Below are 115,343 nucleotides of genomic sequence, written 5' to 3' on the forward strand. Positions count from 1 at the left end.
GACGGCTTATGCCGTGCTCTCCCCGGGGAGCGTTGCACTATTGCCCCCGTCGCCTCGCAGATGACTGATGCAACGGCCCGGTTGGGCCGCCGCATCACCACGAGACTTGGCGCACAGACCCCGGGCGCCAGGACCACACGGTTTTGCCGTACGCTTGTCACACCGGTCGTGTGCGCGAAGGCTGCTGCTCACGGTTTTGCCGCCCCGCAAAGCCTGTCGCGACGATGTGACGAGCGTCCACCGCAGCTCACCCCACGTTCGTGACGATCGCGATACGCCCCTCTGCCCGGGGTGAGTTGCCGAAAGAATGCGACAAAGCCGAATTTCTGTAAAGGCGAATATTTTTGCCCGTGCGCATTGCCCCACGGCTCGTGTGTTTTGCGCGTCGGGCACCACAACAGCTTGTAGGCGACGGGGACGTTGCAAGCCGCGCGCAGCATGCTATCGCTCGCATCATGACGCCGAAAAACTTCGAAGCACGCTGCCTGCGCCTGCCGGCCGCCACCAAGGTGGTGCAGTGGGAAGGCACCTCCGTGTTCAAGGTCGGCGGCAAGATGTTCGCGCTCGGCGGCGGTTTTGCCGCAGGCTCCGGCGGCTACATGTTCAAGGTCTCGGACATGGCCTATGCGATGCTGATCGAGCATGGCGTGGCGCGGCCGGCGCCCTACCTCGCACGCGCCAAATGGGTGCAGCTCGTCGGCAACAACTCACTGCCCGATGCCGAGCTATCCGGCTATCTCGTCCAGGCCCACGCGCTGATCGTGGCGAAGCTGACGCGGAAGGCTCGCCGGGAACTGGGGCTCGGCTGATCGGCCGAATTGACCTTCGTGCAATATCTGACTAAAGTCAGACATCATGCTGGATCCGATCTCCCGCGTTCGCCGCTTCAACCGCGCCGTCACCTCCGCCGTCGGTGCACTCGACACCTCCTTCCTGGGGCGCGGCCGTCCGCTGGGCGCGGCGCGGGTGCTCAATGCGATCGGGCATGGACGTTCCGATGTCGCGGAAATCCGCGACTATCTCGGCCTCGATTCCGGATTGATGAGCCGCCTGCTGCGCAGTCTCGAGGACGAAGGCGTGATCGAGACCGAAGCGCATCAGGACGATGCCCGCCGGCGGGTCGCTAAATTGACGCGGACCGGCCGGCGCGAGTTCGCGGCCTATGAGGCGCTGTCGAACGCGCAGGCCGAGGGCTTCCTGGCGCAACATTCACAACGCGAGGCGCTGCTGGCGGCGATGGACCTGATCGCCTCCACCCTGACCCGCGAGCGGATTGCGCTGAAGGAGATGGACCCGCGCAGCGACGAAGCGCGCCATTGCCTCGGCGAGTACTATGCCGAGCTCGGCCGCCGTTTCAAACAGGGTTTTGACGTTTCTCTTTCGAGAGATCCTGACGCCAAGGACATGCGCCGGCCGCGCGGCAGCTTCATCGTCGCGATGTCGGACACGCTGCCGATCGGGTGCGTCGGCTTGAAGGGAACGGATCACGGCTACGCCGAGATCAAGCGGCTGTGGGTCGCCCCCGCCGCACGCGGATTGCGGCTCGGCCGGCGCCTGATGGACGCAGCCGAGGATGCCGCACGCACGCTCGGCATCGCGCTGTTGCGGCTCGACACCAACAGTGCGCTGCCCGAGGCCGGCCAGCTCTACCGCACCACCGGCTGGAACGAGATTCCGCGCTTCAACGACGATCCCTATCCGGACCTGTTCTTCGAAAAGCGCCTCTAGGCGGGACCGCTTGCGAGCCCCGCGCGTTAGGGACGAAGCCCAGGTGGGCTTCGCTGAGCTTCGACATGACCCGAAATGACCTCGCCGATCTCTACCGCGCCTATATTGCCTGCCTGAACCGGCAGGATTGGCCCTCGCTCGGCCGGTTCGTGCACGACGATGTCGTCCATAACGGCCGGCCGCTCGGCCTGCCCGGCTATCGCGCGATGCTGGAGCGGGACTTTCGCGAGATCCCGGATCTGCGCTTCGACATCGCGCTGCTGATCGCAGATCCGCCCCGCATCGCGGCGCGGCTGCAGTTCGATTGTTCGCCCGTCGGGACATTTTTGGGGCTTGCCGTCAACGGCAGGCAGGTGTCGTTCTGCGAGAACGTGTTCTACGAATTCGCCGATGATAGGATCCGACAGGTCTGGTCGGTGATCGACAAGGCCGCGATCGAGGCGCAGCTCTGACGCCGCGCCTCGATCCGAAGCTCACGCGGCCGCCGGGGCCACTTGTCCTTGCGGCTTTGCGAACGGTTTGAACGTCATCGCCATCAGGAAGGCGCCGAGGCCCATTGCCCAGGAGGCGATGTAGAGCCAGGCGTAGCTGGAGAAGGCGTCGTAGATCAGGCCGCCGGCGAGCGGGCCGGTGGCCATGCCGAGGCTGCCGGCCATCGCCGTGCCGCCGATCACCGTACCCATCATCCGAAGCGGAAAGTTCTCGCGGATGATCACCGCATAGAGCGGCATGGTGCCGGCATAGATGAAGCCGAAGACGGCGCCGACGGCGTAGAAGGTCGCGAGCTGATGCGCGAAGACGTAGGCCAGCGCGCCGAACGCCTGCAGCAGCAGGCCCGAGACCAGCACGCGCTTGGCGCCGAACCGGTCGCCCATCAGGCCGAACGCGATGCGGCCGCCGAGGCCGGCAAACCCCTCGATGCTGTAGATCGTCACCGCCGCGATCAGCGGAATGCCGCAGCTGACGGCATAGCTGACGGTGTGGATGATCGGACCGGAATGGGTGGCGCAGCAGAAGAAATTGGTCGCGAGCAGAACCAGGAATTGCGGCGAGCGCAGCGCCTCGCTTCTCGACATCTCGCTTTGCCCGGCCCCCGTCGGGGCGGCCACGGCCTGCGCGAGGGCCGGCGGACGGCGCACCAGGAACGAGACCGGGATCATGATCGCCCCGACCACCAGTGCCACGATCTGCATCGAGGTACGCCAGTCGTGGCCGGAGACGAGCCAGGCCGCGAGCGGCGCCATCGTCATCGGCGCCATGCCCATGCCGGCCGACACCAGCGACACCGCGAGGCTGCGATGGGTGTCGAACCAGCCGGTGACGGTCGCCATCATCGGCGCGAAGATCGCAGCGCAGGACGCGCCGGTGAGCAAGCCGAACACGAACTGGAACACCAGCAGCGAGGTGGCATGGCTCGCGGCGAACAGGCTGAGCGTCAGCACGATCGATCCCGTCAGCACCACCGGCCGCGGCCCGAACTTATCGGACAGCGTGCCCCAGGCCATGCTGGTGAGGGCCATCGCCAGAAAGCCGATCGTCATCGCGCTGGAGATGCCGGTCACCGACCAGCCGGTGTCCTTGGTGATCGGCTGCAGGAACACCGGCAGCGAAAACATGCCGCCGATCGCAACGCAGCCAAGCAGGCCGCCGGCGGCGACGATCACCCAGCGATAGGGGGATTGAGTCATCTTTGTCTCCCGAGATGATCTTGTCTGAGGGGAAGACGAATGGGAACTGCGGCGGCCGACAGCCTCGCGCAAGTTATTTTGCGGATCTGACGACGTAAAATCGCGAAAACAACCCCATGCACAGTAGCCGGCCGCTGCGCGATCAAGGACTTAGCGAGCGAACAGAACGAGCTGCCAGCGCCTCGCGACGGCCCGCCGCGATTTGACTTATCGGGCAAAACACCTGCGTCGCGCCCGGTCAGACCTCGAACAAGGCCTTGACGTCCTCCTCGGTGAGCGCCGAAGCGATCTGTCCTTCGCGCTCGAACAGGCCGTCAGCCAGCGCGCGCTTCCGAGCCTTGAGCTCGTCCATCTTCTCCTCGATCGTGCCGGCCGCGACCAGTCTGTAAACGAACACGGCCTTGTCCTGCCCGATCCGGTAGGCGCGATCGATGGCCTGCTCCTCGACGGCGGGATTCCACCAGGGATCGAAGATGATCACGGTATCGGCAGCGGTGAGATTAAGGCCCACGCCGCCCGCCTTCAGGCTGACGAGGAATACCTGCGCCGCTCCGTTCTGAAAGGCCTCGATCGCGGCTTTCCGGTCCTTGGTGTCGCCAGTGAGGAGACTGTAGCGCAGGCCGTCTGCCTCGAAGCGGCGCCGGATCAGATCGAGCATGGAGGTGAACTGGGAGAAGACGATGATCTTCCGGCCCTCACTCAACAGCTCCGATACCATCTCGATCAGGCGCTCAAGCTTGGCCGATGGCCGCTCCACGGCGTCACGGAGCTTCAGCAGCTCCGGATCGCAACAGGCCTGCCGCATTCTCAGCAAAGCTTCCAACACCACGATGTGGCTCTTGGCGAGGCCACGCTTGGCAATCGCCTGGCGGACCTTGCGCGACATCGACAGCCGGATCGAATCGTAGAGGTCGCGCTGCGGGCCCTCGAGCACGATCTTCTCCATGATCTCGCTCTTGGGCGGTAGTTCCGTCGCTACTTCAGCCTTCGTTCGACGCAACAGGAAGGGCTTGACCCGCTGCGCCAGGGCTGCTGCACGAATCTGGTCACCGCGCTTCTCGATCGGCGTGCGCCATTGGCGCGAGAACGCCGCCTTGTCGCCGAGATAGCCTGGATTTGCGAAGCTCATGATCGACCAAAGCTCGCCGAGATGGTTTTCCATCGGCGTGCCGGTGAGACAGAAGCGATGCTCGGCCTTGATGTCCCGCAGCCAGCGGGTGGTGGCGGCGTCAGGATTCTTGATCGTCTGTGCTTCGTCCAGCACGGCGATGTGCCAGTCCCGCGTCAGAAGCACTTCCCGATCCCGCGCGATCAAAGGATAGGTCGTCAGCACGAGATCATGCTCGGCAATGGCGCCGAACCTCTCCTTGCGGTCGGGTCCCTGGAGGACGAGCACCTTCAAGCCCGGCGCGAATTTCTGCGCTTCGGCCGACCAGTTGGTCATCAGGCTGGTCGGTGCGACGACCAGCACCGGGCTTTTCTGGCACCCCCGCTGCTTTTCGAGCGTGATCAACGCCAGGACCTGAATTGTCTTGCCAAGACCCATGTCGTCGGCCAGGACGCCGCCCAACCCGCTCTCGCGGAGTAGATCGAGCCATGCCACGCCCTGGGCCTGATAGGGCCGAAGCGTCGCATGGAAGGTCGGCGGAATGTCCGGCGTGGCCAATCCCCGCAGCTGAAGCAGGTTGGCGAGACGACGCAGGTTATCGGCCCCGCGAAAGACGAAGCTCTCGCTCTCCAGTCCCAGCAGCGGAACGACGTCCGCCTGGGACAGCCTGATCTTCCTCGAGCCACCCGCGAGAGCGCCGCTCAGATGCAGGCTATGCAGCGCCAGCACCACGGGAAGAAAGCGATCGGCCGCCAACGCCAGCTTGCGGCCATCGGTCAATGGCAGATAGAACCGCTCGCCCCTCTCAGCGAGTTGTCTCAACCGATCTGGCGTGAAGTCGGGCGCCGAGACCAGCGCGGCGACGTGCGGGGCGAGGTCCTGGCGTTCGCCGTCGATGTCGATGCCGAGCGCCAGCTCGAACCAGTCGATGCCGTTGGATTCCAGCGCCGCGTCGAAGTCGCCCGAGGACTCGGCGAGCCGAAACGGAAAATCGTCGTCGATCAGGATCTCGAAGCCTTCCGACGTCAACTGATCGCCCTGCTGCGCGAGAAATTCGAACCAGCCGCCCTGATCGCGCAGCGTGAGATCCATGGCATGGCGAAAGTCCAGCTCCGAAAAAGCGGTTCGCGCGTCGACGAGACCGAGGTCGACCAAACGCTTGCGCGCCTGCCTCTCCTTGCCCTGTCGCCGCGTGATGGCGAACAATTGTCCCGCCTGAAACAACTCCACCCGGCTCGGTCGCTGGTTTGGATCGATATCGAACCCGCCATAGCGGAATCCGAGGCTGGCGACCGCCACCGGACCGCGCGCTTCGTTCTTGTTGTGGTAGTAGTAGAAGCTCGCGAGATGTCCGAGCCGGAGCCGCAGCACCGGGCGAGGATCCTCTTCGATGGTCACCGCAACGGGCGGCGGCGCGGGCAAAACGCCATGATGAGCCTCGGGCAGCTTCTGAGCGAGGCGGCGCGAAACCTCCTCCACCTGAGCGCGCGGGATGGCTGGCGCCGACAGGAGCTGAAAGGCCAATCGTGGCGGCAGGCCGAATTGCGCCGGTCCGATCAGCCCCGAGGCTTCATCGACATAGACTGGCGGCTCGGCATTGAGTGCGACCGCTCCAGCCACGAGAAGATGAGGAGTGAGACCGCGCTTTCCCGCCGACTGCCATTCGATCCTGCCCTCGCGTGCGTCCCCCCACTTCAGTGGCGCGCCCTTGTGATCGAGCCAGAACGCCCGGCCGGTCGCGACAATCCGCTTCAGCAACTCCTCCGGATAGGGTCCCTGCTCGGAATATCCGCGGGTGCCGGCTGCCGCCTGCGTCACGATCTCGATGTCGACATCGCGGAAATATTTCGGCGCCCGTTCGGGCTTGAACTCGTACAGGCTGGGACTGGCATAGTTGCCGCCGAAGCCGCCGGCCTTGAGCACGCGAACGGACCGTAAGGACAATTCCAGCTGCGGCATTGCGTGTTCTGACGGCTCAAGACAGTATAGCAAGCACTGGCTCTCATCCCCAGCGCCGCCCCGCGCTGCCCGGCCGACGCTGTCGATCCAGTTGGTCAGCTCTAACGAGAGAACAGGAGGCGCCGTGGGCATTTCGCGCGCGGCTGGCGTGTTCGGCGCCGCGACCTCCTTCCCGCTCAAGGCCTGCAGAAGCGTTGCGGCGACGTGCTTGCAATTGAAGTCCATCGGACAATCGCAATCGCCATCGAGGCTGGTGAGATCGTCTCCGCTGAACGTCAGGGCGATATCGACCTGATATCTGTTGGATCCGCTGCCCCGCACCTCCGCCGTGACATGCTTCAGGTCGTCGCTCACCTTCAGCTTCGAGACGCGGCCCTGCGCCTGATAAGAGACCGCTTTCTCCATCGCCGATCGGCTGAAGTAGGTATAGATCGACTTGCGCTTGAGAACGTCCGAGAGCACTTGCGGCAATTCCGGTCCTTTGAGCTTCCAGCATAGCGGCTCGACCCGAACCGTTGTAGCAGCAACGTCGAGGTTCCCCACAGCTGCCGCATCCTCGCCGTCCGAAGGACTTGCCGGCCTCTGCGGGGTGCTTCACCATTCCCCTGGGGACTTGCGGGAAATGATCCATGCCAAAGATCGACATCACTGCTGTGCCAACACGTAGAGGCTCCGGCTATCCGGCCCCCCTCAACGCACCGTGTGCCGAGCGCATCCGCCAGCGGCTCGGCGATGCCGGCGGCCTCGAGGATTTAGAGCCCGGCGTCCGACGGCCGGTTCCTGCACAAGGACGGCACGCCCTATCCGGACGCATGAACGTCCGCTGGAAAGTCTCACATGGCAGCGCTGCGGCGCCACGCGCTGACCGTGAGCCAGATCGCCGAGACCAGGAAGTAGAGCGCACCGACCGCAGCATAGCCGGCGACGTTCGCGATCCCCGGGATTGCCGGCATCGTGGCCTGAAAGATGAAGAAGCCGCCCGCCAGGGCTGATTGGCCACCGCTGAGCACCATGGCCCATTGCGCGCCAAAACGCTTCCAGCGCCGCACTGCCGTGCCGAGCTGGAGCAATCCCGACAGGATCGCCCAGGCCCCGAAGATCCCGAGCACCCAATTCATGCTCGCCTGCAAGGCCAGCGCGACCGCGAGTGCGGCCGCCAGGCTGATCAGCACGTTCAGGCCCTGCGTGCGGTTCTGGTTCAACCCGCCGCTGCAGAGCGCATCGAGATAATTGGCCGCGGCGTCCCACGCCGGATAAGCGACGAGCAGCGCTGCAGCGATGACTCCCGACGACGGCGCGATGGCCAAGGCCGCGACGACCCAGGCGACGGAAAACGCAGCCCGCAGGGCATAATACTGCTTCAGCCATTGCGCGTGCTCGCCCGTGACCAAAGGCGTGTCGTGATTTCTCATTGTCTTTCCTTACCTACTAGTTGGTAGTTTCACGAGCAAAGTGAATTGGCCCGCCGCCGCGATGCCTTGCAGCCGGGGTCGCGCCGCCTCCGTCAGTGCCTGGTGGACAGCCGGTCCAGCAGCGGCCGGGTGATCGTCCCGAACATTCTGGGATCGCCATAGGCACGCGCCGACAGCATCGCGCCGTGGACGGTGGCCATGAATCCTTCCGCCTCGATCTTCGCAGTCGAGGAAAGATGCAGCCGCCCCTTCCGCTTGCCGCGCTCCAGCACCGATGTCAGCCACGACGCAAGGACACGGAAATGCGCGCGGACTTCCAGCGCCACCTCCTCGGGGAGGATCGGAAGCTCGCTGGCCAGCAGCGCGCAAACGCAGAACGGCGCGGTGGCGTCCGTGATGCAGGCTTCCCAATAGGCCACATAGTTTTCGAGCTGGTCGCGCGGGTCCGCGATGTTGCGCTCGAGTGCCGCCAGACCCGTCTGCGCCTCTTCGCGATAGCGCGACACCAGGGTGCGGACCAGGTCGACCTTGCTGGCGAAATGATGGTGGATGCTCGGCTTGCGGATGCCGACCACGTCGGCGATGTCGGCATAGCTGAAGCCGTTGTAGCCGCCGGCAATGATCAGCGAGCGGGCGCAGGCCAGGATGTCGTCGGCGGTGGAGGAGACGTTGCTCATGCCGTTTAGCTACCTTCCAGTTGGTAGGTCGTCAAGAACGGGTGCTTCAACGATCCGTGAGTGGTAAGAGCCGGCCATGACCGTCCGTCCCCTCGTCCGCTATCCCGACCGCCGGCTCGCAATGCCGGCACGGCCCGTAACCGCCTTCGACGACGGCTTGCGCGAGCTTGCGGCCGACCTCCTGGAGACTATGCGCGCCGCGCCCGGCATCGGCATCACTGCGCCGCATATCGGCGTGCCGTTGCGCGTCGTGGTGCTGGAGCTCGACGCCAAGGACGGTCCCCTCACCTACGTCAATCCGGTCATCGAATGGGCCTCGCCCGAGTTGATCATGCACCGCGAAGGCAGCGTCTCGATGCCGGGGGTCAATGACGAAGTGCAGCGCCACGCCCGGGTGAGGATCAGCTATCGGGATCTCGACGGCAACACGCGAACCGAGGAATCGGACGGCTTGCGCGCCGTGTGCCACCAGCACGAGATCGATCAGCTCGACGGGATGTTCTGGATCCAGCGGCTGTCCCGGCTGAAGCGCGAGCGGCTGGTGAAGAAGTTCGAGAAGATGACGCGATCGTAGGGCGGATTAGCGGTGCGTAATCCGCCGCTTCGGCAGATCGAGGGAGATGGTGAATTACGCCGCCCGCCGCGCTTCGCGCAGCGGTCTGCTCATCCACCCTACGCACTCATTCACGCCCTCTTGCCACCGCGCTTGGTGATCGGCGCGTTGCGGCGCTCGCGCTTGCCGCGCGCGATCTCGGTTGCCAGGGCGTCGAGCTTCGGCTCCCAGAAATTGCGGAACTGACCGATCCACGCGTCCACCGCCCGCAGGCCGGCGACGTCGACCGAATAGAGGCGCCTCTGCGCCTCGGCCCGCACCGTCGCAAAGCCGCTCTCGCGCAGCACCTTGAGATGCTGCGAGACGGCCGCCTGGGTGATCCCGAACTCGGCCCCGATCATGTCGACGACCTCGCCGGACGCCATCTCGCACCCCGCCAGCAGCTCGAGGATGCGGCGGCGCACGGGATCGGCGAGGACCTCAAAGATTTGCATCAGCTTCCTGTGCCGGGATGAGCGATGTCGGGCGGCATTTCGCCGCGATAGAACGCGATGGTGCGGTCCGAGCGCGCTTTCGCTTCGTCGGGATCGACGCCGCTTGCGACATGGGCTGCGCGCCAATATTCGCCGCTGGTCGTCATGAAGTCCTTGCCCTCCGGCGAGCGCATCCAGGCCTCCGCCGTCTCGTGATCGACCGATGCGCCCGTCGCCAGATATCGCTCGAGCCCCGCGAGAGCGAGGTCCCAGCCGATCCCTACCGCACCCGGGCCGAACTGATTCCAATGATCCTCGATGATCGCAGTGTGCTCAAGCGTCAAGCGCGCCTGCTGTCGTTCTGCTGCCAGCCTGACGTCAATCCAGCTGATCGCGCCGCCGAACTCCCACGTCGCTGCAAAATGGGTCGGCGGCGTGCATGCCGTGATCGTGCCGCCCGCATTGCCCTTGACCTGGTAGCGGCCGCCGAGCTGGAGGTCGCCCTCGATCGCCGCAAACCAGCGCGGAATACGCTCCCTGCTGGTCACGGCATCCCAGAGATCGTCGACGCTCGTCTCGTAAAGACGGGTCAAGGTCACCGTGCTGGCGGGTTTTCCATCCTTCTCGAAATTCGTCACCGAACGCGTGACGAGCCCCAAAACCCTGGCGACGTCGATCTGCATGGCGCTTCTCCTCGTTGTTACGAGGGTCAATATCAGCCAAAATTAATATAAGTCAAATCTTATATTAAGAGCGACGCCGCCGTGGCGGCGGGCGAACCGGATCGCGACCGCCTGCTCCGGGATCCTCCAGCACATGCGCGAGATATTTCGCCGGCGGCTTGCCGAGCGCCTTCTTGAACATGGTGATGAAGGCCGCGACGGAGTCGTAGCCGAGATCGGCCGAGACCTGTTGTACGCTGGCGCCCGCGGTGAGCTCCCGCAGGGCGACGATCAGGTGCAATTGCTGGCGCCAGCGCCCGAAGCTAAGGCCGGTCTCCCTGACGACGAGGCGCGCGAGGCTGCTCTCGCTGAGCGCGACGCGGCCGGCCCATTCGGAAAGCGTGCTGCGGTCGGACGGGTTCTTCGCCAGCGCCGCCGCGATCCGCTTCAAGCGCGGCTCGGACGACAGCGGCAGATGCAGCTCCTGGACCGGCATGCGCGGCAGCTCGCGCAACAGGACCTTCGCCAGCAGCTTGCCCCTCGCCTCGTCGCCCGAGCCCTCGGCCGACAATTCGACGATCAGCTCGCGCAGCAGCGGCGAGATCGACAGCGTGCAGCACCGGTCCGGGAGATCGACGATGTCAGGCTCGACATAGACGAAGAACAGGCGGGCATTCTTCGTCGCGCGGTTGCTGTGCCGCATGCCGCCGGGAATCCAAACCGCGCAATGCGGTGGCACCATCCACAGGCCCGTGGGCACGCGGCACGTGACGCCGCCGGCCAGGGCGAAGACCAATTGCCCCTTGCGATGGCTGTGGTCCGGCACCTCCTCTTTCGTCGCGTTGACGTCGACGCGCACGGCGATGACGGGCGCCGAGGGATCGTCGACGTCGAAGTCGGACCATGGAAAGCGGAGGGGCTGGCGCATGCTTGACGATTTTTAGCAATTGATTGGTCAAGTATCTAAATTCATCAGATCGCGAAGTCCATAGTTTGGAGGTCCTCAACCTGCCCGCCCTGCGGTCGGGCGCTCACGGGAGAGACGGCCATGCATGGCATGATGATTTCGAAAGCCGAGCTCGGACGCGAGGTCCGCACGCAAGCCGGCCGCGTGCGCGGCAGTTCGCGGGACGCAGACGGCGTGCTGGCCTTCAAAGGCATTCCCTACGCCGCCCCGCCGCTCGGGCCGCTGCGCTGGCGCCCGCCGCTGGAGCCGGCGCGTTGGGCCGGCGTGCGCGATGCGCTGGTCTTCGGCGCGGGCTGCCTGTCCGCGCTCGAGAACGATCATCGGCCCGGGCCGCGCAATGAGGATTGCCTCTACCTCAACGTCTGGACCGCGGCGCGGCACGCGGACGAGAGGCGCCCCGTGATGGTGTGGATCCACGGCGGCGGCTTTCAGTTCGGCTCCTCCGCCAACCCCGCGACCGACGGCGCCGCGCTGGCCGCGAGCGGCGTCGTCGTCGTCAGCTTCAACTACCGCCTCGGCATTTTCGGCTTCCTGGCGCATCCCGATCTCGATGCGGAGGGGCCGTCGGGCAATTACGGCCTGCAGGATCAGCTCGCGGCGCTGCGCTGGGTGCAGGCCAACATCGCCGCCTTCGGCGGCGATCCTGATAATGTCACCCTGTTCGGCGAATCCGCCGGCGCCATGGCGGTCGGCCTGCTGATCGCCTCGCCGCTCGCGCACGGGCTGTTTCACAAGGCCATCGGCCAGAGCGGCGCGTTCTGGGACGGCCGGCACGGGCCGCTGCAGAGCTTTGACGAAGCCCGCGCGCGTGGCATCGCCTTTGCCCGACGACAGAGCGATGGGTCGATCGCAGCGCTACGGCAGATGCCGGCGGACCGTTTGAATGCGGCCGCCCCGTGGAGTTTCGAGACCAGCCCCGTCGTCGGCGCCTTCTCGCCGAGCATCGATCGTTACGTGGTGCCGGACGTACCCGCGCGGCGCTTCCTGCGCGGCGAGCAGATGCAGATCCCGCTGCTGGCGGGCTGGAATGCCGCCGAGGAATTCCCGTTCATGCCGCAGGCGCTGCCCCATCCCTCCATGCACGCCTTTCTCGCCGCAGCCGAGGCGATGTTCGGCCGGGAGCGCATGGCTGATTTCCGCAAGCTGTATCCCGCCGCGACCGAAGCGGAGGCGAAGATCTCCGCGGCCGCGCTCACCGGCGACATGGTGATCGGCGAGCAGTGCTGGCAGTGGCTGCGGCTGCATCGGCGAACGCAAGCCGCCCCGGTCTACGGCTATGTCTTCGGCTACACCTCGCCCTACACGCCGATCGCCTCGCACGTCACCGAGATCCCGTTCGTGTTCGGCACGCTGACGCCGCAACAGGTGATCGGCAGCACGGCACCGCCGGCAGACGAGGACCGCGCGCTGGCGCGAACCATGATGGGCTATTGGGTGAATTTCGCCGCGCGCGGCAATCCGAACGGACCGGGCCTGCCGCCCTGGCCCGCCTACGGCGAAAGCGACGTCGTGCAGATCATCGGCACGACGATCGGAGCCCGCCCCAATCCGCAAGGCGAGCGCTTCCGCTTCCTCGGCAGCTTCAGGCAGGACGGCGTGCTGCCGATGCGATGGCGAGAGGGGCCGTGAATGCCCTACCCGCTCGCCATCAGCGCCTTGGCCAGCGCCATGTAGGCCGGCAGCGTCACGGGATCGTTGGCGGCGTTGCCCGCCATCGGATGCGAGGCGTAGCGCGCGATCACCATCTCGGCCTTGGGGTCGACATAGATGCCCTGGCCGTAGACGCCGCGCGCCATGTAGGCGCCGTGCGCGTTGTGGGTGACCCACCATTGATTGCGATAGGACGCACCCGGCAGCGTGGTGTAGCCCGCCGGCTTGAACTTTTCGGGGTCGCCGCCGCGCGCGATGTCCTCGACCACCTGCGAGGGCACGATCTGCCGGCCGTTGAAGCGGCCGTGATTGCGCATGGTCTCGCCGAAGCGGGCAAGATCGCGCAATGTCGTCGAGAGACCGCCGCCGCCGCTCTCGGTGCCGATGCGGTCGACGTGGTAATGTGCGTCCTCCTCCGCCCCCATCGGCTGCCAGATCCGCTCGGACAACAGATCCGCCAGCGTCAGGCCGCTGACGCGCCTGATGATCCAGGCGAGCACGTCGGTGTTGACGGTCTTGTAGGCAAAGGCCTTGCCGTGCTCGCCCTGCTTCCTCTGCGCGATCAGGAAATCGAAGATGTTGGTCGGCCCGTCGTAGTCCGGCGGGATCGGCGCCATGCCGTTGGCGCGCCGCAGGCCCCACACGTCCGAGTTCTTGTCGGTGTAAACTTCGGTGTAGGCGAGCCCCGTGGTCATATCCAGGACCTCGTGCACGCGCGCGTCCCCGAACGCGCTCGTCTTCAGCTCCGGCACATAGTCGGTCACCTGTGCCTGCGGATCGATCCTGCCCTCGGCGACCAGCATGCCCGCAAGCACGCCGGTGAACGACTTCGTCACGGACATGCCGATATGCGGCTTGTGCGGCTTCAAGGCGCCGAAGTAGCGCTCATGGATCAGCTTGCCCCGATGCAGGACCGCGATGCCGTCGGTGTAGGTCTCCTCCAGCATCTGCGCGAACGTCATGGGCCGTCCGTCCATCGTGGTCGAGGCGACCGAGCCGATGTCATGATCCGCGCGCGGCAGCACGGATGCAGGTCCAGCTCCGCGCCAGACGTTCACGGTCGGCACGAGCTGGCGGATGTTGGACCAGGCCCAGCGCAGTTCGGGGAAATTGCGGAATGAGCCGTCCTGGAAGGTGATGAGACGGTCGGCCGCCGGCGGAAAGCCGCGCATCCAGCCGAGGGTTTTGGGGTCGGTTTCGGTGGAGGTGGCGGGTGGTTCGCTGGCGGTGGTGGCGACGGACATGCAGGCAAGCTCCGAAAGCAAACGAAGACTCGCTCATATCACGGCGGCGGTTGGGCAACATCCCGCGCTTGTGCGGAGGCGACCGGCGCCGGGCGCTTGGCAAGGCGTGAGAACAGTCTCGCGATGCTCCGCCGCTCCACCGCCAAGTTCGCAACGCCACTCAAGTCCATGCTGGCGAGGGCAACCATTCATTTCGAGCGACATCAAAACGTCTGCGATCATCGAAGGTCCCATTCCCTGCCAGTTCGCAACCCCTGCTTCATGCGCAGACGTCCGAGACCAAAATCACGCGCCCTTAGCGGCCAGCCCTTCGAGAAGCGCTACAGTCGTTGTCAGGCTTCGGCTCGGCGGCGTCATCTGATTGCTCACCTCCCGCGCCCGAGCGGCGCATCCTGGCGCCAGCACGGTTCGCAGGTCATCTCGCAGGGTCTCCGCCGTCGTTGCGGAGAACCGACGTGAGGTCCCTAACCCCAGGCGTTTGATCTGTGTCCCCCATATCGGCTGGTCGGCGCCGATCCAGAGGACAACAGTCGGGACGCCGGAGCGCACGCTGGCGGCCGTGGTGCCGGAGCCGCCATGGTGAACGATGGCGCGGCAGCGCGACAGGACCGCGGCGTGATTGACCGAGGGCACGATCATGACGTCTCGTGTCGGGGCCGTGCCTCCAAGGGGCAGCACGCCAGAACAGATCAGCGCACGCTCGCCAAGTTCCCGGCACGCCTTTGCGATCATCTCAACGGTCTCGGCCGGCCTGTCGACTGGCATGCTGCCGAACCCGAAGTAAATTGGCCGACGGCCGGCGCCGATCCAAGAATCCACGGCACCATCGAAGTCGGTGGCAGATTCCAGGGCCATCGTTCCGACCAACGGTCTCCTCCAGCCCCATTGCGCCTCAAGTCCGGGAAAGAACACCTTGTCATAGGCTTGAATCTCCAGCGCGCCGGATTCGACGATCTGACGCACGGCACGAATTCTGGAGTGCGGAAGCCCCAGAGCCCGGCGCTGTTCATCATAGGCCGGCCGCAACAGGCGCCAATGCGACCACTCGGCAACCGACCACAGGGGCGCGACCAAACTCTGGGGTAATCGAACCGGAAGAATGTGATCGTTCGCCCTGACGGGAAAGTAATGCAGGGCAGCAAACGGCACGCCTTGGGCCTCGGCAACGTTTGCGGCCAGCTCCTGATAGGTCGTACCGCTCAGGATCACATCGGCGCCGGCCGCCAACCGTGTCAGCGTCGCGCTCATATCCGCCCAGCCCTCGACGAGGTACTCCCGCGCCTGGCGCAGCACCTTGACCGGATTGCGCAACTTGAACCAGTCGTGGAAGACCTCCGCCTCCAGCTGGCGTTGGGAATCAGGACCGTAAGTACTCACCGAACATAGACCGGCCGACGCGGCGAACCCGACGAGATTGGGCGGCACGGCCATCCTGACGTCGTGCCCGCGTCGCTGAAGCTCACGCGCCACCGCAGTCGCAGGCTCGACGTCTCCTCGTGTTCCGTGGGCAGCGATAGCAAACTTTATGGTCCCGCTCCCGGTCTCGTGGGGTCGAGTCCGGCGATCGCGTCGGCGCGGCTGCCGCCGGATAGGTCTAAGGCTCGAAGAAGATTTGGAGAATGCGAAATCATGGATGTCAAGGACGGCGCTTTCTGCTAATTGACAGCGGTCAAGCGCGTGGCTTACGGCTCTCTCAATAAGACATTTTCTTCAAAGTCTGCGCTGTTTTGTTCGAAAGTCCATGATCAAACCATGACTTTGCCCAAGGCCTTGAGCGACGGCGCACCCGACGCCCCCGATCTGTCCGCGCTTGCCATCGACCGCAGCGCCGGCTCACGGCGCCGAAGACAATTCCGCCGCATCCTTGGGCGCGTCCTTCTTGTCGTCCTGCTCGTCGGGATCGCCGGGGCGATCTGGGTGTGGCGCCGGCATTCGCAGATCGTCGTCGAAACGGCGGTCGTCTACTCCGTCTATCCGTCACAGGCGCTGACGCTGCTGAACGCGACCGGTTACGTCGTTGCGCAACGCAAGGCGTCCGTCGCCTCGAAGGCCACGGGCCGCCTCGAATGGCTCGGGGTGCTCGAAGGCAGCAAGGTGCACGAGGGCGAGGTGATCGCCAAGCTCGAGAGCAGCGACACCTTGGCGGTGCGCGACCAGGCCGCCGCCAACGTCCAGGTTGCGGAGGCCAACCTCGCGCAGGGACGGGCGGAGCTCACGCAGGCGGAAATCGCGTTCAAACGATCTGAGGCTCTCGGCGAGAAGAACATCATCAGCGAATCGACGCGCGAAAGCGCCGAGGCACGCCTCGCCAAGGCGCGCGCCGCGTTTGCCGGATATGGGGCGGCCATCGCCGCGGCGCAGGCCAATCTCCGCGCCTCCGAAGTTGCCGTGGGACAAACCCAGATCCGCGCACCGTTCGACGGCGTCGTCCTCACGCGGCACGCCAACGTGGGCGACACGATCACGCCGTTCTCGCAGGCGGTCGACACGAAGGGCGCGGTTGTCACCATTGCCGACATGAACTCCCTGGAAGTGGAAGCTGACGTGGCTGAGTCGTCGTATCTCAGCATCCACGTGGGCCAACCGGTCGAGATCCAGCTGGACGCGATCCCCGGCGAGCGTTTTGAAGGCGTGGTCAGCCGGATGGTGCCGACCGTGGATCGCGCCAAGGCGTCGACCCTCGTGAAGGTCCAGTTCCTGCAGCGCGACCCGAGGATGCTTCCGGACATGAGCGCAAAGGTCGCTTTCCTCGAGCGTGAAGTCTCCGAATCGGAGCGCAAGCCTGTTCTTGCAGTGCCGATGGCGGCGGTCTTCGAGCTCGATGGGCGACAGCATCTCTACGTCGTCGAGGGTGGCAAGGCCCATCTGCGGAGCGTCGATCTCGGCGCGAAGATTGGCGACCAGATCGAGGTCCGCGACGTCAAGGCCGGCACGCGCGTCGTGGTCCGGCCGCTGGAAGATCTTGTCGACGGGCGCGCCGTAAAGCAGGCCACCAAGTGACCGTGCTTCACCTCTCCGAGGCGCGGACCGGAGAAGAGGTGCTGATCGCGCTGAGCGACGTGAGCAAGAGCTACCGGCGCGGCGCGCAGATCGTCCCGGTTCTTTCCGGACTCACCTTCGACATCCGCCGCAAGGAGTTCCTCGCTCTGATGGGCCCGTCGGGGTCGGGTAAATCAACCATGCTCAACCTGATCGCCGGCATCGACAGTCCCGACCAGGGCTCGATCAAGGTGGGCGGCGAGGACATCACGCTGCTCCCGGAAGCCGAGCTCGCCGACTGGCGCGCGGCGAACGTCGGCTTCATCTTCCAGTTCTACAATTTGATGCCTGTGCTCACCGCGCTGGAGAACGTCGAGCTGCCGCTCACGCTCACGGATCTGGGGCGGCGGGAACGCCGAGACCGTGCGCAACTCGCGCTCAGCCTGGTCGGCCTCAGTGATCGCGTCAAGCATTTGCCATCGGAACTTTCGGGGGGACAGCAGCAGCGCGTGGCAATCGCGCGAGCGATCGTGACTGACCCGACGGTCCTGGTGGCCGACGAGCCGACGGGCGACCTCGACCGGCAGTCGGCGAAAGAGGTGCTCGAGATCATGCAGCGGCTGAACCGCGACATGGGCAAGACGATCGTGATGGTCACGCATGATCACCGCGCCGCAGCGCACGCGAAACGCATCATGAGCCTGGAGAAGGGCGATCTTTCCTATCTGGTGGAGCAGCGCCTTGAGTAGGCGCCGGTCATGAGCCAGTGGCTCACGCTCGTGGCGCGTAACGTGTTGCGCCAGCGGCTCCGCACGTCCCTGACGCTCGTCGGACTCATCGTCGCGATCCTCGCCTTCGGCGTGCTCCAGACCGTCGTCAAGACGTGGTATGCAGGAGTGGATGGCGCCGTCCCTTCGCGGCTGCTGACCCGAAACGCGGTCTCCTTTGCGCTGCCGCTGCCGAAATCCTATCAGAAGCGCATCGCCGCCGTCGAAGGCGTGCGGCGCGTCACTCACCTGAGCTGGTTCGGCGGCGTCTACAAGGATTCGAAAAACTTCTTCCCCCAGTTTGCGATCGATGCTGCGAGCTATCTCGACATGTTTCCCGAGATCCTGGTTCCGGACGAGGTGCGGCGCGCCTTCCTGCACGAGCGCCGCGGCGCGATCGTCGGGCGCAAGCTCGCCAAACGCTACGGTTTCAAGCCCGGAGACGTGATCCAGCTGCGCGGCACCATTTACCCCGGCAATTGGGAATTCCTGATCTGCGGCGTCTTCGACGGCCGGGATCCCAAGACGGACACATCGCAGCTGTTCTTCCGCTGGGATTACCTGAACGAAACATTGCGTGTGCGCTCCAAGGCACAAGCCGACCAGGTGGGCGTGTTCGCCGTGGACGTCGCCGGCCTGGATAGCGTCGCAGACGTCAGCCAGGCCATCGACCAGGTGTTTCGAAACTCGCTTGCCGAGACACTCACCGAGACCGAGCGCGCGTTCCAGATCGGCTTCGTCAAGCAGACCGAGGCAATCCTCATTTCCATTCGTGTCGTCTCCTTCGTGGTGATCTTCATCATCCTGGCGGTCATGGCGAACACCATGGCGATGACGGCCCGCGAGCGGCTCCGCGAATATGCGACTCTGAAAGCCATCGGCTTCAGCCCCGGCCATGTGGCGCGATTGATCCTCGGGGAGTCCATTCTGATAGCCTCTGTCGGCGGTGCGGTTGGCATCGGGCTCACGCCTCCGGTCGCCGCGCACCTTGCCGAGCTCTCCGCCACGCTGTTCCCGACCCTGATCGTGAGCGCCAACACCGTCATGCTGCAGGCGCTTGCGGCGGTGGTGGTCGGAATCCTCGCTGCGGTCCTGCCGATGCGCAGGGCGGCCCGCGTCAGCATCGTCAACGGCCTTCGAGCTTTGGGCTGACATGCCGTTGCTGCTCTCCTATAGCTTGCGAAACCTGCAGGAGCGCAAGCTCACCAACTTGCTCACCGCGACGGGCATGGCCCTGGTGGTGTTCGTCTACGCTGCCGTGCTCATGCTCGACTCCGGACTAAAGCAGACGCTCGTCGCGACCGGTGAAGACACGAACGTCATCTTCGTGCGCCGCTCTGCGGAAGTCGAGATCCAGAGCCTGATCGACCGCCGGCAGGCCAGGATCATCGAAAGCCAGCCCGAAATCATCATTGGGGCCGAAGGCGCGCCGCTCGTCTCGAAGGAAGTGGCGGTTCTGATCTCGCAGCCAAGGCGCAAGACAAGGCAGGCGAGCAACCTCTTGATCCGGGGGGTCGGTCCGGCCGCTCTGGCCGTGCGCCCGCAAGTGCGGATCGCCGAGGGACGCATGTTTCGTCAGGGATCGAATGAGATCGTCATCGGGCGCGCCCTCGCCGGCCGTTTCGAAGATGTCGAGATCGGATCGAGCCTCCGGTTTGCTCAGCGGGAGTGGAGGATCGTGGGCCGATTCGACGCAGGCGGCAGCGGGTTCGATTCCGAGATCTGGGGCGATAGCGAGCAGCTCATGCAATCGTTCCGGCGTGACTTTTTCTCTTCGATCACGGTCCGGCTTGCCGACCGTTCCGGCTTCGACACCCTCAAGGCGCGCCTCGAAGCGGATCCCCGCCTCACCATCGAGGCCAAGCGCGAGCGCATCTTCTACGAGGAACAGTCACGCCTGCTCTCCGGATTCATTCAGATGCTCGGGCTCACGCTCTCGGTGATGTTCTCTCTCGGCGCGGTCATTGGCGCGACGATTACCATGTACGCGGCCGTGGCCAGCCGCATGATGGAAATAGGCGTGCTGCGCGCGCTCGGATTTCGGCGCTCGCGGATCCTGATTGCATTCCTCGTCGAGGCGCTGCTGCTCGCGCTGATCGGGTGGGTCCTTGGGATCCTATTCGCGTCACTCATGACGCAGGTGAAGATCACGACGCTCAACTGGACGTCACTCTCCGAGCTCGCATTTCGGTTTGTTCTGACGCCGGCGATCGTGCTGAAGTCGCTCCTCTTCGCCCTCGTGATGGGCTTTCTCGGAGGTTTCCTGCCGGCCGTGCGGGCCGCCCGCATGAAGATCGTCGACGCGCTGCGCGTCGCTTGAACGTCACGCCTCCTTCATGCCGGGCGGCGCTATATTCGTTGCGGACCGGTTGCCGTCAGCTCACCGTCCCGGACAAGCACATATCCGCGAGCGCATCACGCACGAATGGCACCAACTGTGCACGGGTTGTTATGCAGTCCGGCATGTATCCGGACACGGTCGCGGATAGCCGCTCGCCGACGCGGTAGCACGCCACGAATAGGACGCCTTCGAGCCGTTTGAGCTCCGAAGCTGTATAGCGCTCCAAGACAGAAATCTGCAGCAGCGATGCCTCGCCGAAGGGGCGGTTCACATCGAGCGGCAATTCGCCGATGCTGCATCCAACGGGCAGGTCCGTCCCGAGCGCCTCCCGCTCCAGACGGCGCGCCAGCCACAGCGGCACATAGGGAATCAGTGGCAACAGCGGCGATACATCATCGCCGCTCCGGATCAGCGAGGCCAGTGCAGCCTTGACATCCCGCTGCAGGAGGCGCGGATCGTTGCCGCAAGCATCGGGGTCCGCCATCACCGTGATCGACCGCAGCGCGTTGCCACGCCGATCATCCACATGACGGTCGCTGACGGGCAGCACCAGCTTCACGCGTCCTGATGCGTCCAAGCGGCCCATTCGGAAAGCGAGCCGCACTACGAACGCCATGATCAGCGTGTTGCTCGCAACGCCCAGATCCGACGCGCGCCGTTGGCACGTTCCTGCACTCATATCCACCTGCACCAGCGGCAGAGCCACTGCCGGCTCGAGCCGGTTCGGGGGTCGCGCGGGGGAGTTCGAACGCGCCCCCTCGCACGACCGCTGCGCGAGAGCCCCTATCGCGCGCCAAACAGCCGGCAGGGCGCGCAAGCTCTCAACGCCGTCGCGTGCCACCGTCACCGGAGACCATCGCCAGGACGGCGGGGGGAACCCGTAATCGACACGACGACCAGCCACCGCGTCGGCGATGGCCTGGCCGGTGGCTCGCATGTCAGCGATCGTGTGCGACACCAACATCGTCAAAGCGCAGCCACCGCCCTCCAGTGCCTGGACTGCCAGACGCCAGCCAGGCCCGTACTCGGGATCCACCGGTTGCTCGAGCAACACACGTCTCAACTTGTGGAGACAGTCGCGGGGGAGCGGATCGCGAAACCAGTGTACAGGGCCCGACGCAGCGTTCGCCACCCAGCGGTGCCGCCCCCAGGGCAAGGGTGAACGCTGCAGGAGACGTCCCAGCAACCCCTGAGCGAGTCGCTCACTGAATTGCCTCACGGCAGCCTCCTCGAGCGTGTGGGGATATAGCCAGGTGACCTGCAGCGCTGGCCCGCGCCCGAGCGCCCGCAATCCAAGGAATGAGGCCTGGTCCATATAGCACAGAACGTCGTCCGCCCCAGCGCCGGGATCGCTTGCCCTACCGCCGGATCGGCGCCGCTTCTTGCTGGCAGAAGAAGCGCTCAACCCTCGAAATCTCCGGCATTTCTGGGCACGGTGCGACCGTCGCCTATCATGGGTTTATCTTCAATTCTTCGCAGTTTGCATTGCAAATACTGGTTCACGACAAGCGCCGAGATCAGCTGTCTATGAGCCCCTCGAGTCCAAAATCGGTGAGCGTTTGAGAGACCAGGTGGCGAAGTTCGTCGTCCGTGGTTGGCGTGGGCTGCAACCGGCAGGCTTCGATGCACAGAGAAATCTTCCTGTCATAGTGGGAGGCCACAACGACGAGATGCCCATGGGAACGCTCCAGGTCCTGGCGTGTGACGTTGACATCGACGGCTCGTGTCAGCAAGCGTCGGCACGGTGCGCCGTCGATGCGCGCGAGCCCCTCCGGGAGCAGTCCGAGATCGGAACAGCTTACCGGCAGCTCATCGGCATAATCGAACAACCGGTTCACAAGCGTCTTGGCGGCAGTGCGGGGCATCCAGGCGATGGCAGGGAGCAGTGACGTCAGGACATCGGTCTGACTTTTCCTCGCGCCACGAAGCAGCGTCCTCGCTACATTCACGTGTCCCAAATTCTTGGTCAGGCCTTCAGGCGCGACGTTCATCATATGGAATTCGATCGCCAGCGCGCGTTCGTCGGCCAGCCCCCGCCTTCGGCTTCTTGGGACAAGCAGGCTGACGGCGCCATCCGAAAAACGGCGACGGCCCAGGCGCGAGGCCAGGGATGCCACAAAGCCCGGCAGCAGCGTACCCATGTCACCACCAAGCCGCTGCTCGCAAGCGAGCCAGACACGCGAATCAACTGTCACCGCAACTGCGGGAAGCTCCACGATGGTCGATGGGGCGTGCGCTGCTTCTGCTGCTGTCACGGTCGAACCCTTCACAGGGGCGGCGGGCCTGTATCGGTGTGCCTGCGCAATCCGAGCCAGTGCGGCGACCGTCTGCGGGGCGTCAGCGAGGATCTGCCTCGCATCCGACACACACCCGGACAGCCACCCGCGAGCGCCCCTGGGCTTATACGGATTCGGAACACCCGTGCCGTTCACGGCAGCCGCGATGACGCGCAAAGCTCCCATTCCGTCGAGCACCAGATGCGATCCGACGATGCTCACAGCCGTGCTGCCATCGTCGAATGGCTGGATCGCCATTCGCCCGGCGGGACCGATGACGGGGTCTACCGGCGCTCGCGCGTGCTGGTTTGCCCACTGCAACAACCGCGATCGCGGCAGCGGATCCGAACTCCGCTCGAACGGAACAGACGTCCCCGCCACCCAGCGAGGCCGCCCCCATGGCAAGGATGACGGCTCAATGAGCCGATTGAAGGACAGCGTGATGAGCCGTTCATATGTTTGCACCAGCGCATCGAGGTTCACGTCACGATCATACAGCCAAAGGCATTGCATCAACTGGCACCGGCCAGTGGCTCTGAACAATTCGTAGGCCAGTTGGTCGAGCCAGGCGAGGCGGTGCCGCCCGTGGATAGGGGTGCCGGCCGAACTCCCCTCAAGCATCGAAGAACTCACCGGCGAGTTGGTAGTCGGCCAGGAGCCGTTCGACGAGCGCACGAAGATGCCGAGCCTCCGTTACAAGGCCGGGCTGGTAGGCAACGAAGCTCAGGGCGATAAATCCGGGTATCCCGCCGGCAAAGAGCGTAGCAACGCCTCCTCGCGCCTCGATCGCCCGGCGTGCGACCGAACGGTCGATGCCGCGGAAGCACATTCGATCAGCCGCAGCGCCATCGATCTGAAGCATGTCCCTGGGCAAGTCGCCCAAATTCGAACACGTGACCGGCAGGTCGGCGAGCGCGCCGAGCGCCAGATGGCTGGCGGCCGAAAATGCGCGCCTGGGCACGAAGGGCACCAGAGGCAGCAGCGCCGCAAGTCGATTGGGCTTCCGTCTTGTCTGCAGCAGCGTAGTCCGCAGCCGCCGCTGCAAAGAATGCAAGCGCCCGCGCGGTTCGTCGATACGCACCTTCAATGTGGCAAGCGCGACGTCGTTCCCGCCGCTGTGCGACAGACCCTCGCGCTGATTCACGGGGATCAGCAGGGTCACATCATCGTCACGGACGCGACCGAGGGCCTCAGCAAACGCCGCGGTCATCGCGGCCAGAAGCGTAAGACGGTTCGCACCGCGGCTCCGCGCTCCGGCGTCCCAGACCGACGTGGGCACGCGTATGAAGGCCGACGGAAACACAACGGTCCGGTCGTCTGCAGCTAGCACATCTGGCGATGCGGCTTGTGACTTCGGCATGTCGCGCGAATGACACGCGGTACGGGCCAGATGCCGGAGCGCTCGAAGTGTTGCTGGCGCGTCGCGCACCATGCGCTGGATCTCGGCAGCCAGCAATGTCGCGGCGCTGTGCGCCGAGCAAAGCGCTGGATAGATCGAGGGTCGCCGCTCTCCACGCGCGGCTTCGCTCACGGCGATTGCCGTCGTCAACCCGTCTGCGATGCAGTGCGATAGCACAAGCGAGACCACCGTGGAGCCATCCGTAAAGGTCTGGCTCGTCAAGATCCATGCCGGTCCGCGCACAGGGTCCAATGGAAGCTCCACCTGCGCGTCAGCCCACGCCTGCATCGTCTCGGGGGCGAGCGGCGACCCGGCGGATGTCAGAGCAGCCGACGGCGGTGGCGCACTGGCCCATTGGTGCCGTCCGAACGGAAGCAGCGCCGGCCGGATCAGCCGCGCCAGATGACCATGCGCAAGATTGTCACGGAAGCGTGTCAGCGCGTCGATGTCCACAGGCCGCAGATAGCGCCACAGCACCTGAATGACCGCATGCTGCCCGAGCGAGATATGCGCGAGATAAAGCGCCTGATCTGCGAAGGACAAGAATGCCGGCGACATGTCCGACAGGTTTGCCGGGTGCGCGACCGCCTGCGTCATCGTTCACGACCGACATCAGAGTACGTCGGCATCAATGCGTCGGCGGCCCGCCGGCATGCGCCCGCGAACGCCGCGACATAGCGGTGCATCGATGCGCGGGCTGTCTCATTTGCTGGATAAGCCGCTGTAAGCGAGAGCCCGCGTTGCGTACGGAACAGCCAGATCGCGACCTGTGCGACGATGCCCTGGTTGATATAGACCCGCCCGTTCGCCTGATGCCATTCGCGCGCAATGTGCGCACTGAGCGGAGGTACGTTCACATCCATATAGGACAGCATGACGCCGCCCGTGGCGACCGAGCGGACCGCCGGCAACCCGGCAGCTAGTTCGAGCACAAGCTCGATCGGCATCCCGGCAAGGCTCAGCCTTTCATCGAAATTGTTCTGGGCGGTCAAGGCGAGTTCAGCAAACGTTCGTTGTTGCACGTCAAAGTCGATGGGCACCACGCCCACGCACCATCCGGTTGTCCTGAAGGCCTTGGGCGATCTTCGCGTCGTTGTGGGCGTGACGACGCTGTAGCGCGAGCGACCCGCCAATTCCCGTTCGGTCAGGGCCGCGCAGGCCAACAGACCCCCGATCGCTCGCGCACCAGCAGCGTGGCATGCGGTCTCGAACGCGTCCATGACGGCATCGTCGAGGACATCCACATGTACATACTCCGCGTGATAGCGATCCTCCAACACCCCGAGCGGGAGCGCGAAAGCGGGCATCCGCCCGTTGTTTCGCTCCAGGAACGCGATCCATCGCTTCACTTCAGGATCTGCCAGCGTCGTCGCCGCTGCCCGCTGGCGCTGACTGCTGCAATAATCCAGATAGCTTCCTGGCGGTCCGAGTTGAAGCGGCCCCTCCCCGTCGAGCACAGCGCGATACGCCGAGCGGATCTCTGTCATCAAGAACGCGATCACGGTCGCATCAGCGTGCAAATGATCAATGCTTGCGAAGCAAGTGAACCCGCCCGCGCGCTGAAGAATGCCAAATCGAAAGCAATCCCATGCGAACGGTGTAGGAGTTGCCATGACATGGCCATGCCAATCCTCCGCGCTCACTTCGCCGATCGCCCTGGGCTCCATCTGGACGTCCGCGGGATCTGCGAGCACATGCCGTACGATGGCTCCGTCACGCTCTTCGAACCAGCTGTGATAGGTGTCGTGCCTGCGCAAATGGGCAGTTACCACATGGGTCATGGCTCTGAGGTCACAGCGGCCGGGTTCGTCCCACACGACGACGAGCAGCCGCGCCATCGCCTCGTGCCGCTGCTCACAGGCGCGGAAGGCATGCAGATGCTGCTCCTGTTCGTAGCTGGCTCGTACGGAAGACACCGGGGCGCGCTTCGCACTTGCCATCGATGCAGCCGACGGACACCAGAGAGTCAGTATCGCAGGCGGCCCGGACCAGTCGTGCAGCGGACGCAAATCAGTCACGGCCATCTGCTCCAGCGGGCCGCAATTCCTGCATGGCGCCATCCAGCGTGTCGGCGAGTGCGCGCACGGTCGTCGCGTTCACGGAACGGAGCCGGATGCCTGTATCGGCCTCGAGAGCAATCAGCAGCTGGAGCGTCCCGAGTGAGTCGAGGCCGTAGTCGAACAACGAGCGATCTGGATTCACGGTGCGGCGCAGGATGACAGCGAGATGCTCGATGATCAGACGCCGCAGCAAGGCCGGCCGCTCGCCGGGGGGCGCGCGTCTCAACTCCGAGCGCGAGCTGCGTGCCGGTTGGCCCGCTCCCTCCGGAGCCTGCGACAACGCCCCCGCAAACGGGCTCCGCGCGGCGAGCGCCGTCAGCCACGGGGCGCCGTCAAGATGGGCATAGGCGGCATACCCTCGGTCATGCCGCAGCAGCCTCTCGAATGCGTAGGCACCGTCGCGGGGCTCGATCATTCGCGCATCGCCGCGGGCGGAGAGATGCGCGCCGGCACCAATATCCGCCCACGCCGCCCAGGCGATCGCCGACGACGGCAACCCCTGGGCACGCCGCCACTGCGTGAACGTATCGAGCCAGCTGTTGGCGGCCGCGTACGCGGACTGACCCGGCGAACCAAAGAGCGCCGCAACCGACGAGAAACAGCAGAACCAGTCGAGTTGTTGCTTCAGCGTTGCCTCATGCAGATGCCAGGCGCCTTCCGCCTTGGGTGCCCAGTTCCGATGCAGCCTTTCCTCCGTGACGGAGGGAAGCGTGCCGTCCTCGACGACGGCTGCACCGTGCAGGACACCGCGCAATGGCAGGCCCGTCGCCGTGGCAGCTTCGACCAGGCGTCGCGCGGTCGACGGCTCCGCGATATCCGCACTAATGACCCGAACGTCGGTGCCCCGTGCTTTCATCCCGACGAGCACACTCGTCGCGGCGTCGGTTGGCTTGGAGCGCGCATTGACGATGACGCGACCGGCCCCGGCGGCGGACATCGCGTCAGCGAGGAACAGGCCGAGCCCGCCAAGACCACCGGTGACGATGTAAGCACCATCGCGCCTGAACGGCGTGCCGCACTCCGGTGCTGCAGGTACCCGGTAGCGACCGGTTCTCGGAACGGTGAGCACGAGCTTGCCGGTGTGACCGGCACCGCTCAAAATGCGAATGGCGCGATCCGCTTCGGCAAGAGGATGGATCGCGATTCCCGGCAAGGGCAGCCACTCTCCCCCGGCAAGCCTCATGACCCGCGACAGCAGCGCCTGCACGCGGGCCGGAGCCGTCATACACATCTGTGCAAGATCGACGGCGAAGAACGAGAGGTTGCGCTTGAACGGAGACAGTCCCAGCCACGTGCCTCCATAGATGTCCTTCTTGCCAAGCTCGACGAACCGCCCGCCGGCCGCAAGGAGGTCCAGGCCCGCGCGCTGCGCCGCGCCCGTGAGCGAGTTGAGGACGACGTCCACGCCGTAGCCCGCCGTGTCCCGCCGGATCTGCCCGGCGAATGCCGCGGTTCGCGAATCGTACACGTGCCGGATGCCGTCGGCCCGCAGCAGCTCGCGCCGTGCCTCGGAGCCCGCTGTTGCAAATATCTCTGCACCAGCCGCGCGGGCGATGGCCACGGCCGCCTGCCCGACGCCGCCGGTCGCCGAATGAATGAGCACCTTGTCCCCAGGTCCCATCCGGGCCAGATCCTCGAGGCCATACATGGCCGTGACAGTTGTCGTGAGAATGGCGGCCGCCTCAGCATCCGTGAGCGTGCGGGGAATCGCGACAAGCAGGCGTGCATCGCAAGTCAGATAGGTGCCCCAGGCGCCCCCGCAGCAGAGCCCGGCCACGCGGTCGCCGACGCGAAAGCCCGAAACGTCAGGCCCCACGGCCGTGACAATGCCAGCGAAGTCCAGGCCAAGTCCCTGCGTACGACCGTCCAACGAAGGATAGCGGCCATGAGCCACGAGCACGTCGGCGAAATTGACACTGGTCGCATGGACCGCCACCTCTACCTCGCCTGCGCCTGGCGCACGCCGCTCGAAGGCCGTCATCTCCAGGCTCTGCAGGTCACCGGGCACGCGAATTTCCAGGCGAGCACCATCGCGGGCCGCGTCGCAGTCCACGGTGCGGCGATCAGCGGGACCAAGCGGGCTTCGCTGCAATCGTGCGACATACGCGCTCCCTCCGCGCAGCGCCGTTTCGTCTTCGTCCGAGCCGCTCAGCAGCTGAGATCGAAGCAAAGAGACATCGACCTGCGGGCTCACGTCGATCTGGGTGGGACGAAGCGCGGGAAACTCGGCGCTGACGGCTCGCAGCCATCCACGCACACCGGCGTGCGCGAGTCGCACGGTATCGTCCGGCAGTACGCGTTGGGCCATACAGGTGACGACGAAAAGGCGGGGCCGCCGTTCGCATTGTCTCAATGCATTGGTCAGGTGAACCAGGCTGCTGATATTTGCCCGAGCTGCGTCGGGACTCGCGGGCTCATCACCGCGCGGCAAGACCACCACCACAGCTCCAGGGCGATGCCGATGCAGAGCCTCCTTAATCTGCTCGCGCCATGTGTCCCCCTTCCCCGCCCCAGCGCTGCTGAGAATGCGAGACTTGAACCCTTGCTCGCGCAGGCTTCCTTCCAGATCCAGCATCAAGCGATGCCCTGCATCATCGGCATCGAGCAGCAAGCAGGCGCCATCGTCGGGCCTGACCGTGGCAGGAGGGACGCTCCACGGCTGCCAGCCGATGTCGAGCAGGCGCGTGTTGCAGGCGACAGCGTCAGCATGCTGTTCAGCCGCGCCGCTCCCCATCGCCAATCCATCGACGCTGAGCAGCACGCGACCGGAGGCGTCGAGCAGTTCAATGTCCGCCTCGACGTGCAGCGCGTCGACGGCGATCAGGCGAGTGATGCAGTGCGCGGCGTCCGCATCCGTGCAGTGGAGCCGAAGGCTTCGCACCGAGACCGGCAGCAGCAAACGCCCGTTTGTCTCTGAAACGACCCGGGCAAACGCCCCGACCGACTGGAAGCACGCGTCAAGCAGCACGGGATGCACCGTGTAGCCTCGGCCGCCCGTTCGGAGCGAACTCGGGAGCCGAAGATCCGCAAGGAGCGAGGTGCCGTCCGCGGACACGGCCAGGCCGGCAGCCAGTGCGCGAAATGACGGCCCGTACTGGATACCCTGCGAGTCGAACCACCGCCACACCTCTTCCGTGGCAATCGGCGTCGGGTGAGCGCCGCGCAGCGCAGCCAAATCGTACGTGGCAGGCGGCTTTGCAGAGATCGCTTCAGAAAGCCGGGCACTTGCGTGAACACGCGCTTCGCCCTTCGGCTGGCTCTCGAGCCTGAAATTCAACTTGCCCGGTCGGTCCAGCACTGCCGTGCAGACGATCGGCATCGATGGCTCCGACCGCAACGCATGGTCGAACGTGATCGTCTCGACTTCCACGCGTGATGCACCAAGGGCGGTGCGCGCCGCAGCGAGCGCCATTTCGCAGAAGCCAGCGCCAGGGAAGAGCGGCGTTCCGTTGACCCGGTGGTCTGCAAGCCAGGGGTGGGCATCGAGGCCAACCTCGCATGCCCAGATGTGGCGTTCCGGCTCTTCGTGCAGGATGCGGTGGACGTTCAACAGCGGATGCGTTGACGGCAAGCGATGCGGACCTGCGGCCGGCGTCACCGGCGCAAGGAACAGCGGAGTGTGCGTCCAAGCCGGCAAAGGGAGGTCAAGCAGCTGGCCATCCGGATACAGGACATTGAAATCGATCGAGGCCCCTGCGACATGGATGGCGCCAACCAGGTTCAGAAGCCCGTTGGGCATGGGCTCGCCGCGCGTCATCGACGGAAGCGCACGGACTGCGAAGTCCGTTGCGGCAGCATTCTCCAAGACGGCGCGGGTCACGATCGGGTGCGGCGAAAGCTCGACAAAGACGCGATGGCCATCTTCAAGCGCCGCCTGCACGGCGGGACGGAAGCGAACCGACTGCCGAAGGTTGTCGATCCAGTAGGCGCGATCGCAAGCGGGGAGTTCGCGCGGATCAAGCAGCACGGTGGAGTACATCGGCGTGCGCAGATTGTGCGCGGTCACGTCCGCGAGGCGCTCCGACAGCAGCGCCAGGATCGGCTCGACTTGCGACGTGTGTGAGGCGACATCGACCGCGACCTCGCGGGCGAAAAGGCCTTCGGCCTGCCACGCGGAGACGAGGCCTTGCACGGCCTCGACGGAGCCCCCGACGACCGTCGATGCCGGCGCAGCCAGCACGGCGATCTCGACGTCGTCAATACGTCGACGCGCCAGATCTTCGCGGACCGCCGCCGGCGCCATTCCGACGGCTGCCATCGCGCCGGATCCAGCCAGCGTCTGGCACAGCATGGCGCGATGACAGATCACCCGCACGCCATCGTCCAGCGAGAGTGCGCCGGCCACGACGGCCGCCGACACTTCGCCCATCGAATGGCCGATCACAGCCGACGGCACCACACCCAGGGCTTTCAACGATGCCGCCAACGCGACCTGAAATGTGAAAATGGCGGGCTGGATACGCTCGATGCCTTCGAGTTGCGCGGGCTCGCGCAGGGTATCGGTCACCGAGAAGCCGCTGATTGCCTGAATCAGAGGCTCGATGGCGGCGACCATTCCGGCGAAGACCGGGTCGATATCGAGCAGTTCCGCCCCCATCGACTCCCACTGCGATCCCTGTCCGGAGAATACGAAGACGGGACCGCGGCTATCGTGGTCGACCCAGTCTGCATCGATCGACTGATCGGCTGCGAGCCCGCGCAATTGCGCTGTCAGATCGCCGAGCGTTCTCGCAATGAGCGCGTGCCGGACCGGCCGGTGCCCACGCCTGCAGGCAAGGGTCCGTGCGACGTCACCGGGGCGATGACTGGTGGCGCTCGCGCCCAGCCAAGCCGCGAGGTGCGCGGCCGTTGCGCGCAGCGCCTCTGGCGAGGTGGAAGAAATTGGAAACAGCCAGGGCTGCTCCTGAGTTCGGGCGGCCTCTGGTCGACAAGATGAGGCAGGCGCCTGAGGAGCCTGTTCGAGCACGACGTGCGCGTTCGTGCCGGACATGCCGTAAGACGATACGGCTGCGCGGCGGAGCCCGTCCGCGCCAGTCGAGGGCCAGGGCACGGTGTCGGTGGGAACGAAAAGCTGCGTCGCGATTGGCTGGAGATGCGCGGGCAGCCGATGGAAGTGAAGTGATCGCGGTACGGCGCCGTGCGCCAGTGCGAGCGTCACCTTGATCAGACCAAGAACGCCCGCCGCCGATTCCGCGTGGCCAAGGTTGCTTTTGAGCGAGCCGAGGGCGCAGGGCGACTGTCGTCCATACTGCGTCGAGAGGCTGTGGAACTCCTCCGTGTCGCCCACCGGCGTACCTGTGCCGTGCGCCTCGACCATGCCGACGGATGATGGATCAACCCGTGCTTCGGCAAGCGCTCGATCGATGACCGCAATCTGGGCCGCGCGGGAAGGTGCGAGAATGTTGTGCGTGCGTCCGTCCTGGTTGACGGCGCTACCGCGAATGACGGCGAGCACCCGGTCGCTGTCGCGCAAGGCATCGTTCAGCAGTTTGAGCATCACCACGCCGCAGCCTTCGGCACGCACGAAGCCATCGGCGCGCTCGTCGAATGCATGACATCGCCCTGTCGGCGACAGCATACCGAGGCCGGACGCCGAGGCGAACGTCGCAGGCGAGAACATCAACATGACCCCGCCGGCAAACGCGACGCGGCACTCGCCCGCGAGCAGACTTCGCCGAGCCGCATGCACGGCGACGAGGCTTGACGAGCACGCCGTGTCCATGGTGATCGCAGGTCCCGTAAGCCCCATCGCATGGGCGACCCGCCCTGACGCCATGCTGAAAGGCGTCCCCGTGAAAGCATAAGCCTGGCCCAGCGCACCTGCGTCACGCGTGACCTGCATGTAGTCCTGGTGCGAAAGGCCGAAGAATACGCCGGCCTCCGTCCCAGACAGGCAGCGAGGATCGCGGCCGGAATGTTCGGCGGCCTCCCAGGTGACCTCGAGCAACAGCCGGTGCTGGGGGTCCATGGCAAGGGCCTCGGGTTCGCCAACGCCGAAAAAGCGATGATCAAAGCCCGATGGGTCGTCCAGGAACGCGCCCCAGCGCGAAACCGAGCGGCCCGCCACACCTGCGAGGGGCTCGTAGTCATCGTCGGCATTCCAGCGCTGCTGCGGAATCTCGGTAACGAGGTCGGTCCCTGCCAGCAGCGCGGCCCAAAAGGCGTCCGGCGAATCGATCTGGCCCGGGAGCCTGCAGCCAATGCCGACAACAGCAATCGCAGTCACAATCAAGGCCTTATTCTGGGAGAAGACTTTTCGGTCCAACTCAATGCATGCGGGACAGGTTATTGATCGGTCGAACGATCGTCCAGCCCGTACACCGCTGGAGGCCTCGATCCGAGATCGTCCGCACCCGCTGTGGATTGTCGGGAGGGCGTCTGCGGCAAGGCGGAGCCGGGCGACGTTGGATCATTACCGCCCCCCGGCGACAGGAAAGGGTCTCGAGAGCTTGGCGGCATTCGGGAGCGAAGTGGTGAAAGCTCGAATGGCCGTAGGACGCACAAGCGACGCTTGATGCTTCCGCCTTGAGCCGGAATGCTCCGCTATCGCAGTTGAATGCCCCGACTGATTTCGCCGAAATGGCGGACGACCATTATCTCGGAAACAGCTTGTCTCGAATGTATTGCGAGGTTGGCGTCAGCTTGAGCCCGCGCGGTTTTCGCCAAGCCGCCCTGTCGATCTCCCTCTTGTCGCCGATCTTCAATGGACCTGAAGCTTTCTTGCTCAGGAAGATTGCATCGCTCATCCTTCGGCCGGACCTTCGGTTCTTGCCGTTGACTTCCTTCCACAGCCTCAACTCGCCAAGCCTGAGCTTGGGCAGCTCCTCCATGATCTCGCGACGGAGACACTTTCTCTCGCTCTCGCCGGCCCGCCTGCGGCCGCCCGGAAACATCCAGCGCTTGTCGCGCCGCCGCCGGACCAGGAGCACCCTGCCCTTCCTTGCGACGACAAGCTTTGATGACTTCGCCATTCCCTAGTCCGCCAATTCGATCGCCAGAGGTTGGTGGTCAGAAGCATCGGTTGCTTCGTTGACCTCGATACTGCGCACGCGACCGACCAGATCCTCCGTCACGAAAATGAAGTCGCGACAATCCGGCCCGTCAGTCCATTGCGCATGGTCGTAGATGCCGCAGGTCGGCGCCCGCGCGCGGCCGGGACGATTGGCGGTCCATGCATCCCGATAATTCAGGCCGGGCCGGCCTGCGCGGTCGATCAGGGCGTGCTGGGGATCGGCGACGTCGAAATTGAAATCTCCGCACATCAGGCTCGGCGCGGCGACGGTCTGGCTCCCATACGGCTCATCGTGCCGGGAGCTGGCCTGCCTGGGGCTCCCCGACGCGTCCTGTTGCAGATCCAGCAGCCGCGCGATCTGCGCCTCGCGCTGATCGGCCGAGTGAAACTCGAGATGCGTGTTGACGATGCGGACCGCGCCGAACGAGGCCTGAACCGTCACCTCCAGAGCGTGGCGGCGCATGCTGCGCACCGCACCTGCGCCCGGAAACGGCAAGAGATGATTGGCGATCTGCAACACCGGCAAACGCGACAGCGTCATGTTGCCGAAACAGTGGAGGCTGCCCGCGCGATCCATCGTCTCGATCGCCGGCCGGAAGATCGCGGAATAGCCGGGCAGCAAGGCTGCGAGCTCGGCGCTCTGATCCGCGCCATCGCCAAATCTCGGAAAATTGGCGCTCACCTCCTGGAAACAGAACACGTCCGCATCGAGCGTTTGCCTCGCGACGGTAACGATCCTGGAGAGATCGGTGACGCCGTCGCACCCCTTGCCGCACTGAATATTCCAGGTGAGAAGCCGCATTACCGGATGCCCGCGCGCATGAATGACTGAACGAACTGGCGCTGGAACAGCAGGAACGCGATCAGCAGCGGCGCCATCGTCATCACCGTCGCCGCCGTGATCACAGACCAGTCGACGCCGGTCTCAGGCGCGCCGAACACGGCAAGCCCCACCGTGAGCGGCCGCGCTTCAACCGAATTCGTGACGATCAACGGCCACAGGAAATTGTTCCAGTGATAGCTGACGGAGACGAGCCCGAAAGCGACATAGGTAGGTCGGGCCAACGGCACATAGACCCGCCAGAGGATGACGAGCGGGCCTGCTCCCTCGACCCGGGCGGCCTCGACCAGTTCCTGAGGCACGCTCTTGAAAGTCTGCCGCAGCAGGAAGATGCCAAAGGCGCTCGCCAGATAAGGCAGCGCGATCGCCGGAATCGTATCCAGCAAGCCCAGCTTGGCGATCGCGCGGTAGTTCTCGACGATGAGGACGTCGGGCATGATCATGAGCTGGAGCAGCACGAGGGCGAACGCAATGCCGCTGCCCTTGAACCTGAAGCGCGCAAAGGCATAGGCAGCCAGCGTCGACAGGATGAGCTGGCCGACCAGGACGAATGTCACCAGCACGACCGTGTTGAGGTAATACCGGGCAAACGGCGCCTGCTTCCAGGCCCGCGCGAAATTCTCCAGCGTCCAGGGCGCGGACAGGCTGAACGAGGTGGCGTAGGCCGCCGGATGCAGCGCGCTCCAGAACGCATAAGCGAGCGGAGCGAGCCAGATCAGAGCCAGCAACCATACCGCGACCGCCTCGACGGGGTGTGTCCGGCCTCTCATTGGTAGTGGATCCTGCGATCGAGGTAGCCGAATTTGAGCAAGGCAATCGCGCTCAGGAGCATGAGAAGCACGACCGTCAGCGTTGCCGCATAAGAAGAATCCTGGAACGTGAAGGCGACCTCGTAGATGTAGTAGAGCAGCAGCGTGCTGGCGTTGTTCGGACCGCCCTTGGTCATGATGACCAGATGGTCCACCAGCTTAAACGAGTTGATGACCGCATTGATGGCCACGAACAGCGTGGTCGGCATCAGCAGTGGGAATGTGATGCGGCGGAACGTGTACCACCGGCTCGCCCCCTCGATGGAGGCGGCTTCATCGAGGTCCGGCGAGAGCTGTTGCAGCGCCGCCAGATAGAAGATCATGAAGAAACCGGCTTCCTTCCAGATCACCATGACGATCAGGCAGCCCATCACCGTCGAGGGATCGCCGAGCCAGTTCCAGCCGCCGAGGCCGAACAGCCCGCGCAGCTGATCGAGCGCGCCGTAATCCGGCGTGTAGAAGAACAGCCAGATGTTGGCGACGGCGATCATCGGCAACACGGTCGGCGTGAAATACGCCAGTCGCAGAAAGCCGCGGCCGCGCATGTTGCGATTGACCCAGACTGCCATGATCAGCGCAAGCGCGATCGAGGTCGGGATGGTGCCGAGCGCGAACCAGAAATTGTTGACCAGCGCCTTCCAGAAGATCGGATCGGCCGCCATGGCCCGGTAGCTGTCCGTCCCGACGAAGACCTCGCTGCCGTTCCGCTTGGTGATGAACAGCGAATGACGGATCGTCGCCAGGATCGGCCAGTGCGTGAAGGCAACCAGCAGCACCGCCGCCGGCAACAGCAGCAGCCACGCATTCACGGCATTCCACCACGCCTGCGACCTTGCGCGGCGTTCGGGGATCGGCGATGAGGCGGCGAGATCGGTCATCTTGGAGCCGGCGGGATGGCGGCGAACCGCCACCCCGCCATGTCCTTACTTGGCGGCGCGCAGCACGCGGTCGGACTGCGCCTGCGCGGCGGCCAGCGCTTCCTGCGGCTTCTGCGAACCCGTGACCGCGGCCTGCACGGCATCGTTCACGAACTTGTAGATGCGGCCGTTTTCGTGGACGGAGAGCTCCGGCACGGCATGCTCGAGCTGATCGCGCGCCACGGTCGCCTGCGGAAAGCCCTTGGCGTAGTCTTCCATCGCCTTGGTCTTGTAGGCGGCCGGCGACACCGCGACATAGCCGGTCTTCATGCTCCACTCCGCCGCACGCTCGGGCGCCGTCATCCACTGGATGAACTTGATGGCGGCCTTCTGCTGCTCGGGCGAAGCGCTCTTGAAGATGTAGAAGCTGCCGCCGCCGGTCGGCGATCCCCGCCTCTCCTTGGCCGGCAGCATGGCCACGCCGAACTGGAATTTCGCGGCGTCCTTGACGGCCGTGAGGTTACCGGTCGTGTGCCACATCATCGCCGTCTTGCCTTCGAGGAAGTCGGTGCGGAGCGTCGCCCAGTCGATGCTGCCGGTCGGCATGACGTTGTGCTTGCGCGACAGGTCGACCCAATAGTCGAGTGCGCCGACCGTCTTCGGCGCGGTGAGGTACACCTCGGTGCCGGCCTCGTTCATCATCTTCTGGCCATTCTCGATGGCGAGCGCCTGCAGCATCCAGTAGCCGTAGCCGGTGGTCGGGATCTCGACGCCCCAACGCGTCGTGTTGGCGCCCTCCTTCTTGACCAGCTTCTTCGACATCTCGACCATTTCGTCCCAGGACGCCGGCGCCTTCTCGGGATCGAGGCCGGCTTCCTTGAAGGCGTCCTTGTTCCAGTACAGCACGATGGTCGAACGCTGGAACGGGATGCTCCAGGTCTTGCCGTCGACCTGCCCGTTGGCCATGAACGCAGGATAGAATTCCTTGAACCAGGCCTTGTCGCCGACGAGGTCGTCAAACGGCACGATGGCGTTCTCGTCCATCAGCGTGAATACGTCGGTCGACAGCAGCACCGACAGTTGCGGCGGCTGCCCGCCCTTCATGGCGGTCATCGCCTTGGTCATCGTGTCCGTGTAGTTGCCGGCATAGACCGCCGTCACCTTGACGTCCGGATTGTCCTTCTCGAAGCGCGAGACCATATCGTCGATGATCTTGGTGACGGGACCGCCGACCGCGACCGGACAGTACATGGTCAGATCCACCGCGGCAGCGGGACGTGCCCCCATCGAGAGCACGGCAAGTACGGCTGCCATCAACATCGTTCGTCGCGCAAACATCTTTCTCTCCTTCTGTAATCCGCCGAGCGCCTGAAACCACCGCTGCTATCCCGCGGAGGTCGCCAGCCGGCCCTCCCTGGCTGAAGTCTCCAATCGGCACTCCGTTGCCGGATCGAACCGATGCTCGTGACCGGCCTCCCAGGCCAGCCGCACGTCCTCACCGGGCTGAACCTTGCTGAAGCCGTCGAGTCGCACCGAGATCGGTTGACCGTCGATGTCGCACAGCACGATGCTGTCGGCCCCGAGATGCTCGACGGCCTTGACCCGCGCCGCATGATCGCCATTGGGCACGATGCGGATGTGCTCCGGCCGAATGCCGATGAGATGATCGCCCTGACGCACCAGATTCATCGGCGGTGTACCGATGAATCGCGCCGTGAACGCCGTCGCCGGCCGGTTATAGAGTTCTTCCGGCGAGCCATTCTGCTCGATGCGGCCATCGCGCATCAGGACGACGCGGTCCGCCATCGTCATGGCTTCGGTCTGATCGTGGGTGACGTAGACCATCGTCATGCCGAGACGCTGCTGCAACGCGCGGATCTCCGTTCGCATCTCGTGTCGAAGCTTGGCGTCGAGGTTGGAGAGCGGCTCGTCCATCAGACAGACCCGCGCCTCGGCGATGATGGCGCGCCCCAGCGCGACGCGCTGGCGCTGCCCTCCCGACAATTGCGACGGCTTGCGATCGAGCAGGTGCGCAAGACCGACGATATCGGCAACGCGACGAAGCCGCTCGTCACGCTCGGCGCGCGACACGCGCCGCACGCGCAGGCCGAAGATGATGTTCTCGGCCACACTCAAATGCGGAAACAGCGCATAGGACTGGAAGACCATGGAGATCTTCCGGTCCGCCGGCGACAGACGGGTCACGTCGACGCCGCCGATGGCGATCGTGCCGGCGTCGGCCTCCTCGAGACCGGCGATCAGCCGCAGCGTGGTCGACTTGCCGCAGCCGGACGGTCCCAGCAGCACCAGCAGCGAACCCTCGTCCGCCGTCAGGCTGATGTCATCGACGGCGCGCATCGCGCCCCACGACTTGGAGACATGGTTCAGCGTAATCGCCGACATGGCCGGTTCGCTCTCAGCATGATGCAGCTACGCTGACGGCGGCTCGCTCCAACGGAGCAGCGCAATGCCGGTCAAACCGGTCCATGCGTCCTCCCTTGAACCACGCGCATTCATCGGCGTAGCGACTATTATGTTCATATGAACATAGTGTGACACCATATGAAACAGAAAATTGCGTCTCTCCCGTTCAAATGATACTTTCGTTGGGAACGGAGGGCTCATGCCCAAGAGCGCCACGACACGTCAGGTCCACATACTGGAGATCGTGCGCGAGCAAAGCTTCGCTTCCATCGAGCAGCTTGCGGCGCGTTTCGAGGTGACCCAGCAAACCATCCGCCGCCTTGTGAATGCGCTCTGCGACCAGGGACTGCTTCGGCGCGTGCATGGCGGGGTCAGCCTCCCCGTCCAGAATCAGAACCTCGCCTACGGCAGCAGACACAGGCTGAACGCCGAGGCCAAGCAGCGGATCGCGCATGCGACCGCCAAGCTCATTCCCGACGGAACGTCGCTGATGATCGGGCTCGGTACGACGCCCGAATATGTCGCGCAGGCACTGTCCCGCCGACGGGATCTGCGGGTGATCACCAACAGCCTGAATGTGGCCGCCGCCTTCTCGCACAATCCGGACGTGGAGATCACCATCGCCGGCGGCACGCTGCGATCGCTCGACCGCGACATCATCGGCGAGGCCGCCGTGCGTTTCTTCTCGGGTTTCCGCGCCGATTTCGGGATCTTCGGCGTCGGCGGCGTCGATCCCGACGGGACGCTGCTCGACTTCCATGTCGACGAAGTCAAGGCACGCCAATCCATCGCCGCCAATTCGCGAACCTCCGTGCTCGTGGCCGACATCACCAAATTCGGGCGCAATGCGACGGTTCGCGGCGGCCACCTCGACGAGTGCCACCATCTCGTCATCGACGACCGCTTGCCGGCAGCGTTCGAGCCGGTCGCTCGGGGATATAGCGGGCAGATCCATACGGCCGGCGGTGCTCGTGCGGATCTCGAGCACATCGGCAACACCTAGCCGGCAATTGCACATCATCACTGCTTGGCCGATCGCGTCTCCCCGGAGGCGAGGTCCGCGATCGATTCACGCTGCGCGCCAAACGGCCGGAGGACGACCCATTTTGTCGCGATTGACTTGTTATAACATTTGGGCAAATGTCCTAACTAACCGGAAAAATAAATCCGGATTTTCGGGAGGACCGCATGCCGTCATTCAAGCCGACGCGACGAACGCTACTCAAGACCGGAACCGCAGCCGCCGCCTTCGCGACGTTTGCTCCGGCCTTTCTCCGGCAAGCTGCCGCGCAGGACGCCGATCTCGCGCCTTACAAATCCGCTCAGATCGATTGGCAGCAGGTTTCCGGCGAGACCATCACGGTCGCCGTGATCCCTGCGAGCTATTTCGAGAACCTCATCACGCTGGCGCCACAGTTCAAGGCGCTCACCGGCATCGACGTTCGCTTCGAGAAGATTCCGCCGGCGCAGATCCGGCAGAAGAGCGTCATCGACCTGACCTCGAAGACCGGCACCTACGCGACCCATGCCGCGGACCCCATGTATTACGCGCTCTATGCCGCGAACAAATGGGTCGAGCCGCTCGACACCTACCTCGCCGACAAGTCGCTGACCGATCCGGCCTGGTTCAAGCTCGACGACATCATTCCGGCCTGGCGCAGAGCCAACGGCATCGACGGCAAGCTCTACGGCATGCCCTATGACGGCGAGGTCACCATTCAGGTCTATCGCAAGGACCTCTATGACGCGAAGGGCCTGAAGCCGGCCGACACGCTGGAGGCCTATATGTCCAACGCCGCGGCGTTGAACACGCCGAACGATCGCGTCTGGGGTGCAGCCCTGCGCGGCGTCGCCGGTGCCGGCCAGAACATGTACATCTATCCGTCGATCTTCCGCGAGTTCGGCGGCGACTGGATGAAGGGCGGCAAGCTCGCCGTCAACGGCCCCGAGGCCGAGGCGGCGCTCGCCTGGTACGTCGACGTCATGAAGAAGTATGCGCCGACGGCGGCGGCGAACTGGAACTGGCCGGATATCGCCGACGCCTTCTCGCAAGGCACCGTCGCCAGCTACATCGACGCGCATTCGTCGGCTTCGGTCATCAACAATCCCGAAAAGTCCAAGGTGATCGGCAAGGTCGCCTATGCCCGCTGGCCCAAGGGTCCCTCGGGCAAGCGCACCACGTCGATCTGGAACTGGGGCTTCCCGATCAACTCCGCGCTGCCGGAGAAAAAGCGCAAGGCCACCTGGCTGTTCATCCAGTGGGCCGCGAGCGCCGAGACCCAGGCGCGCACCGCGCACAAGTTCGCCGGCCCCACCAAACGCTCGGGCGTCAACCGCACCTCGGTGTGGAAGGATCCCGATTACATCAAGCTGATGAACGGCTTCGGCGAGAACTTCGTCGAGGTCACGATGGGTGCCCTGCAGGAGGACACCGACGTCGACTGGCGTCCGCGCGTGCCGCAATGGCCGGCGATCGGCGACACCATGGCGACCGCGATCCAGTCGGCCCTCTCCGGCCAGGCCACGATCAAGGCCGCACTCGACGATGCGCAGCGCCGCATCGAACCGATGATGCGCGGCTGAGCCATGACGACGACAGCGGTGACATCGGCCGGGATCGCGAGCGAGGCGCCTCGCAGCGATTTCGGCCGCGTCCTGGCGCAGCGCGAGCGCCGGTTTGCGGCGGCCCTGCTTGCACCGGCGTTTCTTGCGCTGCTCGCCACCACGACGTTTCCGCTGCTCTTCCTGGTCTACACCAGCGCATTCCGGATGGATCTGGCGATGCCGTTCACCAACGGCTTCGTCGGGTTCGAGAACTACCAGGTGCTGCTCTCCGACGAGCGCTTCTGGGCCTCGCTGCTGGTGAGCCTGGTCTATACCGGCTCGACCGTCGCGTTGCAGGTCATCATTGGCCTGGCGCTCGCCCTGCTGGTCATGGACATGAAGCGCGGCCAGGGCTGGTTCAGGGTCATCGCCATCCTGCCCGTGGTGCTGTCGCCGGCCGTGGTCGGCATGATCTGGCGCACCTTCATGCTGGCACCGGAATTCGGCATCGTCGACTTCCTCGCCATCAACGCCGGCCTCGGCAGCAAGAACTGGCTCGGCGATCCCACGCTCGCGATGGTTTCGGTGATCGCGATCCATACCTGGCAATGGACACCGTTTGCCTTCATGGTGCTGCTGGCCTCGCTCGCCTCGCTGCCCGAAGACATCTACGAGGCGGCACGGCTCGACCGTGCCTCGGCCTGGCAACGCTTTCGCCGCATCACCCTGCCCTTGCTGCGCCCGGCGATCGTCATGGTCATCATCATGCGGACCATGGTGGCGCTGACCGCTTTCGCGGCGATCTTCACCGTCACCGCCGGCGGCCCCGGCACGGCGACCGAGATCCTCAACCTCTATGCCTACCGGAAATCCTTCACCGAGCTGTCGATCGGCTACGGCTCGGCGCTCGCTGTCGCGCTGCTGATCGTGACCATCATCATCTCGGGCCTCCTGTTCGCGATGCGGAGGGCGAAATGACCGCAAAGCGCGTGCGCATCATCGCCCTGCTCGCGATCTCCGCGGTCTTCCTGCTCGCCTGGGCGTTCCCGATCATCTGGAGCGTCCTGAACTCGCTCAAGACCGATTCCGACGTGCTGGCCTATCCGCCCAAGCTGGTGTTCACGCCGACGCTGGAAGCCTATCGCGACGTGCTGTTCGGCTCTGGGTCGATCCTGCCGAACCTCCTCTCCAGCGTCATCATCTCGGTCGGCACCACCGTGGTCACCATGCTGATGGCGGTGCCAGCGGCCTATGCGCTGGCGCGCCTGCGCTTTCGCGGCAAGAAGTTCGCGGGCTTCTACGTGCTGGCGACGCAGATGCTCCCGCCGGTCGGCATCATCATCCCCTATTTCCTGGTGCTGCGGAACATCGGCTGGATCGACACCTATCAGGGCATCATCCTGATCTATCTGTCGTTCTCCCTGCCCTTCGCGATCTGGCTCTTGGTCTCCTATTTCGAGGACATTCCCTTCGAGATGGAGGAAGCCGCCTATCTCGACGGCGCCAGCCGATTGAAGACATTGTGGCGGATCATCATTCCGCAGGTTCGCGGCGGCATCGCCGTGACGATCGTGTTCGTGTTCCTCAATGCGTGGAACGAATTCCTGTTCGCCGTCGTGCTGAGCGGCAACACGGTGCGTCCGGTCACGGTCGCGATGTTCAATTTCGTCTCCGTCGAGCAGACGCTGTGGGCCAAGCTCGCCGCGGTCTCGGTCCTCGCCATGCTGCCTGTCGTCGTGCTCGGCGTGGTCGCGCAGAAGCATATCGTGAAGGGCCTGACGGTCGGTGCAGTCAAGGGCGGAGGACGCCGATGAGCGGCCAGGGTCAGGTCAGTTTTCGCAACATCGTCAAGATGCACGGCGAGTTCGCCGCGCTCAAGGGCGTCAATTTCGACATCAAGCCGGGCGAGTTCTTCGCCCTGCTCGGCCCGTCCGGCTCCGGCAAGAGCACGACGCTGCGCATCCTCGCCGGGCTGGATGCGCCGACCGCCGGCCGCGTGCTGATCGACGACAAGGACGTCACCTCGACCGACGCGCGTGACCGCGACATCGCCATGGTGTTCCAGAGCTATGCGCTCTACCCGCACATGACGGTGGCCGAGAACATCGCCTTCCCCCTGGAAATGGCCAAGCTGCCGAAGTCCGAGATCGCGCCCGCCGTGAAAGACGCGGCCCGAAAAGTGAAGATCGACCACCTGCTCGATCGCAAGCCGGGCCAGCTCTCGGGCGGCCAGCAGCAGCGCTGCGCGCTGGCCCGCGCCATCGTGCGCAAGGCGCGCCTGTTCCTGCTCGACGAACCGCTGTCCAACCTCGACGCCAAGCTGCGGCTCGAAACCCGCGCCGAGCTGAAGAAGCTGCAGCGATCGCTCGGCGTCACCGCCGTCTACGTCACCCACGACCAGGAGGAGGCGATGACCCTCGCCGACCGCATGGCGGTGTTCATGTCGGGCGAGATCCAGCAGGTCGGCACACCCGCCGAGGTGTTCGCCCGTCCGAACTCGATCGACATTGCCGGCTTCATCGGCAATCCCCCGATGAACCTCGTCCCCGCCCGTTACGTGGACGGCGACGTCATCATCGCAGGCCATCGCCTCAAGACGACGGCTACGACCGCGGGTGAGCGCGATGTGGTGGTCGGACTTCGGCCCGGCGCCCTGCGCTTGGCGGAGGGGGGCCTCGGCGCGCGCGTCGATCTGATCGAAGACCTCGGCGATACCGCCGTGCTCGATCTCGACTGCGCCGGCACCATGATCCGCATGCGCGTCGCCGACGGCAACATACCCGGAGAGGGCGACACGATCTCGATTACCGCCCGTCCCCAGGACATTCACCTGTTCGATCCAGCGACACGCAGGCGGCTCTGACACCATGGCTGTTCAAACACGCAAGAAGAAACCTGCACCGCTCGGCAGCGATGTCGTCACGGAGGGCTCGACGCCCCTGCATATCCAGATCCGTGAATCCATTCGCAGCCAGGTGCGCGACGGCAAGCTGATCGACGAGACCGGCCGCCTGATGACCGAGGCCGAGCTCGGCCGTCATTTCGGCGTCAGCCGTATCACCATCCGCAACGCCATCGCGCCCCTGGTGAACGAAGGCATGTTCGACCGCTCGCGCGGCCGCGGCACCTTCCTGCGCTCGAACCAGCCCGAGAACTGGGTCGGCCACCTCATGGGCTTCTCGGAAACCATCCGCGACGCCGGCTACCAGGCCGGCGCCACGATCCTGCAGCAGGGCATGACCAACCGGCACGATGCCGCCGTTCGCGAGCAGCTGCGCGAACGCGCCGTCTGGCAGCTCCGGCGCCTGCGGCTCGCGGACGACACGCCGATCGCCATCGAGCATGCCTTCTATCCCCCGGATATCGGTCTCGAGCTCGAGAAGCGCGATCTGGTCTCGATCATCATGTACCGCGTCTTCGAGGACGAGCTTGGTCTCGCCATCAAGGACGCCCAGCAGACCATCAGCGCCGACCTCGCCGACGCCGGCAGCGCCAAGCTGCTGGGGGTGAAGGTCGGCTCGCCCCTGCTCTCCATCGAGCGCGTCACCTTCGGCAAGGACGGACGGGCGCTCGAGCTGCTGCGCGCCGTGTACTTGCCGAAATATTTCCGCCTCAGCATCAGCCTGACGCGCCGCCACTAGCAACGCCACACGTCAATCACGAGGACAAGAACATGCCGAATGGCGCAAAGACCCCCGATAGTCCCAACGTCCTGCTCATCCTCAACGACGACATGGGCTTTTCGGACATCGGCTGTTACGGCGGCGAGATCCAGACGCCGAACCTCGATCGCCTCGCGGCCAATGGCTTGCGCTATTCGCAGTTCTACAACACCGCCCGCTGCAGCCCCTCCCGCGCCTCGCTGCTCACCGGCCTGCATCCGCACCAGACCGGCATCGGCATCCTCACCTACAGCAACGGCCCCGAGGGCTACGCCGGCAATCTCAACAACAGCTGCGTGACGATCGCCGAGGCCCTGAAGAGCAAGAACTACACGTCCTACCTCAGCGGCAAATGGCACATTGCCAGCAGCCTGACGGAGCCGACCGACGCATGGCCGATGCAGCGCGGCTTCGACCATTTCTACGGCACCATCATCGGCGCCGGCAGCTTCTATCATCCGAACACGCTGACGCGCGGCAACGACAATATCGAGCACGAGGCCGTGAAGGATCCGTCGTTCTTCTACACCGACGCAATCAGCGATCAGGCCGCCGCCTTCATCCGCCAGCACAAGGCACAGAAGCCCGACGCGCCGTTCTTCCAATACGTCGCCTATACGGCGCCGCACTGGCCGCTCCATGCCCATGACGAGGACATCGCCAAGTACAAGGGCCGCTTCGACGCCGGCTGGGACAGGCTGCGCGAGGAACGCCTCAAGCGCCTCGTTGACGACGGCATCATCCATCCGAACTGGCGCCTGACCGATCGCGATCCGACCCAGCCACCGTGGACCGACGCGGAGCAGCGCGAATGGACGCTGCGCTGCATGGAGGTTTACGCAGCGCAGATCGACCGCATGGACCAGGGCATCGGGCGGATCCTGAAGGCGCTGGAAGAGACCGGTCAGATGGACAACACGCTGATCATCTTCCTCTCCGACAACGGCGCCTGCGCCGAGGATATTCCGGAGGGCGTCACGGCAAAGGAGCTGGTCGACCAGCTCATGATCGCCCAGGCCAAGACACGCGACGGCCGGCCGGTGCGCTTCGGAAACGACCCGACCTTGATGCCCGGCGCCGAGGACACCTACCAGAGCTATGGCACCGCCTGGGCCAATCTCTCCAACACCCCCTTCCGTCTCTACAAGCACTGGATCCACGAAGGCGGCATCGCGACCCCGTTCATTGTGCACTGGCCGCGCGGCATCTCCGAAAAGGGCGGGCTGCGGCACAATCCAAGCCAGCTCACGGACGTGATGGCGACCATCCTCGACGTCACGGGCGCCGCCTATCCCAAGGAGTATAACGGCAACGCCATCCTGCCCTGCGAAGGCGAGAGCCTCGTGCCGTCCTTCGCCTCGGCCTATGGCAACCGCGGCCCGCTGTTCTGGGAGCACGAGGGCAATGCGGCCGTGCGCGTCGGCAAGTGGAAGCTGGTGCGGAAGTACCCCGGCCCCTGGGAGCTCTACGACATGGAGACCGACCGCACCGAGATGAACGATCTCGCCGCGCAACATCCGGATCGCGTCCGCGAGATGATGGCGCAGTACCAGCAATGGGCCAATCGCTGCGGCGTGATCCCCCGCGAAAAGATTCTCGAGCTGATGAAGGCGGAAGGCGGCACCGCCTTCTGGGAGGAAGAGAAGCAGAAATAGGGCATGACTGGGGATCGCTCACATTGTTGCACCCTGCGCGCCGCCGGCAATGAACCGGCGACGGGCATCGATGCGCAGGCAGCGATCCTTCCCAGTCCAACCCCGATCCCGCGCCGCTGGAGCTCGCTGATCGGCGGATCCTTCCACATGGGATCCGCCGGCGGGGGCTTTGTCGAGGACGGCGAAGGCCCGGTGCGGCTCGTCACGCTGTCGCCGTTTGCCATTGCCTGTCACACCGTGAGCAATCTGCAATTCGGCGACTTCGTCCGGGCCACCGGCTACACGACGGATGCCGAACGCTACGGCTGGAGCTTCGTTTTCGACGGGCTGCTGCCGGAAGAGACACGTGCGGACCACACGACGCGCGTTCAGGAAACGCCATGGTGGGTGCCGGTGACGCGCGCCTATTGGGCGCAACCAGAGGGGCCGAACAGCAGCATCCTGGACCGGCTAGATCACCCCGTCGTCCACGTCTCCTGGAACGACGCACAAGCTTACTGCGGATGGTCCGGCACACGCCTGCCGACCGAAGCGGAATGGGAGATGGCCGCGCGCGGCGGGTTGGACCAAGCCACCTATCCCTGGGGCAACGCGCTGCAGCCCGACGGCGAATATCGCTGCAACATCTGGCAGGGCAACTTTCCCGACCGCAACACTGTGGATGATGGCTATTTCGGTACGGCGCCGGTTCACAGTTTCGCGCCCAACGGATATGGCCTGCACAATGTCGCCGGAAACGTCTGGGAATGGTGCGAGGACTATTTTTCACCGAGCTATCACAGCCTCATGCCATCACAAGACCCCTTGAACCGCGAGCCAGCTCTCAACCGATCGATGCGCGGCGGATCCTTCCTCTGCCACGAATCCTACTGCAATCGCTACCGCGTCGCGGCGCGAAGCTCCAATACGCCCGATTCCGCGTCCAGCAATATCGGCTTTCGCGTCGTGCGCACCGAGCCTCTGCGGGATCCTTCATAGAATGGAGCCGGCACCACATCCCGCGAGGCCGGCCGCTGCCCCCGGCATCCGGCTGCTGCCATTGGTCCTGCGCAATTTCGTGCGCAATCGCGAGACCGGCCTCGTGCTGGTCGCCATCGTCGTCGGGCTGCTCAGCGGTGTGCTGGTGGCTGCGATCTCGAGCCTCAGCCAGGTCTCGCACGCGCTGCTGTTCGACATTCCTTTCGACGCTCACCTCAGTGCCACCGGCGTGATCTCGTGGCAGCGCACGCTGCTGATCCCCCTGCTCGGTGGGCTGGTGCTTGCGCTGATCGGGCTTTACTTCGCCCGGCGCGTCAAGGGACAGCAGCTTGCCGACGCCATCGAGGCCAACGCGCTCTATGGCGGCCGGGTGTCGTTTCGCGGCAGCCTGCTGATCTCGATCCAGACGCTGCTGTCCAACGGTTTCGGCGGATCGGTCGGACTGGAAGCCGGCTACACCCAGATCTGCTCGATGTTCGGCTCCCACGTCGGCCAGCGCCTGGCCGCCCGGCGCAACGACATGCGGCTGCTGGTCGCCTGTGGCGCCGCGGGAGCGATCAGCGCCGCGTTTTCGGCGCCGCTGGCCGGCGCCTTCTATGCCTTCGAGGTCGTGCTCGGCGCCTACACGTCCGCCGGTCTCGTGCCGGTCATCGCCAGCGCCGTCACCGCCTGGCTTGTGGCGCGGCAATTGACGCATCAGTCCTTCCTGATGGTGCCCGGCTTCCCCTCGCCGGTTTCCGTCGAGATGATCGGGCAGACCGTGCTGATCGGCATCATCTGCGCCTTTGTCAGCATCCTCGTCATGCTCGCCGTCGCATTCGCCGAGCGATGCTTTCAGCGCATCACGGTGTTGAAGGGCCTGCTGCGGCCGATGCTCGGCGGTCTGCTTCTCGGCGGCCTCGCTTTGCTGACGCCGACCGTGCTCGGCGCCGGCCACGGCGCGATGCAGATTCTGCTGGTCAGCAATCCGACCTGGCTGCTGCTCACGACCACCATCGTGTTCAAGATCCTGGCCTCCGCCATCTCGCTCGGCTCGGGCTTTCGCGGCGGCCTGTTCTTTGCCTCGCTCCTGCTCGGCGCGCTGATCGGACAGCTCTACAGCGTCGTGCTGACCGGCCCTCTTCCCACGCTGGCGCTTCAGCCCGGCACCGCCGCGATCGCAGCGCTCGCCGCGCTCGGAACCGGCGTGCTCGGAGCGCCGTTCAGCATGGTCTGTCTCGCGCTCGAGATCACCGGTGATTTCTCCGTCACCGTTGGCGCCGTGGTCGCCTCGTCGGTCTGCGCGCTGATCGTGCGTGAACTCTTCGGTTACAGCTTTGCGACATGGCGCTTTCATCTGCGCGGCGAGGCGATCCGCGGTCCGCAGGACATCGGCTGGATCCGGCAGATGAGTGCGGCATCCCTGATGCGCGCCGACTTCGAGAACGCGCTGACGACGATGCCGATCGGCGAGGCGCAAAGGCAGTTCTCGCCGGCGCTGGTTCACCAAATCGTGTTGCGTGATCCCAACGGCATCTATGCGGGCATCGTGCCGGCCGCCACGCTGCATTCCCTGGCCAGCCGGGACGAGGAGTTGCTCGGGTCGCTGGCGCAGCAACAGGATGAATATCTGCTCCCGACCACCCCGGTTCGCGAAATCCTGAAGGCCTTCGAACGCAGCGAGGCCGACGTGCTCGCGGTTGTCGACCGTCCCGACCATCGCGCCACGATCGGCACCCTCAGCGAATCTCACGTTCTACGCACTTACGGCGAAGAGCTCGAACGCCGGAACCAGGAACTGTTCTCGCGTTGATGGCCGCTAGGGCCGCAGATCCATGTCGATCCGCACGAAGTCACCGCGGTAGGTGACTTCGCCGAGATAGATCACGGTGCGGTCCTGCGTCGTGAAGATGCGGCGGACTTCGGCCACCGGCGAATTCAGCGGCACACGCAGCAGCCGCGCCGCCTCGATATCCGCGGTACCGATCGTCAGGGTCTGGCGCGCGCTGGCGATGGCGGGATCCCTGAGATCGTTCAGGATCGGGATCACGGTCTCGTTGCGAAAACGCTTCGGCGACCTGCGAAAAATCTTCTCGTCGAGATAGATGGAAATGACGCAGTAAGGCTGCTTCTGCCGCGAATGCAGGCGGCGCATGAAGACGTACTTTTCGGCCGGCTTGCCATCCCCGGGAAGCAGCGGGGCATTGCTGCGACTTTCCGAGATGTTGATGATCTCGGGCGAGGTGTCGCGATACATGTCGGCGAGATCGGACAGCGTGGTCTCGACCTTGAGCCAGCGATCCTGCCGCACCGTCCCCGTGACGAAGGTGCCGCGGCCCTGCTGCGCCTCGATCACGCCGTCCCGGGCGAGCAGCTCCACCGCCTGCCTGATCGTGACGCGCGACACACCGAACTCGGCCGCCAACTCCTCGTTGGCCGGCAGGCGGAATCCCTGGGTCCAGACACCGCGCGCGATGCGCTGCCGGAAGATGTCGGCGATCTGCGCGTATTTGGGGACGTGACTGTCGGAACTCAATTCCATCTCGTCCTCCGGAATTCAGGCCGCGCGATCAAGCCATGACCAGTGCGGCACCGCGTTCGCCGATCATCAGGCTGGTCGCATTCGTGTTGGCCGAGGTGATCTGCGGCATCACCGAGGCGTCGATCACCCGCAACCGTTCGACGCCGCGCACGCGCAGCTGCGGATCGAGCACGGCCTGCGCGTCGCTGCCCATGCGACAGGTCCCGACGCAGTGAAACACCGTGCCACCCGTATTGCGCGCAAAGTCCCACAGCCCGGCATCATCCCTTGCCGCCTCGCCCGGCACCATCTCGACGTCCCAGAGCGGGCGAAACGCCCTCTGCTGATAAATCTCGCGCAGAATCTTCAGGCCCGCAACAATGGTCCTGCGGTCGATCTCCTCGGCAAAATAGTTCGGCGCGATGCGCGGCTGCTCGAACGGATCGGTCGAGCTGATCGCAAGCCGTCCGCGCGACTTTGCGTGGCACTGCCAGACCGAGGCCGTGAAGCCGGAATAGCTGTGCAGGGGCTCGCCGGGCTTGTCGACCGAGAGCGGCATCACGTTGAACTGCACGTCCGGTCGTCCGCCGACCGCGTATTCCGTGCAGGCCGCGCCGCCCACCTGCCCCGCCCCGACCGTCAACGGACCGCTGCCCACCAGCATCCACTGCAAGCCCATCTTCGCAAGCTCGACGGGGTTGCGGACCTGGTCGTTGAGCGAAATCCGTTCCTTCAGGCGGACGATCAGCCGGGCCTGATAATGGTCCTGGAGATTGGCGCCGACGTCGGGAGACTCGGCAATGACGGGAATGCCGAGCCTGCGCAGCAGGTCCGCCGGACCGACGCCGGAGAGCTGGAGGATCTGCGGCGACTGCAGTGCGCCGCCGGACAGGATGATCTCACGATCGGCCGTCGCACTGTGCACCTGCCCCTTGCTGATCCACTCGACGCCGGTCGCGACGCGGCCGTTGAAAACGACCCTGCTGACCTGCGCATGGGTGATGATGGTGAGGTTGGGACGGCCGGCGGCGGGGCGCAGAAACGCAGATGCCGAACTTGTCCGCCAGTGCCGCCCGATGCCGAGCTGGTAGGTACCGACGCCCAGCGTCGTGGCGCCGTTGAAGTCGGGATTGCGCGGCAGGCCGAACTCTACGCCCGCCTCGACCCAGGCCTTCGATGCCGGATTGTCGTTGCGAAGGTCGGAGACCTCGAACTCCCCGAGCCCACCGTGAAACTGGCTCTCGCCGCCGCGGTAGCGCTCGTAGCGCCGGAAATACGGCAGGAGTTGGCGATAGCTCCAGCCATCGGCGCCAAGGCGCTCCCAATCGTCGAAATCCTCGTGCTGGCCCCGGATGAAGATCAGGCCGTTGATTGACGAAGAACCGCCGAGCACGCGGCCCCGCGGCCAGACGATGGCGCGGCCGCCGCTCCCCTCCGAGGGCTCGGTCTTGAACAGGCGCGAGAACCGCTCGTTGAAGATGGTCCGGTAGTAGCCGACCGGAAGTTTCAGCCAGAAGTTTCGATCCGAGCCGCCGGCCTCCAGCAGCAGCACGCGGCAGGACGGATCGGCCGACAGCCGGTTTGCAACGACGCAACCGGCCGAGCCCGCGCCGACGATGATGTAGTCGTAGCCGCGTGCTGACATCAGATCGTCCGGTATTGTTCGATAGAGGCAAGATCGGGCGTGATGCCGAGGCCCGCTTCGTCGCCGAGCTCGATCATGCCGTCGCGGACGTCGAGCACGGGACCGCAGAACCGGTCGCGCAGCGGGTTTTCGTTGCAATCGACCTCGAGCAGGCCGTCGCCGCCGACGCCGGCGAGCAGATGCGCGGATGCCAGAAGGCCGATGCCGGCGCCAAGATAATGCGGGCAGAACATCTTTCCCGACGTCAGGATGTCGCGGGCAATGCTTGCGCAAGCCGACAGCCCGCCCCATTTGGCGATGTCGGGCTGGACGACACCGAGCAACGGCTCACGCAGCACCTCGGCAAAACCGGCGTGGCTTGCGATGTTCTCGCCGGCCGCGAGCGGAAAGCGGATGGCCTCGCGCAATTGCGCCCATTCCTGACGGGGGCGATCGGCGCGGATCGGCTCCTCGAGCCAGGCGAGACCGAAATGCTCGAGTTGCGGCGCAAGTTCCAGCGCCTGCGCAATGGTCCAGCCCTGGTTGACGTCGGCGGCCAGCAGGCCATCGCCAACAAGCCGGCGCAGGGCGGCGAGATTGGCGCGGTCAGCCGCCGGATCGAAGCCGATCTTCAGCTTCAACGCGCGGTAGCCGCGGCCCAAGGCCGCTTCGGCCGTCCGCTCGGACCCGACCGGATTGATGCCGCTGGCGTAGACCTTGATCTCGCGCCTGGCTCCGCCGAGCAGCCTCCAGAGCGCGAGGTTCTGGCGGCGCGCGTGGAGATCCCAGACGGCGAGATCGATGCCGGCAATCGACTGCGCAAACGGGCCGGCTTCTCCGGACTGGAGCGCGAGCACCGAGGTTCCCCGTGTCAGGCGCTCGAACGCGGCGGACGGCTCAGGCGCATCGAATCCGACCAGAGCCGGAGCAAGCACCTCGTTGACGAGCCGAACACGATGTTCGGCGCCCGGTGCAGGAAAATTGCACCACACTTCGCCCCACCCGATGTTCCCGTCGCTGTCTTCAACGCGGACGAAGACGGCCGGCCGGTCCTTCATCCGTCCAAAGGACGTGATGACCGGCGACGTCAGCGGGTAGCGATAGCCAAAGGCCTGGACGCTTCGGATGGTGAAGGGCGATGTCATGCGGGAAAGCCTGTGACGACTACGACCAAAGGCGCCACTTGTATGGTCCTCCTATTTATAATATGACCTCTGAAAACATCAACCGCAATCTGGGTGGACGCGTCGAATGAACGGAGCTGGCCTGAGACGCTTTGGTCTCGGATTGTTACCGTGGATCGGTGCAATCCTGCTCTGGTACGCCGTGCGCTGGAGTGGCTTCGTCAACGTCTCGCTGATCCCCGCACCGCACCAGGTCGCCGCAAAATTCTTCGAGCTTCTCACGAAGGAAGGCCTGCTGATCGACATCTTCGCCTCGACGCGGCGCGTCTTTCTCGGCGTCGCGCTCGGCATCCTCGTGGCCGTGCCGGTCGGATTTCTGCTCGGGTGGTATCGCCCCGCCCGTACCTTCGCCGACCCGATGATCAACTTCTTCCGCGCGCTGCCGCCGATCGCGCTGATCCCGCTGGTGATCGTCTATTTCGGCGTCGACGAGCTCGCCAAGCTCGTCATCCTGTTCTACGCCTCGTTCTTCTCCGGCGTGATCGTGATGTATGAGGGCGTCTCGCAGATCACGCCGCTCTACATCCGCGTGGCGCAGACGCTCGGCGCCAACCAGGCCGAGATCTTCCGCAAGGTCATCATTCCCCTCACCGTCCCGCACATCCTCACGGCGCTGCGCGTGGCGTTGGGCGTGGCCTGGGCGACCCTGGTCGCATCCGAGCTGATCGCGGCGCAGCGCGGGCTCGGCGCCATGATCCAGAATGCCTCGACCTACTTCCTGCTCGACGTCATCTATGTCGGCATCATCTGCATCGGCCTGATCGCGCTGATCATGGATCTGATCCTGCGCAAGATCACGGCGCGGCTATTGGTCTGGCAGGATCGGGCCATCGCATGAACAAGCGCGCACAGTTCGACAAGGTTTCGCTGTCCTTCGAAACGCCAAAGGGCCGCCTCAACGTCGTCGAGGACGTCAGCTACGACATCAACGACGGCGACTTCATCGCGGTGATCGGGCCGTCCGGCTGCGGCAAGACCACGATGATGAGCATGCTCGCGGGCTTCCAGAAACCGACCACCGGCAACGTCCTGTTCGACGGCCGTCCCGTCGCCGGCCCCGGCCCCGAGCGCGGCGTCATCTTCCAGGAATACGGCGTCTTCCCCTGGCTGACGGTGAAGCAGAACATCGCCTTCGGCCTGACGCTCAACGCCAACCATGTTCCGGCCGCCGAGCGCGACGCGATCTGCGATCACTATCTCGGCCTGATGGGCCTGTCCGACTTCGCCAATTCCTATCCGAAGCATCTGTCGGGCGGCATGCGGCAACGCCTCGCGATCGCGCGGGCCTATGCGGTGAAGCCGCAGTTTCTCCTGATGGACGAGCCGTTCGGAGCGCTCGACGCCCAGACCCGCTCCAACATGCAGAACCTGCTGCTCAAGGTGCTTCAGACCGAAGGCAAGACCGTCATGCTGATCACCCATTCCGTCGAAGAGGCGATCTACCTCGCCTCGCGCATCGTGGTGGTGACGGCGCGGCCGGCGCGGATCAAGGAGATCATCGACGTTCCCTTCACCTATCCGCGCGACGAGTCGATCCAGGAGCGCCCGGAATTCGCCGAGCTGCGAAGCCATATCAGGCAGCTCGTGATGGACGAATATCGCGCCCAGCAGGCGCAGCTGCGTCCAGTTTCATTCTCGGAATAACAAACAAAACGGAGGACACATCATGGATCGGCGGCAATTTCTGACCACGACGGCGGGCCTTGCGCTCGGCACCTTCACGGCCGCGGCGCCGGCGATCGCGCAAGCGAAGACGAAGGTCCGCGTCGGCTATCTTCACACCGTCGCCGTCGACGGCCAGATCTGGACCGGCATGGACCGCGGTTCCTTCGAAAAGCAGGGCCTCGATCTCGAGCTGCGCCAATTCAACACCGGCCTGGAGATCTTCCAGGCCCTGATCGGCGGCAGCCTCGACGTGCTGGCGACCGGCGCGGTGCTCTCGAACTTTCCGGCCCGCGGCCAGGGCAAGGTGTTCCTGATCAACGACATCGAGGTCGCGACGGCGCAGCTCTGGGTTCGCGGCGATCAGGGCATCAAGTCGTTCGCGGATTTGAAGGGCAAACGCATCGCAACCGCGACCGGCACGACGGCGCACGTGTTCCTCGATACCGCGCTGCGGGCCAACAAGGTCGATCCCAAGGAGGTCGAGCTCGTCAACCAGACCATGCCGGCGGCCGTGACCGCCTTCATCTCCGGCGCCGTGCCGGCCGTGGCGCTCTGGGTGCCGTTCAACGTCACCGTCCGCGACAAGGTGCCGGGCGCGACCATGCTCGCCGATGCGTCAGCCTATTATCCCAAGGCGGCCATCATCGGCGGCTGGGCGGCGGCGAACGACTATTACGAGCCCAACAAGGAGACCCTGGCCAAGCTGATCCGCGGCTGGGCTGATGCCAACGACTATATCGTCGCGAACAGCAACGAGGCGATGGAGAAGCTGCAGAAGGGTCATTACAGCCAGACGCCGCTGTCCGACATCAACGAGTCCTTCAAGGCCCAGAAGATGTTCACGTCCAAGGACTGGAAACGCATGTACTCGGACGGGACCGTCACCAACTGGCTGCAGCAGTCGACAGACTTCTTCATGGCCAACGCCGGCATCAAGGACTTCACGCCGGCGAGCAAGTATTTCGATCCAAGCCTGTATTTGAAGACGATCGCCTAGGCATCGAAGGGACACGGTGTTGGCGCCGGACACGTCATCTGTCCGGCGCGCTCCGCTCGTCGCCATCCCGGCTCCGCCAGTGCGTTCGCCAGCACCATATAGCTCGGCAGCGTTGCGGGATCGATGGCGGCATGACCGCATCTCACAATAACCGGAGAAACCCGCGCCATACAATTCTCAGCAATGTTCTCATTGCTTGAAACAATGCTCGCGATGCCACTTTAGAAAATGCGGATGAGGTCGATCCGACGGCCTTTCTGGCTCAAGCGCATGACCGGTCTTGTTTATGACCGATCGAATCCCTTCCGGGTCATTTGTCTGGCGCGAGATCAATATCTCCAAATCATCAGAAAGGCTGATCAAACCACGATCGAACATCCAATGAGCAGTACCGGACAGCGCGATCCCATTACTCACAATATCCGGCCCATTCGCCTCTACAGGCCGTATGTGCGCCGCCGCTACTTCTGCGCGTCCCATTCCGTTAATGAGTTTCAGCCCGGTGATGGCGCAGCGCTCGTCGTAGGCGCGCAAGACGATCCGGCGAAAAACGCGGTCGCGCAAGACTCTCGATACCGTTAGGCTGACGCGATCACGCTGCTGCTCAAGTATGAAAGGCGCCTGCTCTCTTTCGCTGAGTTGAGACAATCGAACATCGGTATCGACTCGAGGCAGCAGTGGTGCTCCTTCCGCAAAGCCGAGTTCAAAGATTCTATTGAAATCGTGCGGCGAGATTCGGCGGACTGCCGACTGAGCGCGTCCCGAAATTCGTCCCTGCTCATTCAGCACGCCCCGCTCCACGGGACCATCTACCCCCTTGAAGGCGACCGGATTGACAAAATCGAGATAGCTCCCGGGCTCGATCAGCGCCAGATACATGCCCGGAGCGCCGGGGTCGGGAATAACCTGCTGAACCCGAGCAATCGCAAAGTAGCCGCGCGTCTTGGCGACCTTGCTCGGCTCATAATAGATGATCCAATCGCCGATGCAGGCTTCGACTCGACCAAGATACTGACTGGGGAACTGATACTGTTCAGCCGGGCTGTCATCGTAGATCGAGTCCGATCGATGGATGAATACCCCAAATCCCATGGTCTATGCCGCGCCGCCTTTACGGGAAGTATCGACCTTACGCAGTTATGCTAAACTGACAGCCCTACTCCCACTCAATCGTCCCCGGCGGCTTGCTCGTCACGTCGTACACCACCCGGTTCACGCCCTTCACCTCGTTGATGATGCGCGTCGCCGTCTCGCCTAAGAACTTCATGTCGAACTGGTAGAAGTCCGCGGTCATGCCGTCGGTCGAGGTGACGGCGCGCAAGCCCACGACGTAGTCATAGGTGCGGCCATCGCCCATGACACCGACTGTCTTCACCGGCAGCAGCACGGCAAAGGCCTGCCAGATGTCGTCGTAGAGGCCGTGCTTGCGGATCTGGTCGATGTAGACGGCATCGGCCTTGCGCAGGATGTCGAGCTTGTCCTTGGTGATGTCGCCGGGGCAGCGGATGGCGAGGCCCGGACCCGGGAACGGGTGGCGGCCGACGAAGATTTCGGGCAGGCCGAGCTCGTAGCCGAGCTTGCGGACCTCGTCCTTGAACAGCTCGCGCAGGGGCTCGACGAGCTTCATGTTCATGCGCTCGGGGAGACCGCCGACATTGTGGTGCGACTTGATCGTCACCGAGGGGCCGCCGGTGAAGGAGACGCTCTCGATCACGTCGGGGTAAAGCGTGCCCTGCGCGAGGAAGTCGGCGCCGCCGAGCTTCTTGGCTTCCTGCTCGAACACCTCGATGAAGAGGCGGCCGATGGTCTTGCGCTTTGTCTCGGGGTCGGTGACGCCTTCGAGCTCGCCCAAAAATTGCTTCGAGGCATCCACGTGCACGAGCGGGATGTTGTAGTGGTGGCGGAACAGGTCGACGACCGTCTTGGCCTCATCGAGGCGCAGCATGCCGTGATCGACGAATACGCAGGTGAGCTGGTCGCCGATGGCCTCGTGGATCAGCACCGCGGCCACCGCCGAATCGACGCCGCCGGAGAGGCCGCAGATCACCCTGCCCTTGCCGACCTGGGCACGGATCTTGGCGATCTCCTCCTCGCGGAAGGCGCGCATGGTCCAGTCGCCGGTGAGACCGGCGATCTTGCGGACGAAGTTGCGGATCAGCTTGGCGCCATCCGGTGTGTGCACCACCTCGGGGTGGAACATCAGGCCGTAATATTTGCGCTTCTCGTCCTGGATGATCGCGAACGGCGCGTTCGGCGAGGTGCCGGCGACGGAGAAGCCCGGCGGCATCTTGGTGATGCGGTCGCCATGGCTCATCCAGACCTGGTTCTTGCTGCCCGACGACCAGACATCCGCGAACAGCTGGCTCTCGGCCTTCACCTCGACATCGGCGCGGCCGAACTCGCGGTGATGACCGCCCTCGACCTCGCCGCCGAGCTGGGCGGCCATGGTCATCTGGCCGTAGCAGATGCCCATCACGGGCACCCCTGAGGCGAAGATCAGCTGCGGCGCGCGGGGCGAGCCGGCTTCGTGCACGGATTCAGGACCGCCGGAGAGGATCACCGCTTTCGGCTTCATCTCCTTGAAGGCCTCTTCGGCCTTGTTGAACGGGACGATCTCGCAATAAACGCCGTCCTCGCGCACGCGACGCGCGATCAGCTGCGTCACCTGGCTGCCGAAGTCGACGATGAGAATCTTGTCGTGCGCCGAGGCCACCGGGGGCGTCGACGCGGAGCGGTCGTTCTGTGCTGCTGTCATGGCCAGCAAATACGCTGGCAACGGGCGCGCCGCAACCGCGCGCACCGCGCGCCCACATGCTTCTTTGGGCATGGACAAACCAATATAGGTAAGTATTATTGACCTATATGTCCCACTCTCAAAACAGGGGCTGATCAGGGAGAACGCCATGTCACGGCATCACCAACCAACCACGCTCGCAGCGCTCGGCCGGACCTGGGTCGAGGCCTGGAACGCGCGCGATCTCGAGCGCGTGCTCGCGCTGTACGACGGGGCCGCCCTGATGACCTCGGACCGCATCCCGATGATGGGTTTTGACGCCAGCGGAACGGTGCGCGGCAAGGACGCGCTACGCGCTTATTGGGGCAAGGCGCTCGGCCTGCTGCCGGAGCTGCATTTCACCCTGATCGATGTCTTCGTCAGCCCCGACAGCGTCGTGGTGTTCTACGCCAACGAGCGGGGGAAGAAGATCTGCGAGTATCTGCGGGTGAACGATGCGGGGCTGATCGTGCAGGGCTCGGCGAACGATTTGATGCATTGAAGGTGCGGGTCCCATCCACCGCCGTCATTCCCCGCCTTGTGCGCAATTGCGCACAAGGCGGGCGATGACACCGTGTGTGAGGCACGAGCATGCCTCCCACACCGTCATTGCGAGGAGCCCTTGCGACGAAGCAATCCAGGCTGCCACTGCGGATGCATTACTGGATTGCTTCGCTGCGCTCGCAATGACGGAGACTGGGGCGACGGCGTGCGTTAACAGAGACACCGCCGGCTCTGACACAGGATCCCCCGATGAAGCTCCCCGCCTCCCCCTTCACCGTCACCGACTGGAGCCAGGTCGAGCCGACCATGCATGCCGGCGAGACCGGACAGGCGCTGTGGCGCACGCTCAATATCGGCGAGCTCCGGGTGCGGATGGTCGAGTATTCGCCGGGTTATCTGGCCGATCATTGGTGCGACCGCGGCCACGTCATCTACGTCGTCAAGGGCGAGCTCGAGAGCGAGCTGCGTGACGGGCGCACCTTCAAGCTGACGGCGGGGATGAGCTACCAGGTCTCGGACTTCGGCGACGCCGCGCATCGGTCCTCGACGGCGACAGGGGCGACGCTCTTCATCGTCGACTGAGGTGTGCCCGACGGTTAATTTGCACCGCAAAATAGCAAAGTTGCGCGACGCTTCGGGCCACGGGTGGTGCCTTGAAGTGGCCCCAAATTCTCGCTATATTGTGATCATCGATACTTGGCCGAACGACTGGGCCGCTTCGCTTCGTTGCTGACGGGCGCGCACGCTTCAGATGAATTCTCCAAACATCGACTCATCAGGGATCACCGACGCATTGGCGCGTCATGATCTGCGTGCGTACTCAACCTAACTAAAGGAAATTACCCATGGCTATGGGCACCGTGAAGTGGTTCAACACCCAAAAGGGTTATGGTTTCATCCAGCCGGATGACGGCCAGAAGGACGTGTTCGTCCACATCAGCGCCGTCGAGCGCGCTGGCCTCTCCTCCCTCAACGAGGGTCAGAAGGTCTCGTTCGACATCGTCGCCGACCGCCGCAGCGGCAAGTCGTCGGCTGACAATCTCCGCGTCGGCTAAGGCCAACGCACCGTTCTGACCACGGACGTACCGGCAGAACGTTTGAGTTAGAAACCCCGCGACCGGGACCCGGTCTGCGGGGTTTTTGCTTTTGGGCAGGCAGACGGCGGTGCCGTAGGGCGGATTAGCGCAGCGTAATCCGCCAACACCTGCCTCGCCGCGGAGAGAGCGGCGGATTACGCCGGCGGCCTGCGCTCACGCGCATGCCGGCGGCTAATCCGCCCTACGAGACCTTTTTCAGAATTGAGACGAAGAACCCATCCGTCCCGGTTCGTCGCGGCGTCATCAGCCAGCCCTCGGCCGACTGCAGCGCGGCTTCGCCAAACGCCTCGGCCTTGTCCCAGAGCACGCTCGCGGTCTGCTCGGGCGGGACGACCGCGAATTCGGGATGACGGCTAACGAACGCCCTCACCTGCTCGTTGTTCTCCTCTGACAGCACCGAGCAGGTGATGTAGGCGATGCGGCCGCCCGACTTCACCAGCGGCACTGCGCGCTCCAGCACCTCGGCCTGGTCGCGCAGGCGAATCTCCAGCGCGCCCGGGCGCATGCGCCATTTTGCGTCGGGGTTGCGGCGCCAGGTTCCGGTTCCCGTGCAGGGCGCGTCGATCACGACGAGGTCGGCGCTGCCGCGGATATCCGCGAGCGGATCGACCTCGCCCTTGGGCGTGCGGACATCGGCATTGTGGACGCCGGCGCGCGACAGCCGTTCGTGAATGGGAGCAAGTTGCCGCTTGTCGCGGTCGGTCGCGATCAGCCGGCCCTTGCCCTGCATCAGGGCGGCGAGCGCGAGCGTCTTGCCGCCGGCGCCGGCGCAGAGGTCGATCACCTGCTCGCCGGGTTTTGCCGCGGTGAACTGGGCCGCCAGCTGCGATCCCTCGTCCTGCACTTCAACCGCGCCCTTGATGAAATCCTCTTCGGCCTGGATCCCGGGGTTGCGCGCGTCGGCCGAAAGCGCGATGCGGAGGCCCGTTGCAGACCATTGCGTCGGTTTCGCATGAAGATGAGCAAGCGCCTTCAGCACCTTGTCGCGATTGGATTTTAGCGTGTTGACGCGCAGGTCGAGCGGGGCCCGGCTCGCCATCGCGGCGGCCTCCGCCGCACGGTCGTCGCCGAACACCTTTGCCAGGTACGGATCGAGCCAATCGGGATAGTCGCCGGCGATCGCGGCCGGCGCATCCTTGAGGGAACGCGAGGCCAGCGCGGCCTGCTCGGCCGCAGTGAGCGGCGCCGGCGCGAAGCGGCTGCCGTCGAACAGGGCACCCATCGTCGCCGCGTCCATGTCGCGCTCGAGCCGGAGCATGCCGATCAGCCGCCCGCGCGCGGTATCTGCGTCCATCAGCCAAGCGCTCGAGGCGTAGCGGCGCAGCACGTCCCAGACCAGGCCGGCGATGGCGGCGCGATCGCCGGAACCGGCAAAGCGGTGCGCGGTGCCCCACTCCTTCAGCGCTTTCGCCGCGGGCACGCGGTCCTTCTCGATGGTGTCGATCAGTTCGATGGCTGCGGACAGCCGGGCAGCGGGAGTCATTTGAATCTTTCAGTGCAGGAATTGCGCGCAAGCGTCAGATCAGCAACAGCATCTTCAACGCGAAGTAGATCCACATCGCCAGCAGCACGAGGCAGCCGGCGAGCCAGACCGTGGAGCGGCGGCCGAGATCGTTCGAGGAGACGAACACGCCGGCATGGGCGAACCGCGTCACCACGAACACCCAGGACATCAGCACGATGAAGAGATCGGCATGGCGGAGCGGGAGCGCCAGCGCGATCAGAACGTAGAACAGGACCGGCAACTCGAACTGGTTGCGGTAGCAATTGGCGATTTGCGTGGCGCCCTTGGGCCAGTTCGGCTCGCCCAGCGCGATATCGCGGATCTTGGTCTCGCCCGCAACCAGCGTGCGGCGGCGCGCCAGCACCATGCCGATCAGCAGCGCGAAGGTGAGCCCCACCTGCACGAACACAGGCAGCAGAACCATCTGGATAGACATCGGAACTTTCCCGTAAGGCGGCACGCCGCGGACCGTCATTAGCCGCGTCTGCTGGTCCTGACAATCAACGAGTTGAACCGGCGTTCCCGTTTCCGCGACCAACTGCCGATAGTTAAAGCTATTTTGTCCCTTGGGACGCACGGCGAGCCAGTCATGAACACCCTGTCGAGCCTTTTGACCGAATCCGGCGACGGCCAGATCGGTATCCTGATGTCGGCCCTCTCTGGTATCGCAATGGCGCTTGCGGTCGCGCTGGCGATGACGGTCTACTTCCGCCTGAGCTACCGGACCTGGCGCGACGTCATCAGGCATGGTCTCGCCGGGGTCGCAGCGCTCGCGCTGTTCGCCTTTGCCGCCTACGACATGCGTCATGCTGCGGCGGCCTATCTCGGCCTCAACCCATCCAAGCCGGCGATCGAGTTCGAGATCCGCATGCCCCGGGAAACGCTCGCGGCGGTGTCCGACACCCAGATCGAGTTGCACACCGACCGCAACCAGACCCTGGCGCTGGTTGGCGGCGTGCAGGAACTCGGTGACGGACGCTCGGTCCTGCGTGGCGCGGTGGCGCTGAGCCAGCGCACCGCCGACCGCGTGCTGGTCGTGAACCTCCCCGGCAAGGGAACGTTCGAATTCCGCCTGCGCCTGCCGGCCGAGCCGCATCGCTCCGAGCAGTTCGGCCCCTGGCATCTCGCCGACCGCATCGCCTCGCCGATGACGGGCGCGGTCGCACCGCAAGACGGCTACACGATCCGCTATCGCGTGCTTTAAACTTTGTTCGCTGCGATCCGGGCCCGGGCCGTCATCGTATCGACGCGCGAGCGCGGCTAAGCTGATCGCATGCCCGAATTTCGCCTGACGCAGATTTCCGACACCCATCTCGGCCGGCGCTTCCCCGGTCTGATTGCCAACTTCCAGGCGGTCAGCGAGCGCGTCGACACTGAGCGGCCCGATCTCGTCGTCAACAGCGGCGACGTCGCCTTCGACGGGCCGACCGGCCGCGATGATGTCGTGTTCGCAAAAGGCCTGCACGATGCCCTGCCCGTCGCGTGCCGCTACATCCCCGGCAATCACGACATCGGCGACAATCCGACCGCGCTTGGCCCGGCGCCGAAGCCGCCGGTGAGCGAAGCGCACCGCCGGCAATTCTGCGACATCATCGGCGAAGACCATTGGTCGTTCGAGGCCGCGGGCTGGCGCTTCATAGGCCTCAATTCGCTGGTGATGAACTCAGGGCTCGCCTTCGAGGCCGAGCAGTTCGAGTGGCTGGCGTCCGAGATCGCGCGCGTGAACGGCAGGCCGGTCGCGCTGTTCGTGCACAAGCCGCTGTTCCTCAATTTGCCCGACGACCCCGAGACGCCGGAGACCTCGATCCGCTACGTGCCGCAGCCGGCGCGGGCGCGGCTGATCGAGATGTTTGCGCGTGTCGATCTGCGCCTCGTCGCCAGCGGCCATGTGCACCAGCGGCGCGACTTCACTTATCACCACACCCGCCACGTCTGGGCGCCGTCGGCCGGCTTCGTCATCAACGATCAGCGCCAGGACCGGATCGCGATCAAGGAGGTCGGGCTGGTCGAGTATCGCTTCCGCCCCGACGGTTTCGAGGTTCGCCACGTCAGGGCCGCGGGCCAGATCGATGTCGACATCGAGGAGCTCTTCGCCCAGATGGGCGGCGCGCATTAATTTCTCATTTTGACGCGTTTTCTTTCCGCGAACCGGTGCCCACTTCGCTGGAAAACGCTATGACGCGCTCGGCCGCTCAGGCGACGCTCTTGAGGTCCTGCTGGATCGCCGCGAGCAAGGATTGCAGCGCCTCGCTGTTCACTGGCTTGGCCGCGAGATCATTGGCGGGCGGCTGCCTGACAGGCAGCGCAGCCTTGACCGGGCGCTTCGGGAACGGCGGCGGCGGTGTCGGCATCGAGGGGCGGGTCAAACCGCCCTCATCGTCGACATGGACGAACCTGCCATGGATGACGTCGTCATGGCGGCCCATGATGAACATGGCCGTCCAATAGCCGGCGGCCAGAAGGATTACGCAGAAAACACTGATCTCTAACATCGCAGCACCTAAAATATGCCCGATGATTCAATGCCTTCGCGGTCCCGTCAATGAACGGCCGGTCACACCTGCGGGTTTTGCGGGCAGGTGTGACCATTTGGTGACTCTTTCTTAACTATCCCAATCGGGCGTGTGGCTCTCAAGCCACGAGAGTCCCACTCGCCTGTCGCGCTAGGCCTTGTCCGGCCCGACCCGGACCAGCTGCTTGCCGAAATTGGCGCCCTTCAACAGACCCATGAAGGCACCGGGCGCGCTCTCCAGACCCTCGGTGACGAACTCCTTGTACTTGACCTTGCCGTCGCGGACCCAGCCGGACATGTCGCGCAGGAAGTCGCCGTGGCGGGAGGCGAAGTCGGAGACGATGAAGCCGCGGAAGGTCAGCCGCTTGGTCAGGGTCGCACGCATCATGCTGGCAGCCCATTTCGGCGGCTTGGCCTCGGTGTCGTTGTAATGCGCGATCAGGCCACAGACCGGCACACGCGCAAACGGATTGAGCAGCGGAAACACGGCCTCGAACACGGCGCCGCCGACATTCTCGAAATAGACGTCGATGCCCTTGGGGCAGGCGTCCTTCAGCTTCGCCGCGAGATCGGGGTCACGGTGATCGATGCAGGCATCGAAGCCGAGCTCCTTCACCACGTACTCGCACTTGTCCTTGCCGCCGGCGATGCCGACCGCGCGCGCCCCCTTGATCCTGGCGATCTGCCCCACCGCCGAGCCGACCGCGCCGGAGGCGCCGGCGACGACGACGGTCTCGCCCGCTTGCGGCTTGCCGATGTCGAGCAGGCCCGTATAGGCGGTCATGCCGGGCATGCCGAGCACGCCGATGGAGGTCGAGATCGGACCGAGTTTCGGATCGACCTTGATCAGGCCCTTGCCGTTCGAGATCGCATGCGTCTGCCAGCCCGAGCGGATGCGGACGATGTCGCCGACCGCAAAGTCAGGATTGTTGGAGGCCGCGACCTCGCTCACCGCCTCGCCTTCCATCACGCCGCCGACCGGCACCGGTGCAGCGTAAGACGGACCATCGCTCATGCGCCCGCGCATATAGGGATCGAGCGACAGCCAGATCGTGCGCAGCAGCACTTCGCCCGCGCCGGGCGTCGGCACCGCGAATTCCTCCAGGCGAAAATCGGACGACTTGGGCTCGCCGACGGGGCGCGCAGCGAGAACGATGCGTTTGGCTTGCTGGGAATTGCTTTGGGACATGGCTTCCTCCGAATTGTATTTCGGCGTGGACCGAAGCGGACGCAGCGCGGCGCGTCAACTCAAAAGCGGTGGAGCGCATCAACGCAGCGACGCACGCAGCTCTCGTGTCCCGGGGACGCTGCGCTGCGTCCGGACCACGAGAGGAAAAACGGCGCCCCCGATCGCACAATCAAGGAAGTCGACGTCCTTCTCTAGAATTTTAAGTACCGGATTAGGGCCGCGCTGAGCCCACCAGTCTAGGCTGCACCAGGGATTTCGCTTCGCCTCTGCCTTGCACAGCGGCTTCGCCAACGAGATCAGCAGGCAAAACAAGAATCGGATAGGGAATGACGTCGCTGAGGCAGCAGATCGGGCAGATGGGTCTCGCAGCCCCGAAGAACGTGGGATGGAAAATCACGGCCGCTCTGGCGTCCTTGCCGGTCATGATCTTTGCGATCGGTCCCGTGCTCACAGCGTGGCTCGCGGACGAATCTCCCAATTTTGGTGAGGCGGCACACTATCTCGCAGGTTTCGTGCTCCTCTTCCTGCCAACGTGGATCGCGCTCTTTCTCAACCACCCCTGTGTCTTGTTTGTCTGCTTGCTGAATTTCCTTGCCTTCGCGACGTCCCTGCTCTGCCTCGCCGGCATATCCGTCAACAGCTGGGTCAGCCTTGATTGCCAAGCGCTCTGGGCAATCCTGGCGACGCCAGTCGCGCTGATCTGGTCATTGATGGGCAGTAAGCAACCGGCTGCGGCGGAGCAGGATCACTCCGCTCCGCCGATCTCATCACATGAACTTGCGTCGGCGGACTAGCCCCCGCCCGGATAGTTCGGGCTCTCGCGCGTGATGGTGACGTCGTGGACGTGGCTTTCGCGCAAGCCCGCGCCGGTGATGCGGACGAACTGGGCCTTGTCGTGCAGCTCATTCATGTCCTTGGCGCCGACATAGCCCATCGCGGCGCGCAAGCCGCCGGCAAGCTGATGCATGACGTTGCCGACCGGGCCCTTGTAGGGCACCTGGCCCTCGATGCCTTCAGGCACGAGCTTGAGCGTGTCCTTGATGTCCTGCTGGAAGTAGCGGTCGGCCGATCCCCGCGCCATCGCGCCGACCGAGCCCATGCCGCGATAGGCCTTGTAGGAACGGCCCTGCCACAGGAACACTTCGCCCGGCGTCTCGTCGGTCCCGGCGAGCAGCGAGCCGACCATGGCGATGTCGGCACCGGCGGCGAGCGCTTTGGCAAGATCGCCGGAGAACTTGATGCCGCCATCGGCGATGACGGGAATGTCGGCCTTCTTCGCCGCCTCCACCGCGTCCATGATCGCGGTGAGCTGGGGAACGCCGACGCCGGCGACGATGCGCGTGGTGCAGATCGAGCCCGGGCCGATGCCGACCTTGATGCAGTCGGCGCCCGCGTCGATCAGCGCCTGCGTGCCTTCGGTGGTGGCGACGTTGCCGGCGACGACCTGCACCGAGTTCGAGAGGCGCTTGATGCGGTTCACCGCATGCAGCACGTGGCGGGAATGGCCGTGCGCGGTGTCGACGACGACGAGGTCGACGCCGGCGTCGATCAGCCGCTCGGTCCGCTCGAAGCCGTTGTCGCCGACCGTGGTGGCGGCAGCGACGCGCAGGCGGCCCTGCGCATCCTTGCAGGCGAGCGGATGGGCGACCGCCTTCTCCATGTCCTTCACGGTGATCAGGCCGACGCAGCGATATTGCTCGTCGACGACCAGCAGCTTCTCGATGCGATGCTGGTGCAGCATGCGCCGCGCTTCGTCCTGGCTGACATTCTCGCGCACCGTGACGAGGCCTTCATGCGTCATCAGCTCGGAGACTTTTTGCCGGCGGTCGGTGGCAAAGCGCACGTCGCGGTTGGTGAGGATGCCGACCAGCTTGCCGGGCGTGTTCTTGCCGGCGCCGGTGACGACGGGAATGCCGGAGATGCCGTGGTCGCTCATCAGCTTGAGCGCATCATCGAGCGTGGCCTCGGGGCTGATGGTGAGCGGGTTCACCACCATGCCCGACTCGTAGCGCTTGACCTGCCGTACCTGGGCGGCCTGCCCTTCGGGATCGAAATTGCGGTGGATGACGCCGAGGCCGCCGGCCTGCGCCATGGCAATCGCCATGCGGGCTTCGGTGACGGTGTCCATGGCCGAGGCCATGATCGGGATGTTGAGCGGGATGGCGCGGGTGACGCGGGAGCGGATGTCGACCTCGCCCGGCATGACGTCCGACAGGCCCGGCTTCAGCAGCACGTCGTCGAACGTAAAGGCTTCGCGGATGCCCTGAAGTTGCACCGTGGCCATTTGCCAACTCCTTCCTGCGGCCTTGCCGCAAATGCTAATGGATGAGCGCCGCCCTCGGCGTACCTTGCGGCATCGCCTTGAGAATCGGAGCCCATCGGTGGGGTTGACGCGGGTCGATAGCACGGCCGCGTGACGAATCAAAGCAATTCGGACCGCTGGCCAGCCATGCACAGGCTTTTTTGGGCGGTTTCGGCCAAGCGGCGGCCCCGGCCAGCGTCATTCCGGCCTGCGCCAAGCTGCGCGCCCGGAATGACCGAGGGGGTCACACCGTTGTTACGCGGGATTTAGGTGCTATGCGTCGATCCGCAATGGTCGCAGGCGGGCGGCGATGATAAGCCGCAAGCACCCCTTCCTTCCGATTTCCCTTACCAATCCGTCATGGTCGACAAGCAACGCATCATTCCGCTGATCGTCGCCACTGCTCTCTTCATGGAGAACATGGACTCGACCGTCATCGCCACCTCGCTGCCGGCGATCGCGGCCGACATCGGCACCAGTCCGCTGACGCTGAAGCTTGCGATCACATCCTATCTTCTGTCGCTCGCGGTATTCATCCCGGCGAGCGGCTGGACTGCCGACCGGTTCGGCGCGCGGATGGTGTTCGCGATCGCGGTCGGGGTGTTCATGGTCGGCTCGGTCGGCTGCGCGCTGTCGTCCTCGGTCACCGATTTCGTGTTCGCGCGCATCCTGCAAGGTATGGGCGGGGCGATGATGACGCCGGTCGGGCGTCTCGTGCTGCTGCGCTCGGTGGACAAGAGCGCGCTGGTCAACGCCATGGCATGGGTGACGGTCCCTGCCCTGATCGGTCCGGTGATCGGGCCGCCGCTCGGCGGCTTCATCACGACCTATGCATCATGGCACTGGATCTTCCTGATCAACATCCCGATCGGGCTGCTCGGCATCTTCATGGCGCTGAAGTTCATCGACCCGATCAAGAGCGAGGAGCGCGAGCCGTTCGATCTCTACGGCATGGTGCTCGCCGGCATCGGGCTCGCAGGCATCGCCTTCGGCCTGTCGGTTGCCGGGCTGAACCTGCTGCCGTGGAGCACCGTCGCGGCCCTGATCGCCGGCGGCGCGATCTCGATGACGCTCTACGTCATGCACGCCCGGCGTACCGGCTCGCCGGTGCTCGATTTCTCGCTGCTGAAGCTGCCGACGCTGCGGGCAGCCGTGTTCGGCGGCTTCCTGTTCCGGCTCGGCATCGGCGCGCTGCCGTTCCTGCTACCGCTCCTGATGCAGATCGGCTTCGGCCTGTCGCCGTTCCATTCCGGCCTCGTCACCTTTGCCTCCTCGCTCGGGGCCATGGGCATGAAGACGCTGGCGGCACGCCTCATCCGCACCTTCGGCTTCCGCAACCTGATGACGGTGAATGCGATCGTCAGCGCGTTCTTCCTCGCGGTGTGCGCACTGTTCACGGTGACGACACCCCTGCTCATCATCATGGTGATCCTGGTGGTCGGCGGCTTCTTCCGTTCGCTGGAGTTCACCGCGATCAACACAGTCGCCTATGCCGACGTCGAGACTGCGCAGATGAGCCGTGCCACCACCCTCGTCAGCGTCAACCAGCAGCTTGCGGTCTCCGCGGGCGTCGCCGTCGGCGCCGCCTGCGTGGAGACGACGATGTGGTTCCACCATGTCACCGAGATCGACGCGACCGTGTTCGCACCGGCCTTCCTCGTGGTCGCGCTGACCTCGGCGGCGTCGAGCTGGTTCTTCTGGCAGATGCCTGCGGATGCCGGCCACGAGATCTCCGGCCGCCAGGCGGTCGAGATCGCGAGCCGCAAAGGCGCCGGCAAGGGCGCGGCCAAGGCCGGCGTCAAGGCGGCATCCGAGGATACGCAGGACGTGCGGGATCAGCGGCTTGGCTAGAAGCTGCGGCGGCCCAGGCGTCTCAGGACCGGGTCGCCGGCTGCAGCGGAACCAGGGCGTAGCCGACCCCGCGCACGGTCGCGATCGGCGCTGCGACACTGCCAAGCTGCATCTTCCGGCGCAGCCGCACGATCAGATTGTCGACCGTGTGCTCGCTGATCTCCCTGGGATCGCGGTTCGAGATGACGTCGAGCAGGAAGTCGCGACTGAGCGGCTGCGTCATGTGCGAGGCCAGCGCCACGAGGATGTTGAACTCCCCCGCGGTCAACTGCACCATGCTGCCGTCGGGGCGGAACAGCTCGCGCCGGACCGGATCGAGGATCCAGCCGTCGAAAGTGATGATCGACTCCGTCGTTCGCCGCAGCACGCTGCGGATGCGGGCCAGCAGCGTGCGCAGGTTGATCGGCTTGGAGACGTAATCGTCTCCGCCGGCATCGAGCCCGGACAGCATGTCGTCTTCGGAGTCGCGGCTGGTGACGAAGATCAGGCCGCATTGTTCGCCGAGCCGCAGCTCGCGCGCCAGCACGATGCCGTCCGCGTCCGGAAGGTTGATATCGAGCAGGACGATGTCCGGCCGGAACGTGGGCAAGGCGGCGCGCAGCTCGGCGCCGGTCGCAACGCCATGCGCGGCCATGCCCTGTTCCTTCAGGAACGAGGTCAGCATCAGCCGGATTTCCGGCGCATCCTCAACAACGAGCACACTGGTCGACATCGGCTTTCCGAACTCACCTCTGACGGCTACGTCCGCCGCGGCGCCTCATCCGACAGCGCCCTGCTCCCTCAAAACGAGACCGATCTGCCGGCGGAGCGCGTTGACGGCTTCGTCCCGGTCGCGAAGCCCCGCCAACACCGTCCTTGCGGCGATCATCGCGTCATCGGCGCTCGCGGCAAGTTCGGGCATGCGCAGATTGGCCGCGCTGCCCTTGATGCGGTGAGCGATGCCTACCAGCTCCTTCGGCGTCAGATCGCTTCGCGCCAGGGCGCGGTCCAGCTCCAGCAGGCTGTCGGCAAACAGCCCCTGGAATTCGTCGATGCGATCCCGCCCGAACACCTCTTCGAGCGTGAATGCGCTGTCGGGTGCTTCCGCGGCGAGGAACGCCTCGATTTTCCAGATGACCTCCTCCGCAGACAGCGTCGCCGCAAGCACGAGATCGGCGCCTTCCTCCAGCATCCGGGCGCTTTCCTCCGGCGCGGACGCCGCGATGATGAAGATGCGCTTGCCATGATCCGGGGCACGCGAACGCAAGCCCGGCACGAATCCGGGCGGCGGGGCGACCGCGACGATCGCTGCGAATTCGCGCGCCGCCAGCATCGCACCGGCGGCCTCGAACGAGCCGGCCGGAAAGACGCGAAAGCCGAGACGCCGAAGCGGATCGTGGGTTGCCTTGCGCCCGTCCCCCACCACGAGGACATCTCCGCCCGCATTGAGCGGCGCGCCGGGCCCGGCAACAGACCAGCGCCGGCTCGCCAGCGCGGTCTCGATCGTACGATGCAGGGCCGCAACGTCGATCGGCTTGGCCAGATGCCCATCCATCCCCGCCGCGCGACAGGCCTCGACATCCTCCACCATGACGTTGGCGGTCAAAGCCACAATGGGGACCTCGCTTTGTGGCGAGGCCAGCGCGCGAATGCGCCGCGTGGCCTCCAGCCCGTCGACGTCGGGCATCTGCACGTCCATCAGCACGGCGTCGAAGCGCGCGCTGCGGACCAGCTCGATCGCCTGCTCGCCCGACTTGACCAGCGCGGTCCTGTGACCCGCCCGCTCCAGCATGCCGCGCGCGACGGCCGCATTGATCTGGAGGTCCTCGACCAGCAACAGGTTCAAGGGCCTCGCTGGCGCAGGCACCTCGTCCGCGGGATCGCGCATGGCCGGCCCCTCGGCCGCCGGCAGCGGCAACGAGAAGCGGAAGCGGCTGCCGAGCCCCGGTGTGCTCTCGGCTTCGATCTGCCCCTTCATGCCCTCGACGAGCCGCTTGCAGATCGCAAGGCCAAGGCCCGTGCCGCCAAAGCGCCGGCGGATCGAGGCATCGCCCTGCGCGAAGGATTGAAAGAGCCGGGCCTGTTGCTCCGGCGGAATGCCGATACCGGTGTCCTCGACGCAAAAGACCACAACCGCCTCGTCCTGCACGCGCACCGCGGAGACCTCGACCGTGACGCCGCCCCGGCTGGTGAATTTCAGGGCGTTGCCGATCAGGTTGAAGAGAATCTGCCGCAACCGCGACTGATCGCCGAGCACCCAGCGCGGCACCGCCGGCGAAATCGCGAGCTGCAGCGTCAGCCCCTTCTCGTGCGCGCGCGGCGACATCAGGTTGACGATCTCGCGCAGCCCTTGCCTGACATCGAACGGCGCACGCTCGTAAACATCGGCCTGTCGTTCGAGCTTCGAAATATCGAGGATGTCGTCGAGGATCTTGAGCAGTCCCTGCGCCGAGGAACGAATGGTCGAGACCCGCCGGCGCTGGGACGGCGGCAATGGATCATCCAGCGCCAGCTTCGCCATGCCGAGGATTCCGTTCATGGGCGTGCGAATCTCGTGGCTCATGACGGCCAGGAAGTCGGCCTTGACGCTTGCTGCCGCCTCCGCCGCGTCCTTGGCTTCGCGCAAATCGAGGTTGATCTGCTGCTCGCGCGCAATGCGCAGATATTCCTCGCGCCTGAGACGGTTGAACTGGGTGCGCGCCATCGCACCGACGACGTAGCCGACCAGTATGACCAGCCCGATGATCGTCAGGTCGAGCGGGCTTTCCGGGTCGGGTCTGAGCACCGCCCAGAACAACAGGCTGACCGTGGGCGCGTAAGCGCTCAACAGAGTGACCCAGCGGAAGCGCCCGGGGACACAGAGGTTGAGCGCGATGGCGATCAACGGCAGCAGCAATCCGCCGTGACGGGTCAGGCTCGGCTGGTCGAACACGAGCGCATTGAGCGAAAAGAACGCAATCTGGTGCACATAGGTGATCGCGACGATGCGGGCGTATCGCGTCGTCCGCAGCATGGCGAGCACAGCGGCAAGCGCCGCGAGCGCGATCAGGATCCGGATCTCGGTGAAGAATGCCAGCCGCGGGCCGGTCAGCATCAGGACATCCAGCGGCGCGAACGACAGGCTCGCGGCCGTCTCGGCGAGGATGCAGAGCAGCGCCATCGCGCGCGCCGACTGCCAGACGCTCGCGGAGAACGCCTCCTCCATCTTGCCGTCGCGAAATTCGCCGCTCGGCCCTATGACCCCGCGAAGGTCGAATTCTACCGCCGGCATTCCGGCCCCATCTCTTCGCCCATCAACCACGCGCATCCTTTGCAGGAGCGACTCGCTCTCGTCCAGCGACAATTCCGGCGCGCCCCTCGCACCGCGCCCGTGATCAACGGCGGTTGATGTTGAGATCGGATTCACTTGGCTAACAGGCTCGCGCGACGTCTTCCTCGGTCCAGTCAACAACGTCGGTGGCGCTTCTTCCTGCTTCGCCTAACGCAGTCGCAAGCAGGTCGGCTCGCACAAAGCCCATCGGTCGTGCTGTAGCCCGAAACGCGTTGGCTCCTGGCCGTCGCCGCCGCATTTCTGATGGTTCACGCCGCCGCTTTGATCATCCAGGCGCGCGCGTCCGCGGAACGATTCGTCCCGGGAGAGTTGCCGATCCCGCAGTTGTGCGATCAGCCCCGCGCCTACGTCCCGCCGCGAAACCCCGTCGCCAGCACGTAGCGTTCGGAGGAATCCTGCCGGCTCGCGGCCGGCTTGACGTGGCGCACGGTGGCGAAGTCGCGCTTGAGCTGGGCGAGCAGATCGGCGTCGGCCCCGCTCTGGAAGGTCTTTGCCAGGAAGGTGCCGCCGGGCTTGAGCACGTCGCAGGCAAAGGCGGCGGCGGTCTCGACCAGGCCGACAATGCGAAGCTGGTCGGTCTTGCGGTGGCCGGTGGTGTTGGCGGCCATGTCGGACATCACGACATCGGCGCCGCCGCCGAGCATCGTTGTGAGCTTTTCGGGCGCGTCATTGTCCATGAAGTCGAGCTGAGCGAAATCGACGCCGGGAATCTCGGGCATCTCCAAGAGGTCGATCGCGACGACCTTGCCCTTGCCTTCGGTCGAGCCGACGCGCTTGGCGGCGATCTGGCTCCAGCCGCCGGGCGCGGCGCCCAGATCGACCACGGCCATGCCTGATTTCAACAGCCGGAACTTGTCGTCGATCTCCAGCAGCTTGAACGCAGCGCGCGAGCGATAGCCCGCGGCCTTGGCCTTGGCGACATAGGGATCGTTGAGCTGGCGCTCGAGCCAGAGCTTCGACGACAATTTGCGCTTGCCGCCGGTCTTGACCTGGACGTGCAAGCGGCCGGTGGTGTCTTTCGCCATCTCACCAGCTCCTGAGCGCGCCGTCCTCGCGCATCATCTCGACCAGCATGCCCTCGCGCAGGCCCCGGTCGGCGACGCGCAGGCGCGGCAGCGGAAAGGCGCGGCGGATGGCGTCGAGGATGGCACAGCCGGCGAGCACGAGATCGGCACGCTCGACGCTGATGCAGCTGTTGCTCGCGCGCTCCTCGTAGCTCATGCCCAGCAGCTTGTTGATGGTCGCGGTGATGTCGGAATCGTTCATCCAGATGCTGTCGATGCGGCGGCGGTCGTAGCGCGCGAGATTGAGATGGATGCCGGCGAGCGTCGTCACCGTGCCCGATGTGCCGAGCAGGTGCATGTCGGCGAGTTCGCCGCCATGCTCTTCGGCGAACGGCGCGACATGGTTCGCGACCTCCTGCTCCATCGCAGCGTAGATCTCCGGCGTCACATCGCGGCCGCCGAACTGCTCGGCGAGCGTGACCACGCCATAGGGGATCGACATCCAGGCCTTGATGCGCGGCTCCGGATTCTGAGCGTCGCGCTCGATCCGCACCAGCTCGGTCGAGCCGCCGCCGATGTCGAACAGGATCGCGCCGCGTCCCCTGGGATCGACCAGCGGCGAGCAGCCGACCACGGCGAGCGCGGCTTCGGTCTCGCGGTCGATCACCTCGAGCTCGATGCCGGTCTCGGCCGCGACGCGGCTGCGGAAGCCTTCCGCATTCGAGGCCGCGCGGCAGGCTTCGGTTGCGATCAGCCGCAGCCGGCGCGCCTTGCGCAGATTGATCTTGTCGCGGCAGATGCTGAGCGCGGCGATGGCGCGATCGATCGCGGCTTCGCTGATCGAGCCGGTCGCGGAAACGCCCTCCCCGAGCCGGATGATGCGCGAGAAGGAATCGACGACGCGAAAGCCGTCCTGGGTCGGACAGGCAATCAGCAGCCTGCAATTGTTGGTGCCGAGGTCCAGCGCCGCATAGACGCCGGTTCCCGCTTGCGCGGGGATAGCGGGATCGGTGGCCAACGCCACCGCCGCCATCGACCCCTCCAGCTCACCGTGCGGCGCATGGCCGTCGCGGAGCCGCGTGTGGTCATTCATACAAACTGTCTTTCCGCGGCCGGTCGGGCCGGTCTGGAATTGCTTTTTCGCCTGAAACATTAGCAGCGCGGCGGGTATGCGCAACAACGCATCACATGGGACCATGCCCATTCGTGCGTTGTCGTGAACGGGGCGGTGGGTTATCTCAGTAGAGTCCGGTGCCCCGCTGCCGCGAAAATGCGCAAATGCCGGCTTTTCAGGTCAATTCCATGCAAGAACACACCAAATCGTCCACGCTCGAAAACGCTATTGCACTGCAAAAATATGGTGTCGGGCAGCCCGTCCGCCGCAAGGAGGACGACACGCTGGTGCGCGGCAAGGGCCGCTATACCGACGATTTCAACCTGCCCGGCCAGGCCTATGCCGTGGTCGTCCGTTCCACCCACGCCCATGGCACCATCCGCGGCATCGGGATCGATGCCGCCAAGGCGATGCCGGGCGTGCTCGGCGTGTGGACCGGCAAGGATCTCGATGCCGCCGGCTACGGCCCCTTCACCTGCGGCCTGCCGCTGAAGAGCCGCGACGGCTCGCCCCTGCTGCAGACCAACCGCCAGCCGCTGGCGACCGACAAGGTCCGCTTCGTCGGCGATCCCGTCGCCTTCGTGGTGGCGGAGACGCTGGCGCAAGCCCGCGACGCCGCCGAGGCGGTCGAGCTCGACGTCGAGCCGCTGCCTGCGGTGACGGATCCCGAGGAAGCGTCCAGGCCCGGCGCGCCGCAGCTCTACGACCACATCCCGAACAATGTCGCGCTCGACTACCATTATGGCGACATGGACAAGGTCAACGCGGCCTTTGCCAGCGCCGCGCATGTCACCAAGATCGACATCGAGAACACCCGTGTCGCCGTGGTCTCGATGGAGCCGCGCGTGGGTCTCGCCTCCTACGACAAGAAGACCGAGCGTTACACGCTTCAGGTCCCGACCCAGGGCGTCGCCGGCAATCGCGCCAACCTCGCCAAGAACCTGAAGGTGCCGAACGAGAAGGTGCGCATCCTCACCGCCAATGTCGGCGGCTCCTTCGGCATGAAGAACATCAACTATCCCGAGTACATGTGCATCCTGTACGCGGCGAAGGAATTGAGCAAGCCGGTGAAGTGGCTCGACGAGCGCTCCACCAGCTTCCTCTCCGACAGCCACGGCCGTGCGCAGAAGATCCATGCCGAGCTCGCGCTCGATGCCGAGGGTCATTTCCTCGCGGCCAAGCTCGAAGGCTACGGCAATCTCGGCGCCTACATCACCGGCGTCGCGCCCGGCCCGCTCTCGCTCAACACCGGCAAGAACTTTTCCAGCGTCTACCGCACGCCCCTGATGGGCGTCGACATCAAGGTGGTGCTGACCAACACCACGCTGATGGGCGCCTATCGCGGCGCCGGCCGGCCCGAAGCGAACTATTACATGGAACGCTTGATCGACCGCGCCGCCGACGAGATGGGCATCAACCGGCTGACCTTGCGCAAGCGCAACTTCATCAAGCCGAACCAGATCCCGTTCGCGGCGTCCTCCGGCGTCACCTATGACAGCGGCGACTTCCAGGCCGTGTTCAACAAGGCGCTCGAAATCTCCGATCACGAGAATTTCGCCAAGCGCAAGAAGGAGAGCAGGAAGGCCGGCAAGCTGCGCGGCATCGCGGTCGGCTCCTATCTCGAGGTCACCGCGCCGCCGAGCCCCGAGCTCGGCAAGCTCGTGTTCGACGCGGATGGCACCGTGCAGCTCATCACCGGCACGCTCGATTACGGCCAGGGCCACGCCACGCCGTTCGCACAGGTGCTGAGCGCGCAGCTCGGCATTCCCTTCGACAGCATCAAGCTCGTTCAGGGCGACAGCGACATCGTCCACACCGGCAACGGCACCGGCGGCTCGCGCTCGATCACCGCGAGCGGCCAGGCCATCGTGGGCGCGGCCAAGCTCGTCATCGAGAAGGGCAAGCGCGCCGCGGCGCACATGCTCGAAGCGTCCGAAGCCGACATCGAATTCGAGGGCGGCAGCTTCACCATCGCCGGCACCGACCGCAGCATCGGCATCATGGAGCTCGCTAAAAAGCTGCATGACGGCAAGGTGCCGGACGGCGTGCCTGACAGTCTCGACGTCGACCACACCAGCGATCCCGTCGCCTCGGCATTCCCCAACGGCTGCCACGTCGCCGAGGTCGAGATCGACCCCGAGACCGGCGTGGTGCAGATCGTGCGCTACAGCGCGGTCAACGATTTCGGCACGGTGATCAACCCGCTGCTGGTCGCGGGCCAGCTCCATGGCGGCGTCGTGCAGGGCATCGGCCAGGCGCTGATGGAGCACATCCGCTACGACGAGAGCGGCCAGCCGATCACGGGCTCGCTGATGGACTACGCCCTGCCCCGCGCCGAGGACGTTCCCAACATGACGATCGGCGATCACCCGGTACCCGCCACCACCAACCCGCTCGGCAGCAAGGGCTGCGGCGAAGCCGGCTGCGCCGGCAGCCTGTCGACGGTGGTGAATGCCGTGCTCGACGCGCTCTCCGACTACGGCATCAAGCAGATCGACATGCCGCTGACCCCGGAGCGCGTGTGGCGCGCGATCCAGGACGCGAAGGCAAAGGCGGCGTAGTTGTGGTTCACCTCTCCCCGCTTGCGGGGAGAGGTCGAAGCCGGAGCGCAGCGGGGCGAGGTGAAGTGGCTACGCCGCCGCCTGCTCGCGCGGCTGGTAGATCGCGGTGTGCTGGCAGTGCGCGATCGGCGTCGTGCCGTTGGCGACGACGAGCGCGTCGAGCTCGACGAAGCGGTGGCCCTTCTTCTCGTAGTTCGCGGTGACCTTGGCTCGCGCGGTGATCTCGTCGCCGGCGCGCGCGGCGGACAGCAATTGCATGCGGCTGCCGACGTGGATCCACGGGCCCAGGATCGTGTTGTCCACCAGCACGCGGTTCATGACGCGCTGGATCAGGCCGGGATGGCCGAGCCCCTCGCGCGCGAAGATCGGCTCGGTCTCCCTGATATCGGTGAGATAGTCCGCCGCATCCTGCCCGGCCCATCGGCGCGGCGCGGTGCCCAGCCATTTGCCTATCTCGAAGGTTGCAGGACTGACCGGCTTGCGCTCGGCCACAGCAGGGACCGCGACATAGTCGCCAAGCGACGCCGCCGGTGCGGCCGCCGGCAACGAGGCCGTTCCCGTCGCGCAGAGCTCGGTGCGGCTGAAGACTTCGATCGTCAGCAGCTCACGGTGCTCGGTCGCGTCGACGTCGGCGGTCTCGCCGTCATAGACCGGCTTGATGAAGCGCGCCTCGACCAGCCCGCGATTTAGGAAATCGCGGCCCCAGCGCGCGATAGGCACGTGCATCATGTAGGCGAAGACGTCCACCCCCGGCACCAGCCCGCCGGAAAAGCCGAAGCGGCGCGCCACATTGTCGTCGTGCATCTTGTTTTCGGACTGCTTGGCGGTGTTGTAGGCCTCGACGCGCCAGGTTTCGAGCCGGTTCGGCATGGGGTCATCTTCCCTATGTTCTTGTTGTTTCCAGGCCGATCGTAGGGCCCCGGGAACAGCGGTCAATCCCCTCGCCTTTGCGGCCCGAATGGGGTACCACGCGGCGGAATGACCGACACCCCCACCCGCATCTATGTCGATGCCGACGCCTGTCCGGTGAAGGACGAGATTTACCGCGTGGCGCTCCGACATGGCGTGCCCGTCAGCGTCGTCGCCGGCAATTTCATCCGTGTGCCCCACGATCCCTTGATCGAGCGCATCGCCGCTGGCCCCGGCATGGACGCGGCCGATGATTGGATCGCCGAACGCGCCAGGCCCGGCGACGTCGTCGTGACCTCGGACATTCCGCTGGCGAGCCGCTGCGTCAAGGCCGGCGCCGACGTGATCGCACCGAACGGCAAGCCGTTCACCGAGGAGTCGATCGGCATGACACTGGCGGTGCGCAACCTGATGACCGATCTGCGCTCGGCCGGCGAGGTCACCGGCGGTCCACGCGGGTTCTCGCCGCGCGATCGCTCCGCTTTCCTCTCGGCGCTCGACCAGACGCTGCGCCGGATCCAGCGCCGCCGCGCCGATCAGGCCGCAACACAACAAGGCTGACGATGGCGCCCCCGCTGATCCAACTCAAGGACATCAAGCTGACCTTCGGCGGCACGCCGCTGCTGTCGGGTGTCGAGCTCAACGTCGCGCCGGGCGAGCGCGTCTGCCTGATCGGCCGCAACGGCTCCGGCAAGTCGACGCTGCTCAGAATTGCGGCCGGCCTGGTCGAGCCCGACAGCGGGACGCGCTTCGTGCAGCCGGGCGCGACCGTGCGCTATCTGCCGCAGGAGCCCGACTTCGGCGACCACAAGACCACGCTCGCCTACGTCGAGTCGGGGCTCGCGCCCGGCGACGACCAGCACCAAGCGCGCTATCTGCTGGAGCAGCTCGGCCTTACCGGCGACGAGAACCCGCACAATCTCTCCGGCGGCGAAGCGCGCCGCGCGGCGCTGGCCTATGTGCTCGCGCCCTCGCCCGACATCCTGCTGCTGGACGAGCCGACCAACCATCTCGATCTCGCCACCATCGAATGGCTGGAACAGGAGCTCGACTCCAGGCGGAGCGCGCTGGTGATCATCAGCCATGACCGCCGGTTCCTGACCAATCTCTCGCGCTCCACGGCATGGCTCGACCGCGGCAAGATCAAGCAGATCGACCGCGGCTTTGCCTCGTTCGAGAGCTGGCGCGACGAGGTGCTGGCCGAGGAAGAGCGCGACCAGCACAAGCTCGACCGCAAGATAGTCGACGAAGAGCATTGGCTGCGCCATGGCGTTTCCGGGCGCCGCAAGCGCAACGTCAAGCGCCTCGCCAATCTGCATGCGCTGCGCGACCAGCGCCGCAACTATCGCGGCACCGCCGGCACCGCCAGCCTCGCGGCGGCTGAGGCGGACCAATCCGGCAAGCTGGTGATCGAGGCCAAAGGGATCACCAAGGCTTATGGCGAGCGCAAGATCGTCGAGAATTTCTCGACCCGCATCCAGCGCGGCGACCGCCTCGGCATCATCGGCCCGAACGGCGCCGGCAAGACCACGCTGGTCAATCTGCTCACCGGCGGCATGCAGCCTGACTCCGGCACCATACGGTTAGGGGCCAATCTGGAGACAGCCACGCTCGACCAGCACCGGGAAAGCCTCGACCCCAAATCGACGCTGGCCGAGGCCCTGACCGGCGGCCGCGGCGATCAGATCATGGTCGGCGGCAAGCCGAAGCACGTCGTCGGCTACATGAAGGATTTTCTGTTCGCCCAGGAGCAGCGCGGCACCCCGGTGGAGGTACTGTCGGGCGGCGAGCGCGGCCGCCTCATGCTGGCGCGCGCGCTGGCAAAGCCGTCCAACCTGCTGGTGCTGGACGAGCCGACCAACGATCTCGATCTCGAAACCCTCGACGTGCTCGAGGAGATGCTCGGCGACTACGAGGGTACCGTCATCCTGATCAGCCACGACCGCGATTTCCTCGACCGCGTCGTCACTTCGGTAATCGCGCCTGAAGGCAACGGCAAGTGGATCGAGTATGCCGGCGGCTACAGCGACATGCTGACCCAACGCGGCGCGGACCTCAAGCGCGAGACAGCGAAGGCGCAAGCCCCTGCCGAGAAGAAGGAGGAGCGCGCTGCGGCTCCCTCGTCCGCGCCGAAGCGCAAGCTGAGCTTCAACGAGAAGCACGCGCTGGAGACGCTGCCGAAGAAGATGGAGACGTTGCAGGCCGACATCGCCAGACTGCAGCGCGTGCTCGACGATCCCCACCTCTACGCCAAGGATCGCAAGAAGTTTGACGATACCTCGGCTGCCATCGCCAAGGCGCATGACGAACTGTCCGCGGCCGAAGAGCGCTGGCTCGAACTTGAAATGCTCAGAGAAGAGATTGAACAGGCCTAGCGCGCATTCCGCAAAAGTGGGTACCGGTTTTGCGATCAGAATGCGCGCCAACCAAGAGACTTCAATGACCAATCCCCTCGCCGCCAAGATCGCCCGTGAATACGGCACGCCCTGCGCCGTCATCGACATGGACAGGGTCGAGCGTAACATCGCACGGATCCAGAAGGCCTGCGACGAGGCCGGAATCGCCAATCGCCCCCACATCAAGACGCACAAGAACCCGACGATTGCGAAGATGCAGGTCGCGGCGGGCGCCAAGGGCATCACCTGCCAGAAGATCGGCGAGGCCGAGATCATGGCCAATGCCGGCATCGACGACATCCTCATCAGCTACAATCTCCTCGGCGAAGAGAAGATGGCGCGTCTCGGCGCGCTGAATGCCAAGACCAACATGACGGTCGCCGCGGACAATTCGACCGTCGTCGCGGGCCTGCCCAAGGCCGCCGCAGCGTCAGGCCGCACGCTCTCGGTCGTCGTCGAGTGCGATACGGGCCGCAAGCGCGCAGGTGTCGAGACGCCGGCGGAAGCGATCGCACTGGCGCGCGAGATCGCCGCATCCAAGGGGCTCACGTTTGCCGGCTTCATGCTGTATCCGACCGAGACCGGCTGGGCCGATGCGCAGAAGTTCTACGACGAAGCTCTGGCCGGCGTGCGCGCGCACGGCCTGGACGCAAAGATCGTCTCGACCGGCGGCACACCGAACCTCAAGAACATCGGCAAGCTCAAGGGCGGCACCGAGCACCGCTTCGGCACCTACATCTACAACGACCGCATGCAGGTCGCCGCCGGCTCCGCCACCTGGGACGATTGCGCGCTGCACATCTATTCGACGGTGGTGAGCCGCGCCGCGCCCGAGCGCGGCATTCTCGATGCCGGCTCGAAGACGTTGACCACGGACACCGGCGGCCTCGACGGCCACGGCCTGATCCTCGAGCACCCGGAAGCCAAGATCGCAAAATTCGCCGAGGAGCACGGCTTCCTCGACCTCTCCCGCAGCAACACCCGCCCCAACGTCGGCGACGTCGTCCGCATCGTGCCGAACCACGTCTGCGTCGTCGTCAACATGATGGACGAGGTCGTGATGGTCCGCGGCGAGGAGATCATCGGCACGCTGCCGGTGGCGGCGCGGGGCAAGCTGCGGTAGCTGTTCGCGCCCGCGCATCCTTCGAGGCTCGGCTTCCGGTGCGTCCGCGCCGGAAACCTCGCATCTCAGGATGACGCTCTCTCAAGCTATGCTCTGCGTGAGACCACGCTCTCGCGTAGCCGTCACCCTGAGGTGCCGGAGCGCAGCGGAGGCCTCGAAGGGCGGCGGCGTTCTATAAGCGTTTCAGCCAACCGAGCACACCCCTGCCCGTCGCAGCTCCCGTCGCAAACGACGCCTGCAACAAATAGCCGCCCGTGGGCGCTTCCCAATCCAGCATCTCGCCGGCGGCGAACACGCCGGGCAGCTTGCGCAGCATGAAGCTTTCGTAGAGTTCATCGAAGGCAATCCCGCCCGCGGTCGAGATCGCGCGCTCTATCGGGGCGATGCCGCTGAGCTGAACCGGAATCGCGTTCACCAAATGCGCAAGCTCGGCCGGCGAGAACATTGCCAACGTCCGGCCGGAGGCAATGGCCGCTTCCTGCATCAAACCGATGCCGACCGGCGACACTTGCGCGGCCTTACGCAGGAAGTTCGCGAGCGATTGCTTGCCACGCGTCCCAGACAGCCGCATGGTTAGCGCTGCCGTATCGAGATCCGGCCGCAACGCGATCATCAGCGTCGCCTGCCCAAGACCCAGCACCGCCTCGCGCAGCTCGGCCGACAACGCGTAGATCGCCCCGCCCTCGATACCGCCGCGCGTGATCATCGCTTCGCCGCGCACCGTGTGCGCACCGACCGTCAACGCCACGCCCTTGAGCGGCTGGCCTTCGAAGCGATCGCGGAACACATTCGACCATGCGACCGTGAAGCCGGAATTGGCCGGCCGGAGCTTTGAGATGGTGATGCCTTTGGCCGCAAGGAGTTCGACCCAGCCGCCGTCCGAGCCGAGCCGCGGCCAGCTGGCTCCGCCAAGCGCCAGCACGGTCGCATCAGCCATCACGGCCTCCTCCCCACCGGGCGTTCGAAACTGCAGCCGCCCCTCGCCGTCCCAACCCGTCCAGCGATGGCGGAATGCGAACCGCACGCCGCCGGCATCGAGCCGCCGCAGCCAGGCGCGCAGCAAAGGCGAGGCCTTGAACGCCTTCGGAAACACGCGGCCGCTGGTGCCGACGAAGGTCGGCTCGCCCAGCGCCTCGCTCCAGGCACGCAGCGCCTCCGGCGAGAAGGCGTCGATTGCGGCTTGCAGCTTCGGGGCGGCCTCGCGGTACCGCGCCATGAACTGCGGCAGCGGCTCGCTATGCGTGAGATTGAGCCCGCCGCGGCCCGCCATCAGGAATTTGCGCCCCGCGGACGGCATGGCGTCGTACACGGTGACGCCGGCACCGCCCCGCGCCAGCACCTCCGCCGCCATCAGCCCGGCGGGACCGGCTCCGATGATTGCGATGTGGGATTCGGTTGGGATCATGGCGGGAGTTTAGGGCAGGCAGGCGCTGCGGAGTAGGTCGTCATGCCCGGGCTTGTCCCGGGCATCCACGAGAGCCACGCGGGCGGTCCCAAGAACGTGGATGGCCCGGCCATGACGGAGAGTGTGGTTCCGGGCTCGCGCGACACGCACCCCGGAATGATAACTCAGAGCTTGATCCCCGCCCGCGCCGCGGCCTGCGCGACGTATTTCTGCGTCTGCTCGAACGCGCCCGTCAGCGCCTTTGCCTTCGACATGTCGCTGATCTCGGCGAAGTGCGCGGCGACGGCGTCCGGGGTCCATTCGGATTCCGGCAGGTTGATGCCTTCGCTCTCCAGGATCTTGATCACCGCGAAGGAGCCGGCGCCGGCACCCATAATCGTGCGGGTCGGCGCGTCCTCGCTGAGCATGTACTCGACCGCGGGCGTGATTGCGTTCGGCTTCATCAGCTGCAGCGCCTGCGGCGGCAGCAGCTCCTCGGTCATGCGGGTCGCCGCCGTCGGCGAGATGATGTTGACGCGGATGTTGGTCTTGCGACCTTCCTCCGCCAGCACGTTCATCAGGCCGACCATGCCGGATTTCGCCGCGCCGTAATTGGCCTGGCCGAAATTACCATAGAGGCCGGAGGACGACGTCGTCAGCACGATGCGGCCGTAGTTGCGGTCGCGCATGCCAGCCCAGGCCGCCTTACAGCAATAGAAGGTGCCGACGAGGTGCACATCGAGCACCTTCTGGAAGTCGGCGGCTTCCATCTTGCCGAACGACTTGTCGCGCAGGATGCCGGCATTGGCGCACATCAGGTCGACACTGCCCCATTCCTTGGTGGCGCGCTCGACCATGGCGGTGACCTGCTCGAAATTCGAGACATCGGCGCCATCGGCCATCGCGGTGCCGCCGGCTTTGCGGATCTCCTCGACCACGGCTTCCGCCGGCGACAGCGAGCCGCCGGTGCCGTCGCGCGCGCCGCCGAAATCGTTGACCACGACCTTGGCGCCGCGGCTGGCCAGCCCCAGCGCATGCGCCTTGCCGAGACCATTGCCTGCGCCGGTGACGATGGCGACGCGTCCGTCGAACCTGATTGCCATGAGTGCGTTTCCTTTCTTCCTTCTCCCCTTGCGGGAGAAGGTGGCGCGCAACGCGCGCCGGATGAGGGGTATCTCTCGGCAGCCGAGCTCGCGGAGAGAGACCCCTCACCCGGCTTCGCATCCCGCGAAGCCACCCTCTCCCGCAAGGGGAGAGGGTGCACCGAGCGCGATTTGGACAGCTTTTGAGCAGCGATGGATGGCCGGGTCAAGCCCGGCCATGACGGCCCGGCCTTAAGCGAAATAGATCAGGCCCAGCCACTCCGCGACCAGCGCGGGCTTGTCTTCGCCCTCGATCTCCACCGTCACGTTGGTGCGGGACTGCAACTCGTTCGGCTTGCGCAGCTTGGCTTCGGCCAGCACGAAACGGCCGCGGATGCGCTTGCCCGAGCGCACCGGGGAGATGAAGCGCAGCTTGTCGAATCCGTAATTGACGCCCATCGTGGTGCCCGCGATCGCCGGCATCACCTCATAGGACATCACCGACAGCATCGACATCGTCAGGAAGCCGTGCGCGATGGTGGTACCGAAGGCGGTCTCCTTCTTCGCGCGCTCGGGATCGACATGGATGAATTGATGATCCTCGGTCACGTCGGCATAGGTATCGATGCGGGGCTGGTCGATCAGGTGCCAGGGTGACACGCCGATCTCCTTGCCGACCAGGGCCTGATAGGCCTCAAGCGTGATCGGCGCCGACTTCCAGATTTGGTTCACTTAGGTCTCACTCCGTGTTTTCGGCAGTTCCGGAAAATCCTCCTCGCGGAATTCCCGGCCGCGCAGCGGATCGTTGCGATCGTCGTCGCGTTCGAGCCGTCGTAGCTGCACGCGGCGGATTTTGCCAGAGATCGTCTTCGGCAGCTCGGTGACGATTTCGAGGCGGCGGATGCGCTTGAACGGCGCAAGGCGCGTGTGCAGGTGCTGGAAGATCGAGAGCGCCGTCTCCGGCGAGCGCGCGGCGCCCGACGTCAGCAGCACGAAGGCCTTGGGGATCGCGAGCCGGATCGGATCGGGGCTCGGCACCACTGCGGCTTCGGCGACGAGTTCGTGCTCGAGCAGCACGCTCTCCAGCTCGAACGGGCTGATGCGGTAATCGGAGGATTTGAACACGTCGTCGGAGCGGCCGACGAAGGTCAGATAGCCGTCCTCGTCCTCGAACACGACGTCGCCGCTGCGATAGAGCGCGCCTTCGGCGCCCGAGAGCTTGCCGTCGTCGCCCTGATAGCCCTGCATCAGGCCGGCGGGGCGGTCGGTGCCGAGCACCAGCGTCACCTCGCCCTCCTTTGCCTTGTTGCCGTCGGCATCGCTGATCTGCACGCGATAGCCCGGCAGCGGCCGGCCCATCGAGCCGATCTTGATGGACTGGCCCGGCGAGTTGCCGGCGAGCGCTGTCGTCTCGGTCTGTCCATAGCCGTCGCGGATGGTGAGGCCCCATGCCGCACGCACCTGGTCGATCACCTCAGGATTGAGCGGCTCGCCGGCGCCGCAGACCTCGCGCAACGCCACCTTGAACGAAGCAAGGTTCTCCTGGATGAACAGCCGCCACACCGTCGGCGGCGCGCATAGCGTGGTGACCCCGCAACGGCCGATGGTGGCAAGCAGCGCCTTCGCATCGAAGCGCGGCTGATTGACGACGAAGACCGTCGCGCCCGCGTTCCACGGCGCGAAGAAGCAGCTCCAGGCATGCTTGGCCCATCCGGGCGATGAGATGTTGAGATGGACATCGCCGGGCTTCAGCCCGATCCAGTACATGGTCGACAGATGCCCGACCGGATAGCTGCGCTGGCTGTGCCGCACCAGCTTCGGTTTCGCCGTGGTGCCCGAGGTGAAGTAGAGCAGCATCGGGTCGTCGGCATTGGTCGGGCCGTCCGCGCTGAAACTCTCGGAAGCCTTTGCCGCATCATCGTATGACAGCCATCCGTCAGAGGCGTTGCCGACCACGATGCGAACGACGTTCTCCGCGCCGAGACTTGCGAATTTCGCGACCTGATCCTGTGCCGCAACGACCGCCTTGGCCTTGCCGCGATCGAGCCGGTCGCGCAGCTCCTCTGCGGTCAGCAGCGTAGTTGCGGGAATCACGACGACGCCGAGCTTCATCGCAGCCAGCATCGTCTCCCACAGCGGAACCACATTGCCGAGCAGCAACAGGAGATGATCGCCGCGCCTCAAGCCCTGCGCGCGAAGGAAATTCGCGACCTGGGTGGAGCGCTTCGAGAGCGCCGCGAATGACAGCTTGGTCTGACGATCCTGCGCGGCGTCCACGATCCAGAGCGCAGGCCGGTCCCTTGATTCCGCATTGGTGGCCAGCTCGGCGTCGAACCAGTCGAGCGCCCAGTTGAAGGGAACCGGATCCGGCCAGCGGAAACCATTGACCGCCGCTTCGTAATCCGTCCGGTGTTGCAGAAGGAACGCGCGCGCTTCCTGAAATGTCGTCATGATCCGGGCCCGTCGATTGACGTTCGAGCGTAGCCCGGATGGAGCGAAGCGCAATCCGGGGCCGGTCGCGCCAATTGAAAGAGCTGTCCCGGATTGCGCTTCGCTTCATCCGGGCACCAAGCGAAGGCTATTTTCCGGCCAGTCCTCTAACGTGCTTGATAATTCCGGAAAAATCCACCCCACCCTGACCTGATGCGTCGAAAGACTGATAGATCTCCTGCGCATGCTTGCCGAGCGGCGTCGCCGCGCCCGCGGCCTTCGCGGCGTCCTGTGCCAGCGTCAGATCCTTCACCATCAGCGCCGAGGCGAAGCCCGGCTTGTAGTCGTTGTTCGCCGGCGAAGTCGGCACGGGGCCCGGCACCGGGCAATAGGTCGTGAGCGACCAGCACTGGCCCGACGAAGTCGAGGCGACGTCGAACAGCGCCTGGTGCGAGAGGCCGAGCTTCTCGCCGAGCGCAAACGCTTCACTGACCGCGATCATGGAAATGCCGAGGATCATGTTGTTGCAGATCTTGGCCGCCTGGCCCGCGCCGCCGCCGCCGCAATGGACGATCTTCTTGCCCATGTTCTCCAGCACCGGCTTGGCCGCGGCAAACGCCTTGTCGTCGCCGCCGCACATGAAGGTGAGCGTCGCGCCCTTGGCGCCGCCGGTGCCGCCGGAGACCGGCGCATCGACCGAGAGTACGCCGCTCTTGGCGGCGAGCGCGTGCGCGGCCCTCGCGCTCTCGACGTCGATGGTGGAGCTATCGATGATCAGTTTGCCCTTGGTCATGGCGGGCACGACCTCGTTCCAGACCCCGAGCACGTGCTTGCCCGCAGGCAGCATGGTGACGACGACATCGGCGCCATTCACCGCGGCCGCAGCGCTGTCGGCGATGCCGGCGCCATCCGCCTTGGCCTGATTGCGCGAGGCTTCGACGAGGTCGAAGGCCACCACCTTGTGGCCGGCCTTGACGAGGTTGGCCGCCATCGGGCCGCCCATGTTGCCCAGACCAATGAATGCGATCGTGGCCATTGTCGTTTCCTCCGCTGTCGCGTTGCTAATTGAACTTCAGCTCGTCGGCGCCGATCTCGGCGAGATACGGCGCAAGCATTTCCGGCGCCACATCTTCAATGCGCGGCGGCGACCAGGTCGGGTTGCGGTCCTTGTCGATCACGGCGGCGCGCACGCCCTCGCGGAAGTCGTCGCTGCGGAACACCTCCAGCGCGGCGCGATATTCGCGCACCAGGCATTCCTCGAGGCTCGATGAAGCGCGCGCGAGCCGCAGCAGCTTCAGCGTCACCACCATGCCGCGCGGCGATTTTTCGTTGAGTGTCTTCAGCGTCGCCAGCGCGAACTCCGAGCCGTCACGCTTCAGCGCCGCGACAATGTCCTCCATGCGGTCGAAGCCGAACAGCGCGTCGATAACAGGCTCCTTCGCAGCCACCGGCCCCGCCGTCTCGCCGGTCGCAAAGCCGCTGATGAGCTTGCTGACATCGGCGGCGCTCGCGCCCGAGCGCAACGTGGTCAGCGCCTCACGCAGCTCCGGCAACTTCACCGCTGGCACAACCCAGTCGGCGAACTTCGCATGGATCGCGTCCGGTCCGTTCATGGTCTGGCCGGTGAGCCCGAAATAGGTGCCGATCTCGCCCGGCGAATGCGACAGCAGATATGTGCCGCCGACATCGGGGAAGAAGCCGAGCCCGACTTCGGGCATCGCCAGCCTGGTCCGGTCCGTGACGACGCGATGGCTGGCATGGGCGGACAGACCGACGCCGCCACCCATGACGATGCCGTCCATGAAGGCGACATAGGGCTTCGGGAATTTCTTGATCCGGGCATTGAGGATGTATTCCTCGCGCCACAGGATCTTGCCGAGGTCACCGTTGACCTTCGAGCTTTCCCAGAGCGTACGGATGTCGCCGCCGGCGCAGAGCCCGCGCTCGCCGGAGCCTTCCAGCACGATCACCGCGACGGCGGGGTCGGCCTCGAAACGATCGAGCGCCTTCTCGATGTCGCGAAACATCTCCAGCGTCACGGCGTTGATCGCCTTGGGACGGTTGAGCCGGATGATGCCCGCCGCGCCCTCGACGCGCGCGACGAGATCGCCCTCTTCCGCTCCGCTCATCGTGCGCCCTCGATCAGTTTGCGCGCCACGATGAGCCGCATGATTTCATTGGTGCCTTCGAGGATCTGATGCACACGCAGATCGCGCACGATCTTCTCGATGCCGTATTCACTGAGGTAGCCGTAGCCGCCATGCAGCTGCAACGCGTGGTTGGCGACCTCGAAGCCGACATCGGTGCCGAAGCGCTTGGCCATCGCGCAGAGCATGGTGGCATCGGGGTCCTTGCGGTCCAGCGCCGCCGCTGCGCGCCACAGGAAGGTGCGCGCGGCCTCCAGCTCGATCGCCATATCGGCAAGACGGAACTGCAGCGCCTGGAATTCGTCGAGGCGTTTTCCAAACGCCTTGCGCTCCTTCATGTAGGCACGCGCCTTGTCGAGCGCCGTCTGGGCGCCGCCGAGCGAGCACGCGGTGATGTTGAGCCGGCCGCCATCGAGGCCGGCCATCGCGATCTTGAAGCCAACGCCCTCCTCGCTCAGACGATTGGCCACGGGCACGCGGGCATTCTCGAACATGACCGCGCGGGTCGGCTGCGCGTTCCAGCCCATCTTGCGTTCGTTGGCGCCGAACGAGACACCCGGGGTCTTGCCGTCGATGACGAGCGTCGAGATGCCGCCGGGGCCGTCGCCGCCGGTACGCACCATCGCGACCAGCAGATCCGTGCCGCCGGCGCCGGAGATGAACTGCTTCTGCCCGTTGAGCACGTAATGATCACCGTCGCGCACGGCGCGGGTGCGCAGCGCCGCGGCATCCGAGCCGGCGCCCGGCTCGGTCAGGCAATAGCTCGCGATCAGCTCCATGCTGCAGAGCTTCGGCAGCCATTGGTGGCGCTGGGTGTCGCTGCCAAAGGCATCGATCATCCAGCTCGCCATGTTGTGGATGGAGATGAAGGCCGAGGTGGTCGGGCAGCCCGTCGCCAGCGCCTCGAAGATCAGCGCAGCGTCGAACCGCGTCATCGCGGATCCCCCGACATCCTCGCGGATGTAGATGCCGCCCATGCCGAGCGTGGCCGCCTCGCGCATCACGTCGACGGGGAAATGCTTCTCCTCGTCCCAGCGCAACGCATGCGGCGCGATCTTCTCGGCCGCAAACGCCAACGCCATGTCGCGCACCGCGACCTGATCCTCGTTCAGAGCGAACTGCATGCTGGGCTCCTCACCTCCCTCGTCATTGCGAGGAGCGAAGCGACGAAGCAATCCAGACTGTCTTTGCGGAAAGATTCTGGATTGCTTCGCTACGCTCGCAATGACGGGCTGGGCAACAGCCCTACTTCATCAGCGGGATCGAGAACTCCGCGCCTTCCTTGACGCCGGACGGCCAGCGCGAGGTTACCGTCTTGGTCTTGGTGTAGAAGCGAACCGAATCCGGGCCGTGCTGGTTGAGATCGCCGAAGCCGGACTTCTTCCAGCCGCCGAAGGTGTAATAGGCGATCGGCACCGGGATCGGCACGTTGATGCCGACCATGCCGACGTTGACCCTGGCCGCGAAGTCGCGCGCGGCGTCGCCGTCGCGGGTGAAGATGGCAACGCCGTTGCCGTAGTCATGCTCCGACGGCAGCGCCAGCGCTTCCTTGTAGTCGTGCGCGCGCACGACCGAGAGCACGGGCCCGAAGATCTCTTCCTTGTAGATCCGCATGTCCTTGGTGACGTTGTCGAACAGCGAACCGCCGAGATAGAAGCCCTTCTCGTAGCCCTGCATCTTGAAGCCACGGCCGTCGACGGCGAGCGTCGCGCCTTCCTTGATGCCGATGTCGATGTAGCTCTTGACCTTCTCCACCGCCTCGCGCGTGACCAGCGGACCGTAGTCGGCCGACGGATCGATCGAGGTGCCGATCTTGAGGCTCTCGACGCGCGGGATCAGCTTTTCCATCAGGCGGTCGGCGGTGGACTTGCCGACGGGCACGGCAACCGAGACGGCCATGCAGCGCTCGCCGGCCGAGCCGTAGCCGGCGCCGATCAGCGCGTCGACCGCCTGGTCCATGTCGGCGTCGGGCATGATGATGGCATGGTTCTTGGCGCCGCCGAAGCACTGGCAGCGCTTGCCGGTCTGCGCCGCGCGCTCATAGATGTACTGCGCGATCGGGGTGGAGCCGACGAAGCCAACGGCCTTGATGTCGGGATCGTCGAGGATGGCGTCGACCGCTTCCTTGTCGCCGTTGACGACGTTGAGGATGCCGGCCGGCAGGCCCGCTTCCATCATGAGCTCGGCGAGCAGCATCGGCACACCGGGATCGCGCTCCGACGGCTTGAGGATGAAGGCGTTGCCGCAGGCGATGGCGGGGGCAAACTTCCACATCGGGATCATCGCCGGGAAGTTGAACGGCGTGATGCCGGCGACGACGCCGAGCGGCTGACGCATGGAATAGATGTCGATGCCGGGGCCCGCGCCCTCGGTGTACTCGCCCTTCATCAGATGCGGGATGCCGCAGGCAAACTCGGCGACCTCGAGGCCGCGCTGGATGTCGCCCTTGGCGTCCGGCACGGTCTTGCCGTGCTCGCGCGCCAGAAGCTCGGCGAGCTTGTCATAATCGCGCTGCACCAGCTCGAGGAATTTCATCATGACACGGGCGCGGCGCTGCGGGTTGGTTGCGGCCCATTCGGGCTGCGCGGCGCGCGCGTTCTCCACGGCGGCGCGGACTTCGGCCTTGGACGCCAGCGCCACCTTGGCCTGCACGTCACCGGTCATCGGCTCGAAAACGTCGGCGGTGCGGCCAGAGGTGCCCTTTACTTCCTTGCCACCGATGAAATGTCCGACTGAACGCATGGAATGATCTCCTTGAGGCCGAGCTTGAACGCTTTGACAAATCCTATCGACCTGCATTTTATAGGATTCAAGTCTGAGATAATGCACCATAGATGTGCGAAAATGCTGGATCAAGGCGCTATCGATTGGGACGACTTTCGCTTCGTGCTGGCCATCGTGCGGGGCGGCTCGGTTTCGGCTGCGGCAAAACAGCTCGGCGTCGACCATGCCACCGTGATCCGCCGCGTCGACCGGCTGGAGAAGCACCTTTCGGCCAAGCTGTTTGACCGGCGCAAGACCGGCTATCTCCTCACCGAGGCCGGTCAGCGCGTCGCCGACAGCGCTGAAGCCATGGAATCGACCATCGTCGCCAACCAGGAGCAGGTCGGCGGCTCGGTGGCGCGGCTGACCGGGACGGTAAGGATCGGCGCCCCCGACGGCTTCGGCACCGCCTTCCTGGCGCCGCGGCTGGCACCCTTCGCGGACCGGTATCCCGATCTCGATCTGCAACTTGTAGCCACCGCGCGGCTGTTCAGCCTCTCCAAGCGCGAGGCCGATATCGCCATCAGCCTGACCATGCCGAAGGAAGGCCGCATCGTCGGCCGCAAGCTGCTCGACTACCGCCTCGGGCTCTATGCCGCCCCTGGCTATCTCGACCGCTTCCCGAGGATCGCCTCAAAGCAGGACCTGCCGCAGCATCGCTTCGTCGGCTACATCGAGGAGCTGCTGTTCACGCCGGAGCTCGACTACCTGCCGCAAGTCTCGCCGCGGATCTCCGCGCGCTTCCGCAGCGCCAACCTGATTGCGCAGCTCAACGCCACGCTGTCAGGCTTCGGCATCGCGGTGCTGCCGCATTTCATGGCGAGCGATTATCCGCAGCTGGTGGCCGTGCTGCCGGAGGAGATCGCGATCACGCGGACGTTCTGGATGCTGATGCACGCCGACAGCAAGGACCTCGCGCGGATCAGGGCGGTGGCGGATTACATCAGCGAGATCGTGGAGCGCGAGCGGGCGTTGTTTGCAGGGCGATAGCACCGGGCACGGGTGGGCTAAGCGACTTGTCCGCCGTAGCGCGCAGAGCGAAGGCGGAAGCGTACCCACGCAACCCCAACGGTCAAAAGAGATTGTGGGCACGGCGCAAGAGCGCCTTAGCCCACCCTACGGCAGCTCGCCTAGGTCTTCGCCTTCTTCGCCGCCACAGCCTTCGGCTCGCGCTTCGTGACGTCAAGTGCACTGTCCTTGCCCGCCTTCAGCACTTCGTCCGACAGCTCGCTGGAGCCGGCGATGCGCGCCAGCAGCATGGTGCCGGCCATCGCCGCCAGGGTCGCGATCGCCTGCTTGCGAGCGGCCTTGCGCGGCAAGTTCGGGATGTAATCCGCCATCAGCTCGATCATCTCGTCGAGCTTGCCGGCAAACGCCTTGCGGGTTTTCGGGCTCTCGCGGGCGATCTCGGCGCCCAGCGCGGGAATCGAGCAGCCATGGCCGGGATTGTCGCGGTGCAGCGCCGAAAGATAAGCCTCCGCGATCAGTGTCAGCCGCTTGTCCGGCGCGGCTTCGCCGGTGATCTTGCGCCAGTGCTCCATCGAGCGGTCCATGGCGTAACCGAAGGCTTCGATCACCAGCGCCTCGCGGGAATCGAAATGGGCGTAGAAGCCGCCATGGGTGAGGCCGGCCTCCTTCATGAGATCGGCGACGCCGATGCCATGGGCGCCCTTTTCGCGCAACCGCACGGAGGCCTTCCTCACGATGCGGTCGTGGGTTTCCTGCTTGTGTTCCCGGGAGTAGCGCATGCGGTTCTCATTGGATGTCGATGGTCATTTCATAACACGCCAATCGCGAAATGGGTGCATTAATTCATGTTAAGTTGTTTCCGATCATGGAAAACGTTGCAGTTGCATGCACCGCAAGGGCCCCCTTGCCGTCGCGGACGAAGCCTTCGGTGTAGCTGGTCTGCCGCCCCAGCTTGATCACCTTACCTTCGGCCGAGATCAGCCCGGAACGGACCGAGAGCGGGCGCAGGAACGTCATTTTCAGGTCGAGGGTCACCGAGCTCTGGCCGGCCTCGAGCCGGGTCGAAATGGCACAGCCCATGGCGGTATCCAGCAGCGCCGCGGCGGTCGCGCCGTGAATCAGCCCGATGGTGTTTTCGAGGTCCTCGCGCGGCTCCAGTTCCATGACGATCCGCCCCGGCTCGGCCACGGCCATGGTGAAGCCGATCAATTTGGCGAAGGGCGGCGGCGGCAGCCGGCCATCGCGTATCCCCAGCATGGCATCCATGCCTGATAGCCCCATGACCGCCCGCGCGACCGGCGCAGGCACCTGCCAGTCCACCATGCGCTCACGCCGCTGAGCCGGTGAAAACAGGTCGAGTTGATCAATGTCGGTCATGGCCACCTCTTTATATGATATATATCATACTATGTTGCGGACTTCGCTCTGGCAACTCACCCTCCTGCCCGCTTGACAAGCCGGTGGTTTCGGCCCGGAAGTGATCCGGCCACTGCGCCTCCTGCGCCAACCAAAATCGATCGAGATCCCACGATGGAAATGCTCAACCACCATTGCGGCGTGACGCGCGACACACGCGGCGTCGTCCATGTCGCGATCTGCAACGCCGGCCCGCTCAACATTCTCGGCTCGCCGGTGACCGACGCTGTGCGCGAGGGCCTGCAGCAGCTCGCCTCCGACCGCAGCATCCGCGTCCTCGTGCTGCGCGGCCAGAGCGAGAAGAGCATGATCGGCGGCGCCGACATCAAGGAGATGGCCAAGCTCGACCAGAAATCGGCCGAAGCCTTCATCAGCCGCCTGCGCGATCTCTGCGAAGCCGTGCGCCAGTTCCCGGCCCCCGTCATTGCGCGCATGCCCGGCTGGTGCCTCGGCGGCGGGCTTGAAGTCGCCGCCGCCTGCGATTTCCGCATCGCCGCGCATGATGCGCATTTCGGCATGCCGGAGGTGCGCGTCGGCATTCCCTCGGTGATCCACGCCGCCCTGTTGCCGCGCCTGATCGGCTGGGCCCGCGCGCGCTGGCTGGTGATGACGGCGGAGAACATCGACGCATCGACCGCGCTCGCCTGGGGCCTGGTCGACAAGGTCGCGGCCGAAGGCGGGCTCGATGCCGAGGTCGAGCACGTCGTGAAGGCATTGCTCGAATGCGGACCCGAAGCGCTGCGCTCGCAGAAGGCGCTGCTCCGACAATGGGAGGAGCTGCCGCTGACGGAGTCGGTGAATCTGAGCGTGAAGGTGTTCGGCGAATCGTTCCTGACCGACGAGCCGACCCGGCTGATGGCCGCGTTCGTGAACCGGAAACGGTAGGCTGCGCCGAGCGCGACGGCGCTCCCACAAAGGCGGTGTCATGCCCCGGCTTGACCGGGGCATCCAGTACGCCGAAGCGCCAGTTGAAAGAGCGGGTTCGCCAACGCGCGCCTCTGGAATACTGGATTGCCCGCTTCGCGGGCAATGACAGCGGAGTGAAGCAAGGCTGAGCTGACATCGAAGCATCGGCGTCGAGGCCACTCCCCCACTCGCACGACCAAATCTCATCCGAGCCACGACATTTTCTCATCTCTCCCGCGGGTTGCATTTTTTGCGTCGCATCATATGATGATCGTAATCTTAACCGCCGCCAGGGAATTCCGTCATGGCCGAAGCCGCCGATCCCGTTGTCATCGTCTCCGCCGCCCGCACGCCGCTCGGCCGCTTCATGGGCGAATTGTCGCCGCTTCCCGCGCATAAGCTCGGCTCGCACGTGATCGGCGCTGCGCTGGAGCGCGCCAAGCTCGCGCCAGAGAAGGTGGACGAGGTCTTCATGGGCTGCGTGTTGCCGGCGGGCCAAGGCCAGGCGCCCGCACGCCAGGCCGCGCGCGCTGCCGGTCTGCCCGATGCCACGGGCGCGACCACCGTCAACAAGGTCTGCGGCTCCGGGATGAAGGCGACCATGCTGGCGCACGACATCATCCGCGCGGGCTCCGCCGAGATCGTCGTCTCCGGCGGCATGGAGAGCATGAGCAACGCACCCTATCTGCTCGCCAAGGCGCGCGGCGGCTACCGCGTCGGACACGACCGCATCATCGACCACATGATGATGGACGGCCTCGAGGACGCCTACGAGACCGGCCGCTCGATGGGCGATTTCGGCGAAGCGACCGCAGAAGCCTATCAGTTCACCCGCAAGGACCAGGACGCCTATGCGATGGAGACGCTCAGCCGGGCACGCAAGGCGGTCGAGGGCGGTGCGTTCAAGGCCGAGATCGCGCCGATCACGCTGACCGAGAAGGCCGGCCCCCGCGTGATCGCCAATGACGAGCATCCGCTGAAGGTCGATCCCGCCAAGATCCCAGGCCTCAAGCCGGCGTTTCGCGTCAATGGCACGATCACGCCGGCGGCCTCCTCCGCCAATGCCGACGGCGCTGCCGCGCTGGTGCTGACGAAGCGCTCGCTTGCCGATCGCAACGGTTTGCCGGTGCTGGCCGAGATCAAGGGCCATGCCACCCATAGCCAGGAGCCGCAATGGTTCACCACGGCGCCGATCCCGGCGATCCGCAAGCTGCTCGACAAGGTCGGCTGGGCTGTCTCCGATGTCGACCTGTTCGAGATCAACGAGGCCTTCGCCGTGGTGGCGATGGCGGCGCAGCGCGATCTCGGCATCGCCAGGGAGAAGCTGAACGTCAACGGCGGCGCCTGCGCACTCGGCCACCCCATCGGCGCGACCGGCGCGCGGCTGATCGTGACGCTGCTGCACGCGCTGGAGGCGCAGAACCTCAAGCGCGGCGTTGCGGCGCTCTGCATTGGCGGCGGCGAAGCCACGGCGATCGCCGTGGAGCGGCTGACGCACTCGCGCTGATGTCCGAAATTGAGGGAAGTCTGTCATTTTAGACTTCCCTCGATTGTGCCAAACAGGAAGCATGACGCGGGTCCGCGCGCGACTCGCCAACAAGATTGAGGCCCAATGATCTCGAACTGGCTCGCGGCAGCACTGTCCCGCCGCAACGTTCATTACGGCTGGGTGATGGTCGGCGTGACCTTCCTTGCCGCGCTGATCAGCGCCGGCACGGTCGGCGCGCCCGGCGTGTTCATCGTCCCGCTGCAGAAGGAATTCGGCTGGAGCACGGCGGAGATCTCCTCCGCGCTGTCGATCCGCTTCATCCTGTTCGGGCTGATGGCGCCGTTCGCGGCTGCCCTGCTCAACCGCTACGGCCTGCGCAACGTCACGCTGACCGCTCAGCTGATCGTGGTCTCGGCGCTGGTCCTCTCGCTCGGCATGACCGAGGTCTGGCAGCTCGTCGCCCTCTGGGGTGTCGTGATCGGCATCGGCACCGGCATGACCGCGCTGGTGCTGGGCGCGACGATTGCGACGCGCTGGTTCGCAGCACGCCGCGGCCTCGTGGTCGGCATCATGACCGCGAGCGTCGCCACCGGCCAGCTCGTCTTCCTGCCGCTGCTGGCCAGCCTCACCGAACGCTATGGCTGGCGGCTCGCGCTCGGCTTCGTCTGCATCATGCTCGGCGTCTCCGCCCTCGCCGTCCTGCTCGTGATGCGCGACCGGCCGAGCGACGTCGGCCTGCGTCCTTTCGGCGACGAGGGCACCACACCCCTGCCCGCTCCGCCCGTCAATCACGGCTCCATCACGGGAGTGGCGCTCGGCACGCTGCGCGACGCCTCGAAGTCGACCGCGTTCTGGATCCTGTTTGCCACCTTCTTCGTCTGCGGCGCCTCCACCAACGGCCTCGTCCAGGTGCACCTGATCCCGATGTGCCTCGACTTCGGCATCCCGCAGGTGCAGGCGGCGAGCCTGCTCGCCGCAATGGGCATCTTCGACTTCTTCGGGACCATCATGTCGGGCTGGCTGTCGGACCGCTACGACAACCGCTACCTGCTGTTCTGGTATTACGGCCTGCGCGGGCTTTCGCTGATCTTCCTGCCCTTCAGCGATTTCTCGTTCTACGGCCTCTCCATCTTCGCGATGTTCTATGGCCTCGACTGGATCGCGACCGTGCCGCCGACCGTGCGTCTCACCGCGCAGAAGTTCGGCCCCGAGCGCGCCAATCTCGTGTTCGGCTGGATCTTCGCCGGCCATCAACTCGGCGCCGGCACCGCCGCCTTCGGTGCGGGTTTCTCGCGAACGGTCTATCAGAGCTACCTGCCCGCGTTCTTCATTGCCGGTGCGCTCTGCGTGTTCGCCGCGCTGATCGTGCTAGCGCTGTCGCGGCAACCGAAACCGCAGCCGAAACCGGTCATGGCCTAGTACCTGATCGTGGTGGTGACGCCGAACACAGCGGCGTCACCAATTCGCGAAACACCGGTCGGATCGTTCGGATTGAGGATTCCGCCGGAGGGGCGGAACACATATTGGAAATAAGGCGCGACCAGCCAGCCCGGCTTGACATGCGCCTCGTAGATCATCTCGATCAGCGTCTCATTGCTGCGCACCGGCCCCTGCACGCCGGTGTAGACGTTCGTATCGACGTCGAGCGTGCGCGCGGTGTTCGATATCCGCATGTAGGCCGCCGCCACGCCGAACCGGTCGAGCGGACGGCCGGGCATGAAGCCGACGAAGCCGATGCCGCCGTCGAGATAGAGGTCGATCAGATTGCGGTCCGGCGGGCTGTAGGCGATGCGGCCGAACGCGGTGATGCCGGGGAGCGAGGCCGAGGTGCTGTTCTCCTTCACCTCGGGCGGACGATAAAGCACCTGCTCGATCACGGCGAAGATGCCGTAATTGCCTTTGAGCTTCGCCGGGATCCCGCTGCCTGAGGGATCGGCGATCGACTGCCCTTCCGCGGTGAAGCGCTGGCTGTCGAACGCACCGTAATGCTTCCAGGCCCCCGGCGTGAAATTGCCGGCGAGCGGACGTCCCCCGACATCGATGTCGTAATTGAAGCGAACCTGTCCGATCACCCAGGGCGGATCGTTGACGCGGAAGGCGAGGCCGTGATGGTCGCGCAGCTGCGGATCGGCATCGCCCGGCCCCGACGGATCGCCGTTGAACACCGCCCCGAAGGCCGTGATCGTGTCCGTCAGCGCGGCCTTGATGCGAAGGCCGGGCACCGCGATCGGCGGCGCCGGGCCGCCGGCCGGAAGGTTGGAGGCCTTGATCGCGGGCCAGCCGAACGTGCCGTTGACGAAGAGATCGTCGGTCTGGCTGTCGAAGAATTCGACGTCGGCCGCCTGCTGGCCGGCCCGGATGTTGAGGCGGTCGTTGAAGAAGCTCTGCTCGAAGTATGCATTGTAGAGCCGCTGATCGGGCAGCGCCTCGATCTCGCTGATGGTCGCGAGGTTCATCAAATAGTTGCGCGAGAGCCCCTGGCCGTAGGTCACGAATGCGTTGGCGTAGAAGCGCCCGCCGGTCCAGCCAATCAGCTTGTCGAGATCGGCATCGACCGACAGATCAAGACGGCCGAAATGAATCGCACCGCGCTTAACGCCGCCCGAGGCGTTGCCGATGTTGTCTGCGATGTAAGTGACCCCGAAATTCAGGCCCTTGCCGGCAAGGCCGTCATGCCACGCGTTGAACCATTTTGGAAACAGCCATTCGGCCGCGCTCTCGTCCTTGGCGCCGGCGAATGCGCTGGGGCTTGCCACGACGTGGGCCAGCGCGATGGCAGCCAGGGATTTTCGGGTCCTCCAACTCACGATCGGCGCGCGCTATTTGAAGATGCCTGTGCGCCGCATGAACAGATAGGCCGCACCGACGGATGACGCCATCAGCATCGTGGCCCAGAGAAATCCGCTCTCGACGTCGGTCAGCGGCAGGCCTTTCGTGTTCATGCCGAAAATGCCGGTGATCAGCGTCGGCGGCAGCAGCAGCGAGGTCACGATGGAGAGCGTGTGCAGATGACGATTGCTCTCCTCCTCGTTCTTGAAGCGCAGCTCCTCCTCGAGCAGGCGGCTGCGCTCGCGGAGCTCGACGATGTCGTGGTCGAGCCCGTCGAGCCGCTGCGCCAGCTTGCCAGCCTGGATCCGCAACGTGGGTGAGAGACGATCGGTGTTCTTCTGGTCGAGGCGGTGGAACAGCACGCGCAATCCCGTGAGCTGGCGATGCAATCTGACGCAGGTCCGGCGCAGGCGGCCGAGGTTGCGGCGCATCTCCGGCCTGGCGTCGTCGGCGAGAATCCGCTCCTCGATGCCGTCGATCTCCTGGCCGAGCTTGTCCGCCATCCGATCCAGCGTATCGGCGACCTCGTCGACGATCTTCTCCAGGAGATGGGCGACATTGTCGACGCGATAGCCACCTTCGAGCACGCGCCGCGTCGCGTCCGCCGAGCACAGCGCCTGATGGCGGCCGCTGATCAGAAGACGCTCGGTCATGGCAAAGCGCAGGAACGCCGTCTCTTCCGTCGCGCTGTCGATCTCGCGGATGAGATCGGAGAACACGCCGTAGACGCAGTGATCGATGACGTGAAGCTGCTGGAACGTGTCGCTCGACAGCAGCAGCTCGCGCGCAAGCGGCGGCAATTGCGACGATGCGATCCACGGGCGCACCCGACCGTCCGTCAGATTGAAATGCAGCCAGAGCCGGCCGTCATGGCTGAACTCGATCGGCCGGTCGATCGGCAGCGCCTCGGCGCTGCCGTCGCTGTGCAGGCGGAAGGCCCAGACCAGGCCGGGAACGCCGGGGTCGGTGTCCTCTATCGCGCTGACAAGCTTTGCCGGCTCCGCCATGCCCAACCCCAACCGCCAACGACTGCCCAATTTCGAAAGATGGCTGACGGCATCCTCCGCACCACGCGGGTACTCAATTACGCCAGTGTTACAGCTTGATGATGGCGTCCTGGTCCTTCGGTGCCGAGTCCGGCGCGCCAGCGCGTCTGAAGGACATGATTCATGGAGGAGACACAGTTTCGCATTCTCGCGGCTCATTTCGCCCGAGCTTTGCTCTCTTCATTGCGCCGTCTCCAAGGAAAGGGCGCAGGGAAGGCCGGATGCCGGCTGGCACCCGAAGTCCCGCGTGCAAAAAAGACGCGCACGGGGTGGACGACAGGTGACGCCGGGCAACCGGCCTTCCCTGCGCGGATGGTTTTACGGCTTATGTCGCGCTCTCCCCGGGGAGCGATGCACTATTGCCCCCGTCGCCTTGCGGATCATTGAAGTGCTGACCGGTTGGCCGCACCTCGCCGCAACACTTGACGCACAGACCCCGGGCGTCAGGACCACACGATTTTGCCGCCGCGCACATCCCCGCCCCTGTCTCCGATGACTGGCGTGCGCTCGCCACCGGGACTGAACGAGGACGCTGTCAGCGCCGTGTCGTATCGCGCGTGCCGCTGCTCACGGGAGTCCCGCCCTGCAGCCAACCCGGCGCGCCGACGCCGTCGCGGCCACCGCCTCCCGGCCCGCGTCTCGTGACGATCGCGAAACGCCCCTTGCGGCGGGCGGGATGCGCAATACATACGGTATATCCGAATTCTTGTAAAGCGAATTTTTGGACCAGCCGACGCTGCCACGTCTCGAAGACCGAGGCGCACGAGCCGCCGCAACGGGTGATGCGGCCGCGCTTCCCCTACCCCGGCCCCGGCATGTTGCCCGCGAACTGCGGATAGCATTCGCGCAGCTCCTCGCGAATGCGGCTCCGCATCAAGGCCAAGGTCGCCTCGTCCGGCAACGGCGTCGAGATCTCGCATTGCTCGTTGTCGTAGGCGAAGCCGGTCGTGCCGCGGATGTCGCGCCAGCCATATCCGGGATGCGTGCTCTCCAGGCGAAAGCGACCGGCCTCCCTGTCGAAGGAGAACAACGCCGCATTGGTCAGGAGCGCATGCGGGCCGCCACGCCGATAGACCGTCTCGTCGCTGACGCCCGGCGCAGACACGAAGTCCACGCGTTCGACCAGGGATCGCAGGCTGTGCTCCTCGCGGAACAGAATGACCCTGGGAACGAGGAAGTACAGATAGGCGGAGCCGAACGAGCCCGGCCATCGAACCGGATTGTTCGGATAGTCGCCGGTGCCGACGAGATTGACATTGCCCTGCCCGTCGATCTGGCCGCCGCCGAGAAAGAAGGCGTCGAGGCGCCCCTGTGCGGCGCAATCGAACAATTCCTCCGCACCGCCGGTGAAGGAGTTGTGCTTGACCGAGCCGAGGATCGAGACCTGCACGCGTTCCAGCCCGTCACGCTCGTTGAGCGCACGCAACAGCATCGCGCCAGCGGCCGGCATCGGCGACGACTGGCCGACCGCAACATGCCGCACGCCCCTCAGCAGCCGCGAAATCGTGTAGATCATCAGCTCGCGGCTGGTGCACGCCTCGCTCATGCCGCGCTCCTGGAATCCCGGATGTAAGCCTGGAAGCCTTCCGGCGAGCGCGCCGCGCGCGCGTATTTCTCGACCTCCTGCCCGTCCCTGGGATATTCGGCGTAGAGCCCGGTGGGCCACGCACCGTTCTTCAGCTCTGCCACCGCCCCCACATAGATCGCGGGCAGCACGCCGGCGGCCATCTTCTCGTCCTCGAGCAGCGACGTCTCGGAGATGCGCTCCACGGTCACGAAGGCCTGCTTCGACGCATGGGCGAGCAGCATCGTCTCGCGCCGGCGGCCGAGCCGGACGTTACCGAACCGGTCCGCTTCGGGCGCGTGAAACAGGGCGATGTCGGGCCGGATCGCCGAGACCACGACGATCTTCTCAGCGTCGTCGAACGGGTTCGACGTCACCTTCCAGTCGTCGCGCTTCTTGAGGACGTCACTGCCGATGATGCCGCGGATCGGCATGAACGGAACGCCCTTCTCCGAAGCCGTCAGGCCTGCGAAAACAGCGGGGCACGTCGCATCGCGAAGGCGAATGGACCCGTCGCGGACGGCGCGGCTGAAGCACGGCGCGCCGCCGGCTTCGCCGAGGCTGACGGCGCTGGTCTCCAGCGTCGCCACCGCGCCGGCGCCGATGAGCATATCGACCTGCATGCCGCCGATCGGCGCACAGACCACATGGAGATCGCGAATACCGCGATCGATCAGCATCCGAACCAGCCCTGGAGCGGCGGCGTAATCGTCCGGCGCAAGGCCGAGCTTGCACCCCGAAGGTATCCTCTCCGCCATCTCCTGCGGCGTTACGAAGTCTGTCATCTCTCCACCTCTCCCTCGATTTCCAACCGCGACGCCGTCACGCGTCACGGCGTTCTAGTTCTTTGTTGTGACGTCCCTCGACGAGACGTAGCCGTCCCGCGTCTGCGGCAGCTTCCAGCCCAGCACCTTGCTTGCGACCAGCGTGCGCAGCACCTGCGCCGTGCCGCCGCCGATCGTGAACATGCGGACGTCGCGCGCCATGCGCTCCAGCGGGAAGTCGCGCGAATAGCCGCGGGCGCCGAACACCTGCAGAGCGTCGTTGACGATCTTGATGGCGGCCTCCGAGGCGAAGATCTTCGCCTGTGCTGCCAGCGTCGGATCGGGGAACGCGCTGCCGCCCGGCCCGCGCGAGGTTGCCGCCGCGTGCAGCATCAGGCGCGATGCGGTGAGTTGCGTCTGCATGTCGGCAAGCATCCAGTGCAGCCCCTGGAATTCGCCGATCGGCCGGCCGAACTGCTCGCGAGTCTTGGCCCATGCAACGGCGTGCTCCAGCGCGCCGGCGGCGATCCCCATGGCGACCGTGCCCGCGCCGACACGCTGGCTGTTATAGGCATTGATGAGATCGGCAAAGCCGCGCTTGAAGCCGGACGGAGGCAGCAGCACCATGTCCGGCGTGATCTCGAGGTCCTCGAACACGAGTTCACCCTCGGGCATGCCGCACAGCCCCATCGTCGTTTCGCGCTTGCTGACGCGCAGCCCCTCGGCCTCGCCGCGAACGGCCAGGAAGCCGCCGACGCCAAGCTCCTCCCCGCTCTCGTCGAACACGCGCGCAAAGATCAAATGAAGCCGGGAGACCCCGGCGCCGGTGATCCAGTGCTTCCTGCCGTTGAGCACGTAGCGGTTGCCGCGCTTGTCGGCCCGGGTCGTCATTCCGCTCGCATCGCTGCCGGCGTCAGGCTCGGTGATGCAGATGGCGGGCTTGTCGCCTCCGAGGACGAGATCGGCCGCGCGTTTCTTCTGCGCATCGGTCCCGTAGGCCATGACGGTCGAGATCGCGCCCATGTTGGCCTCGACCACGATGCGCGCAGAGACGGTGCAGGACCGTGCGATCTCCTCGATCACCAGCACCGTGTCGAGGAAGCTCCGGCCCTCGCCGCCATATTCAGGCGGAATGGTCATGCCCATGAAGCGCTCGGCCTTAAGCGCCTCGACGACGTCCCACGGATATTCGCGCGACGTGTCGATGTCGGCCGCACGTCGGCGGATCGTTTCGTCGGAGAGCGCCGCAGCCCTCTCTTTCAGGACCAGCTGCTGGGACGAGAGCTCCATGACCGTTCTCCATTCCGCGGACGGGCGCGCTTGCCGAAGCGATCCGTCAGCCGCGCCCCATGCTGTAGAATTCTGCGTTCGGACGCATGCTGGTGACGTTGGCGAGCCGGTTGGAGAGGCCGAAGAAGGCCGTGATCGCGGCAATGTCCCAGACGTCCTCTTCCGTGAACCCGTGCGATTTCAGCGTGGCGAAATCGGATTCGGACACCTTGTAGGCCTCGGTCGAAACGCGAACGGCGAAGTCGAGCATCGCCTTCTGCCGGTCGGTGATGTCAGCCTTGCGGTAGTTGACCGCGACCTGATCGGCGATCAGCGGGTCCTTGGCGCGGATGCGCAGGATGGCGCCGTGCGCGATGACGCAATATTGGCATTGATTGAGGTTGCTGGTCGCAACCACGATCATTTCCCGCTCGGCCTTGGTGAGGTTGCCGGGCTTGTCCATGAGCGCATCGTGGTAGGCGAAGAACGCACGAAACTCGTCGGGCCGGTGCGCGAGCACGAGAAACACGTTCGGAATGAAGCCGGACTTCTCCTGGACGGCGAGGATACGGGCCCGGATATCGTCCGGCATGTCGGCGAGTTCAGGGACGGGAAAGCGGCTGACGGCGGGTGCCTGGGTCATGGCCTGGATATCCTTGGGGCTAGTCTTTGGAAACCGGTACGATCACGCGCCCCCGCACCGCGCCGGCAAGGAGGCGCTCCGCAACGGGGATGCAGTTTTCGAGCGAGACTCTCTCCGTCATCGCATCAAGCCGATGCAGATCGAGATCGCGGGCGAGCCGCCGCCACGCTTCGCGGCGTTCCTCGCGCGGACACATCACACTGTCGATTCCGACCAGTGTGACGCCTCGCAGGATGAACGGCGCAACGGTGGCCGGAAAGCTCATGCCGGCGGCCAGCCCGCAGGCCGCGACGACGCCGCGATATTTCATCGACGCACAGACATTGGCGAGCACCTGCCCGCCGGCGACGTCCACGGCGCCGGCCCATTGTTCTTTCGCCAACGGCTTGCCGGGCTCGCTGAACAGCGATCGCGGCAGGATCCGCTTGGCGCCGAGGCTCGTCAGATAGTCGCTCTCCTCCGTGCGGCCGGTCACGGCGACGACGTCGTAGCCGAGCTTGGCAAGCAACGCTGTCGCAACGCTGCCGACACCACCGGCCGCGCCCGTTACCAGCACCTCGCCATGACCGGGCTTGATGCCGTGACGCTCCAGCGCCATCACACACAGCGCCGCAGTGTAGCCGGCGGTGCCAATGCTCATGGCTTGCGCGAAGGAAAACGCAGGCTCGAGCGGGATCAGCCACTCGCTCTTGACGCGGGCCATCTCGGCCAGACCGCCCCAACGCTGCTCGCCCACGCCCCAGCCGTTCAACACGACCTTGTCGCCGCGCTTGAACTCGGGCGATGTGGAGTCCTCGACGGTGCCGGCCAAATCGATGCCGGGCACCATCGGAAATTTGCGGACCACAGGGCCCTTCCCGGTGATGGCGAGCGCATCCTTGTAGTTCAGGGTGGAACAGGCGACCCGCACCGTGACATCGCCATCGGGCAATTTGTCGAGCGGAAGCTCTGCCAGCCGTACGGACTGCTTGCCGCCCTCACTCTCGATCAGGACGGCTCTGAAACTATTGCTCACGGTCGTGGGTCCTCATGTCCTTGGCCTCAATCATCGCAAGGAATCCGCGCGCGAAGACGTCGAGCGCCTCGGGGCGCCGTTCCAGCTTGGCCCGCAGCACCGCCCCCTCCCAGCCGATCCAGAAGAAATGCGCCAGACTATCGCAATCGACGCTCCCGGGGATGTCGCCCGCCTCCTGCGCCGCGCGGAGGCAGCGGGAGGTTCGCGCTTCCCAATCCCTGAAAACGGCAGCCAGGCTCTGCCGGAACGGCTCCGGCAACGCGCCCATCTCCTGTCCGAGATTGCCGACCAGACAGCCGCGTCGATAGAAGTGGCGTGCCATGCCCGCCCGCGCGTCCGCGATGAAATCGCGCAGACGGTCCAGCGGAGCCCGTGTCCCATCGTCGAACCAGCGATCCAGCTTGCGCGCGAAATAGGCGGCATAGGTATCGATCAGCTCGAGGCCAAAGGCCTCCTTGCTGCCGAAGTAATGATAGAACGACCCCTTCGGCACGTCCGCCGCGGCCAGGATCTCCTCGACGCCGACGGCGCTGAATCCCTTCTCGGTCAAGATCGCCAAGCCCGTGCGCAGCAAGCGCGCGCGCGGCGCATTCGGCTGCGACTGGTCCTTCGGAGGACGACCTCGACGACGCTCTGAAACCGAAGCTTGCCTGTTCATGCGAATTTATTAGACCGATCGTTTTATAAAATCAACCCGCCGATGGAATACCGTCCCCAGCCTCCTGGCGGCGGCAGTGCGCGAGCGAACGCGAGCTTGCCCTGGCGGGCCGCTCCGATCTGGTGGATGACTACGAGGTGCTGCGGAGAGCCGCGCGCGGAAAGCGCACCGAGGCGATTGCAGGCGGGCCGCTCCAGCGAGATGAGCTACGCTCGGAACCCGGGACGCGGCGGCGCGGCGGAATCCCGTTCGCTCAGGCCCGCTTCCGCGAGATCAGCAGGTCTTCTGCTGCAAATGCTGCACGCAGGTGCAGGTGGTCGCGGGATATTTGACGTCGTAATAGGGAGAGCTCGAGGAGCCGCCCGGGCCGTTGGTCGAGCAGCGCGGGAACAGATAATAGCTGTCGGACAGCTTGACGGTGCCCGCGATGGTGAAGCCGAGGTTGGGCGTATAGTCGTAGGAGACCTCGCTCAGAATGAGGGAGATGTTGGCGTTGGTGGTTCCGCCCGGCGCGGTAAAGGACGACAGCGTCATCTGCTGACCGACGGTCCTCGCCGCCGACGCGTTGGTCGACGTGCTCCACTGCACCGTCGCCTTGCCGCTGCTGTCGGTCGAGACTTCCGAGACCGTGATCGTCATCAAGGGGGTGCTGCCATTCTTGGTGGGGTATGGCGCCATGATGGCCCCCGCAGCCGCAAGGATGCCGGTCATCTGAGTCGCGCTGACCTGCGTGTTCTGCGTGATCATGTCGGCGACGCTGTGCGCGGTGGCGCTGACCTTGACGTTCATGGCGAGCCCGTTGCCGAGCTCGACGCCGCCGATATAGAGCACCAGCATGAACGGCGTCACGATGGCGAACTCCGTCGCGGCAACGGCGCGGACATCGGTCAAGAGGTGCCGAGCGCGGGATGTCAGGGCGGAGATCATCAGTTGGCTCCTGGCTCGTTCTGGAACGCGGCGGACGACATCACCAGCCGGTTGCCGTTGCCGAGGTTCGAGAGGTTGAAACCGAGCGGCCCGAGCACGACGGGCCACACGTACATGACGCGGAGAACGACGATGTCACCGGCATCGCCGGGATCGTACTGCCAGGTGTTGTTGACGTTGCCCGAGGCATCGAAGGTCAATGTCGGCATCGCCGTGTTCGCGGAGGTCCACGAGGACGCCACTTGCAGGTCGACCATCAGGCCGCTGCACTTGAACAGGATCACGATCTGGTCGCAGACCTTCTGCTTGAACACGTCCTTCGTCATCTGCGCGGACTGAACCTGCCCGGTCATGACGAGGCGCGCCGACTGGCGCACGACGGATTCGAGCATCTGCTGGGCGAAGAAGACGAGGAAGGTCTGGATCAGCGCGATGACGAGCGCGAGGAACGGCGCTGCGACGAGCGCGAATTCGACGGCCGTGGCACCTCTGCTGTCCCGCGCGAACGCGGCGCAGCGATTGCGGCGTCTCCTCATTGTCGAGGCGGATCCGAACATGGCCGTTTCCCTACTGCACGAGGCTGGCCGTGCTGGACGCGACCTTGATGAACAGGTCGGTCAGCGCCTTGGAAATGTCGCCGCCATTCTGGACGTTTGCGTACAGGCCCGGCGAGGCACAGGATTGCAGCCGTTGCGCGATCGTGCCCGTCGACGAGGTCGGATTGTTGAACTGCGAGATGCGGCTGGTGTACCAGCCATCGCTCGGCAGCTGCAGATACTCGGTGTAGAGGATCGCGATACGGATGTTCCGGCTCTTGATGGTGTCGCATACCGCCGTGTTGAGCGGTTGCTGGCATCGCGCGGTCGTGCTGTTGGCCGACGGAAGCGGATAGGTGGCGTTGGAGTCGCAGCTGCCCCCCGACTTCGGGATGAGCTTGTCCTCGACGCCGTCGGTGACGAGGAAGACCACTTCCTGCGGCGTGCCGGTCGCGCTGCCGTCGCCGGGATTGGGCATGGCGGCGTTGAGGTCCGTCAGCCCCTTAGAGATATCCGTGCCGTAGTCGGTCGTGTAGACACAGCCGCCCGAGCCGTTGAGAACGGGACAGTTCTGGTGATCGACCGTCAGAAGCTGAATGTTGCCGATCTTCGTGCCGGCGGTGGTCGGGGTGGTCAGCGTCTGGATCGTGTTCAGGGCGTAGTCGAAGGTGTAGATGGCAGCCTGGTAGGTCGTGTTGTTGAGCGCCGACATGCACTGCATGACGCCGCCCGAAGTGCCCGACTGCGGGCAGGTCCAGGGTCCGACCATCAATTGCTTGACGGCATTGGTCACGAGATCGATCCGCAGCGTGATGTTGTTGGCACGCGCGACCGTGAGATTGTCCTTGTTCGACGAGCTGGGATTTGCGTTGTTGGGATGCGCCTCATGGCAGGCGAACGCGCAATTCTTCGCATAGGTGGGCTGGTTCTTCGTCGCGAGAACCATGTTGTCGATGTCGGTCTGGGTCGCCGCCAGCGCCATCGACGGGGAATCGTCCAGCAGCAGGTAGAAGTTCATGTTGGGTGCGCTCGACGCCTTCGCCGTCGACGAACCGGACACCTGCCAGGTCTGCTTGCCGAGGACGCCGGGGAAATTGTTCACGGATTGCGCCACGTAGGACACCGTGATCGTCCGCGCGAGGCCGACATCCGTGACCGTGACCGTCGGCGTCGGCACCGCGACGAGCCCGGGGAGATTGGCCTTGGCGGCAAAGACGGCTGCCGCCGTCGCCTCGATGACGGATTTGGTCGTTTGCGTCAGCAGCGCCGGCCTTACGGCTGCAATCGCGGCCGCGTCGGCGGCTGCGTTCAACTGCTCGCGCTTGCGCAAGGCCAGCGTGTAGTCGAGCGTCATGCCCAGGAGAAAGATGATAGGAACCATCGTCAGCGCGAAGATGATGGCGACGTTGGCCTTCCGGTCTGTCGCGAAACAGAGCATTGCGCGGCGGAGCATGAGCTTCATCCTGGCTGCCGTCGTTGCGGCAGCGGTCCTTTCCCTGCGAAATCGACGGAAGAGATTGTCGGGTTTCGATCCCGGCGCTCCCCATCACGGGCGGACTATGTCGATGGCCTTCTTAATCAACGCTTACGGCCAATTCGCAAACCACAGCCGAAACGGATCGAGATGTCTCATATCGAGATGGCATCATTAATGTCGCTTAAATGCAATTGCAGCGATTGGCGCTAAACCCTAGGAAACACCCGTATATTTCCGGAGGAGCTGCAATTTGCGCGTACCCGCGGAGGGCGCGTCAAACGCCTCGTGCGCGCACCTCTGACAGGCATCCGAAGACGATGCCGCGCACGGTGCTCGGCGCAAGCCGCCCCGCCCGCCTCGCGCTGAGGATGAGAGACATATTGCCGTTAGACTCCGCCGCGCAAACGTGGACAATGCCATGACGCACGGGTCGTGCGCAGTGCACATCAAGATGCGCCAGGGGAAACAAGAAGGGAAACAAATGCCGGCTGCCGGTCCGTCGTCCGAACCCATCATTCCCACCGCTCCGCTCACCGCCCGCATGCGCGATTCACTGCGCGCGATCGTCGGCGAGAAAGGGTTCATCGAGGACGAGCACGGCAAGCAGCCGTTCGTGACGGATTGGCGCGGATTGCTGGTTGGACAGGCCGGAGCCGTCGTTCGCCCCGGCAGCACCGAGGAAGTCGCCGCGGTGGTCAGGCTCTGCCATGAGCATGGGGTCGCGATCGTGCCGCAAGGTGGCAACACCGGCCTGATGGGCGGCGCCACGCCCTGGCCCGCGCACACGGGCATCGTGTTGTCGCTTGGCCGCATGAACCGCGTGCTGGACATCGATGCCACCGGCTACACCATGACGGTCGAGGCCGGCTGCGTGCTGCAGTCTCTGCAGGAGACCGCAAGCAGGCACGACAGGTTCCTGCCCCTCAGCCTTGGCGCCCAGGGCTCGTGCATGATCGGCGGCAATCTGTCGACCAACGCCGGCGGCGTGCAGGTGCTCCGCTATGGCAATGCCCGCAATCTCGTCCTGGGACTCGAAGTCGTTCTGCCGAACGGCGAGGTCTGGGACGGTCTGCGCGCGCTCAAAAAGGACAATACGGGCTACGACCTCAAGCACCTCTTCATGGGTGCCGAAGGAACGCTGGGCATCATCACCAAGGCCGTGCTCAAGCTATGGCCGGCGCCGAAGGACGTCTGCACCGCGTGGCTTGCGATCCGGGATCCGCGCGCGGCGCTGGAGATCCTGTCGGACGCCCATAGCGCATCCGAGGACAATGTCGGCTCCTGCGAGCTGATGAGCCGCGCTGCCGTCGACATGGTGCTCCGCCACATTCCCGGCACGCAGGATCCGCTCAAGGCGGACACGCCATGGTACCTGCTGCTGGAATGGTCGTCGTCGCGGGCGCGTCAGGACGGCGCCGCGGGCATCGCGGAGAAGATGGAGCAGTTTCTTGGCGATCAACTCGAGGCCGGACGCGTGCTCGATGCGGTGATCGCCCAGACCGGAAATCAATCGCGCAACATGTGGCACATCCGGGAAAGCGTCGCCCAGGCCTCGCGCGCCGAGGGGCCGGGGCTCAGCTACGATGTCTCGGTGGCCATTTCCAGGATTCCGGAGTTCATCGACCTCGGGCTCAAAGCCGTGCGCGACATCCTCCCGTCCATCCGGCCCTATCCTCTCGGACACATCGGCGACGGCAATCTGCATTTTTCGTTCATGGCGCCTGATGGCATGGATCAGCAGACGCTGACCCAATACAAGAACGCCATCACGCGGGCGGTGAACGATCTCATCACCTCCATGGACGGCTCGATCTCGGCCGAGCACGGCATCGGCATCGACAAGCTCGACGAGCTCAGCCACTACCGGTCGAAGACCGAGCTCGACATCATGCGAACCATCAAGCGCGCGCTCGATCCCGAGAACATCATGAATCCCGGCAAGGTGCTCCGGCTGTGAGGATCGCCGGGCACCCAAGCCATTGTTTCAGCCGCGCGGGTTGACGACCGTATAACCTCGCAGCGATCGCGCGTGGAGCCGCGTGGCGTGACCACCGGAATTGGCGTCATACGCCATCCAGGTGTCGCCGCCGAGATGCTGCTCCAGAACGAAGACATGGCCGCGGCGCGCCGCGACCATTCCCGGCGCCGGCGCCGTGCGCGGAAAGCGCAGCCAGTTGGACGCCAGATTCAATTCCGGCACGACGCGGCCGAACACGCGCAAGGACGCGCCGCAGCCGCAGAACAACGACGGGCAACCGGCGGGACGGCCGCCGACGATGCGCTCGCCGGAGACGCTGATCGTGGTGGCGGCACTGCCGGCATCGCTCACGGTCATGTGCGTCGAGCGGTAGGCCTGCAACGAGGATCTCTGCAGTGAAGCCTGCCGCAATGAAGCCTTGGGAACCCACCCGCGAGGCGTCTGCGAATATGAGAAATCGCAGGGCATGGTGACGTTGCATTCAGGCGCGCGAAGGATGCGGTAGGGCCGCGCGTCGGAAGCGGCTGAGGTGGCGACAACGAGGACGCACGCAGAAATAACCTGTTTAATCATTGCAGGACTCTAAGTTGGAGGGTCCTGCCCCACTCTGGAGAAACCAATATTGGTTTGACCAAAATGGGCCTAAAGGGCGGCAGAAACAGGCTTCTGCTGCCGCCCTTAACTTAGGTTATGTTCTAGCTGTACGCGTCATCGCGCGGTGACATCAACCGCCGCGCTACTGCATCATCGCAGCCGCGATTTTCTCTGCCGACATCAGCACCGGGAAATTGGTGTTGGCGCACGGCACCACCGGGAAGATCGAGGCGTCGACGACGCGCAGGCCCTGGATACCCCTGACGCGACCCTGATTGTCGACCACCGCCATCGGATCGTCGGCCCGGCCCATGCGGCATGAGCAGGAGGCGTGCCAGACGCCGATTGTCGCCTTGCGCACGAAGGCTTCCAGCGCCTCGTCGTCGTTCATGACCTGATCGAAGGTGAAACCTTCGACCACGAAATTGTCGATCATGTAGTGGCGCAGCGCCGCCGGTCCGTCCATCAGCGTCGCGGCGATCTTGGTCAGGATCTTGTTCCTGGTGTTGACGACGCCGATCTTGCGGACCTTGTCGGTGTAGGCGGCCGGGAACGGCTTGTCCGTCACCTTCTTCACGATGTCGCTCATCTGAATGGCCGCCATCTTGCGGAAGCCGCTCATCAGGCGATCGAGATCGCGTCGATCCGACAGCAGATTGAACTCGACGATGGGCTCCGCAGACGGATCCCGCGAGGCAAGCTTGACCTGTCCGGTCTCCGAATAGGTCTTGTTGACGAAGGTCAGCAGCGAGCCGATCTGCTCGCCGACCGCATGCCAGGCCGACTTGGAGAGCAGGACGACGAACATGTCGCCCTTCGGCACGCCTGCAAGGCCCGACGAATAGCGCAAGCCCAGCTGCATGTGGCGCCTGGTGTGCTCGTTCATACGCGCGCCGCGACGGACAAAGGACGACAACGAGATCGAGGGATGATCCATCAGGCGCTGGCCCACGCCGGGCAAGCCCGTCAGCACCGGAATGCCCAGGTCCTTGAGATGGCCGACCGGCCCGATGCCGGCGCGCAACAGATGCGCCGGCGAATGGATGGCGCCGCTGGAGAGGATGATCTCGCGTCCCCGGAATTCCTGCTCGCGCCCGTCGACGACAGCCTTCACGCCGACGCATTGCGTGCCTTCGAACAGCAGCTCGCGCACCTGCGTGTTGGTGGAGATGGTGAGATTGGCGCGCTTGCGGGTGTCGCGATCGAGATAGCCCATCGCGGCCGAGACACGCTGCTCGGCCTGGTTGGAATGCGTTACCGGAAAGAAGCCGTCGACGAATTCGCCGTTCTGGTCCGGCAGGAATTGATGGCCGGCCTGCTGGAAGGCATCGGCAAAGGCCTGCGAGTGCCTGGTCCAGTGCTCCCGGGGAATGCGGCGGACCGGGATCTTGCCGTCCTTGCCGTGATAGGGACCGTCGAAATCGAGGTCGCGCTCGACCTTCTTGAAGAAGGGCAGCACGTCGTTCCAGGTCCACCCTTCGGCGCCGCGCGCGTCCCATTCGTCGTAATCGGTCGGCGCGCCGCGATTGGCCATCTGGCCGTTGATCGAGGAGCCGCCGCCGAGCACGCGCGCCTGCTCGTATTTGCGCAAGGGCGGACGGGCTTCGTTCGGATTGTTGTGGCTGACGACCTGCGTCGTGACCTTGAGCTCGGTCCAGTGGAAGCGCGGATCGAAATAGGCCGTGCCGGGATAGCTGTCCCTGATCTCGGCCGGCTCGTTGCCGGGTGGCGTGTCCTGTCCGGCTTCGCACAGCAGGACCTTGTTGGCGCTCTTGGCGGAGAGCCGGTGGGCCAGCACGGACCCCGCCGAGCCGCCGCCCACGATAATGAAGTCATACACGATTGGCGTTTCCTGTTGTTCTTGTTGGTTATCGACCCGTCATCCTGAGGTGCGAGTGGCGCGATGCCGAGCATCGCGCCGGGAGCCTCGAAGGATGCACGGCCCCGACCCAGCCGGGCCGTACATCCTTCGAGGGCCGCTGAAGAAGCGGCCACCTCAGGATGACGGTGATGGAGTGATCACTCCAGACTTTTTTCGCCGAGGGCTCCTGGATTGCTTCGTCGCAAGAACTCCTCGCAATGACAGCCGAGCCTACGGCCGGATCGAAAAATTCTCCGGCGGCCCCGCCTTGCGCAGCGGCTCGGCCAGACGGGCGAACTCGCACAGCAGCGAGCGCGTCTTGCGGGGATCGATGATCTCCTCGACCCAGAACTTTTCGGCCGAACGGAACGGCGAGCGCAGCTTGTTGAGGCGCTCCTGGATCTCCTCCAGCTTGGCCGCCTTGTCCTCGGCCGCGTCGATATCGGCGCGGTAGGCGGCCTCGATGCCGCCTTCAAGCGGCAGCGAACCCCAATAGGCCGAGGGCCAGGCGTAACGGATCGAGAACCGGTCGGCCGGCTGATGCACGACACCGGCAACACCGAACGCATTGCGCAGGATCACTGTGCACCAGGGCACGGTGGTCTGGTTCACCGCGGCCATGGCGCGGACGCCGTGGCGGATGGTGGCCGCCTTCTCGGCATCGAGGCCGATCATGAAGCCGGGGCAGTCCATGAGGTAGACGATCGGCAGATGGAAGGTCTCGGCGAAGTCGACCCAGCGCACCACCTTCTGGCAGGCATCTGCCGTCCATGAGCCGCCATAGTGAAAACTGTCGCTGGCGAGCACCATCACCGCCCTGCCCTCGAGCCGCGCGAGGCCGACGATGACAGGCTTGCCGAAATTTCTGGCAACCTCGAAGAACGAGCCCTTGTCGACGACCGACTCGACGATCGGGCGCACCTTGTAGACCTGCTTGCGGTTGCGCGGCACCGCGCTCATCAGCGCTTCGTCGCCACGTTCAGGATTGTCGGTGCAGGGCAAGGTCGGCGGCAGCTCGTAGACCGACGACGGCAGATAGGACAGGAACCGCCGCGCGCAGGCAAAGGCCTCTTCCTCGGTGTCGACGGCATGATCGACCGCGCCGGCGCGGGTCTGGATGTCGGCACCGCCGAGTTCCTCCTTCGAGAGGTCCTGCCCGAGCGCCTTCACCACCGGCGGTCCCGCGACGAACATCGCGGATTTCCGGGTCATGATCGAATAATGGCTGGCAGCAAGGCGCGCCGCCCCCAGCCCCGCGACCGAGCCGAGGCCAAGTGCGACCACCGGCACCCGCGACAGGTTCTCGGTCGTGAAGCGATACCAGCGCGTGCCGCCGATGCCGCCCGGCAGATTGGCCGCGCCCTTGGTCTCGATGGTCTTGACCGAACCACCGCCCCCGGAGCCCTCGATGATGCGGACGATGGGCAGACGGAAGTCATGCGCCATCTCCTCCGCCATCAGGGGCTTCGCCGAGATCGACGCATCCGCCGAGCCGCCGCGCACCGTGAAGTCGTCGCCGACGACAACGACGGTGCGGCCGTCGACACGGGCGCGGCCGAACACGCAGTTCGCCGGCGTCAGCTTCTTCAAATCGCCGCTGGGATCATACTCACCGATGCCGGAGACGGCACCGATCTCGTGGAAGCTGCCTTTGTCGATCAGCCTGTCGATACGCTCCCGAACAGTCAGCCGGCCCTGGTCATGCTGTCGCTTGACCTTGTCAACGCCGCCCATCTCCCGCGCGAAGGCTTCGCGCCGGGCGAGCTCGTCGAGTTCCGGCTTCCAGTTCATTCACTCCCTCCGAATTGATCGGCTTGTTATTGTTATGCACGGCCATTGCGACCGGTTTACGCGAGATGCGATTGGCGAAGGCGTCGCTTTCAGCACCCTCCATCAGGCTGCCGAGCGAGCGGCCGAGCGCGAGCATCGGCGGAGCAACTTCGTCGTGCAGACGCTGCTCGTCATACATCGCCGACAGAAGGCCGATCGTGATGACAACAAAGGTCTGGTACTGCGGCGACCAGATCGGCACCGCGAGGCCATTGATGTGCGGGCTCCACAGGCCGCAGGCCGTGACATAGCCGCGCTCGCGCAGCGACTGCCGGTTGGCTTCGATGCGAGGCCGCAGGATCTTTGCAGCCTCGGGCGCTTCCCGCTCCATGTCGTTGATGAAGGCATCGCCGACTTCGGGCGCCAGCGCCGCCGTGTAGGCCGCGCCAGCCGCGGTCGAGGCCATCGAGATGCGGCTGCCGGTGCCCTCGTGGAGGCCGAGCGCGGAAGCCGAGCGCGCGAACTGGAGATAGACGAGATGGAAGCGATCGGGAACGACGAAGCCGACCGTGCCGGGAAGCTGCTCGGCGACTTCCTGCAGCCGCTGGCGGATCATGCTGCGCAGCTGTGCGCCCTTCATCATCGAAGCGCTCATCGCCACCGCGCTCGGGCCGATGCGATACTTCTGATCGCGCGGCAGATAGACCAGCTGGCCCATGCGCGTCAGCGTATGCGTGAGCCGCGACACCGTCGAGCGCGGCAGACCGCAGCGATTGGAAATCTCGAGATTGCCGAGCCTGGTGTCGTGGCCCTCGAAGCATCGCAACACGTCGAACGCGCGCGACACCACCTGGATGACATCTCCCTCACCGGCATCACCAGCGAGCACGCCTTGCCTACTCAACCGCTCGGATCGTCGTCCCATGTTCCCTACCGTCTGTTCCGCTCTGCGGAATTAAATTCCACTTGCAGACGACGCTAC

The 115,343-nt window shown here is 65.1% G+C and carries 97 protein-coding genes and 1 pseudogene; 38 read left to right on the forward strand and 60 right to left on the reverse strand.

What is annotated here, in order from left to right; genetic code table 11:
- The first annotated feature begins 455 nt into the window (after positions 1–455).
- The 3 genes from Q0743_RS16385 to Q0743_RS16395 all read left to right on the forward strand — a co-directional run bounded on the left by Q0743_RS16385 (position 456) and on the right by Q0743_RS16395 (position 2,180).
- A complete protein-coding gene (locus tag Q0743_RS16385) occupies positions 456–809 on the forward strand; it encodes an MmcQ/YjbR family DNA-binding protein (RefSeq protein ID WP_298242552.1) in 354 nt (117 codons plus the stop codon).
- Positions 810–855: 46 nt separating this feature from the next.
- A complete protein-coding gene (locus tag Q0743_RS16390) occupies positions 856–1,728 on the forward strand; it encodes a helix-turn-helix domain-containing GNAT family N-acetyltransferase (protein ID WP_298242553.1) in 873 nt (290 codons plus the stop codon).
- 65 nt (positions 1,729–1,793) lie between these two features.
- Positions 1,794–2,180, forward strand: a complete 387-nt coding sequence (locus Q0743_RS16395) for an ester cyclase (protein WP_298242554.1) — start codon at positions 1,794–1,796, stop codon at positions 2,178–2,180.
- 21 nt (positions 2,181–2,201) lie between these two features.
- Here Q0743_RS16395 and Q0743_RS16400 read toward each other — a convergent pair whose 3' ends face one another.
- Entirely contained in the window at positions 2,202–3,416 is a 1,215-nt protein-coding gene (locus tag Q0743_RS16400) for an MFS transporter (protein WP_298242555.1), read from the reverse strand.
- 238 nt (positions 3,417–3,654) lie between these two features.
- Positions 3,655–7,026, reverse strand: coding sequence for a DEAD/DEAH box helicase (locus Q0743_RS16405; RefSeq protein WP_298242556.1), 3,372 nt, complete (start codon positions 7,024–7,026; stop codon positions 3,655–3,657).
- Positions 7,027–7,112: 86 nt separating this feature from the next.
- On the opposite strand from Q0743_RS16405, the pseudogene Q0743_RS16410 reads away from it, so the two are divergent.
- Positions 7,113–7,235 (forward strand): annotated as a pseudogene (locus Q0743_RS16410) (transcriptional regulator); the annotation flags it as partial.
- Positions 7,236–7,316: 81 nt separating this feature from the next.
- Here the strand turns inward: Q0743_RS16410 and Q0743_RS16415 are convergent.
- Together Q0743_RS16415 and Q0743_RS16420 are read right to left on the reverse strand one after the other, a co-directional pair.
- The gene (locus tag Q0743_RS16415) at positions 7,317–7,895 is read right to left on the reverse strand and encodes a DUF308 domain-containing protein (RefSeq protein WP_298242557.1); all 579 of its coding nucleotides are present in this window, start codon (positions 7,893–7,895) and stop codon (positions 7,317–7,319) included.
- Between the two features lie 92 nt (positions 7,896–7,987).
- Positions 7,988–8,572: a TetR/AcrR family transcriptional regulator gene (locus tag Q0743_RS16420; RefSeq protein WP_298242558.1), complete on the reverse strand. Its 585-nt coding sequence runs from the start codon at positions 8,570–8,572 to the stop codon at positions 7,988–7,990.
- A gap of 76 nt (positions 8,573–8,648) precedes the next feature.
- Between Q0743_RS16420 and Q0743_RS16425 the strand changes: the two genes are divergently transcribed.
- The gene (locus tag Q0743_RS16425) at positions 8,649–9,146 is read left to right on the forward strand and encodes a peptide deformylase (protein WP_298242559.1); all 498 of its coding nucleotides are present in this window, start codon (positions 8,649–8,651) and stop codon (positions 9,144–9,146) included.
- Between the two features lie 110 nt (positions 9,147–9,256).
- Here Q0743_RS16425 and Q0743_RS16430 read toward each other — a convergent pair whose 3' ends face one another.
- The 3 genes from Q0743_RS16430 to Q0743_RS16440 form a co-directional block, all read right to left on the reverse strand.
- Entirely contained in the window at positions 9,257–9,619 is a 363-nt protein-coding gene (locus Q0743_RS16430; RefSeq protein ID WP_298242560.1) for a helix-turn-helix transcriptional regulator, read from the reverse strand.
- Positions 9,619–10,281, reverse strand: a complete 663-nt coding sequence (locus Q0743_RS16435) for an SRPBCC family protein (protein ID WP_298242561.1) — start codon at positions 10,279–10,281, stop codon at positions 9,619–9,621. Before Q0743_RS16435 ends, Q0743_RS16430 begins: the two co-directional genes overlap by 1 nt.
- Positions 10,282–10,345: 64 nt before the next feature.
- Positions 10,346–11,188, reverse strand: a complete 843-nt coding sequence (locus Q0743_RS16440) for a helix-turn-helix transcriptional regulator (RefSeq protein ID WP_298242562.1) — start codon at positions 11,186–11,188, stop codon at positions 10,346–10,348.
- A 120-nt stretch (positions 11,189–11,308) separates the two neighbouring features.
- Here Q0743_RS16440 and Q0743_RS16445 point away from each other — a divergent pair, with 120 nt between their 5' ends.
- Complete coding sequence (locus Q0743_RS16445) at positions 11,309–12,856, forward strand: carboxylesterase family protein (RefSeq protein WP_298242563.1); 1,548 nt, start codon at positions 11,309–11,311, stop codon at positions 12,854–12,856.
- A 5-nt stretch (positions 12,857–12,861) separates the two neighbouring features.
- On the opposite strand, the gene Q0743_RS16450 is transcribed toward Q0743_RS16445, so the two are convergent.
- Both Q0743_RS16450 and Q0743_RS16455 read right to left on the reverse strand, forming a co-directional pair.
- On the reverse strand, positions 12,862–14,121 hold the full coding sequence (locus tag Q0743_RS16450) for a serine hydrolase (RefSeq protein WP_298242564.1): 1,260 nt from the start codon (positions 14,119–14,121) through the stop codon (positions 12,862–12,864).
- A gap of 285 nt (positions 14,122–14,406) precedes the next feature.
- Positions 14,407–15,819, reverse strand: a complete 1,413-nt coding sequence (locus Q0743_RS16455) for a glycosyltransferase (RefSeq protein ID WP_367184922.1) — start codon at positions 15,817–15,819, stop codon at positions 14,407–14,409.
- A 54-nt stretch (positions 15,820–15,873) separates the two neighbouring features.
- On the opposite strand from Q0743_RS16455, the gene Q0743_RS16460 reads away from it, so the two are divergent.
- Genes Q0743_RS16460 through Q0743_RS16475 form a run of 4 tightly spaced genes read left to right on the forward strand, consistent with a single transcriptional unit; the run spans position 15,874 to position 20,187 of the window.
- Positions 15,874–17,121, forward strand: coding sequence for an efflux RND transporter periplasmic adaptor subunit (locus tag Q0743_RS16460; RefSeq protein ID WP_298242565.1), 1,248 nt, complete (start codon positions 15,874–15,876; stop codon positions 17,119–17,121).
- Positions 17,118–17,849: an ABC transporter ATP-binding protein gene (locus tag Q0743_RS16465; RefSeq protein WP_298242566.1), complete on the forward strand. Its 732-nt coding sequence runs from the start codon at positions 17,118–17,120 to the stop codon at positions 17,847–17,849. The genes Q0743_RS16460 and Q0743_RS16465 overlap by 4 nt, the downstream gene beginning before the upstream one ends.
- Positions 17,850–17,858: 9 nt before the next feature.
- The gene (locus Q0743_RS16470) at positions 17,859–19,019 is read left to right on the forward strand and encodes an ABC transporter permease (protein ID WP_298242567.1); all 1,161 of its coding nucleotides are present in this window, start codon (positions 17,859–17,861) and stop codon (positions 19,017–19,019) included.
- A 1-nt stretch (position 19,020) separates the two neighbouring features.
- Positions 19,021–20,187 (forward strand): ABC transporter permease, encoded by a 1,167-nt coding sequence (locus Q0743_RS16475; protein ID WP_298242568.1) that lies wholly within the window; start codon positions 19,021–19,023, stop codon positions 20,185–20,187.
- A 55-nt stretch (positions 20,188–20,242) separates the two neighbouring features.
- On the opposite strand, the gene Q0743_RS16480 is transcribed toward Q0743_RS16475, so the two are convergent.
- The 11 genes from Q0743_RS16480 to Q0743_RS16530 all read right to left on the reverse strand — a co-directional run bounded on the left by Q0743_RS16480 (position 20,243) and on the right by Q0743_RS16530 (position 37,865).
- Positions 20,243–21,259 carry a hypothetical protein gene (locus tag Q0743_RS16480; RefSeq protein WP_298242569.1) on the reverse strand — a complete coding sequence of 339 codons (1,017 nt, stop codon included), beginning with the start codon at positions 21,257–21,259 and terminating at the stop codon, positions 20,243–20,245.
- A gap of 466 nt (positions 21,260–21,725) precedes the next feature.
- Positions 21,726–23,105 carry a hypothetical protein gene (locus tag Q0743_RS16485; protein ID WP_298242570.1) on the reverse strand — a complete coding sequence of 460 codons (1,380 nt, stop codon included), beginning with the start codon at positions 23,103–23,105 and terminating at the stop codon, positions 21,726–21,728.
- Positions 23,098–24,480: a hypothetical protein gene (locus Q0743_RS16490; protein ID WP_298242571.1), complete on the reverse strand. Its 1,383-nt coding sequence runs from the start codon at positions 24,478–24,480 to the stop codon at positions 23,098–23,100. Before Q0743_RS16490 ends, Q0743_RS16485 begins: the two co-directional genes overlap by 8 nt.
- Positions 24,477–25,901 carry a condensation domain-containing protein gene (locus tag Q0743_RS16495; protein ID WP_298242572.1) on the reverse strand — a complete coding sequence of 475 codons (1,425 nt, stop codon included), beginning with the start codon at positions 25,899–25,901 and terminating at the stop codon, positions 24,477–24,479. Before Q0743_RS16495 ends, Q0743_RS16490 begins: the two co-directional genes overlap by 4 nt.
- Positions 25,894–32,169, reverse strand: a complete 6,276-nt coding sequence (gene pks2 / locus Q0743_RS16500; protein WP_298242745.1) for a sulfolipid-1 biosynthesis phthioceranic/hydroxyphthioceranic acid synthase — start codon at positions 32,167–32,169, stop codon at positions 25,894–25,896. Before pks2 ends, Q0743_RS16495 begins: the two co-directional genes overlap by 8 nt.
- A gap of 367 nt (positions 32,170–32,536) precedes the next feature.
- Positions 32,537–32,914 carry an NUDIX hydrolase gene (locus tag Q0743_RS16505; protein WP_298242573.1) on the reverse strand — a complete coding sequence of 126 codons (378 nt, stop codon included), beginning with the start codon at positions 32,912–32,914 and terminating at the stop codon, positions 32,537–32,539.
- Positions 32,915–32,917: 3 nt separating this feature from the next.
- Positions 32,918–33,757: an endonuclease/exonuclease/phosphatase family protein gene (locus Q0743_RS16510; protein WP_298242574.1), complete on the reverse strand. Its 840-nt coding sequence runs from the start codon at positions 33,755–33,757 to the stop codon at positions 32,918–32,920.
- Positions 33,757–34,566 carry a carbohydrate ABC transporter permease gene (locus Q0743_RS16515; protein ID WP_298242575.1) on the reverse strand — a complete coding sequence of 270 codons (810 nt, stop codon included), beginning with the start codon at positions 34,564–34,566 and terminating at the stop codon, positions 33,757–33,759. Before Q0743_RS16515 ends, Q0743_RS16510 begins: the two co-directional genes overlap by 1 nt.
- Positions 34,563–35,483, reverse strand: coding sequence for a carbohydrate ABC transporter permease (locus tag Q0743_RS16520; RefSeq protein WP_298242746.1), 921 nt, complete (start codon positions 35,481–35,483; stop codon positions 34,563–34,565). Before Q0743_RS16520 ends, Q0743_RS16515 begins: the two co-directional genes overlap by 4 nt.
- A 45-nt stretch (positions 35,484–35,528) precedes the next feature.
- Complete coding sequence (locus Q0743_RS16525) at positions 35,529–36,782, reverse strand: ABC transporter substrate-binding protein (RefSeq protein WP_298242747.1); 1,254 nt, start codon at positions 36,780–36,782, stop codon at positions 35,529–35,531.
- Between the two features lie 63 nt (positions 36,783–36,845).
- Positions 36,846–37,865 (reverse strand): ABC transporter ATP-binding protein, encoded by a 1,020-nt coding sequence (locus Q0743_RS16530; RefSeq protein ID WP_298242576.1) that lies wholly within the window; start codon positions 37,863–37,865, stop codon positions 36,846–36,848.
- A 220-nt stretch (positions 37,866–38,085) separates the two neighbouring features.
- On the opposite strand from Q0743_RS16530, the gene Q0743_RS16535 reads away from it, so the two are divergent.
- From Q0743_RS16535 to Q0743_RS16575, 9 genes are all read left to right on the forward strand, one after another.
- Entirely contained in the window at positions 38,086–38,889 is an 804-nt protein-coding gene (locus tag Q0743_RS16535) for a DeoR/GlpR family DNA-binding transcription regulator (RefSeq protein WP_298242577.1), read from the forward strand.
- Positions 38,890–39,074: 185 nt separating this feature from the next.
- Positions 39,075–40,469, forward strand: a complete 1,395-nt coding sequence (locus tag Q0743_RS16540; protein ID WP_298242578.1) for a sugar ABC transporter substrate-binding protein — start codon at positions 39,075–39,077, stop codon at positions 40,467–40,469.
- 3 nt (positions 40,470–40,472) lie between these two features.
- Entirely contained in the window at positions 40,473–41,408 is a 936-nt protein-coding gene (locus tag Q0743_RS16545) for a carbohydrate ABC transporter permease (RefSeq protein WP_298242579.1), read from the forward strand.
- Positions 41,405–42,244 (forward strand): carbohydrate ABC transporter permease, encoded by an 840-nt coding sequence (locus Q0743_RS16550; RefSeq protein WP_298242580.1) that lies wholly within the window; start codon positions 41,405–41,407, stop codon positions 42,242–42,244. Before Q0743_RS16545 ends, Q0743_RS16550 begins: the two co-directional genes overlap by 4 nt.
- Complete coding sequence (locus Q0743_RS16555; RefSeq protein ID WP_298242581.1) at positions 42,241–43,293, forward strand: ABC transporter ATP-binding protein; 1,053 nt, start codon at positions 42,241–42,243, stop codon at positions 43,291–43,293. Before Q0743_RS16550 ends, Q0743_RS16555 begins: the two co-directional genes overlap by 4 nt.
- Positions 43,294–43,297: 4 nt before the next feature.
- On the forward strand, positions 43,298–44,071 hold the full coding sequence (locus tag Q0743_RS16560; RefSeq protein WP_298242582.1) for a GntR family transcriptional regulator: 774 nt from the start codon (positions 43,298–43,300) through the stop codon (positions 44,069–44,071).
- A 32-nt stretch (positions 44,072–44,103) separates the two neighbouring features.
- Positions 44,104–45,747, forward strand: coding sequence for an arylsulfatase (locus tag Q0743_RS16565; protein WP_298242583.1), 1,644 nt, complete (start codon positions 44,104–44,106; stop codon positions 45,745–45,747).
- Between the two features lie 3 nt (positions 45,748–45,750).
- On the forward strand, positions 45,751–46,725 hold the full coding sequence (locus Q0743_RS16570) for a formylglycine-generating enzyme family protein (RefSeq protein WP_298242584.1): 975 nt from the start codon (positions 45,751–45,753) through the stop codon (positions 46,723–46,725).
- 1 nt (position 46,726) lies between these two features.
- A complete protein-coding gene (locus tag Q0743_RS16575) occupies positions 46,727–48,517 on the forward strand; it encodes a chloride channel protein (protein WP_298242585.1) in 1,791 nt (596 codons plus the stop codon).
- A 6-nt stretch (positions 48,518–48,523) separates the two neighbouring features.
- On the opposite strand, the gene Q0743_RS16580 is transcribed toward Q0743_RS16575, so the two are convergent.
- From Q0743_RS16580 to Q0743_RS16590, 3 genes are read right to left on the reverse strand one after another with little or no spacing between them, the layout of a single operon-like run.
- Entirely contained in the window at positions 48,524–49,246 is a 723-nt protein-coding gene (locus Q0743_RS16580) for a GntR family transcriptional regulator (RefSeq protein WP_271530284.1), read from the reverse strand.
- A 28-nt stretch (positions 49,247–49,274) separates the two neighbouring features.
- Positions 49,275–50,870, reverse strand: a complete 1,596-nt coding sequence (locus Q0743_RS16585) for a GMC family oxidoreductase (RefSeq protein WP_298242586.1) — start codon at positions 50,868–50,870, stop codon at positions 49,275–49,277.
- Positions 50,870–51,994 (reverse strand): mandelate racemase/muconate lactonizing enzyme family protein, encoded by a 1,125-nt coding sequence (locus Q0743_RS16590; protein ID WP_298242587.1) that lies wholly within the window; start codon positions 51,992–51,994, stop codon positions 50,870–50,872. The genes Q0743_RS16585 and Q0743_RS16590 overlap by 1 nt, the downstream gene beginning before the upstream one ends.
- Positions 51,995–52,100: 106 nt before the next feature.
- On the opposite strand from Q0743_RS16590, the gene Q0743_RS16595 reads away from it, so the two are divergent.
- From Q0743_RS16595 to Q0743_RS16605, 3 genes are read left to right on the forward strand one after another with little or no spacing between them, the layout of a single operon-like run.
- A complete protein-coding gene (locus Q0743_RS16595; protein WP_298242588.1) occupies positions 52,101–52,871 on the forward strand; it encodes an ABC transporter permease in 771 nt (256 codons plus the stop codon).
- Positions 52,868–53,677, forward strand: coding sequence for an ABC transporter ATP-binding protein (locus tag Q0743_RS16600; protein ID WP_298242589.1), 810 nt, complete (start codon positions 52,868–52,870; stop codon positions 53,675–53,677). The genes Q0743_RS16595 and Q0743_RS16600 overlap by 4 nt, the downstream gene beginning before the upstream one ends.
- 22 nt (positions 53,678–53,699) lie before the next feature.
- Complete coding sequence (locus tag Q0743_RS16605; RefSeq protein WP_211417466.1) at positions 53,700–54,695, forward strand: ABC transporter substrate-binding protein; 996 nt, start codon at positions 53,700–53,702, stop codon at positions 54,693–54,695.
- 189 nt (positions 54,696–54,884) lie between these two features.
- Here the strand turns inward: Q0743_RS16605 and Q0743_RS16610 are convergent, their stop codons facing one another.
- Complete coding sequence (locus Q0743_RS16610) at positions 54,885–55,787, reverse strand: HNH endonuclease (protein ID WP_298242590.1); 903 nt, start codon at positions 55,785–55,787, stop codon at positions 54,885–54,887.
- Between the two features lie 64 nt (positions 55,788–55,851).
- On the reverse strand, positions 55,852–57,450 hold the full coding sequence (gene guaA / locus Q0743_RS16615; RefSeq protein ID WP_298242591.1) for a glutamine-hydrolyzing GMP synthase: 1,599 nt from the start codon (positions 57,448–57,450) through the stop codon (positions 55,852–55,854).
- Positions 57,451–57,598: 148 nt separating this feature from the next.
- On the opposite strand from guaA, the gene Q0743_RS16620 reads away from it, so the two are divergent.
- From Q0743_RS16620 to Q0743_RS16630, 3 genes are all read left to right on the forward strand, one after another.
- A complete protein-coding gene (locus Q0743_RS16620) occupies positions 57,599–57,970 on the forward strand; it encodes a nuclear transport factor 2 family protein (protein ID WP_298242592.1) in 372 nt (123 codons plus the stop codon).
- 251 nt (positions 57,971–58,221) lie between these two features.
- On the forward strand, positions 58,222–58,554 hold the full coding sequence (locus tag Q0743_RS16625) for a DHCW motif cupin fold protein (RefSeq protein WP_298242593.1): 333 nt from the start codon (positions 58,222–58,224) through the stop codon (positions 58,552–58,554).
- A 263-nt stretch (positions 58,555–58,817) separates the two neighbouring features.
- Complete coding sequence (locus Q0743_RS16630; RefSeq protein WP_008141931.1) at positions 58,818–59,027, forward strand: cold-shock protein; 210 nt, start codon at positions 58,818–58,820, stop codon at positions 59,025–59,027.
- A 223-nt stretch (positions 59,028–59,250) separates the two neighbouring features.
- On the opposite strand, the gene Q0743_RS16635 is transcribed toward Q0743_RS16630, so the two are convergent.
- Both Q0743_RS16635 and Q0743_RS16640 read right to left on the reverse strand, forming a co-directional pair.
- Entirely contained in the window at positions 59,251–60,552 is a 1,302-nt protein-coding gene (locus Q0743_RS16635; protein ID WP_298242594.1) for an RsmB/NOP family class I SAM-dependent RNA methyltransferase, read from the reverse strand.
- 34 nt (positions 60,553–60,586) lie between these two features.
- Positions 60,587–61,009: an MAPEG family protein gene (locus Q0743_RS16640; RefSeq protein ID WP_298242595.1), complete on the reverse strand. Its 423-nt coding sequence runs from the start codon at positions 61,007–61,009 to the stop codon at positions 60,587–60,589.
- A 153-nt stretch (positions 61,010–61,162) separates the two neighbouring features.
- Between Q0743_RS16640 and Q0743_RS16645 the strand changes: the two genes are divergently transcribed.
- Together Q0743_RS16645 and Q0743_RS16650 are read left to right on the forward strand one after the other, a co-directional pair.
- Positions 61,163–61,777: an acriflavin resistance protein gene (locus tag Q0743_RS16645; RefSeq protein ID WP_298242596.1), complete on the forward strand. Its 615-nt coding sequence runs from the start codon at positions 61,163–61,165 to the stop codon at positions 61,775–61,777.
- Positions 61,778–61,846: 69 nt separating this feature from the next.
- Positions 61,847–62,689, forward strand: a complete 843-nt coding sequence (locus Q0743_RS16650; RefSeq protein WP_298242597.1) for a metallophosphoesterase — start codon at positions 61,847–61,849, stop codon at positions 62,687–62,689.
- A 76-nt stretch (positions 62,690–62,765) separates the two neighbouring features.
- Here the strand turns inward: Q0743_RS16650 and Q0743_RS16655 are convergent, their stop codons facing one another.
- Together Q0743_RS16655 and Q0743_RS16660 are read right to left on the reverse strand one after the other, a co-directional pair.
- Positions 62,766–63,065, reverse strand: coding sequence for a hypothetical protein (locus tag Q0743_RS16655; RefSeq protein ID WP_298242598.1), 300 nt, complete (start codon positions 63,063–63,065; stop codon positions 62,766–62,768).
- A gap of 171 nt (positions 63,066–63,236) precedes the next feature.
- Positions 63,237–64,274, reverse strand: coding sequence for an NADP-dependent oxidoreductase (locus tag Q0743_RS16660; protein WP_298242599.1), 1,038 nt, complete (start codon positions 64,272–64,274; stop codon positions 63,237–63,239).
- Between the two features lie 326 nt (positions 64,275–64,600).
- On the opposite strand from Q0743_RS16660, the gene Q0743_RS16665 reads away from it, so the two are divergent.
- On the forward strand, positions 64,601–65,068 hold the full coding sequence (locus tag Q0743_RS16665; protein WP_298242600.1) for a hypothetical protein: 468 nt from the start codon (positions 64,601–64,603) through the stop codon (positions 65,066–65,068).
- On the opposite strand, the gene guaB is transcribed toward Q0743_RS16665, so the two are convergent.
- Positions 65,065–66,558, reverse strand: a complete 1,494-nt coding sequence (guaB, locus tag Q0743_RS16670; RefSeq protein WP_298242601.1) for an IMP dehydrogenase — start codon at positions 66,556–66,558, stop codon at positions 65,065–65,067. The two genes, Q0743_RS16665 and guaB, sit on opposite strands and share 4 nt — an antisense overlap.
- 378 nt (positions 66,559–66,936) lie before the next feature.
- Here guaB and Q0743_RS16675 point away from each other — a divergent pair, with 378 nt between their 5' ends.
- Positions 66,937–68,427 (forward strand): DHA2 family efflux MFS transporter permease subunit, encoded by a 1,491-nt coding sequence (locus tag Q0743_RS16675; RefSeq protein WP_298242602.1) that lies wholly within the window; start codon positions 66,937–66,939, stop codon positions 68,425–68,427.
- 22 nt (positions 68,428–68,449) lie between these two features.
- Here the strand turns inward: Q0743_RS16675 and Q0743_RS16680 are convergent, their stop codons facing one another.
- The 4 genes from Q0743_RS16680 to Q0743_RS16695 form a co-directional block, all read right to left on the reverse strand.
- Positions 68,450–69,139, reverse strand: coding sequence for a response regulator transcription factor (locus Q0743_RS16680; RefSeq protein ID WP_298242603.1), 690 nt, complete (start codon positions 69,137–69,139; stop codon positions 68,450–68,452).
- A gap of 45 nt (positions 69,140–69,184) precedes the next feature.
- The gene (locus tag Q0743_RS16685) at positions 69,185–71,677 is read right to left on the reverse strand and encodes a sensor histidine kinase (protein ID WP_298242604.1); all 2,493 of its coding nucleotides are present in this window, start codon (positions 71,675–71,677) and stop codon (positions 69,185–69,187) included.
- 404 nt (positions 71,678–72,081) lie between these two features.
- Positions 72,082–72,762, reverse strand: coding sequence for an RlmE family RNA methyltransferase (locus Q0743_RS16690; protein ID WP_298242605.1), 681 nt, complete (start codon positions 72,760–72,762; stop codon positions 72,082–72,084).
- 1 nt (position 72,763) lies between these two features.
- Positions 72,764–73,834 (reverse strand): Ppx/GppA phosphatase family protein, encoded by a 1,071-nt coding sequence (locus Q0743_RS16695; RefSeq protein ID WP_298242606.1) that lies wholly within the window; start codon positions 73,832–73,834, stop codon positions 72,764–72,766.
- A gap of 209 nt (positions 73,835–74,043) precedes the next feature.
- Between Q0743_RS16695 and Q0743_RS16700 the strand changes: the two genes are divergently transcribed.
- Positions 74,044–76,416: a xanthine dehydrogenase family protein molybdopterin-binding subunit gene (locus Q0743_RS16700; RefSeq protein WP_298242607.1), complete on the forward strand. Its 2,373-nt coding sequence runs from the start codon at positions 74,044–74,046 to the stop codon at positions 76,414–76,416.
- Between the two features lie 69 nt (positions 76,417–76,485).
- Here the strand turns inward: Q0743_RS16700 and Q0743_RS16705 are convergent, their stop codons facing one another.
- Positions 76,486–77,286 (reverse strand): hypothetical protein, encoded by an 801-nt coding sequence (locus tag Q0743_RS16705; protein WP_298242608.1) that lies wholly within the window; start codon positions 77,284–77,286, stop codon positions 76,486–76,488.
- A 108-nt stretch (positions 77,287–77,394) separates the two neighbouring features.
- Here Q0743_RS16705 and Q0743_RS16710 point away from each other — a divergent pair, with 108 nt between their 5' ends.
- From Q0743_RS16710 to Q0743_RS16720, 3 genes are all read left to right on the forward strand, one after another.
- Positions 77,395–77,886, forward strand: a complete 492-nt coding sequence (locus tag Q0743_RS16710) for a YaiI/YqxD family protein (RefSeq protein ID WP_298242609.1) — start codon at positions 77,395–77,397, stop codon at positions 77,884–77,886.
- Positions 77,887–77,888: 2 nt separating this feature from the next.
- Positions 77,889–79,700 carry an ABC-F family ATP-binding cassette domain-containing protein gene (locus Q0743_RS16715; RefSeq protein WP_298242610.1) on the forward strand — a complete coding sequence of 604 codons (1,812 nt, stop codon included), beginning with the start codon at positions 77,889–77,891 and terminating at the stop codon, positions 79,698–79,700.
- Between the two features lie 64 nt (positions 79,701–79,764).
- Positions 79,765–80,844 carry a D-TA family PLP-dependent enzyme gene (locus Q0743_RS16720; RefSeq protein WP_298242611.1) on the forward strand — a complete coding sequence of 360 codons (1,080 nt, stop codon included), beginning with the start codon at positions 79,765–79,767 and terminating at the stop codon, positions 80,842–80,844.
- A 172-nt stretch (positions 80,845–81,016) separates the two neighbouring features.
- Here Q0743_RS16720 and Q0743_RS16725 read toward each other — a convergent pair whose 3' ends face one another.
- The 8 genes from Q0743_RS16725 to Q0743_RS16760 all read right to left on the reverse strand — a co-directional run bounded on the left by Q0743_RS16725 (position 81,017) and on the right by Q0743_RS16760 (position 90,629).
- Positions 81,017–82,249: a TIGR03862 family flavoprotein gene (locus Q0743_RS16725; RefSeq protein ID WP_298242612.1), complete on the reverse strand. Its 1,233-nt coding sequence runs from the start codon at positions 82,247–82,249 to the stop codon at positions 81,017–81,019.
- 164 nt (positions 82,250–82,413) lie between these two features.
- Positions 82,414–83,331, reverse strand: a complete 918-nt coding sequence (locus Q0743_RS16730) for an SDR family NAD(P)-dependent oxidoreductase (protein ID WP_097661180.1) — start codon at positions 83,329–83,331, stop codon at positions 82,414–82,416.
- Between the two features lie 231 nt (positions 83,332–83,562).
- A complete protein-coding gene (locus tag Q0743_RS16735) occupies positions 83,563–84,042 on the reverse strand; it encodes a MaoC family dehydratase (protein ID WP_298242613.1) in 480 nt (159 codons plus the stop codon).
- Positions 84,043–85,761: an AMP-binding protein gene (locus Q0743_RS16740; RefSeq protein ID WP_298242614.1), complete on the reverse strand. Its 1,719-nt coding sequence runs from the start codon at positions 85,759–85,761 to the stop codon at positions 84,043–84,045.
- 127 nt (positions 85,762–85,888) lie between these two features.
- On the reverse strand, positions 85,889–86,806 hold the full coding sequence (gene mmsB, locus Q0743_RS16745; protein WP_298242748.1) for a 3-hydroxyisobutyrate dehydrogenase: 918 nt from the start codon (positions 86,804–86,806) through the stop codon (positions 85,889–85,891).
- A complete protein-coding gene (locus Q0743_RS16750) occupies positions 86,802–87,869 on the reverse strand; it encodes an enoyl-CoA hydratase/isomerase family protein (protein ID WP_298242615.1) in 1,068 nt (355 codons plus the stop codon). The genes mmsB and Q0743_RS16750 overlap by 5 nt, the downstream gene beginning before the upstream one ends.
- Positions 87,866–89,011, reverse strand: a complete 1,146-nt coding sequence (locus tag Q0743_RS16755; protein ID WP_298242616.1) for an isobutyryl-CoA dehydrogenase — start codon at positions 89,009–89,011, stop codon at positions 87,866–87,868. The genes Q0743_RS16750 and Q0743_RS16755 overlap by 4 nt, the downstream gene beginning before the upstream one ends.
- Positions 89,012–89,132: 121 nt before the next feature.
- Positions 89,133–90,629, reverse strand: a complete 1,497-nt coding sequence (locus Q0743_RS16760; RefSeq protein WP_298242617.1) for a CoA-acylating methylmalonate-semialdehyde dehydrogenase — start codon at positions 90,627–90,629, stop codon at positions 89,133–89,135.
- A gap of 102 nt (positions 90,630–90,731) precedes the next feature.
- Here Q0743_RS16760 and Q0743_RS16765 point away from each other — a divergent pair, with 102 nt between their 5' ends.
- Entirely contained in the window at positions 90,732–91,640 is a 909-nt protein-coding gene (locus Q0743_RS16765) for a LysR family transcriptional regulator (RefSeq protein WP_298242618.1), read from the forward strand.
- Between the two features lie 140 nt (positions 91,641–91,780).
- Here Q0743_RS16765 and Q0743_RS16770 read toward each other — a convergent pair whose 3' ends face one another.
- Both Q0743_RS16770 and Q0743_RS16775 read right to left on the reverse strand, forming a co-directional pair.
- Entirely contained in the window at positions 91,781–92,398 is a 618-nt protein-coding gene (locus tag Q0743_RS16770; RefSeq protein ID WP_298242619.1) for a TetR/AcrR family transcriptional regulator, read from the reverse strand.
- A gap of 64 nt (positions 92,399–92,462) precedes the next feature.
- The gene (locus tag Q0743_RS16775; RefSeq protein ID WP_298242620.1) at positions 92,463–92,996 is read right to left on the reverse strand and encodes a PaaI family thioesterase; all 534 of its coding nucleotides are present in this window, start codon (positions 92,994–92,996) and stop codon (positions 92,463–92,465) included.
- Between the two features lie 153 nt (positions 92,997–93,149).
- On the opposite strand from Q0743_RS16775, the gene Q0743_RS16780 reads away from it, so the two are divergent.
- The 3 genes from Q0743_RS16780 (at position 93,150) to Q0743_RS16790 (ending at position 96,849) form a co-directional block, all read left to right on the forward strand.
- Positions 93,150–93,920 carry an enoyl-CoA hydratase gene (locus tag Q0743_RS16780; RefSeq protein WP_298242621.1) on the forward strand — a complete coding sequence of 257 codons (771 nt, stop codon included), beginning with the start codon at positions 93,150–93,152 and terminating at the stop codon, positions 93,918–93,920.
- Positions 93,921–94,245: 325 nt separating this feature from the next.
- On the forward strand, positions 94,246–95,448 hold the full coding sequence (locus Q0743_RS16785) for an acetyl-CoA C-acyltransferase (protein WP_298242622.1): 1,203 nt from the start codon (positions 94,246–94,248) through the stop codon (positions 95,446–95,448).
- Between the two features lie 105 nt (positions 95,449–95,553).
- Positions 95,554–96,849 carry an MFS transporter gene (locus Q0743_RS16790; protein WP_298242623.1) on the forward strand — a complete coding sequence of 432 codons (1,296 nt, stop codon included), beginning with the start codon at positions 95,554–95,556 and terminating at the stop codon, positions 96,847–96,849.
- Here Q0743_RS16790 and Q0743_RS16795 read toward each other — a convergent pair.
- The 11 genes from Q0743_RS16795 to Q0743_RS16845 form a co-directional block, all read right to left on the reverse strand.
- On the reverse strand, positions 96,846–98,240 hold the full coding sequence (locus tag Q0743_RS16795) for a carbohydrate porin (protein ID WP_367184923.1): 1,395 nt from the start codon (positions 98,238–98,240) through the stop codon (positions 96,846–96,848). The genes Q0743_RS16790 and Q0743_RS16795 overlap by 4 nt on opposite strands.
- A 9-nt stretch (positions 98,241–98,249) precedes the next feature.
- Positions 98,250–99,266: a transporter gene (locus Q0743_RS16800; RefSeq protein ID WP_298242625.1), complete on the reverse strand. Its 1,017-nt coding sequence runs from the start codon at positions 99,264–99,266 to the stop codon at positions 98,250–98,252.
- Positions 99,267–100,104: 838 nt separating this feature from the next.
- Positions 100,105–100,851, reverse strand: a complete 747-nt coding sequence (locus Q0743_RS16805) for a CoA-transferase (RefSeq protein WP_298242626.1) — start codon at positions 100,849–100,851, stop codon at positions 100,105–100,107.
- Positions 100,848–101,654 carry a CoA transferase subunit A gene (locus tag Q0743_RS16810; RefSeq protein WP_298242627.1) on the reverse strand — a complete coding sequence of 269 codons (807 nt, stop codon included), beginning with the start codon at positions 101,652–101,654 and terminating at the stop codon, positions 100,848–100,850. Before Q0743_RS16810 ends, Q0743_RS16805 begins: the two co-directional genes overlap by 4 nt.
- 54 nt (positions 101,655–101,708) lie before the next feature.
- On the reverse strand, positions 101,709–102,923 hold the full coding sequence (acdA, locus tag Q0743_RS16815; protein WP_298242628.1) for a 3-sulfinopropanoyl-CoA desulfinase: 1,215 nt from the start codon (positions 102,921–102,923) through the stop codon (positions 101,709–101,711).
- 46 nt (positions 102,924–102,969) lie between these two features.
- Entirely contained in the window at positions 102,970–103,545 is a 576-nt protein-coding gene (locus Q0743_RS16820) for a peroxidase-related enzyme (RefSeq protein ID WP_298242629.1), read from the reverse strand.
- A gap of 19 nt (positions 103,546–103,564) precedes the next feature.
- Positions 103,565–104,560, reverse strand: coding sequence for an MDR family oxidoreductase (locus tag Q0743_RS16825; RefSeq protein ID WP_298242630.1), 996 nt, complete (start codon positions 104,558–104,560; stop codon positions 103,565–103,567).
- Positions 104,550–105,218 carry a TetR/AcrR family transcriptional regulator gene (locus Q0743_RS16830; RefSeq protein ID WP_298242631.1) on the reverse strand — a complete coding sequence of 223 codons (669 nt, stop codon included), beginning with the start codon at positions 105,216–105,218 and terminating at the stop codon, positions 104,550–104,552. The genes Q0743_RS16825 and Q0743_RS16830 overlap by 11 nt, the downstream gene beginning before the upstream one ends.
- Positions 105,219–105,491: 273 nt before the next feature.
- Entirely contained in the window at positions 105,492–106,145 is a 654-nt protein-coding gene (locus Q0743_RS16835; RefSeq protein ID WP_298242632.1) for a TadE/TadG family type IV pilus assembly protein, read from the reverse strand.
- Entirely contained in the window at positions 106,145–106,681 is a 537-nt protein-coding gene (locus tag Q0743_RS16840) for a TadE/TadG family type IV pilus assembly protein (RefSeq protein WP_298242633.1), read from the reverse strand. The genes Q0743_RS16835 and Q0743_RS16840 overlap by 1 nt, the downstream gene beginning before the upstream one ends.
- Positions 106,682–106,712: 31 nt before the next feature.
- Complete coding sequence (locus Q0743_RS16845) at positions 106,713–108,134, reverse strand: TadE/TadG family type IV pilus assembly protein (RefSeq protein ID WP_298242634.1); 1,422 nt, start codon at positions 108,132–108,134, stop codon at positions 106,713–106,715.
- 505 nt (positions 108,135–108,639) lie between these two features.
- Here Q0743_RS16845 and Q0743_RS16850 point away from each other — a divergent pair.
- Complete coding sequence (locus Q0743_RS16850; protein ID WP_298242635.1) at positions 108,640–110,115, forward strand: FAD-binding oxidoreductase; 1,476 nt, start codon at positions 108,640–108,642, stop codon at positions 110,113–110,115.
- Positions 110,116–110,142: 27 nt separating this feature from the next.
- Here Q0743_RS16850 and Q0743_RS16855 read toward each other — a convergent pair whose 3' ends face one another.
- The 4 genes from Q0743_RS16855 to Q0743_RS16870 form a co-directional block, all read right to left on the reverse strand.
- The gene (locus Q0743_RS16855; RefSeq protein ID WP_298242636.1) at positions 110,143–110,517 is read right to left on the reverse strand and encodes a hypothetical protein; all 375 of its coding nucleotides are present in this window, start codon (positions 110,515–110,517) and stop codon (positions 110,143–110,145) included.
- Between the two features lie 355 nt (positions 110,518–110,872).
- Positions 110,873–112,570: a GMC oxidoreductase gene (locus Q0743_RS16860; protein ID WP_298242637.1), complete on the reverse strand. Its 1,698-nt coding sequence runs from the start codon at positions 112,568–112,570 to the stop codon at positions 110,873–110,875.
- Positions 112,571–112,822: 252 nt separating this feature from the next.
- On the reverse strand, positions 112,823–114,382 hold the full coding sequence (locus tag Q0743_RS16865) for an acyl-CoA carboxylase subunit beta (protein WP_298242638.1): 1,560 nt from the start codon (positions 114,380–114,382) through the stop codon (positions 112,823–112,825).
- On the reverse strand, positions 114,312–115,286 hold the full coding sequence (locus Q0743_RS16870) for a helix-turn-helix domain-containing protein (RefSeq protein WP_298242639.1): 975 nt from the start codon (positions 115,284–115,286) through the stop codon (positions 114,312–114,314). Before Q0743_RS16870 ends, Q0743_RS16865 begins: the two co-directional genes overlap by 71 nt.
- Between the last annotated feature and the right edge of the window lie 57 nt (positions 115,287–115,343).

The sequence above is a fragment of the uncultured Bradyrhizobium sp. genome (assembly GCF_936943645.1).
GTDB lineage: Bacteria > Pseudomonadota > Alphaproteobacteria > Rhizobiales > Xanthobacteraceae > Bradyrhizobium.

What these genes read in the sequence shown, in the direction of transcription:
- Q0743_RS16385 (WP_298242552.1), top strand. Translation starts at nt 456, where the DNA reads ATGACGCCGAAAAACTTCGAAGCACGCTGCCTGCGCCTGCCGGCCGCC.
- Q0743_RS16390 (WP_298242553.1), top strand. Translation starts at nt 856, where the DNA reads ATGCTGGATCCGATCTCCCGCGTTCGCCGCTTCAACCGCGCCGTCACC.
- Q0743_RS16395 (WP_298242554.1), top strand. Translation starts at nt 1,794, where the DNA reads ATGACCCGAAATGACCTCGCCGATCTCTACCGCGCCTATATTGCCTGC.
- Q0743_RS16400 (WP_298242555.1), bottom strand. Translation starts at nt 3,416, where the DNA reads ATGACTCAATCCCCCTATCGCTGGGTGATCGTCGCCGCCGGCGGCCTG.
- Q0743_RS16415 (WP_298242557.1), bottom strand. Translation starts at nt 7,895, where the DNA reads ATGAGAAATCACGACACGCCTTTGGTCACGGGCGAGCACGCGCAATGG.
- Q0743_RS16420 (WP_298242558.1), bottom strand. Translation starts at nt 8,572, where the DNA reads ATGAGCAACGTCTCCTCCACCGCCGACGACATCCTGGCCTGCGCCCGC.
- Q0743_RS16425 (WP_298242559.1), top strand. Translation starts at nt 8,649, where the DNA reads ATGACCGTCCGTCCCCTCGTCCGCTATCCCGACCGCCGGCTCGCAATG.
- Q0743_RS16430 (WP_298242560.1), bottom strand. Translation starts at nt 9,619, where the DNA reads ATGCAAATCTTTGAGGTCCTCGCCGATCCCGTGCGCCGCCGCATCCTC.
- Q0743_RS16435 (WP_298242561.1), bottom strand. Translation starts at nt 10,281, where the DNA reads ATGCAGATCGACGTCGCCAGGGTTTTGGGGCTCGTCACGCGTTCGGTG.
- Q0743_RS16440 (WP_298242562.1), bottom strand. Translation starts at nt 11,188, where the DNA reads ATGCGCCAGCCCCTCCGCTTTCCATGGTCCGACTTCGACGTCGACGAT.
- Q0743_RS16445 (WP_298242563.1), top strand. Translation starts at nt 11,309, where the DNA reads ATGCATGGCATGATGATTTCGAAAGCCGAGCTCGGACGCGAGGTCCGC.
- Q0743_RS16450 (WP_298242564.1), bottom strand. Translation starts at nt 14,121, where the DNA reads ATGTCCGTCGCCACCACCGCCAGCGAACCACCCGCCACCTCCACCGAA.
- Q0743_RS16460 (WP_298242565.1), top strand. Translation starts at nt 15,874, where the DNA reads ATGACTTTGCCCAAGGCCTTGAGCGACGGCGCACCCGACGCCCCCGAT.
- Q0743_RS16470 (WP_298242567.1), top strand. Translation starts at nt 17,859, where the DNA reads ATGAGCCAGTGGCTCACGCTCGTGGCGCGTAACGTGTTGCGCCAGCGG.
- Q0743_RS16475 (WP_298242568.1), top strand. Translation starts at nt 19,021, where the DNA reads ATGCCGTTGCTGCTCTCCTATAGCTTGCGAAACCTGCAGGAGCGCAAG.
- Q0743_RS16485 (WP_298242570.1), bottom strand. Translation starts at nt 23,105, where the DNA reads ATGCTTGAGGGGAGTTCGGCCGGCACCCCTATCCACGGGCGGCACCGC.
- Q0743_RS16490 (WP_298242571.1), bottom strand. Translation starts at nt 24,480, where the DNA reads ATGACGCAGGCGGTCGCGCACCCGGCAAACCTGTCGGACATGTCGCCG.
- Q0743_RS16505 (WP_298242573.1), bottom strand. Translation starts at nt 32,914, where the DNA reads ATGGCGAAGTCATCAAAGCTTGTCGTCGCAAGGAAGGGCAGGGTGCTC.
- Q0743_RS16510 (WP_298242574.1), bottom strand. Translation starts at nt 33,757, where the DNA reads ATGCGGCTTCTCACCTGGAATATTCAGTGCGGCAAGGGGTGCGACGGC.
- Q0743_RS16515 (WP_298242575.1), bottom strand. Translation starts at nt 34,566, where the DNA reads ATGAGAGGCCGGACACACCCCGTCGAGGCGGTCGCGGTATGGTTGCTG.
- Q0743_RS16520 (WP_298242746.1), bottom strand. Translation starts at nt 35,483, where the DNA reads ATGACCGATCTCGCCGCCTCATCGCCGATCCCCGAACGCCGCGCAAGG.
- Q0743_RS16525 (WP_298242747.1), bottom strand. Translation starts at nt 36,782, where the DNA reads ATGTTGATGGCAGCCGTACTTGCCGTGCTCTCGATGGGGGCACGTCCC.
- Q0743_RS16530 (WP_298242576.1), bottom strand. Translation starts at nt 37,865, where the DNA reads ATGTCGGCGATTACGCTGAACCATGTCTCCAAGTCGTGGGGCGCGATG.
- Q0743_RS16535 (WP_298242577.1), top strand. Translation starts at nt 38,086, where the DNA reads ATGCCCAAGAGCGCCACGACACGTCAGGTCCACATACTGGAGATCGTG.
- Q0743_RS16540 (WP_298242578.1), top strand. Translation starts at nt 39,075, where the DNA reads ATGCCGTCATTCAAGCCGACGCGACGAACGCTACTCAAGACCGGAACC.
- Q0743_RS16545 (WP_298242579.1), top strand. Translation starts at nt 40,473, where the DNA reads ATGACGACGACAGCGGTGACATCGGCCGGGATCGCGAGCGAGGCGCCT.
- Q0743_RS16550 (WP_298242580.1), top strand. Translation starts at nt 41,405, where the DNA reads ATGACCGCAAAGCGCGTGCGCATCATCGCCCTGCTCGCGATCTCCGCG.
- Q0743_RS16555 (WP_298242581.1), top strand. Translation starts at nt 42,241, where the DNA reads ATGAGCGGCCAGGGTCAGGTCAGTTTTCGCAACATCGTCAAGATGCAC.
- Q0743_RS16560 (WP_298242582.1), top strand. Translation starts at nt 43,298, where the DNA reads ATGGCTGTTCAAACACGCAAGAAGAAACCTGCACCGCTCGGCAGCGAT.
- Q0743_RS16565 (WP_298242583.1), top strand. Translation starts at nt 44,104, where the DNA reads ATGCCGAATGGCGCAAAGACCCCCGATAGTCCCAACGTCCTGCTCATC.
- Q0743_RS16570 (WP_298242584.1), top strand. Translation starts at nt 45,751, where the DNA reads ATGACTGGGGATCGCTCACATTGTTGCACCCTGCGCGCCGCCGGCAAT.
- Q0743_RS16575 (WP_298242585.1), top strand. Translation starts at nt 46,727, where the DNA reads ATGGAGCCGGCACCACATCCCGCGAGGCCGGCCGCTGCCCCCGGCATC.
- Q0743_RS16580 (WP_271530284.1), bottom strand. Translation starts at nt 49,246, where the DNA reads ATGGAATTGAGTTCCGACAGTCACGTCCCCAAATACGCGCAGATCGCC.
- Q0743_RS16585 (WP_298242586.1), bottom strand. Translation starts at nt 50,870, where the DNA reads ATGTCAGCACGCGGCTACGACTACATCATCGTCGGCGCGGGCTCGGCC.
- Q0743_RS16590 (WP_298242587.1), bottom strand. Translation starts at nt 51,994, where the DNA reads ATGACATCGCCCTTCACCATCCGAAGCGTCCAGGCCTTTGGCTATCGC.
- Q0743_RS16595 (WP_298242588.1), top strand. Translation starts at nt 52,101, where the DNA reads ATGAACGGAGCTGGCCTGAGACGCTTTGGTCTCGGATTGTTACCGTGG.
- Q0743_RS16600 (WP_298242589.1), top strand. Translation starts at nt 52,868, where the DNA reads ATGAACAAGCGCGCACAGTTCGACAAGGTTTCGCTGTCCTTCGAAACG.
- Q0743_RS16605 (WP_211417466.1), top strand. Translation starts at nt 53,700, where the DNA reads ATGGATCGGCGGCAATTTCTGACCACGACGGCGGGCCTTGCGCTCGGC.
- Q0743_RS16610 (WP_298242590.1), bottom strand. Translation starts at nt 55,787, where the DNA reads ATGGGATTTGGGGTATTCATCCATCGATCGGACTCGATCTACGATGAC.
- guaA (WP_298242591.1), bottom strand. Translation starts at nt 57,450, where the DNA reads ATGACAGCAGCACAGAACGACCGCTCCGCGTCGACGCCCCCGGTGGCC.
- Q0743_RS16620 (WP_298242592.1), top strand. Translation starts at nt 57,599, where the DNA reads ATGTCACGGCATCACCAACCAACCACGCTCGCAGCGCTCGGCCGGACC.
- Q0743_RS16625 (WP_298242593.1), top strand. Translation starts at nt 58,222, where the DNA reads ATGAAGCTCCCCGCCTCCCCCTTCACCGTCACCGACTGGAGCCAGGTC.
- Q0743_RS16630 (WP_008141931.1), top strand. Translation starts at nt 58,818, where the DNA reads ATGGCTATGGGCACCGTGAAGTGGTTCAACACCCAAAAGGGTTATGGT.
- Q0743_RS16635 (WP_298242594.1), bottom strand. Translation starts at nt 60,552, where the DNA reads ATGACTCCCGCTGCCCGGCTGTCCGCAGCCATCGAACTGATCGACACC.
- Q0743_RS16640 (WP_298242595.1), bottom strand. Translation starts at nt 61,009, where the DNA reads ATGTCTATCCAGATGGTTCTGCTGCCTGTGTTCGTGCAGGTGGGGCTC.
- Q0743_RS16645 (WP_298242596.1), top strand. Translation starts at nt 61,163, where the DNA reads ATGAACACCCTGTCGAGCCTTTTGACCGAATCCGGCGACGGCCAGATC.
- Q0743_RS16650 (WP_298242597.1), top strand. Translation starts at nt 61,847, where the DNA reads ATGCCCGAATTTCGCCTGACGCAGATTTCCGACACCCATCTCGGCCGG.
- Q0743_RS16655 (WP_298242598.1), bottom strand. Translation starts at nt 63,065, where the DNA reads ATGTTAGAGATCAGTGTTTTCTGCGTAATCCTTCTGGCCGCCGGCTAT.
- Q0743_RS16660 (WP_298242599.1), bottom strand. Translation starts at nt 64,274, where the DNA reads ATGTCCCAAAGCAATTCCCAGCAAGCCAAACGCATCGTTCTCGCTGCG.
- Q0743_RS16665 (WP_298242600.1), top strand. Translation starts at nt 64,601, where the DNA reads ATGACGTCGCTGAGGCAGCAGATCGGGCAGATGGGTCTCGCAGCCCCG.
- guaB (WP_298242601.1), bottom strand. Translation starts at nt 66,558, where the DNA reads ATGGCCACGGTGCAACTTCAGGGCATCCGCGAAGCCTTTACGTTCGAC.
- Q0743_RS16675 (WP_298242602.1), top strand. Translation starts at nt 66,937, where the DNA reads ATGGTCGACAAGCAACGCATCATTCCGCTGATCGTCGCCACTGCTCTC.
- Q0743_RS16680 (WP_298242603.1), bottom strand. Translation starts at nt 69,139, where the DNA reads ATGTCGACCAGTGTGCTCGTTGTTGAGGATGCGCCGGAAATCCGGCTG.
- Q0743_RS16685 (WP_298242604.1), bottom strand. Translation starts at nt 71,677, where the DNA reads ATGCCGGCGGTAGAATTCGACCTTCGCGGGGTCATAGGGCCGAGCGGC.
- Q0743_RS16690 (WP_298242605.1), bottom strand. Translation starts at nt 72,762, where the DNA reads ATGGCGAAAGACACCACCGGCCGCTTGCACGTCCAGGTCAAGACCGGC.
- Q0743_RS16695 (WP_298242606.1), bottom strand. Translation starts at nt 73,834, where the DNA reads ATGAATGACCACACGCGGCTCCGCGACGGCCATGCGCCGCACGGTGAG.
- Q0743_RS16700 (WP_298242607.1), top strand. Translation starts at nt 74,044, where the DNA reads ATGCAAGAACACACCAAATCGTCCACGCTCGAAAACGCTATTGCACTG.
- Q0743_RS16705 (WP_298242608.1), bottom strand. Translation starts at nt 77,286, where the DNA reads ATGCCGAACCGGCTCGAAACCTGGCGCGTCGAGGCCTACAACACCGCC.
- Q0743_RS16710 (WP_298242609.1), top strand. Translation starts at nt 77,395, where the DNA reads ATGACCGACACCCCCACCCGCATCTATGTCGATGCCGACGCCTGTCCG.
- Q0743_RS16715 (WP_298242610.1), top strand. Translation starts at nt 77,889, where the DNA reads ATGGCGCCCCCGCTGATCCAACTCAAGGACATCAAGCTGACCTTCGGC.
- Q0743_RS16720 (WP_298242611.1), top strand. Translation starts at nt 79,765, where the DNA reads ATGACCAATCCCCTCGCCGCCAAGATCGCCCGTGAATACGGCACGCCC.
- Q0743_RS16725 (WP_298242612.1), bottom strand. Translation starts at nt 82,249, where the DNA reads ATGATCCCAACCGAATCCCACATCGCAATCATCGGAGCCGGTCCCGCC.
- Q0743_RS16730 (WP_097661180.1), bottom strand. Translation starts at nt 83,331, where the DNA reads ATGGCAATCAGGTTCGACGGACGCGTCGCCATCGTCACCGGCGCAGGC.
- Q0743_RS16740 (WP_298242614.1), bottom strand. Translation starts at nt 85,761, where the DNA reads ATGACGACATTTCAGGAAGCGCGCGCGTTCCTTCTGCAACACCGGACG.
- Q0743_RS16750 (WP_298242615.1), bottom strand. Translation starts at nt 87,869, where the DNA reads ATGAGCGGAGCGGAAGAGGGCGATCTCGTCGCGCGCGTCGAGGGCGCG.
- Q0743_RS16755 (WP_298242616.1), bottom strand. Translation starts at nt 89,011, where the DNA reads ATGCAGTTCGCTCTGAACGAGGATCAGGTCGCGGTGCGCGACATGGCG.
- Q0743_RS16760 (WP_298242617.1), bottom strand. Translation starts at nt 90,629, where the DNA reads ATGCGTTCAGTCGGACATTTCATCGGTGGCAAGGAAGTAAAGGGCACC.
- Q0743_RS16765 (WP_298242618.1), top strand. Translation starts at nt 90,732, where the DNA reads ATGCTGGATCAAGGCGCTATCGATTGGGACGACTTTCGCTTCGTGCTG.
- Q0743_RS16770 (WP_298242619.1), bottom strand. Translation starts at nt 92,398, where the DNA reads ATGCGCTACTCCCGGGAACACAAGCAGGAAACCCACGACCGCATCGTG.
- Q0743_RS16775 (WP_298242620.1), bottom strand. Translation starts at nt 92,996, where the DNA reads ATGACCGACATTGATCAACTCGACCTGTTTTCACCGGCTCAGCGGCGT.
- Q0743_RS16780 (WP_298242621.1), top strand. Translation starts at nt 93,150, where the DNA reads ATGGAAATGCTCAACCACCATTGCGGCGTGACGCGCGACACACGCGGC.
- Q0743_RS16785 (WP_298242622.1), top strand. Translation starts at nt 94,246, where the DNA reads ATGGCCGAAGCCGCCGATCCCGTTGTCATCGTCTCCGCCGCCCGCACG.
- Q0743_RS16790 (WP_298242623.1), top strand. Translation starts at nt 95,554, where the DNA reads ATGATCTCGAACTGGCTCGCGGCAGCACTGTCCCGCCGCAACGTTCAT.
- Q0743_RS16800 (WP_298242625.1), bottom strand. Translation starts at nt 99,266, where the DNA reads ATGGCGGAGCCGGCAAAGCTTGTCAGCGCGATAGAGGACACCGACCCC.
- Q0743_RS16805 (WP_298242626.1), bottom strand. Translation starts at nt 100,851, where the DNA reads ATGAGCGAGGCGTGCACCAGCCGCGAGCTGATGATCTACACGATTTCG.
- Q0743_RS16810 (WP_298242627.1), bottom strand. Translation starts at nt 101,654, where the DNA reads ATGACAGACTTCGTAACGCCGCAGGAGATGGCGGAGAGGATACCTTCG.
- acdA (WP_298242628.1), bottom strand. Translation starts at nt 102,923, where the DNA reads ATGGAGCTCTCGTCCCAGCAGCTGGTCCTGAAAGAGAGGGCTGCGGCG.
- Q0743_RS16820 (WP_298242629.1), bottom strand. Translation starts at nt 103,545, where the DNA reads ATGACCCAGGCACCCGCCGTCAGCCGCTTTCCCGTCCCTGAACTCGCC.
- Q0743_RS16830 (WP_298242631.1), bottom strand. Translation starts at nt 105,218, where the DNA reads ATGAACAGGCAAGCTTCGGTTTCAGAGCGTCGTCGAGGTCGTCCTCCG.
- Q0743_RS16835 (WP_298242632.1), bottom strand. Translation starts at nt 106,145, where the DNA reads ATGATCTCCGCCCTGACATCCCGCGCTCGGCACCTCTTGACCGATGTC.
- Q0743_RS16840 (WP_298242633.1), bottom strand. Translation starts at nt 106,681, where the DNA reads ATGAGGAGACGCCGCAATCGCTGCGCCGCGTTCGCGCGGGACAGCAGA.
- Q0743_RS16845 (WP_298242634.1), bottom strand. Translation starts at nt 108,134, where the DNA reads ATGCTCCGCCGCGCAATGCTCTGTTTCGCGACAGACCGGAAGGCCAAC.
- Q0743_RS16850 (WP_298242635.1), top strand. Translation starts at nt 108,640, where the DNA reads ATGCCGGCTGCCGGTCCGTCGTCCGAACCCATCATTCCCACCGCTCCG.
- Q0743_RS16865 (WP_298242638.1), bottom strand. Translation starts at nt 114,382, where the DNA reads ATGAACTGGAAGCCGGAACTCGACGAGCTCGCCCGGCGCGAAGCCTTC.
- Q0743_RS16870 (WP_298242639.1), bottom strand. Translation starts at nt 115,286, where the DNA reads ATGGGACGACGATCCGAGCGGTTGAGTAGGCAAGGCGTGCTCGCTGGT.